A 112467-nucleotide genomic window follows, 5' to 3' on the forward strand; every position below is an offset into this window, starting at 1 on the left:
CGCCGACAAGCCCCGATGCGTGGCGATCAGCCCATGTCTCACGCGGTGAGCTGATCCGGGCGGTGCAGCAGTACCTGCTCCAGCAGCGAAACCAACACCTCTTTGACCGAATCGCGAGACCTGGCATCGCACTCGAGAACCGGAATCCAGTTCTCCAGCTCCAGCGCTTCGCGAACCTCGCCGAGGTCGAAGTGGGCGCTGCCGTCGAAGCGGTTGACCGCGACGACGAAGGGCGTGCCGCGCTCCTCGAAATAGTCCAGCACCGGGTAACAGTCGTCGACGCGGCTGGTGTCCACCACGATCACCGCACCGAGCGCACCGTCGACCAGGTCGTCCCACAGGAAGACGAAGCGGTCCTGGCCCGGCGTGCCGAACAGGTACAGGATCAGCGAACTGTCCAGAGTGATGCGGCCGAAGTCGAGGGCGACCGTGGTATGCGTCTTGTCCGCACGGTGTCCTGGGTCGTCCACTCCGACGGCCATTTCGGTCATCGCCGCCTCGGTCACCAGCGGCTCGATTTCGGAGATGGCTCCGATGAACGTCGTCTTTCCGACGCCGAACCCGCCGCTGATCACGATTTTCACCGAGGACGGCATGGTCGGCGTTCGCATGTCAGAGTGCCCGGACAAGGTCCCTGATCCTCTCGATGGCAGCGGCGGTGAGCTGGTCGGCGGCGCGTACGGTCACGTGTCCGGCGGCGGCCAGGTCACTGACGACGACCTTGGCCACCCCGATCGGAACCCGCAGCGCGGTGCCGATTTCGGCGATGGAGTGCGGCTGCTGGCACAGCCGGACCAGGGTGTGCTGCTCGAAGCGCAGCGGAGCGGACAGCGCGGCGGGCTCGGCCCGCACCAACGTCTCGATGCGCAGCCCCTCCAGCAGTGGCGTGGTGCGTCCGGCGGTGACCACGAAGGGACGCACGAATCGCTCGTCGGCGGTGGATTCCCGTCTCATCGCCGCAGCGTCTCGCGGAGTTCGGCGATGAGCGCTGGATCCAGCAGCGCGCCGGCGCGCTCGGCGAGCACCGCCATCTCGTACCCCACCAGACCGACGTCACAACCGCTGTCGGCGATCACGCCGAGGCAGCTGCCGTCGCCCAGGGCGGAGACGAGCAGGAAGCCGCGCTTCATCTCGATCATGATCAGCTTCAGCCCGTCGAAGGCGTAACTGCGCGAGGCGCTTCGGGCGAGCCCGACCAGCCCGGACACCATGGCGGCGAGCCGGTCGGCGGAGATGCGGTCCAGGCCGTCGGACATGGCGATGAGCAGGCCGTCCGAGGAGACCGCGACCGCCTCGCGTACACCGTCGGTCTCCCGGACGAAGTTGGCCAGCATCCAATTGAATGTGTGCGGGTCGGCGCTCGGTATGTGGGTGGTCACCGGATCTCCTCTGCCATGGTGGCGGCGGGCTGGAATTCGTGCGCCGTATCGGCGGCGCGGATGACGTCGTCGTGCGGGGTGGCGGCGTGCCTTCCGGGCGCGCCACGCTGATAGCCCGATCGGAAGGCGGACAGCATGCCGCGGATCTCCTCGGGTGAGCGCTCGACCGCGGGTGCGGGCTCCGATCGCGGCACCGTGCCGGGCGGTGGACCGGTAGCGGCAGCGCGGGCCTTTTTGTTGCGTTTGACCAAGCCGTTCTTGGTGTGCCGCAGCACGGATTCGGAACCCGCTGCCGGGCTGCTCGAGTCGAGGGCCGCGACGCACGGCGCAGCCACCGGTTCCGTTCGCGGTGCGACGAGCTGGGTCTGCGCCGACGACCCGGCGTTCGTCCTGGATCGAGCCGGTGCGCGAGCCACGGTCGCTTCGGCAACGGACGGACGCGGTCTCGGCGAACTCGAACCGATCGGGAGCGCAGCGACGCGTGGCGCGGGCTCGCTCGGGTCGTCGCGCTGTACCTGTCCGGTTTCGAGCATGGCCGACGGCAGCGTCAGACGCGCGACGATGCCGCTCACCGGCGAGGCGCTCAGGTCGACCTCGATGCCGAGCCGCTCGGCGAGCCTGCCGACGACGTAGTGGCCCAGATGGCGGGTCGGCGCGACCACGAAATCCTGTTCGCTGCGCAGTCGTGCGTTGGCCTGTGCCAAGTGCTCGGCGGGCATGCCGACGCCGTGGTCGACCACCGCGAGCAGATATCCGTTCGGCCCGGCGCGCCCGTAGATCTCGACCTCGAGATCCGGTGGGGAAAAGGCGAGTCCGTTCTCGATCAGCTCCGCGAGCATGTGTGCCAGCTCGCTGGCCGCCGCGCCCGTGACGAGCACCTCGTCCATCCGGCGCAGCACCACTCTGCGGTAGTCGTCCACCTCGGACAGGCCCGCGCGGATGACGTCGCTGAGCGGGATGGGTTCGGCCCAGCGGCGCGGGCTGGCCTCGCCGACCAGCACGAGCAGACTCTCGGCGTTGCGGCGCAGTCGGGTGGCGAGATGGTCGAGTTCGAACAGGTTCGACAGCGCCTTGGGATCGAGCTCCTCCCGCTCGAATTCGCTGATCAGACCGAGCTGGCGGCGCACGAGATTCTGGCTGCGGCGGGCCAGGCCGACCATCGACTCCGTGGTGTTGCGGCGCACCAGCGCCTGCTCCGACGCGAGGTCGAAGGCGGTGGACTGCACCCGATCCAAAGCTCCTGCCACGGCGGCGATCTCGACACTCGCACCCGCCGGTGTCCGCACCGGTGCGGGTGGGTCCGGCGGGCGGGTGTCGTCGCCGGTGCGCCAGGCCGCGATCACGTCGGGCAGCCGCCGGCTCGATACGTCGTCGGCGTCCGCGGCCAGCATGGCCAAAGGCCGGACGATGGCGCGCACCGCGGAGACGACCAGCGCCACTTCCACCGCGATCGCCGCCAGCGCGGCGAGCACGAACGCGCCCAGGATCGAGGCGGCGTTGCGGCGCAACACCTCCGCGCGCGAGCCGATGTCGGCGCCGACCGCCTGCTGCACGGTGCGCTGCTCATCGATGACCCCGGTCATCCCGGCCCACCAGGTGATCGGGTCGACCGGACGCACCAGCGGTCCGGCGCTCGAGGCGATCGCGATGTTCTCCGACTCCGCGGTCCGGACCGCGCTGTCGCTGTCCAGCACGGCGTCCAACCGCGCCTGCTGAGCCGCGGTGGCATAGCGGGCGAACGCGGCCAGAGCGGCCAGCTTGGCCGCCCGGATGTCGAGGAACTGCACGTACTCACCCGGCCCGAAAGCGCCGGCGGCGAAGACGCCGTTCAGGAAGCCGCGTTCCCGCGCCGTCTGCTCCTTGGCTTCACCCAGCGCGTACAACGCTTGCAGACCGTGCCGGACCGCCGGATCGGCGGCCTGGTCCAGACCGAGGGACAAGTGGTTCAGCGCGTCGATGGCGTCGGTGTAGTACTGGAAGGCCGCGTGACGGGCCGTTCGCCGCTCATCGATCCGGGCGCGGGTCGCGTCCAGGTCGGTCAGCGGCCGGGCGGCCGCGCGCACCGGTTCCGCGCCGGGCGGGTTGTCCGTCATCGCACGCCGCAGCTCGCGCAGCGCACGGTCGACCGCGCCGCGCTGGTCGGCGACGGGCTGGAGCAATCGCCCGTCGCCGCCGAGCAGTCCGTTGGTCAGGCCGCGCTCGCGCTGCGTCTCGTGCACCAGTTTCTGCACCGCCAGCGCCAGCGATACCGCAGCCGCCGTGTCCCGGCTCCCGCGGTACGCGTCGACCTCCCGCGCGACCATCGCGCCCAGCAGCGTGAGCACCAGTACCAAAGGGACGACGAGGATTCGAGCCAACTGTCCGCGAATGGTGCGGGGGCGGACGATTCCGCTGCCCGCCCCCTGCCATCGGCCGGGCGTGGATAACCGTGTGCCGCCGGATAATTCCGGTCGTCGACGTGACCGCACCACCCTCTGCTCCTCCGATCGGCCGCCGTGACCGCTGCACGACGAGGACACGGAAATCAGGGGCAAACTTTCACAGGGCCTTCCCGGTGTCAACGCGAAATTCGGGCAAACCGGACACTGTGCGGACTTCTAAACACACTGGCAACGAGGGGTTACCGGGCGCGACGAATCCGGCCTCCACCCGGAGGGGGTAGACGCCGAGTCAGGCTGCGTGTTACCCGCGTTCGCCCGCCCCGAAACCCCTCGGCGCGATTCTGATACAGTCCGGCGCGATACATCGGAGGGCAAGAGGGCTGGATGGCGCACCGAATTACGTTGATTCCCTTGGCAATAGCACTTGCGTTCGGATCTGCCGCCTGCGGCGACGAGTCCGGCGGGTCACCGGCGACGACCACCACGCAGGCCGCTGGCACGGCCACCCAGTTGTTCGATCCCTGCACGGGCATCCCCGACACCGCGCTGACGAGCGCCGGACTCGATCCGGCGAGCAAGCAGGTCGGCGTCGGCGGGGCGAAGCAGCCCGGCTGGGAGATCTGCGGATGGAAGGGCGCGGACTTCACCCTCGGGGTGTTCTCCAACAGCGCGTCCGTGGCCGAGTTCGAGCGGAAACCGGGCAATGTCGACTTCCAGGAAGTCACCATCGCCGGACGACCCGGACGCCAGTTCCGAGTCGACGACGCCGCCAGAGACCAGATGTGCGATGTGCTGTTCCCCGCTCGCCAGGGATTGCTGCAACTGACACTGGTCAACAAGTCCGCGGACCAGAATCCCTGCGATCGCCTGGCGAGCATCGGCGAAGCGATCGTCCCCGCACTGCCGAGGTAGCGCAGCGCGCCGCTGGAGATCAGACAGAGCCCAGGATGCCGAGCACCTCGTCGGAGCTGTAGAAGGGAGCCAGGCGCTCACGGATCAGCCCGGCGAGGACGCCATCCCGCTTCGCGCCCTCGATGACCGCCGGTCCGTAGCGCAGGATCTCTGCGACGATGTCGTCACCGGTGAGCCCGAGTTCGGGCAGCATGGCCGCCAGGGTGTAATCGCCGTACTTGGTGAAGAACACCTCCACGCACTCGTCCAGGAGCAGGCCGAAGTACTCCTTCTCGCGGGTGGTGACGGCGATCTCGTAGCACAGCAGCACGAGTTCGTTGAGGTCCTTCTGGGTCAGGTACCGGCGCAGCCCGCTGACCGGTTCGTCGGCGTGCAGGTCCCAGAACTCCATCGCGGCGTCGTGCACCGGCGCGTCGCGCAGCATCTCGCGGATGGCGTTGTTGGTGCGCTTGAGCGCGAACAGCGCGCCCTTGCCCGCCAGATCGCCGACGAACGTGCTGTCGGCGGCGACCTTCTTGGCGCGATTGGCCGCGGACTGGCCGAGCGACATCAGCGAGGAGACGCCCGGGATCTTCTCGGCACGCTCCCGATTGGCCTGCATGAAATCGTTGATGAGCTTGTCGACGAACTTCGACGCGACCGTGGCCACCAGCGGGCTCTCGGTGAGCCGGTCCAGAATGCGCTCCTGCGCCTGATGCATGCCGAAGATCTTCTCCAGCAGCGCCTCGACCGGCTCGCGGTCGACCACCTCGCCGAGCGTGTAGTCGTGGTTGGCGGCGATATGGTCGTAGATGGAGTCGGCGAACACACCGACCATGTCCGCGATCACCGGACTCCCGCCGATCAGCTCGACGATGGTGCGGACGGTCTGCTTGGCCTGGCCGATCTCGACGACGTCCCGGAAGACGAGTGTGTCGGCGACCGCGAGCACGGCCTCGGTGTCGCGTGCGACCACCTCCGCGAAGCGCTCACCGGTCACTTCCGCGAGCAGGAATTCCACCTGGGCGTCCAGTAGCCGTTCGGCGATCTCACGCGGCTCGCTCATCGAATTCCACCCATCACAGTCGTCGTCCGGCACGGCCGGCCCGGATCACGGCTGCTGTGGGTCGGCGTCGTCGCCGTGCACCGACTTCCGTATCCGGTCCAAGCGCTCGCGCGCGGCCTTCTCGCGTGCCTGCCATTGTTCGTCCACACTGCGGCCCGCGGGAGTCTGCCGGTCGAGTTCACCCATCCCCTGCGCGGTGCCATAGCGCTGCTCGACCTTATCGCGAACTGACTCGAAGGTAGGAACGCCGGTGGCCGAATACCCGCCGCTCGTGGCGGGCGGCGGCGTACCGGGCAGCGGTACCGGTACCGCTGGTACCGCGGAAGGGCCGCCGACCTGGCCGGATACCTCCGGCAGCGACCCAGGAGCCGGGGTGGTTCCGGCTGGGGTGGTAGGAGTCACATCCGAGGCGGCTCCTACCTCACCGGTCTCCACCAACCCGACCAGCGCCGCGTGAACCGCACCGAACCCCGGGCGCCCGGCCGTCGCGACCAGCAGCACACCTGCCAGTTCCCTGTCGGGCAGCCCGGCCAACCGGCTAGCGATATCGCTGTTGTCACTCATACCGCCAGGCTACGCAGCCGGGACCGGACCACGCGCCGTTCACGACCGCACGAGCGCGCCCGCCCAATCGCGCACGAGGTCGTACCACATCGAACCGCCGACGAGGATCAGGTCGTTGTGCCCCGCGCCGGGAAAGACGACCAGCCGCTTCGGCTGCGGCGCCGCGGCGTAGAGCCGTTGCGCGTGCCGCAGCGGCAGCAATTCGTCCTGGTCGCCGTGCATGATCAGGACCGGAGCGCGCAGCGAGCGAATACGGCGTTCGTTCGGATAGGCGTTCGGGACCAGCGGTGCCGGCAGGAAGGGATACACCGAGCGAGCCGCGTCGCGAAGACCGCTGAAGGTGGACATCAGCATCACCCCGGCCGGCGGATGGTGCTGCGCCAGCTCGAGCACGACGCCACCCCCGAGGGACTTGCCCAGATACAGCACGCGGCTCGGATCGACGCCCGGTTGCGCCAGCAGCGCCCGGCGCGCGGCATGTGCGTCCAGGTAGGTGCCGTGCTCGGTCGGTTTCCCGGTGCTGCGTCCGTACCCGCGGTAGTCGAAGGCCAGCACGTCGAACCCGGCCTCGGTGAGCAAGGCGAAGATCGGCACCCGGTCACCGATGTTGCCCGCGTTGCCGTGCGCGAACAGGATGTGTCCGGCCGAATGCCGGGCGGGCATCCACCAGCCGTGCACGGTTTCCCCGTCCGAAGTCGGCATGGACAGCTCGGTGTAGTCCATGCCGAGCAGCGCCGGGGTCTGCAGCACCATCCGCTCCGGCAGGTAGGTCAGCGCGTTCAGGATCGGACGAGCCGGATGTCGCATGTCCACGTTCTTACTCCTGCGGAAGCGGGGCGGCATCAGGCGGGTGGTGGGAGAACAAGCCGGGCGAGAAGACCGTGCGGGTCACACCTGCCGCACGGTCTCGTCGGTCGGGAAAGCAGGCGGTCAGCCGCGCAGCACCGCACCGACGGCCTGGGCCGCCGCCGCGACCGCCGCGTCCCGCGCCGCACTCGCCTCGTCTTCGGTGAGGGTCCGGTCGGGGGCCCGGAAACGCAGGGCGTAGGTGAGCGACTTACGTCCCTCGCCCGCCTGAGCGCCCTCGTACACGTCGAACAGCGCGATGTCCTCCAGCAACTCGCCACCGCCGGTGCGCAGCGCGGCTTGGACGGACGCGGCCGGAATCGACTTCTCGACGCTCACCGAGACGTCCTGGAGCACCGCAGGGAACGGCGACACCGTCGGAACCGGCCGAGTTTCCCGCAGCGGCAACGCGTCGAGGTCGAGCTCGACGGCGCAGGTGCGCGGCGGCAGACCGGAACGTTCCAGCACGGCTGGGTGCAGTTCACCCGCGTGGCCGACGACAGTTCCGTCGACCACCAGCTCGGCGCAGCGTCCGGGGTGCCAGGGCAGATGAGCCGCCGGACGGCGCTCGATCGTCACACCCGCCGCGTCGCCGACGGCGTCGGCCAGGGCGAAGGCGTCGGCGGCCTCCACCGGACGGCCCGGCCCCCACGGCCCGCGCGGCTCGCGGCGACCGGTCAGGACGGCGGCCACGTGCACCGGCTGCTCGGGCAGCGATTCGACCAACTCGGCGATCTCGTCGTCGGTGGGGCGGCGGTCCACCGGCAGCGGTTCGACCGCCTTGGTCTTCGCTCCGGGCAGCACGACTTGCGCGATGCCGTAGATGGCCAGATCACGCGCGCCCCGCGAGATGTTGCGGGCGGCCACCTCGAACAGGCCGGGCAGCAGCGTGGTGGCCAATTCGGAACGCTCCACGTCGAGTGGGTTCAGCACCTTGGTGGTGGCGCGACGCCGGTCGTCGGCATCCAGGCCCCAGATGTCGAACACCCCGGCGGGCAGGAACGCCGGCGGCGGAACCTCCACGGCACCGGCGAACGCCAGCGCACGGCTAACGGCGCGGCGGCGGCGCTGGGCCGGGGTGAGCCCGCGCCCGGCCGGTGCGGCGGGCAGCACGGAGGGGATCTGCTCGAGCCCCTCCAAGCGCAGCACCTCCTCCACCAGGTCGGCGGGCTGGGCCAGATCGGGCCGCCAACTCGGCGGCGTCACGACCAGCTGACCGTGTCCGCTGTCGCTGACGCCGACCTCGACAACGCAGCCGATCTGCGCGAGGCGGCGCGCCGAGGTCCCGGTGGGGTAGATGACGCCAGCGACGCGGTCGGCCAAGTCGATGTCGATGCGGATGGGCTCGCGAGCCGCCACCGGCACCCGGACGTCGGTCAGCACGGGTTCGACGGTGCCACCGGCGATTTCGGCGAGCAGGGTGGCGGCCCGATCGAGCGCGGCGACGTTGATCTCCGGATCGACGACCCGCTCGTAGCGCTTACCGGCCTCGGACACCAGCTTGTGCCTGCGCGCGGTCCGGTAGATCAGCAGCGGATTCCAGGTGGCCGCTTCGAGCAGGATGTCGGTGCTCTCCGCACCGACCTCGGTGCTCGCCCCGCCCATCACACCGGCAAGCGAGATGACGCCGGAATCGTCGGCGATCACCACGTCCTCGGCGTCGAGCGCCCGCTCCACGTCGTCCAAGGTCCGCAACTTCTCGCCCTGGTTCGCGGTGCGGACCACCAACCCGCCGGACAACTTGTCCGCGTCGAAAGCGTGTAGCGGCTGCCCGAGTTCCAGCATGACGTAGTTGGTGACGTCCACCGCGGGCGAGATCGGGCGCACGCCCGACAGCAACAGCCTGCGCTGCAACCACCAGGGGCTGACCGCCTTCGGGTCGACGCCGGTGACCCGGCGCGCCGCGAAACGGGTGCACCGGGAGTCCGGCTCGACCTGGATCGACCAGGCTTGCTGCTCGTGGTCGGGCAGGGTCCGCACCGCCGGGTCGGCGTACTCGAGATCGAAACCGCACGCCAGTTCGCGCGCCAAGCCGCGCACCGAGAAGCAGTAACCGCGGTCGGGGGTGATGTTCAGCTCGATGACGGTGTCGTCCAGACCGAGCAGTGCGTTGGCGTCGGTGCCCGGCTCGGCGGTGCCCGGTTCCAGCACCAATATGCCGGAATGGTCTTTGCCGATGCCGAGTTCGGCGACCGAGCAGATCATCCCGTTGGAGACGTGGCCGTAGGTCTTGCGCGAGGTGATCTGGAATCCGCCGGGCAGTACGCCGCCGGGCAGCACCACGACCACGAGGTCACCGACCTCGAAATTACTCGCGCCGCAGATGATCTCCTGCAGTTCGGGCTTGCCGATGTCCACCTTGCAGAAGCGGATCGGCTTTTTGAACTCGGTCAGCTCGGCGATCTCGGCGACCCGGCCGACCACCAGCGGCGCCTCGCCGCCCTCCGGGCCCGCGACCCGCTGGAGCTTGTCGACCTCTTCGACTTCGAGCCCGACCCGGACGAATCCCGCGTCGAGCTCCTCCGGCGTCACCGACCACTCCGGGGTGGTGCGCTGGATGATGTCGGTCAGCCAGGACTGCGCTACTCGCACTTGACGTTTCGCTCTCTCGATCGAAGGGTGAGGTCAGGACCGGATGCCGAAGGGCAGCGTGAAACGCACGTCGCCTTCGACGATGTCGCGCATGTCCGGGATGCCGTTGCGGAACTGCAGCGTCCGCTCCAGGCCCATGCCGAACGCGAACCCGCTGTACACCTCGGGATCGATCCCGCTGGCGATCAGCACCTTCGGGTTCACCATGCCGCAGCCGCCCCATTCGACCCATCCCGCGCCGCCCTTCTTGTCGGGGAACCACACGTCGACCTCGGCGGAGGGCTCGGTGAACGGAAAGTAGTTGGGGCGCATGCGGGTGCGGGTCTGCGGCCCGAACAATGCCCTCGCGAACGCGTCCAGCGTGCCGCGCAGATGCGCCATGGTCAGGCCCTTGTCCACCGCCAAGCCCTCGACCTGTGAGAACACCGGGGTGTGCGTGGCGTCCAGCTCGTCGGTGCGGAAGGTGCGGCCCGGGCAGACCACATAGATCGGCACGTCCCGCTCCAGCATCGAGCGCACCTGCACCGGAGAGGTGTGCGTGCGCAGCACCTGACGCGAGCCCTCCGGCGCGATGTGGAAGGTGTCCTGCATGGTGCGGGCGGGATGGTCGGGCAGGAAGTTCAGCGCGTCGAAGTTGAAGTGCTCGGTCTCCACCTCGGGGCCTTCGGCGACCTCCCAGCCCATCGCGACGAACACGTCGGCGATCTGCTCGGAGATGACCGTGATCGGGTGCCGGGCGCCGACGGCCGTGCGGCGGGCGGGCAGCGTCACGTCGATGGTCTCGGCGACCAGTACGGCGGCATCGCGCTCGGCCAGCAACGTGACGCGGCGGGCCTCGAACGCCTCCGACACCCTGGCCCTGGCGACGTTGACCCGTTTGCCCGCGTCGGCCTTCTCCGTCTTGGGCAGGCTGCCCAACGCACGCTGCGCCAGGGCCAGCGGCGCCTTGCCGCCGAGGTGCTCGGTTTTCGCGACCGCGAGCGCATCCAGGTCGGCGGCAGCGGCGAACGCCTTCTCGGCGGCCGCCGCGGCCGCGGCCAGTGCCTCCTCGGTCAGCGCTGCGCTCTGCTCGACTGCCTCGATGTCGTCGGCCACGATGCTCCGTCTCTCCCCTCGGGATCGGTCCGCGGGCACGGCTGATCGCCATCCCGCATTGCTGCTGGTCGAATCGTATTCGATACCTCGGTGGCGATTCACGCGGATTACCCGCTAACGCGGACCGAGCGGTCTGTTCAGTCTGTGCCGATCTGCCCATCCGCGGCCTGCGGGCACCAGCGCGCGGGCGGATCGGCGAGGTCGCCGGTTGCGCGTTGCGACCGAGGTCTCGGCACCCGGACCGCAGGTGGGCTGCATGGTCCGGATCGCCGATGCGCCCGCCGGGTGCACAGCGCACCCCTAGCCCAACCCGCGGTCTCGAGCGCAGCGAGACCGACCATTGTCCGCTCGCGGCCCGGCTCGCGTCCGAGTGGCCGCCGCGTACATGACGAAGGAGCAAGCGGCGGCCGCTCGGACACGAGCCACAAGGGAGCCGCCAACACGTCGCGCCGCAGGTGGCAGATCAAACACAGTAGCGGACGCGCGAGTTCGCGTAGAGGCAGATCGCGGCGGCCGTCGCCAGATTCAGGCTCTCGGCGCGGCCGCGGATCGGAATGCGGATGCGGTGGTCGGCGCGCCGGGCGACGGCCGGGTCCAACCCGTGCGCCTCGTTGCCGAACAACCAGGCCACCGGGCCGGTGAACAACTCGTCCGCGTCGTCGAGATCGACCTCGCCGTTCGCCGCGGTCGCCAGGATGGTGATGCCCGCCGCGGCGATCGCATCCAGCGTCTCGCCGACATCGCGGTGCCGTGCGATCGGCACGTGGAAGATGCTGCCCGCGCTGGCGCGCACGCACTTGCCGTTGTGCGGATCGACGGTGTCGCCCGCCAGCACCACGCCGTCGGCGCCCACGGCATCGGCGACCCGCACGAGCGTGCCCGCGTTCCCCGGCTCGGCCATCTCGACCGGAACGGCCAGCATTCGCGGCGCCGAGTCGAGGATTCGGGAAAGGGGCACGTCGAGCAGATCGCAGACCGCCACCAATCCCGGCGCCGTCACCGTTTCACCGAGATGCTGCGCCGCTCGATCGCTGACCAGCGTGGTGCGCACGCCCGTCGCGGCCGCCTCCGCGATCAGCGCGTGGTCGCGTTCGGCGGCGGCTTTCGAATAGAACAGTTCGTGGACGCGCGCGGTCTCCAGCGCTGCCGCGACGGCGTTGGCGCCTTCGGCGAGGAATCGTCCCGCTTTCCGACGCTGTGCGCCGCGCTGCAGCTTGACAGCGGAAACGACCCGTGGATTGCGCTCGCTGAGCGCTTCCACGGGTCGTTCCGAGAGTTGTCCGTGTGCCAACGGATGCGGCTCAGGCAGCCGGCGCGTTGACGTCCTGCGGCAGGGCGGCCTTCGCGACCGCGACGAGCCCGGCGAACGCCTCGGCGTCCGACACCGCGAGCTCGGCGAGGATCTTGCGGTCCACCTCCACACCGGCGGCCTTCAGGCCCTGGATGAAGCGGTTGTAGGTGATGTCGTTGATCCGCGCGGCGGCGTTGATGCGCGCGATCCACAGCTTGCGGAAGTCACCCTTGCGCGCCCGGCGGTCCCGGTAGGCGTAGGTGAGCGAGTGCAGCTGCTGCTCCTTGGCCTTGCGGTACAGCCGCGAGCGCTGGCCGCGGTAGCCCTTGGAGGCCTCGAGGATGGAACGGCGCTTCTTCTGAGCGTTGACGGCCCTTTTGACGCGTGCCACTGGTCAGTCCTGTTCGATCTGGGGGCGCGGGGCAGCGCCCGGAAATGGGTCGGGGTGGCGACGGAGTTGCTCCGGTCGCGGTGTGCTTGTCGGTCCGCGCCGGGCGCGATCAGATACCGAGAAGCTTCTTCACGCGACGGACGTCGGCGGGGGCGACTACTTCCACGCCGTCCAGACGACGAGTCCGGCGGGTGGGCTTGTGCTCGAACAGGTGGCGACGGTTCGCCTGCTGGCGAAGCAGCTTGCCTTTGCCGGACACCTTGAATCGCTTCGAGGCGCCGCTGTGCGTCTTCATCTTCGGCATGGATTCCTCTATCTGTCGTCCCGGCGGCCGGGGCGGGTCGCCGGTGTTCTGATCGGTGTTACTGCGGGCCGGCCGTCTCGGCCTGCTCCGCAGCGGGCTGACCGGCCGGGGCGGCACTGGGCGCCGGGCGCGGACCCGACTCCTGCTGCGCCTTCACCCGGGTCTTCGCACCTTTGTGGGGGGCGAGGACCATGGTCATGTTGCGACCGTCCTGCTTGGCCGAGGTTTCCACGAAACCCAGTTCGGCGACGTCGGATGCCAGCCGCTGCAGCAGCCGGAAGCCGAGTTCGGGCCGGGACTGCTCGCGTCCCCGGAACATGATCGTGACCTTGACCTTGGACCCGGCCTCGAGGAAGCGAACGACATTGCGCTTCTTGGTCTCGTAGTCGTGGTCGTCGATCTTCGGGCGGAGCTTCTGCTCCTTGATCACCGTCTGCTGCTGGTTCTTCCGAGACTCGCGCGCCTTCTGCGCCGTCTCGTACTTGAACTTGCCGTAGTCCATGATCTTGCAGACCGGCGGACGGGCATCGGGTGCCACCTCGACCAGATCGAGGTCGGCTTCGAGGGCGACGCGTAGTGCATCTTCAACACGCACGATCCCAACCTGCTCGCCGCCAGGTCCGATGAGCCGGACCTCGGGAACTCGGATGCGATCGTTGATGCGGGTCTCAGTGCTGATGGGGCCTCCTAGGTCAAGCGGTGTCGTCGGACGACCGCGCGCAATAACTGCAACCCCTGTTCAACACGAAGGCCCCGGTGCGGTATTCCGCACGGGGCCCGATGTCGACCGATCGCCGACCACGAGCGAACTCGCGTCGACCCTCGTGATTCGGGTTCTCCATGAGAACTCCGGCACGAGAAACCCGCCCTCTCGGGCGGATGACCGGACCGCTGGACCGTACGATGACTCGTCGGCAACGGTGGGAGTCGGGCTCCACTTATCAGCCCCGAGGCAAGCCCGGGGCGGTCGTCGGCGGAAAGTCTAACATTCCGTTCGGCTATCGCCGAATCGGGTCGAAAATGCCTTGCCCGGCCCGCACCCGCGTGCCACCCTCCCCCGGTGCTCACATCACGCCGTGACCTGCTTCGATGGCAATTCGACCTGACCTGGTCGCTCGCCGGGATCCATTTCGACGCGCTGCGGCCCGAGGATTTCCTCTGGGAACCCGCCGAACTCACCTGGACGGTACGCCCCGGCGCCGACGGCGTGTGGCGGCCGGACTGGGCCGACAGCGAACCCGACCCCGTGCCCGTTCCGACGATCGGGTGGCTCACCTGGCACATCGGCTGGTGGTGGGGCACGGCCATCGACCACGTCGAGGGTCTCACCCCGCCCGCGCGGGAGGACGTGCACTGGCCCGGCGACGGCGCCGCGGCCATCGCCTGCCTGCGTGATCTGCACACCGAGTGGGTGCGCGTGCTCGGCGGGTTCACCGAGGCCGACCTGGACCGCCCGTCCGCCTACCCCTGGCCCGCCGATGCCGGGCTGAGCATCGCGCACCTGGCGGCCTGGGTGAACGCGGAGTTGATGAAGAACGTCACGGAGATCGGCCACCTCCGGATGCTTCGCGCGGCGTCGCTAGCCTGAAGGCATGACTGACGAGCTCGACGCCTCCGTACGCGAACTGGCCGATATCCCCGCGGTCGAGGTGATCAGCCGCGCCGCCGTGATGCTGATGAGCTCGGCGGCGGAGAAGCTCGGGTTGGCCGACGAGGACCCGGACAACAGCCCGCGCCGTGACCTGGACGAGGCGCGCCGCGTGATCACCGCGCTGGCCGGACTCGTCACCGCGTCGGTGGAGTACCTCGGCCCGCACGCCGGACCGATCCGCGAGGGGTTGCAGTCACTGCAACGCGCCTTCCGCGAGTCCTCCGCGCATCCCGACGAGCCGGGTAAAGGTCCGGGCGAGAAGTACACCGGCCCGGTCTACTGACGAAGACGTCCTCGGGGCACCAGCCCACCGATACTTCCGAGCGCGGCCGGAATTGTGAACGAAACACATATGGCGACAACGATGGTTAGGAAATTTCCCAACGATTAGGGCACAGTGAGCCCATGGCTACTCGGATTCTTCTCGCTCCCGGATTCTGGCTCGGTGCATGGGCGTGGGACGAGGTCGCACCCGATCTGCGCCGGCGTGGCAACGAAGTACAGGCGCTCACATTGCCGGGCCTGGATGCCGCGGACTCCGATCGGTTGTCGGCCACCCTGGAGTCCCAGGCACAGGCCATCATCGACGCGGTGCCCGCGGGCGAGACCGTCGTGCTCGTCGCGCACTCCGGCGGCGCGGCGCCCGCCTATCTCGCCATCGACCGCGCCCCCGAGTTGTTCCGGCGGGCGATCTACGTCGACAGCGCGCCGCTGCCGAACGGCTTCGTCATCAACTCCGCGCTGGACGTCGCCGCGCGCGAATGGGTCCTGCCGGAATGGTCCGAACTGGAGGCCGAGGGCAGCAGCTTGACGGGCCTGGACGAAGCCGCGCTGGCGCGCTTCCGCGAACGCGCCGTGTCGGAGCCGGTATCCGTCGCGGCCGCACCGCTGCGGTTGAGCGATTCGGCCGCGCGGCTCGCGGTCCCGACCACCGTGATCTGCAGCAGCATGACCGCCGAGATGGTCGAGAAGCTGCGAGACAACGGTGAAGCCCCCATTTTCGCCGAACTGGCCCGAATCGACGCCGAGTACGTCGACCTGCCGACGGGCCACTGGCCGATGTGGTCCAAGCCGAAGGAACTCGCCGAACTGATCCACACCATCGCCAACCGCTGACGACGAAAACGGCGCGGCCCCGGACGAATCCGGACCGCGCCGCACGGACGACGGGTCAGCCGACCGCCGCGGTCTTCTTCACCGCCCGCCTGGTGGCCTTCGCCGCCGCCTTCTTCGCCGGAGCCTTCTTCTCGGCGTTCCGCGGCGCTGGCGACGGATTCAGGACCTCTTTCAGGAACTGGCCGGTGTAACTGTCCGCGACGGCCGCGATCTCCTCCGGGGTGCCCTGCGCGACCACGGTGCCGCCGCCGGAGCCGCCTTCGGGCCCCATGTCGATAACCCAGTCGGAAGTCTTGACGACGTCCAGGTTGTGCTCGATGACGATCACGGTGTTGCCCTTGTCCACCAAGCCGTTGATGACGTTGAGCAGCTTGCGGATGTCCTCGAAGTGCAGACCGGTGGTCGGCTCGTCGAGGATGTACACGGTGCGGCCGGTGGACCGCTTCTGCAGCTCGGCGGCGAGCTTCACCCGCTGGGCCTCGCCACCGGAGAGGGTCGGAGCGCTCTGGCCGAGACGCACATAGCCGAGCCCGACGTCCACCAAGGTCTTGAGGTAGCGGTGGATCGAGGTGACCGGCTCGAAGAATTCGGCGGCCTCCTCGATGGACATGTCCAGCACCTCGGCGATGGTCTTGCCCTTGTAGTGCACCTCGAGGGTTTCCCGGTTGTAGCGGGCGCCGTGGCAGACCTCGCACGGAACGTAGACATCCGGCAGGAAGTTCATCTCGATCTTCAGCGTGCCGTCACCGGAGCAGGCTTCGCAGCGACCGCCCTTGACGTTGAACGAGAACCGGCCCGGCTGGTACCCGCGCACCTTGGCCTCGGTGGTGGCCGCGAACAACGTGCGGATCTTGTCGAAGACGCCGGTGTAGGTCGCCGGATTCGATCGCGGGGTACGGCCGATGGGCGACTGGTCCACCTGCACCAGCTTGTCCAGGTGGTCGAGCCCGTTGACCCGGGTGTGCCTGCCGGGCACCTGCCGCGCGCCGTTGAGCCGGTTCGCCAGCACCGTCGCGAGGATGTCGTTCACCAGAGTCGACTTGCCCGACCCGGAGACGCCCGTCACGGCGGTGAGCACCCCGAGCGGGAAGGCCACATCGATGCCCTTGAGGTTGTGCTCGCTGGCCCCGACGACGGTGAGTTGCCGCTTCTTGCTGACCGGACGGCGCACCAGCGGCACTTCGATCCGCTCCCGGCCCGACAGATACGCCCCGGTGAGCGAGTTGGGGTCGGTGAGCAGTTCTTCGTAGGGCCCGCTGTGCACCACGGTGCCGCCGTGCTCGCCGGCGAACGGGCCGATGTCGACCACCCAGTCCGAAGCACGGATGGTGTCCTCGTCGTGCTCGACCACGATCAACGTGTTGCCGAGATTGCGTAGCCGAGTGAGGGTTTCGATGAGCCTGCGATTGTCCCGCTGGTGCAGGCCGATGGACGGCTCGTCGAGCACGTAGAGCACGCCGACCAGGCCGGAGCCGATCTGGGTGGCGAGCCGGATCCGCTGCGCCTCGCCGCCGGAGAGCGTGGCGGCCGCGCGGGACAGTGTCAGGTACTCGAGGCCGACGTCCAACAGGAAGCCCAGCCGCGCCTGCACCTCCTTGAGCACCTGCCCGGCGATGGCGGCCTCGCGCTCGCCCAAGGTCAGCGAATTGAGGAACGCGGAGCACTCGCCGATGGACAGATCGCTGACGTCGGCGATGGACTTCTTGTCGCCGTTCGCGGCGATGGTGACGGCGAGGATCTCCGGGCGCAGCCGAGCGCCGTTGCACACCGGGCACGGTATGTCGCGCATGTACCCGTCGTAGTGCTCTTTCATCTGCTCGGACTCGGTGTTCTCCATGCGCCGCTGCAGGAACGGCATCACGCCCTCGAAGTCCGCGTAGTACGACCGCTTGCGCCCGTAGCGGTTGGTGTAGGACACGTGCACCTGGTCGGCGCTGCCTTCCAGCACCGCCTTGCGCGCCTTCGGCGGCAGATCCTGCCACGGGGTGTCCATGGAGAAACCGATCGCATCGGCGAGACCGGACAGCAGCCTGGTGAAGTACTCGGCGGTCTGGCCACGCGACCACGGCGCGATGGCGCCGTCGTTCAGGCTCAGCGCCGGATCGGGCACCACCAGTTCCGGGTCGACCTCCTTGCGGATGCCCAGGCCGGTGCAGTCCGGGCAGGCGCCGTAGGGCGAGTTGAACGAGAACGAACGCGGCTCGAGGTCCTCGATATCCAGTGGATGGCCGTTCGGGCAGGCGAGACGCTCGGAGAAGCGGCGCTCCCGGTCGTGCGCGTGCTCGTCGCGATCCACGAAGTCGAGCACCACGATGCCGTCGGCCAGCCGCAGCGCGGTCTCGATCGAATCGGTCAGGCGCTGCTTGGAATTCGGCTTCACCGCCAGCCGGTCGACCACGACCTCGACGTCGTGCTTCTCCTGCTTCTTCAGCTTCGGCGGATCGGTGAGCGGATACACCACGCCGTCGACCCGCACGCGGGAGTAACCCTGCGTGTTCAGCTGGTCGAACAGGTCGACGAACTCGCCCTTGCGGGTGCGCACGACCGGGGCAAGCACCTGGAAGCGGATGCCCTCCTCCATGGCCAGCACCTGGTCCACGATCTGCTGCGGCGTCTGCTTGGCGATCAGCTCGCCGCACACGGGGCAGTGCGGCGTGCCCGCCCGCGCGTACAGCAGCCGCAGGTAGTCGTAGACCTCGGTGATGGTGCCCACGGTCGAGCGTGGATTGCGGTTGGTCGACTTCTGGTCGATGGACACCGCGGGCGACAGACCTTCGATGAAGTCGACGTCGGGCTTGTCCATCTGGCCGAGGAACTGCCGCGCGTACGCCGAGAGCGACTCGACATAGCGCCGCTGCCCCTCCGCGAAGATCGTGTCGAAGGCCAGACTCGACTTACCGGAGCCGGACAGACCGGTGAACACGATGAGGCTGTCGCGGGGCAGGTCGAGATCGACACCTTTGAGGTTGTGCTCCCGAGCTCCGCGCACAGTGAGGCGTTCCGCCACAGGTCGTCCCTTCTCCTTCGTGTTCGACGTCCGGACATACCCCCGGCCGCCATGCTAGGCATGAGCACCGACAAGTTTCGCGGACCGCCCGTCACCTCGACGAATGGCGGGAACCCGGCGGCCGGACGTTACGTGATCGAGCCGGGAAACAGGCCAGGACGCCTCCGTAGCATCGCCCTCCCGGCATCCCTGGTCAACAGTGCGACTGCGCTCGCCATTCCCCCGGCCGCCCGCCGTCACGGTGCCGCGCCCGCACGTCCGGGGAATTCGCAGACCCGAGGGGCGGTGCGGGGCTACCGAGTCCGGCAGGGCTCGCCAGGGGTCGCCGCAGCGCACCTGGCGCTCATCACCCTGGTGGTGTGATGAAGAACATCGGCACGGGCCCCGGTACCGTCCGTCGAGTACGGGTTCCCGGCGTGCGCGCCAGTCCGCCGACTAGACTGACCTCGCTGTGCGCACCCCATCGGCCTCCTCGGCTCCTTCATGACGGACCTCACCCCGCACCTTCCGTCAACGGTGCTCGACACCCTGCGCGCCCTCGTGCGCACGGCCACCCGCCTGGTCGATGCCCGCTACGGCGCGCTCGGCGTCCGCGGACACGATCGCCAGCTGGCCGAATTCATCTTCCAGGGCATCGACGACACGACACCGATCCACATCGGCCGCTCCCCCGAGGGACAGGGCGTCCTGGGACTGCTGTTCCTACATCCGGAACCGATCCGGCTGGACGATCTGTCGAAGCATCCCGCCTCCGTGGGTTTTCCGACCCACCATCCTCCGATGGGCAGCTTTCTCGGCGTCCCGGTGCGGATCGGCGAGGAGATATTCGGCAATCTCTACCTCACCGAGAAGACGGGCGGGCAACCGTTCACCGACGACGACGAGGCCATCGTGCTGGCACTGGCCGCCGCGGCCGGTATCGCCATCGAGAACGCCAGGCTGTACGAGTCCGCGCGGACCAGGCAGGCCTGGATCGAGGCGACCCGCGACATCGCGACCGAGTTCCTCGCCGGCACTGCACCGGACCTGGTGCTCGCGCAGGTGGTCGCCCGCGCCCGCGCGCTGACCGGCTCGGAGCAGGCGCTGCTGGCCGTGGTCGCGCCGGCGACGCCGCCCGACGAGGCGACCGAACTCGTTGTCGCGCAATGGTTCGGCCCCGGAGCGGGCCCGCAGCGGGTACGTATCGCGGGCACCGCCACCGGCACGGCGTTCACCGAGCGCGCGCCGGTGCAGGTCGCCGATGCCGGGTCGGTCGATCTCGGCGCTCCGGTCGGCTCGGCGGGGCCCGCACTGGTGCTGCCGTTGCAGACCGCCGATCTCATGCTCGGCGTGCTGATCATCGTGCGTCCGCCCGGGTGTCCCCCGTACCCCGGCGAACTGGTCGAGCTGACCGCCGCGTTCACCGACCAGGCGGCGCTGGCCATGCAATTGGCCGAGACGCAGCGCAGGATGCGCGAACTGGACGTGCTCGCCGACCGCGACCGCATCGCCCGTGATCTGCACGACCACGTCGTCCAGCGGCTGTTCGCCGTCGGGCTCGGGCTGCGGGCCACCGCCGCGCGCACCGACGATCCGGAAGTGCGGCAACGACTTTCGACCGAGATGGACGGTTTGCAGGAGGTCGTGCAGGAGATCCGCACGTCGATCTTCGACCTGCACGGCGGCGACCCGCTGCGGCGGCGGCTCGAGGACGCGATCCGCCAGCAGACCGCCGACGGCGCGTTCCGCACGAGCGTGCGCTTCTCCGGACCGCTGTCGGTCGTGGGCGACGCCCTCGCCGATCACGCCGAAGCCGTGGTGCGCGAATCGGTCAGCAACGCGGTGCGCCATTCCGGTGGGAACAGACTGGCCGTCGAGATCACCGTCGACGACGAGCTGACCGTCCTCGTCGAGGACAACGGCACGGGCATGCCCGCGGACGTGACGCCGAGCGGACTGGCCAACCTCACGCAGCGCGCGAGCATGTCCGACGGCCGATGCACGGTGGGTCCGGCCGAGGGCGGCGGCACCAGAGTGCACTGGTCCGCGCCGCTGGCCTAGCGATCAGGCGGGTACCACGAGCGCCAGATCGCCGTCGTGCCGCCGGTACAGCAGCCCGCCGCGGCCGCTGCCCGGGTCGGTGCAGAACAGGAACGGTAATCCCTTGCGGCACAGATCCTTCGCCGCGTCAGCCGGATCGAGGCACGCGGCGGGATCCGCGTCGACGACGATCGGCGGGGCGCTCATGGCCACCTCCGGTGACCGGAGCGGCGGATGGGTCGCCCCTTGGCGGACGAGCCGCACGCCGGGCTCCGCCCAGTGCACCACCGCGTCCTCACCGGTCTCGGCGTCGGTGAACAGGTGGGCGCCGTAATCCATGGCGTCCAGGACCTCGACCGCTTCGGCGGGCGTGCAGGTGGACAAGGCACACCGCTTACGGCGGACGATCGGGCGCGGCTCGCCGGCCCGGGCAAGTGGAGGTCGGCCCGGATCGGGCCAGGTCCGCGCTTCTCCCCTGGCCAGCCGGGCCAACTGGCGGTCGAGGCGCTCGGCGGCGAAGGTCACCGCGAACCCGCGCGGCCCGGTGACCTGGACCCGGGTGACGACCTCCCGGTTGCGGACATCGACCTGCACCACCATCGGCTCGGCCGCGTCGGGCGGGGCGCTCATACGTACCCGGGCGGGCGCGTCGAGATGATGTCTGCGCAGGACGCGAACGATCGCTCGCACCGCCCGCGTGACGTCCATGGCGGGCACGTCACCGCGCGTGGTCACCGCCACTTCCGGTTCCGCGGCCGTCGTCCAGTGGTCCGATGCGTATCGCAGCCCCGGTGAAACCATCCGCAATGCCCCGCTTCCCAGATTCGATCCGTCCCCCTATGCCAGCACCGCATGGGTGTCGCGAACAGGGCCGAAAGTCCCATCGGCGAAAAGCGTTGACTCCGGCGCATTCCGGGCTCGTCGAAACCGACCGGGCCGAACGTCTCCGTCGCGCATCGCGGTCGCCCGAGCGACGCTCAGGCGGCGCCGAGCACCACGACGGAGTTGTTGCCGCCCATGCCGAGGGAGAGCTTCGCGGTGAGGCCGCCTTCGAACGGCGCCGGGCCGTCCAGCAGCCGCGGATGCGCGGGCGCGACGATCGGGGCCGCGGGCACGATGCCCCGGTCGTAGCCGAGCGCGGCCACCGCCACCTCGACGGCGGCCGCGGCCCCTTGGCAATGACCGGCCAGGGGCTTCACCGCGTAGATGTGCGGGCGGTCGGCGAACAAATGCTCGAGCAGATGGTGTTCGGCGACATCGCACTGGCGGGTTCCGGTGCCGTGCGCGTTGAAATAGCGCACGTCCCCGGCGGTGACGCCCGCGTCGGCGAGCGCGCGGCGGGTGCAGTCGAGGATGTGCTCGTGCGTCGGGTCGACCGAGACGACGTGGTAGCCGTCGTTGGACATGGCTCCGCCGAGTACCGCGGCATACGGCCGATCGGCCGAACGGGTCAGGACGAACGCGACCGAGGCCTCCCCCATGCTGAACCCGCGGCTGCCCTGCTGGAAGGGCCGGCACGCGTCCAGCGGTTCGGCGTCGGTGATCGCGGCGCCGAGCCGGACGAAACTCTCCACCATGTCCGGGGTGGCCGACAGGTCGGTCGCCACGAAGAGCACGTCGTCGGCCATGCCCGCGTCCAGCCAGAGTTTCGCGGTGATCAGCGCGACGTTGGCGGAGCTGCACGCGGCGAAGACGTTCATGGCCGGACCGTGGAAACCGAACTCCTGCGTCAGCATCGAGACCGGCGTGGACGGCAGCAGCCGCAGGTAGTCCCTGGACCGGCGATCGCCCCCGTCGACGAGGTAGAAATCGCGCCAGTTCACCACGTCGCCGAGCACGATGGCGTGCAGCAGCCCGACGATGCGGCCGGGCCGCCAGCCGCGGTCGCGCGCGTCCGCGACGGCCTCCCGCGCGGCCTCGTGCACGGCGCGTCCGTAGCGGCTGGGGCTCACCTCGGGGTCCCCGCCGTCGGGGACCAGCGCGACCCACGCGTCCTCGTCGCGCCCGGGGCCGTAGCCGCGTTGCAGCGATGCCGCCGACTTGCCGCTGAGCAAGCCTTCCCACAATCGCTCACGTCCCCACCCGTACCCGGTGATCGCGCCGATCCCGGCGATGGTCATATGATCTCGGTGCCCCGGATCGAATCGGAACCGCGTGGCGGTGTTCGGGTCGGTGCCCGGCATGTATCGCTCCTTCACCGGCTCCCCGGGCCGACCGAGCGGTCTGCCCCACCTCGACGCAGGAACCGGGTTCAGTAATGATCGCCGGATCTGACCCGAGAACGTGCCAGTACTGTGATCGAAGCAATACCGTCGACGATGTGATCTTGTACACGTCGATACAAGAATAATCCCGTGTTCCAATGGCCATAATGGGGTCGATGATCGGGGGTTCGAGTGGGTGACGACAAGCTTGCCGCCGCGGTCGACGCCGCCGAACAGCTGGCCGCGCGTTACCGCTCCCTGGTCGAACACACCCCGGACGGGATCTGCGTGCACGAGCGCGGCGTGGTGGTCTACGTCAACCCCGCGACCGTCCGCCTGCTCGCCGCCGAGAACGCCGAGGAGGTCGTCGGCCGTCCGCTGACCGACTTCGTCCACCCCGCTTCCGTCCCCTCGATGCTCGATCGGATCAGCACCCTCACCACCGCGGGCGCGGCCTCGGCGCCCACCGAGATGACGCTGATGCGGGTGGACGGCGGCACGGTCCCCGTTGAGACGGTGTCGGTGCTGACCGCCTGGCACGACCGCCTCGCCTACCAGGTGGTCATCCACGACCTCACCGCCCAGCGCCACGCCGAAGCCGCGCAGCGCAAGGCCGAGCACTACTTCACCACGGTCGTCTCCCAGTTGGAGGAGGGCGTGGTGGTGATCGATCCGGAAGGCCGGATCGAGTCGATGAATCCGGCAGCCAAGCGCATCTTCGGCACCGAAGGGCCCGACGGGCACGTGATCGGCCGCACCATCCAGTCGCTGCCGCTGGTGCTGCTGGACGCGAACGCCCAGCCGCTGCCGCCGAGCCGCCATCCGGTGGCGCGCACCCTGGCCACGGGCGAGACCATCACCGGCTACGTCTTCGGGGTCGACCGGGTGGACGGTCAGCGCCGCTGGTTGTCGGGCAGCAGCCGCCTGCTCAATCCCGGCGACCCGCGCTCGTCGGCGGTGTCCTCCTTCGCCGACATCACCGAATTCCGCGCCAGCAGAAGGCAGCTGGAGTACCAGGCCACGCACGACTCGCTCACCGGGCTGGCCAACCGTTCGCTGATCCTGTCCCAGCTGGCCGCCGCGCTGGCCAGTACCGATGAACTGTTGCCGGTGTCCACCGTGCTGTTCATCGACCTGGACGGGTTCAAGGCGATCAACGACACGCTCGGGCACGCCATCGGCGACACCGTGCTGCAGATCGTGGCCCAGCGTTTGCAGCGCGCGCTGCGCGGTGACGACATCGTCGGCAGGCTGGGCGGCGACGAGTTCCTGGTGCTGTTGTCCGGCCGCACCCGGCGCGTCGACATCGAAGCGCTGGTGAACAGACTGCGCTGCACCATGGCCGAGCCGATCATCGCGCGCGGGCACCGGATCGAGGTCAACGCCTCGATCGGCGTCACCGAACTGCGTGCGGGCGACCGGCGCAGCCCGGAGGCCGTGCTGCACGACGCGGACCTGGCGATGTACCGGGCGAAGCCGCCCGGTCACCGAGAAGGGGCCGTCACCAAGGGCCGCAGGCCCAACAGCACCCACGCGTCCTGACCGCCCCATGATCGTCGAACACGCCCTGCTGCCGGTTCGCCCCGAGCGCGCCGCCGAGTTCGAGGCCGCCTTCGCCGCGGCGCGGCCGATCATCGCGAGCATGCCCGGCTTCCGGTCGCTGTCGCTGGCGCGCGGCGTCGAGTCGCCGGGCAGTTATCTGCTCCGGGTGGAATGGGACCATCTCGACGATCACGTCACCGGATTCCGCGGCTCTCCGGAATATCAGCGCTGGAAGGACTTGTTGCACCACTTCTACGACCCGTTCCCGGTGGTCGAGCACTTCACGCCGGTGCCCCTGACCGCGGCCGAAGACGCCTGCGTCGCGTCGCCCTCGACCAGACCTGCGGTTACGGCGCGGCCTGGGCAACCCCAGTAGAATCGACAACTCTGCTTTCCGAGCGTTCACCTACCCCGCCGGGTAGTGTGCTCGCGGCTCTTCGCGGTGACAAGGAGTTCAGTTTGCCCGACCTCACTCAGGACCGTGCCGCCCACGACGGCGCACCCGAGCGGACCCGCGAGACCGATCAGGAGCAGGCGTACCTGTCGGTTCTGTACGAGCGGCTGGACGAGATGCGCGCCTACGCGCGCAACCGGTTGCGCACCGTGCTGCTGGAGACCGGCGGCACCCCGCAGGCTCGCAGCGAACGGGAGTCCTTCAGCCAGCTGTACTCCGAGGACCTGGCGAAATACGACGCCGCGGAGCACGGCCTGTGTTTCGGCCGCATCGATCTCGACGGCGCGCAGGAGGCGTACCGCTACATCGGCAGGATCGGCATCCTGGACGAGAAGGACGACTACGAGAGCCTGCTGCTGGACTGGCGCGCCCCGCTGGCGCGGCCGTTCTACCTGGCCACCACCGCAGCGCCGGACGGCGTGACCCGGCGCAGGCACATCCGCTCGCGCAACCGCAAGGTCACGGCGATCAACGACGAGTACCTCGATCTCGAGGCCGCCCGCCGGGCCGGCGCCACCGACACCGACGGCGGTGTGGGCAGCGAGAGCGCGCTGCTGTCGGCGCTCAACGCCGCCCGCACCGGCCACATGAACGACATCGTCGAGACCATCCAGCACGAGCAGGACGCGATCATCCGGTCCGAGCACAAGAGCGTGCTCGTCGTGCAGGGCGGGCCGGGCACCGGCAAGACCGCCGTCGCACTGCACCGCGCCGCCTACCTGCTCTACACCTACCGCCAGCAGCTGGCCAAGAGCGGCGTGCTGATCATCGGCCCGAACGCCACCTTCCTGGACTACATCGGGCAGGTGCTGCCGTCGCTCGGCGAGACGGGCGTACTGCTGTCGACCATCGGCGATCTGTACCCGGGCGTGCGGGCGGCCCGTGAGGACTCGCTGCGCGCGGGCGAGATCAAGGGGTCGCTGGCGATACTCGAGGTGCTCAAGCAGGCGGTGCGCGACCGCCAAGAGGTGCCCGCCGAACCGATCCGGCTGAGCTTCGACGGATATCCGGTCACGCTGGACCGCAAGATCGCCACCAAGGCGCGCGGCCGCGCCCGCTCTTCCCGCAGGCCGCACAATCTGGCCCGGCCGATCTTCGCGAGCTCGGTGGTCGACGCGCTGACCGACCAGCTCGCCCGGACGATGGGCGCTGACCTCTCCGGCGGGCCCAGTCTGCTCAGCTCCGCCGACCTCACCGAGATCCGCGACGAGATGCGCGCCGACCCGCAGATCCAGGCCGCGATCGCCGAGCTGTGGCCGATCCTGTCTCCGCAGGAGGTCCTGGCCGACCTGCTCGCCGACCCGAAGCGGCTGGACCGGGTCGCGAGTTCGCTGGACCCGGCCGACCGCGCCGAACTGCTGCGGCCGGACAACGGCCAGTTCAGCGCCGCCGACGCGCCGCTGCTGGACGAACTGGCCGAACTGCTCGGCGTAGACGACACCGAGGAACGCGAACGCGCCCGCCGGCGGTGGCGCGCCCGGATCGCCGAAGCGCAGGACGCGTTGGACATCCTCACCGGCTCCGCGCCCCAGGACCTCGAGGACGACCTCGACCCGGAGATCCTGATGGCCTACGACCTGATCGACGCGAGCCAGCTTGCCGAGCGCCAGGACGTGCGCGCCCGCCAGACCACCGCGGAGCGCGCCGCGGGCGATCGCACGTGGACCTACGGCCACGTCATCGTGGACGAGGCGCAGGAACTGTCGGAGATGGCGTGGCGCATGGTGATGCGGCGCATTCCCAACCGATGGGTCACCGTGGTCGGCGACGTCGCCCAGACCGGCGACCCGGCGGGTACGTCGTCGTGGCAGCGAATGCTCGAACCGTATGTCGCGTCTCGGTGGAAGCTGACCGAACTCACCGTCAACTACCGCACCCCGGCGGAGATCATGGATGTCGCGGCCGATGTCCTCGCGGCCATCGATCCGACGGCGTCCGCACCGCGCTCGGTCCGCGAAACCGGCGTCGTACCGCAGGCATACCGGGTCACGCCCGGTGACGTGCACGCGGAGGTCGCCCGGCTCGTCGCCACCGAGACCGGGCCGGGCACCACGGCGGTCATCGCCCCGCACGCGCTGGTGGCGCGGCTGGCCGACCTCGCCGAGGATTCGGTGCGGGTGCTGACCGTGCACGAGGTGAAGGGTTTGGAGTTCGACGCGGTCTACTTGGTGGAGCCACAAGGCATCCTCGACGAGTCGCCGCGCGGGCTCAACGACCTGTACGTCGCGGTGACCCGCGCCACCCAGCGGCTCGGCGTCGTGCACAGCACGGATCTGCCCGGCGTGCTCGACCGGCTGCGCTGACGCCCTCGGCGCCCGAGAACGACGAAAGGCTCCGTGCCGCATCGCGATTCGCGAGGGCGACGGAGCCTTTCGGCTGTCGAGAGACTCAGCGCACGGTGTGCACGATCAGCACGTCCGAGCGGGATTTGCGCGCCACGTCGGAGGGCACCGAACCGAGCAGCCGTCCGGCCAGGGTGTTCAGCCCCCGGTTGCCGACGACCAGCAAGTCGGCGTCGACTTCCTTCATCAGCGCCAGCAGCGACTCCACCGGCTCGCCGACGATGGCGCGCTCGACGATGTCGGCCGCCCCCGCGGCGATCGCCTTGTCCCGGGCGATACGCAGGATCTCGTTGGTCGGGGCGGAGCCACGCACCTGGTACGCCTCCTCCTTGAGCACGTCGGCGGCGGCGGCCACGTCGCGGTCATCGGTGGGGTAGTACGCGCAGGCCACGACCAGAGTCGCGCCGGACACGCCGGCCAGGGCGCCGGCCTTCTCGACGGCGACATACGACGAGTCCGAGCCATCGGTACCGACGACAATGGTCCGGTAGGCGGTCATTCTCTCCTCCAACTATGCGGTGGGTCGGGTGCTGCGCGCGGGTTCGTCCCGGCTTCCCGGAGCGTCGGCGCGGCGACTGGGCTCGACCATAGCGGCAAATGGTACGGAAATTTCAGAAATCGCAAGACATCACACTCGAGGTGTTCCACCATTCCCGCCGGGTATTCGCCAGGGAATGCCGGAAAGACCAGACCAACCAGCGCAGACCCAATTCCCGAGACCTTCCCCTGTGAGGTGCCACAACCGTATCGAACCATGATGCGACCGTGGGATATTCATCACAGAGCCAGCTCCGTCACACGGAGATCGGCCCGCCCCGCCGCGTGAATCACGCTCCCGGGACGGGCCGATCGAGTTGGTCCACCGCGCGGCTACGGCCACTGCCGATAGTTCGCCCAGAATATGCCGAGAATCGCTCCGATGATGTCCATGTCTTCCTCTTCCTCTTGTAAAAAGGACGCGCAATATTAGCGCGCGGAGCGGACTGCGCGGGCGAGACTAGAGATCGAAAAGCGGCCCGGTGACGGTCAATCCGAGTTCGTCGACGTGCGCGAAGAACGCGAACAGCATCAGTGCGGCGCCCGCGAGAGCGAGGTCCTTGGCGAACTGGGTCGTCTCGGCCTGCTTGATCTGCGGGTCGGTCTCCTGCCAGAACCGGTGCATCACGACAGCGGTCGGCAGCAACGCGATCACGAGCAGCAGCGAGCCGAGATCGGCCCAGATACCCAGCAGCACGCTGAGACCGCCGAGGCCGAAGAGGACGCCCGAGCCGAGCACCGCGGCCTTCGCCATCGGAACGCCTTTGCTTCGCGCGTACCCCGCCATCGCCTCGGTCTGGGTGAAATGCCCGACAGTGGAAGTCAGGAACAACACCGCGAACAGCACTCGTCCGATCAACACCACGACATCCATGTCCAGCTCCTAGTCGACTCTCCGGCAACTAAGCTCGCATCGGCATGACCTTGGCCGTGACCTCGTTGCGCAAACGCAGCGAATTCTTGGCGTACTCCAGAGGGGCCATACCCACTTCCGCGGTGAACTCACGTGAGAAGTGGGCCTGGTCGAAATAACCCAGGTCCGCGGCCAACGCGGCGAGGTCTTCGGTGCGGCCCTTGGCAAGCAGATCGGCGCCGTCCTGCAACCGATAGCGCCGCAGGACCCATTTCGGTCCCGCACCTACGTACCGGCGGAACATGCGCTGCAATGTCCGGACGGGCACATCGAATCTCTCGGTGACCTGATCGACCCTGGTCAGCTCTTGATCACCGGCCATCGCGTCGACGATGCGCAGCACCAATCGGTACGTCGGGTCCTCGACGGCGGGATGGTCGGCAAGGTACTCCTCGACAACGCACCGGCGCCGCTCGACGGTCGGCGCGTCGAGCACCCGCTCGGTCAAGCCCGCGGTATCGGGCAGCACGTCGGCGATGGGCACGGCGCGATCGCGCAACGAGCCGACATCGAGTCCGGTGAACGCGCCGAACCCGCCCGCGCGGAAGCGGATACCGAAGGTTTCCCCTACCCCGCTGAGTTCACGGATGAACTTCGTGGTAGTCACGCCGGTGACAAATCCACCGGTGCGCGTCTCGGACCGTTCGAAGGTGACGTTCACACTCGGATAGGACAGCACCTCCGCCCGGTACGGAGGCCGGCCACGCAGATCCCAGCGCACCGCCCAATACCACTCGACGTAGCGACCCACCGGTGGGCTCGGCGGCAAGCGGACCAGCGAGCGATGCTTCGCCTGCTCGTGCGGATGCAGAATCCCCTTGGTGTCGGTGGGCGCCAGCGGATGGCGGGCAACCGGCGGCTCGGCGGCGGGCGGTTCGGCGCTACGCGGCATGGTGTCGCGTTCTTACAAGACCCGACGACCAGCACCGGCGAGAGTTGTGGTCATGACGAACACAGTGAATCCCATCGCCGACGGCTACCACTCGATCACTTGTTTTCTCGCGGTCGGTGACGGCAACAAAGCCATCGAGTTCTATCGCGCCGTCTTCGGAGCCGAGGTGCTCAGTCGCAACGACCTGCCCGACGGGCAGCCCGCGCACGCCGAACTGAGGATCGGCGACTCGACCCTGCAGATGGGGATGCCGATCCCGGACAACGGCGTGCTCGCCCCGAACGGCGAATGGGTGCACACCTCGATCGTGCACTACTGCCCGGATGTCGACGCGGTGGTGCGGCGGGCCGTCGAACACGGCGCCCGCAGCGTCGAGGAGCCGCAAACCTTCGTGACCGGCGACCGGTTCGGCGTGGTCATCGACCCCTTCGGCCACCGCTGGGCGGTGCTCACCAAGGTCGAGGACGTCTCGCGCGAAGAGGCCGAACGCCGGGTGAACGAATGGATGGCCACGCAGGCCTGACGGCACGGCTGCCTCCGCGGCTGTTCGGCGAACGGCTCGCGGAGGCAGCGCCGCTGCGGCGCGGCTCAACTCAATCCGGCGGCGTCCATGCCGCGCAATTCCTTCTTCAGATCCGCGATCTCGTCGCGTAACCGCCCGGCGAGCTCGAACTGCAACTCCCGGGCCGCGTTCATCATCTGTGCGGTGAGTTCCTTCACGAGATCGGCCAGTTCGGCGCGCGGCATCGACTTGACGTCGCGGCCTTCGTACACCCCCGCGCTCACCGCGCGGCCCGGCTCGCCTTGCGCACGCCTGCCACGGCTGGCATTGCGTCCGGAGCCGCCGACCTCCACCTCGTCGGCCTCCCGATACACCTGGTCGAGGATGTCGGCGATCTTCTTGCGCAGAGGCTTGGGATCGATGCCCATTTCCTCGTTGTAGGCGACCTGCTTCGCGCGACGGCGCTCGGTCTCGTCGATGGCGTACTGCATCGAATCGGTGATCTTGTCCGCGTACATGTGCACTTCACCGGAGACGTTGCGCGCCGCGCGGCCGATCGTCTGGATCAGTGCGGTGGTGCTGCGCAGGAATCCCTCCTTGTCCGCGTCGAGGATCGCCACCAGCGACACCTCGGGCAGGTCGAGACCCTCGCGCAGCAGGTTGATGCCCACCAGTACGTCGTATTCGCCGAGCCGCAGCTGCCGCAACAACTCGACGCGGCGCAGCGTGTCGATCTCGGAGTGCAGGTAGCGCACCCTGACCCCCAGCCCGAGCAAGTAGTCGGTGAGGTCCTCGGCCATCTTCTTCGTGAGCGTGGTGACCAGAACGCGCTCGTCGCGCTCGGTGCGCTGCCTGATCTCGTGGATCAGATCGTCGATCTGCCCCTTCGTCGGCTTCACCACGACCTTGGGATCGACCAAGCCGGTCGGCCGGATGACCTGCTCGACCACTTCACCGCCGGTCTGCCCCAGCTCGTACGGACCCGGAGTGGCCGACAGGTAGACCGTCTGCCCGATGCGATCGGCGAACTCCTCCCAGGTCAGCGGCCGGTTGTCCACCGCGGACGGCAACCGGAAGCCGTATTCCACCAGGTTGCGCTTGCGGGACATGTCGCCCTCGTACATACCGCCGATCTGGGGAACGGTGTTGTGCGACTCGTCGATGACGAGCAGGAAGTCCTCCGGGAAGTAGTCCAGCAGCGTCGCAGGCGCCGAACCGGCCGGACGGCCGTCGATGTGGCGCGAGTAGTTCTCGATGCCGGAGCAGAACCCGACCTGGCGGATCATCTCCAAGTCGTACTGGGTGCGCATGCGCAGCCGCTGCGCCTCGAGCAATTTCCCCTGGCGTTCCAGCTCGGCGAGCCGCTGCTCCAGCTCGGCCTCGATATCGCGCACCGCGCGCTCCATCCGCTCCGGCCCCGCCACGTAGTGGGTGGCGGGGAAGATCCGCAGCATGTCCACCTGGCGGACCACGTCGCCGGTGAGCGGGTGCAGGTAGTACAGCGCCTCGATCTCGTCGCCGAAGAACTCGATACGGACGGCGAGTTCCTCATAGGACGGAATGATCTCCACGGTGTCGCCGCGCACCCGGAACGAGCCGCGGGTGAACGCCATGTCGTTGCGGGTGTACTGCACGTCCACCAGCAGCCGCAGCAGCGCGTCCCGATCGAGCTCGGTGCCGACCTGCAACTGCACCGACCGGTCGAGATACGACTGCGGCGTGCCGAGACCGTAGATGCACGACACGGAGGCGACCACCACCACGTCGCGCCGGGACAGCAGGCTGGAGGTCGCCGAATGGCGCAGCCGCTCGACATCGTCGTTGATCGAGCTGTCCTTCTCGATGTAGGTGTCGGTCTGCGCGATGTACGCCTCGGGTTGGTAGTAGTCGTAGTAGGAGACGAAGTACTCCACGGCGTTGTTCGGCAGCATCTCGCGCAGCTCGTTGGCCAGCTGGGCGGCGAGCGTCTTGTTCGGCGCCATCACCAGCGTCGGCCGCTGCAACCGCTCGATCAGCCAGGCCGTGGTGGCCGACTTTCCCGTACCGGTGGCGCCGAGCAGTACCACGTCGCGCTCTCCCGCTCTGATCCTGCGCTCGAGCTCGGCGATCGCGGCGGGCTGGTCGCCCGCGGGCTGGTGATCACTGACCACCTCGAACCGGCCGCCGACACGCTGGATCTCGCCGACCGGGCGGAACTCCGAGTGCGCCAGCGGTTGCTCGGCGGCCCTGTCCTCGTAGCCCTCCGCCGGGATCTCGGTTGCGAATGCCATGCCCACCAGCGTAGGCCCACTCACCGACAGATTCCCGGGGCGGCGGGCGGCCACGAATCGACGAACTGCTCGCCGGACCGGTCGGCGCGGCAACAAACGCATCGGGCCTCCGAGCCGGCCACGGCGACGCCGAAGCGGCAGGCCGCGCACGAGCACCGCGTCGAGGACCGGCTGGCCGGCCACGGCGTCACGCTCACCTGATGTAGCTCGCGGATTACTGCGTCCGACTCGACGGGCCGGGGGCGACGGTAGATTCTTGAGGCATGACGCAGGCACCTATCGTGGACGTGCACCGGCCCAAAGTCGAGTACTTCAACATCGCGGACCTGACGAACACGGATCCGAAGGGATTCGTACGCCCGGTCGAGAAGTACCGCGTCGAGCCGTGGGGCCTGTACATGGCGCGTACCTCGGACCATTCGCAGTTCCATTACATCGAGTCCTGGCTGCTGCCGAAGCTGCACCTGCGCGCGACCATCTTCCACTATCTCCCCGCCCACCGGCGCGACCAGGACTACTACCTCGACGTCGGTGACTTCAGGGTGGTCGCCCCGAAGAAGTGGATGGCCGTCGACCACTACCTCGACATCATCGTGCGCTCGTCCCGCGACACCCAGTTGCTGGACGTCGACGAACTGCTGGCCGCACACACCGCGGGACTGATCTCCCTCGCCGACGCCGAGGCGGCCGTGCAACACGCGACCGCCGCCATCGACGGCATCGCCGCCAACGGCCACACCTTCGAAGGCTGGTTGGAGACGATGGACATCACCCTCACCTGGCTGTAGCGCCAGTCGCCCGGATGCCGTAGCCCACACACGCGGAGGCGGTCCAGTCATGGGCGATCGCGTTCCAGCACCGTCCGGGTCCTCGAAGTACCGTGCGAACTGATTCTCCACGCGCGGAACCGGCCCCGGGCAACACCCCGAACGAGCGGGCCGAGAGCTGTCTCGGTACAGCGCGAGCGGATCGCGGTCGAGCCGCACGGACTCCGACGAAGGCCGAGAACGGCCGGGGGTGAACTCGACCGTCGCCGGAGTGCTAGCCCGCCGACGTCTCCCGCCAGGCCAGAGCCCGGGGATAGGCGGCGTCGAACCACGGTTCCTTGACGTCGAGGTAGGCCGCGGTCGCCTCCGCACCGGTCAGCCCCGCCGCCTTGGCCTCGCCCTCGCGCTTCAGGGCGAGATACTCCGCGCGCGCACCGGCGTCGGCGCGCAGCCAGTCCCGCAGCAGCAGCGCGTACTGCTGACCGGGCAAGCCTTCGACCCGCACGTGCACGTTGGCCAACCGGCCGGGATCGGCATTCTGATGAAAACGCTTGGTCCACAGGCCGGTATCGATGCCGGCCGGGTCCCCCGGTGTCGGCTTGGGGTTGTCCTGGGTGACCTCCGGCCGAACCGGGAAGCCGGCGGCGCCGAGCGCGTCACGCAGGCCGTCGGCGGCGGCCAGGTCGGTGACCGTGATCTGCAGATCGATCACGTCCTTGGCGGGCAGTCCCGGCACCGAGGTGGAGCCGATGTGGTCGATGCGGGAGGCCGCGCTGCCGCAGGCGACCCACAATCGCGCGATCAGCCGCTGCGCCTGGGCCGGCCACTCCGGATCGGCGGGCACGAGCCGGATGTCGCCGCGGCGCGCGGACACACCGGCACGCAGGTTGCGCTCGAACGGCACCAAACGCTCGGCCCACAGGCGGCGAAGCTCGACCTCGACCGCCCCGGGTGCGCCACTGTTATCCAGCAACACATCGGCAACGGCTCGGCGCTGTTCGTCGGTGGCCTGCGCCGAAATGCGCGCGCGGGCATCGGCTTCGCTGACGCCGCGGAATTCCACCAAACGGCGGATACGTGTTTCGGCATCCACGTCGACGATCAGCACGAGATGCATCAACGGCGCGAGTCCGTTTTCCACAAGCAGCGGAATATCCTGCACGACAATGGCATCCGGAGCCGCGGCCGCGATCAATTCTGCGGTGCGCTTTCCGACGAGCGGGTGGGTGATCGCATTCAATTTCGCGCGCGCCGCGTCGTCCCCGAAGGCCCGCGCCGCCAGGGCCGGCCGGTCGAGGCTGCCGTCCGCGGCGAGGATGCCTGCGCCGAACGCTTCCACCAGGGCGGCCAATCCCTCGGTGCCCGGCTCGACGACCTCCCTGGCGATGAGATCGGAATCGATGACCACGGCGCCGAGGTCGGCGAGCACCCGGGCGACCGTCGACTTCCCCGCTCCCATGCCTCCGGTGAGGCCGATTCGTAACATTCGACCAGTCTCCCATCCGGACGCGGCGCGAGCGTTCGCCGCCCCGATCACGGTCGGCGACACTCGGCCGATCGGCGGTCGACCGCGCTCGACATGCGATCTCCCGCCGAATCACGAGCAATCCGCTCGATTACCCGAAGCACGCGCGCGTGCCACCACCTGCGGCACCATTTGCCCGATCCGTGACTGCGCCGAGACCGATTCGCAACAATTCCGGATGTTTACGGCTCGGCGGTGACACCTTTCCGACACGCCGAGGCAATTACTCGGGCAAAATACGCTGCCGAGCAGTTTCGTTCCGCTAATCTTCGCCGTGGCGATCCAGGCCGACACCAGCGATGCAAAGGAATACCATTGGGCACCAGAATCAACCAGACGGGTCGCCACCGTTTGGGCATGGCGGGGCGAGTGCACTGCATTCAGATTCCCGCTGTCGCGGCGGCGCTCGCCGAGCACCGTCGCTCTTGGTTCACCGCGTTCATCAGTCCCGCGCGGCACAGTTTCGCTGCCATGCGGAACCGTCCGGCCGCACCCGCGGTCCGGTGGGTACCTGCTACCGCAAGCTGAACCCGAGTTCGAAGTGGCCCAGCCTCTCGCCAAGGCTGGGCCACTCTTTTGTGCGCCGAACGCGGCGCGGTGCGCGGCGGCGCAATCCGTGCGACTCACGGTCCGACCCTCGGCCGACCTGGTGTTCGCAGGAGTGAATGTAAGTACAGATGCAAGAACATTCACCCGGGACAGTCGGAATCCGCGGCCGGTATACCGCGTCTGGACCGAATTCATCGGCGGCATCTCATAAAACAGCATGTGCACTCGCCTTACGGAACTCGCGAAGGGTCCGGTGTTCAGGCCGCCCAGCGGATATTTCTCAGGATTCTCCTGCATTTTTCGGCTTCCTGCGGCGCAAGCCAAGTGAAAGAGCCATCGGCCTATCGGGCGCATTGATCCCGGAGGAATGTCGAGGAAGGCAGCCGGAAGCTCATCGTCCGACCCGAGCCGAAACGAGTGACGGCGAAGCCGACGGTGCGACGGGACGCCGAGATTCCGAATTCATAGGCGGCCGAGACATTACAAGTTTTCGAATTCGATGTTCTGCCAGCAATCTTTCGTCTTCGAGACCTTCGTCGCGGAACCCGGTGCCACGCTCTCCCGCGCGGTGCCCGCCACTCGCTGAGCCGACCCGCCTACAGGCCGAGAGACCGGACCAGGTCACGCATCTCGGCGCGGAAGAGTTTCGCCGGGTCTCGGGATTGCGGGCGCAGGTGGCCGTACACCTCGAGCGCGATCAATCCGTGCATCCTGCCCCACATGCGCAGAGCCAGAGCCAGCGCGTCCGGAGGCAGCTCCGGGAAGTCGGAACGGACGTGCTCCGCCAAGGCCGCGTCGAAATCCGACCACGCGCAGTCCCCGGCAGTCTGCGTGGCCGCGGCCCGTGGCCATGCGGCACTCGCCAGACCGACCAGCCCGGTGCAGGCACGCAATTCGGCCGCTGCGGCGGGACCACCCGGCGGCGGCCTGTAACCGGGCACCGGGTCACCATAGATGAGCCGGAATTCGGCGGGCCGCTCAACGGCCCAAGCGCGCACGCCCTCGGCCCAGGCCATGATGCGCCCGGCCGGATCTTCGACCGGTACGGCGTCGCGTGCGGCTTCGAGGCGGTCGACCAAGGCGGTGTAGACGTCGGAGATGAGCGTGGAGATCAGGTCGTCGCGGGTGGCGTAGTAGCCGTATATCGCACCCGCCGTCATCCCCATCTCGCGGGCGATGGCACGCAACGAGATCGCGTCCGGACCTCCCTCCATGAGCAGCCGCATCGCGATCGCGGTGATCTCCTCCAGCGTCTGCGCGCGCAGGCGCTCCCGGCGACTTCTGACGACCTCGGCCACGGTTGACACTCTACAGCGTTTGGCTACTATCAGCTGTGCCGCTACTGAACGGCGTGTAGTAAATGAACGTTGTTAAGGAGTAATGGTGGATATCGGAGTTTTCGGGGCTACCGGCGTCATCGGTTCGCGGGTCGTCGCCGAAGCCCTACAGCGCGGGCACCGGGTCACCGCCTTCACCCGCAACGCGGCCCGGTTCCCCGCTCGGCACGGGGACGAGACGTGGGCGGTGGCCGACTGGCTGAACGCCGAGAGCGTGGCGGCGGCGATCGCAGGCCTCGACGTGGTCGTGAGCGCGGTGAACGCGGGGCACGGCATCGCCGACACCATCGCCAACGCGCACGATTTCGTGGTTGGCGCGCGAGCGATGGTCGCCGCGCTGGATCGGCAGCCGCGCGTCCGGCTGATCGCGGTGGGCGGAGCGGGCAGCCTGGAGGTGGCGCCCGGCGTACAACTGCTCGACATCGGGGACGAGTTCATTCGCAATCTCACCGAAGTGCTCGACGTCCCGGCGGAGTATGTCGAGGTGGTGCGTGCGCTGCGCGACGCGTTGAACATCTACCGGCTGTCCAACCGCAATTGGACCTATTTGAGCCCCTCCTCGGGGCGGATCAATCCCGGCGAGCGCACCGGCCGCTTCCGGATCGGCGGCGATCAGCTGCTCGTCGGCGGCGCGGATCTCTCCGCCGAAGACGTAGCGGTCGCGCTCCTCGACGAAGCCGAGCAACCCCGCTTCATCCAACGCCGGTTCACCGTCGGCTACTGAGCGCGTACGAATCCACGGACCCCGTTTGTGTCGGACCCCTCCGGCACAATGAACATCGTCGGACGTCGAACGAGTTGCCGCCCAATGTAATCCGCAACCCGACCGAGGAGAGTCCATGCCTCAAGTCCACGCTTCGACGCCCGACCCACGTGACCCGGCGACCATCGACATCGATCGCGCGATCGAGTTGGCGGTCGAGATCGAGCGGCACCGGTATCTGCTGCACCGCGCGGTGGAGGACTACCGGTTGCGGGTCAGGCGGCGGTTCGAGCATTTGGACCCGCCGGAGCTGGAACTGCGCCTGCGTCAAGCGGAGCAGTTCATCGAGGCGCTGATGATCGACCCGATCAGGCACGGTGCGCTGGACTTGGTCGCCTACCGGGCAATTCGGGACGGTGCACCGGTCGTGTTCGATGCCGAGCGCCGGACGTATGTCCTGCGTCGGCACGGGCAGGCTCCATTGCCTATCCGCCCTGGCTTGCCGGAGCATCGGCTGGGTGTGATCGCCCGGCTGGCGGGGATCGGCCTGCGTCTGGAGGAGATCCAGGTGGTGGCGCTCACGACGGCGCAGACAGTCGCTCCGCACGAAGCGGCCGAGCGACCCGAGGAGGTGCCCGAGGTGCAGCGCGGAACGACGAAGCCTTCACGGGGGATTCGCAGGCCGCATCGCCGAAAGCGCCCTGCGGGGCGTTGATCAGAACCACAAACGACTGCACCCCAACCGGAAACCGGTTGGGGTGCAGTCGCGAATCAGCTCAGCAGATGCCGATCAGGCGTTGCCGGACAGCTTCTCACGCAGAGCCGCCAGTTGAGCGTCGCTGGCCAGCGAACCGCCGGCGGGCTCGGCCTGGCTGGCGGAGGACTGCGAACCGCTCTCGGAGGAGTAGTTCGACGCGCCGCCGCCGTTCGCGGCCTCGGCCGCGGCGTCGGCCGCCATCTTCTCCATCTGCGCGGTGTGCATCTTGTGGCGACGCTCCGCCTCGGCGTAGCGGCCTTCCCACTCCTCGCGCTGCTTGTCGAAGCCCTCGAGCCACTCGTTGGTGTCGGGGTCGAAGCCCTCGGGGAAGATGTAGTTGCCCTGCTCGTCGTAGCTGTCGGCCATGCCGTACTTCGACGGGTCGAACTCGGCGTGGTAGTCCTCGTTGGCCTGCTTGAGGCTCAGCGAGATCCGGCGACGCTCCAGGTCGATGTCGATGACCTTGACCATCGCGTCGTCGCCGACGGCCACGACCTGGTCGGGAACCTCCACGTGGCGCTCGGCCAGCTCGGAGATGTGCACCAGGCCCTCGATGCCCTCCTCGACGCGGACGAACGCGCCGAACGGAACGAGCTTGGTGACCTTGCCCGGCACGATCTGGCCGATCGCGTGGGTGCGGGCGAACTGACGCCACGGGTCTTCCTGGGTCGCCTTGAGCGACAGCGAGACGCGCTCGCGATCCAGATCGACGTCGAGCACCTCGACGGTGACCTCGTTGCCGACCTCGACGACCTCGGACGGGTGGTCGATGTGCTTCCAGGACAGCTCGGAGACGTGCACCAGACCGTCCACGCCGCCCAGGTCGACGAAGGCGCCGAAGTTGACGATCGAGGAGACCACACCCTTGCGGACCTGGCCCTTCTGCAGCTGGTGCAGGAACTCGCTGCGCACCTCGGACTGGGTCTGCTCCAGCCACGCGCGGCGGGAGAGCACGACGTTGTTGCGGTTCTTGTCCAACTCGATGATCTTGGCTTCGATCTCCTTGCCGACGTACGGCTGGAGGTCGCGGACCCGCCGCATCTCGACGAGCGACGCGGGCAGGAAGCCGCGCAGGCCGATGTCGAGGATCAGGCCGCCCTTGACGACCTCGATGACGGTGCCCTTGACGGCCTCGTCCTTCTCCTTGAGCTCCTCGATGGTGCCCCACGCACGCTCGTACTGCGCCCGCTTCTTCGACAGGATCAGGCGGCCTTCCTTGTCCTCCTTGGTGAGAACAAGGGCCTCGACCTCATCGCCCACGGAAACGACCTCGTTGGGGTCGACGTCGTGCTTGATGGAGAGTTCACGAGAGGGGATGACGCCTTCGGTTTTATAACCGATGTCGAGCAGGACCTCGTCGCGATCGACCTTGACGATGGTTCCTTCGACGATGTCGCCGTCGTTGAAGTACTTGATCGTGGCGTCGATGGCGGCGAGGAAATCCTCGGCGGAGCCGATGTCGTTGACGGCTACCTGCGGCGAGGTGACGGTGGTGGGCATATGTCGGTTTGCTCCGGACGGATTGTGGTCGGTTGCGGACATTGGAACTTTCGGTACGCTGCGATCTCACCGCGAGGTGTGAAGACGGACACTTAGGAACGTACCGCACGCGACGCGCGTGAAACTCAGCACGGGTTGAACTCCGGTACGGCTGTACGGAAGACACTCGCGCGTTCAGCGTACGCGACCTCGGTCCGGGCGGGCAAACCGGTCGGGTCGCCACGCCGATAGTCTGATCGGCGTGTCGGAAGATCGCCATGCGCAAGCAAACGCACTGCTCGGAACGGCGGGAATAGCGCGAACCCGGATCGGATCGGCGGCCAGCAGGCTGGCCAGCCGACGATGGTGGGACGCCGATGCCGCCCAGTACCACGAGACGCACGCGGAGTTCCTCGGCGTGGAGTCGCCCGGCGGCGAGTTCGTCTGGTGCCCGGAGGGCATGCACGAGGGCGACATGCGCTTCCTCGGCGACGTCACCGGCAAGCGGGTGCTGGAGATCGGTTGCGGCTCGGCTCCGTGCGCGCGCTGGCTGGCCGGGCAGGGCGCGCGGCCGGTCGGGCTCGACCTGTCGCGCGGCATGCTCGAACGGGGGCTGGCGGTCATGGCGCGCGGCGGGCCGCGGGTGCCGCTGGTGCAGGCGGACGCGGAGGCTCTTCCGTTCGCCGACGCCTCCTTCGATCTGGCCTGCTCGGCGTTCGGCGCCGTGCCGTTCGTCGCCGATTCCGCGCTGGTGATGCGCGAGGTGGCGCGGGTGCTGCGGCCGGGCGGGCGCTGGGTCTTCTCGGTGAACCACCCGTTGCGCTGGATCTTCCCGGACGATCCCGGTCCGGCGGGGCTGACCGCCACCATCCCGTACTTCGACCGCACCCCTTATGTCGAGGTGGACGGCGACGACGTGCCCACCTACGTCGAGCACCACCGGACCATCGGCGACCGCGTGCGCGAGATCGTCGCGGCGGGATTGGTCCTGGAGGACATCGTCGAACCGGAATGGCCGGAATGGCTCGATCGCGAATGGGGACAGTGGAGCCCGATGCGCGGCGAACTCTTCCCCGGCACGGCGATCTTCGTCACGAGGAAGCCGTGAGCTTCGGATGATGCTCGTCGACCAGCTCGAGGATCGAGACCTCGTGCGTGACCAGCATCTCCTGCGACCGCGGCTGACCGGCGATCTCGCGCAGTCGCTCCCGGAACGCCTCGGCCGCGGCCATGCTGTCGAAGTCCACGTCGACGAGCACCCGATTGGGATAGTGCGTGAATCGCTGCACCCGGCAGTTGCGAGCCCCCGCCTCGGCGAGGAAATTGTCGAAGGCGTCGAACATCGGTTTCCACGTCTCGTAGTCGCGCACGACGTGGTCGATGTGCACTGTCGCGGCCATCTGTGTCCCCTTTCCGTGGGTACGGCCGAAGTTGCCGACACTTAGCAGTCTTCGCGCCGATCGGGCGGGGCACCATCTCTGATCGGTCTCGGAGTCGCGTCACTGCGACTTCGGTTTGCGCCCGGCCTGATCCAGCGCCAGGCGCAGCGCGTACTCGATCTGGGCGTTGATACTGCGCAGGTCGTCGGCCGCCCACTTCGCGATGGCGTCGTGGACGGCCGGGTCCAGGCGTAGCAGCAGTCTCTTGCGCTCAGCCACGGGCCGCCCGCCTCAGGAGTAGAGCGAACCGGCGTTGACGACAGGCTGAGTCGGACGGTCACCGCACAGCACGACGAGCAGGTTCGACACCATCGCCGCTTTGCGCTCCTCGTCCAGCTCCACCATGCCTTCCTGCGCAAGCCGCTCCAGAGCCAGGCCGACCATGCCGACCGCGCCCTCCACGATCCGGGTTCGCGCGGCGACCACCTGGGCCGCCTGCTGCCGAACCAGCATGGCCTGGGCGATCTCGGGCGCGTAGGCGAGGTGGGTGATCCGCGCCTCCAGCACCTCGATGCCCGCCATCTCGGTGCGGTCACGCAATTCCACGGTCAGCTCCTCGGCGACCTCGGCGCCGTCACGCAGGCTGGTGCGGCCCGCCTCGTGCGCGTCGTAGGGATGCGTCGTGGCCAAGTGCCGCACGGCCGCCTCGGACTGGGTCTCGACGTACTCCTCGTAGTCGTCGACGGCGAAGGCGGCCTTGAAGCTGTCCACCACCCGGTAGACGACCACCGCGGCGATCTCGACCGGGTTGCCGTCGGCGTCGTTGACCTTGAGTTTCTGGGTTTCGAAATTCCGCACGCGCAGCGAGATGCTCTTGCGGTCGGTCAGCGGGAGCACCGAGAAGAAGCCCGGTTCGCTCACCGAGCCGACGTAGCGGCCGAAGAACTGCACCACCTTGGCTTCGTTGGGGTTCACCACGGTCAGGCCGGTCGCGAGCAACAGCAAGACGACCACCATCACCGTCGCGGCCACCGCGCCGGCCACGGCGAGGCCGTTGCCGTGGCGGGCTCCCGCGACGAAACCGAACGCCGCGGCGGCGCCGAACAGGAGCGTGAGCACGAACCATCCCAGCAGCACCAGAAAGCCGTTCAGGCGGAACGCGGATCGAAACTGCATGACATCCTCCCAATATCAGAGTGATATCACGAAGATAGCATGCTGCCGCCGCGCCCCACCAGGCAGCGGCGGCGGCGAACTCACCGGGCGTCCGGCCGGATGTTGCGGTTGAAGCGGAACAGGTTGCGCGGATCGTGCTGCGCTTTGAGCGCCGCCAGCCGGGCGTAGGTGTCGGGCCGAAAGCCTGCGCGGGTCTGCGCCTCGTCCGCCTCGGCGCCCGCCCCGTAGAGGAAGTTGAGGCTGTGCCCGAGAGTCCACGGCGCCAGCGCGGCACGGATATCGGCTCGGGTCGCGGCAGCCTCGGGGCCGGTGATGATCCGGACGACATAGGAGGCCTCACGATGGTCCACCGCGATTCCGGCGTCGCCCGGGCGGGCCGACGCGCCACCGAGATGACGGATGTCGACCACCGCCCCCGCGCCGGATTCCGGCCCAGCGGCAGCCAGCAAGGCCGCGGCGGCGTCCTCGGTGAACTCACTCAGCAGCGCGTTGGTGGCGGCGTAAGCGTGCGGGTGATCGGGGTCGCTGTGAATGGTGTGCGACTCGGTGTACGGCATCGTGCGCAGGTCGTCGGTCAGCCGTTCGCCGACCGCACGCAGCGGTGCGATCAGCCGTTCGGCTTGCTCGGCAGGCCCGTTGTACGCGATCCGGATCGAGGCGACGTACCGTCCGCGCAGTTGCGCGGGCACCGGCGGGATATCCGGGAATGCGAGCATGGCGACCGTCGAGGTGAGTTCCTCCGGCACGGTCGCGGTCCATTGCCGCCACGCGTCCAACGCCCGCTCCACCAGCGGCGTGTCGAACACCAACTGCCCGCCGTACACCGTGGTGACCGGGACCAGACCGACCTCGAGGCCGGTCACGACACCGAAGTTGCCTCCGCTGCCGAGCACGGCGCCGAACAGTTCGTCGCCCGGCGACAGCGTGCGCACCCTGCCGTCGGCGGTGACCAGCTCGATCGCCCGCACGTGCTCGGCGGCGTACCCGAACTGACGCGCGAGCAGTCCGACGCCGCCACCGAGCAGATAGCCCACCATCCCCACCGACTGCGACGAGCCGTTCAGCGGCGCCAATCCGTGCTCGGCCGCCGCGTCGACCAGCGCGCCCGCGCGGACCCCGGCGCCGATGTGGGCGGTCCCGCGTACGGGATCGATGCGGATGCCCGCCAACCGGCGCGTGCTGATCAGCACTCCCCCGTCGGCCGCGACCGACAGCCCGTGACCGGTCGCCTGTACCGCGATCGGCAACTCGTGCCGCGCCGCGTACTCCACGGCAGCGCGCACGTCCTCGGCGTGCGCAGCGCCGACGATCAGGGCGGGGCGATGCGTGTAGGCGGTCTGGAAACCGGCGATCTCCGCGTCGTAGCCCGCGTCGCCGGGACGGAAGATCGGGCCGGTGAAAGCGTCGAGGTCGATGGTCTCTGCTATGTGTCCCATGGCTTCGACGATTCCCCGACGAGTTCAATAAGTAAAACAGCCAGCTTTTCTACTTCCTATAATTGCTAGTTATGGAATTGCGGCAGCTTCGCTACTTCGTCACGGTGGCCGAGGAGGCGAACTTCACCCGCGCGGCGGCGCGGCTGCATCTGACCCAGCCCGGGCTCAGCGCCCAGATCCGTCAGTTGGAGCGCGAGCTCGGCCTGCCACTGCTCGACCGTGGCGGGCGTACGGTCACACCGACCGAGGTGGGCGCGGCCGTGCTGCCGCACGCGCGGGCGGCGCTGGCCGCCGCCGAGCGGATCACCCACACGGCGGACGAGTTCACCGGGTTGCTCCGCGGACAAGTCCGGCTCGGGCTCATCTCGGGGGCGGCGGTCGAGGAATTCGACGTCGCCGCGGTGCTCGCCGATTTCCACCGAGACCACCCGCAAGTCGGCATCAGCCTGACCGAGGACACTTCGGAGCGGATGCTCGCCGCCCTCGACCGGGGCGAACTCGATATGGCTCTGATCGGAATGACCGGCGCGGACGTCGGTCCCGGCATCGGTATCGAGGTGCTGCTGGAGACCGCGGTGGTGGCGGCGGTCGCGGCGAGGGACCTCGGCGACGGCGCCGAGATCCCGGTCAGGGCGCTGCGCGATCGTCCGCTGATCTGTCTGACGCCGGGCACCGGCATCCGCGCCGTCTTCGAGCGAGCCTGCGCGGCGGCGGGTTTCGAACCCGCCGTCGCTTACGAGGCGGCGGCGCCCGCACTCCTGCTGCGGTTGGCGGCACGCGGTCTCGGCGTGGCCGTGGTGCCCGATCTCACCGCCGAGGAGGCCGAGGCTTTCGGAGTGCGGACCATGCGCATCGTGGAACCGGAAGTGCGCGGGCGTCTCGCGCTGGCCTGGCGCACCGACCGTCCCGCGAACCCAGCCGCCGAAGTGCTGCTCGGTCAGCTGCGAATCGCCCTGCGCGTCGACGAATGAACCGACCGGCCCGCCGGAGTGGCAAGCGCCCGCCGCGACCAGGGCCGTCTCCGGCCGCCGTGCGGGACGAAACAGCGCGGACAACGTGGTCGACCCGATCGCGAGTGTGCGGCGGTGGTGGGGCGTCGTCGGTGGAGTGAGCGGTGGATCTCCGCGGCGTCGAGTTCTCAGACGCTGGCGATGGTCTCTATGAGGCTTGCGAAGCTGTCTCTGCCGTGGCCGGCTTCGATGCCTCTGTGTGTAAGCGATCTGATGAGTTGGGGCAATTCGGTGTTGATGCCGCGCTGTCGGGCGGCGTGGATGAGGTGGTCCATGAGGGGCGCGTCGAGCTCGAGCCATTCCTCGTCGCCGGGGTACCGGCCGTTGTCTATCTGCTGGGCGTGCGATGATTTTTCTCATCGCGGCCCGTCTGAAGTCGTATGCGCTTGATTGGTAAGAACGCGGTGGTGTACGGAGCGGCAGGCAGTATGGGCGGGGCAGTGGCGCGGGCGTACGCCGGCGCAGGGGCACAGGTCTATCTGGTCGGGCGCACTCGGGCGACGCTGGAAATCGTGGCCGAGGAGATCAGGGCATCCGGCGGTCGCGCGAAGGTCGCAGAGGTCGACGTGTTCGATCGAACGGCTGTAGAGGCTCACGCAGACGAGATGATCGAAGAAGCCGGCTCGCTCGATATCTCCTTCAACGCGGTAGGCATGAAGGCAATCCAGGACGTGCCGCTGGTCGATATGGACCTCCAGGACTTCATGATCCCGATCATCGAGGCCGCGCGTTCACACTTCATCACCACGACCGCGGCGGCACGCCGGATGACTGCGCGGGGTAGCGGGGTCATCGTCCTGCTATCCGCTACCGCAGCCGCTGAATATCGGTACCGCATGGGTGGATTCAACATCGCTTGCGCCGGCATCGAGGCCCTCAACCGCAGCCTCGCTGGCGAAGTCGGCCGGTACGGGGTGCGCGTCGTATGCATTCGCTCCAACTTCGCCCCGGAGACCGTCCCCGGCCTGTCCGAGAACGACCCCTCCCTGCAGACCTTGATAGGCGATACCCGACTCGGGCGACTTCCCCGCCTCGCCGAGGTGGCCGACGCGGCGGTATTCGCCGCGTCCGACATGGCAGGCGCCATGACCGGCGCGGTCCTCAACCTTTCGTGTGGCGCCCTCGTCGACTGACTTCGAGACCGGGAGGCCTTCCGGGACCTGGTGCCGGATACCGCCCTCGTCGGTGACGGAAATCAAAGCAGTCGTGAAAGGAAGGCCTTCGTGCGCTGCTGGCGTGGATCGGCCAGCAGCTGCCGAGGCGGTCCCGCCTCCACGACCACGCCGCCGTCCATGAACGCCAGTTGATCGGCCACCTCGCGGGCGAATCCCATCTCATGGGTCACGACGACCATCGTCATGCCCGAGCGAGCGAGTTCGCGCATGACCGTGAGGACTTCGCCGACCAGTTCGGGATCCAGCGCGGAGGTCGGCTCGTCGAACAGCATGAGTTTGGGGTCCATGGCCAGCGCGCGGGCGATCGCCACGCGCTGCTGCTGACCGCCCGACAGTTGTGCCGGGTAGGCGTTCGCTTTGTCCGCCAGGCCGACCCGGTCGAGCAATTCCCGCGCCCTGGTCACCGCGTCGGCCTTGCGGACCTTCTTGACCTGGGTCGGCGCCTCGATGATGTTCTCCAGCGCGGTCCGATGCGGGAACAGGTTGAAGTGCTGGAACACCATGCCGATCTCGCGGCGCTGCTTGGCCGCGTCGCGCGGGTGCATCTCGTGCAGCTTGCCGTTCTTCTCCCGGTAGCCGACGATCTCGCCGTCGACGTAGAGCCGGCCCGCGTTCACCTGTTCCAAGTGGTTGATGCAGCGCAGGAAGGTGGACTTTCCCGAGCCGGACGGCCCGATGAGACACAGCACCTCACCGCGGCCCACCTCGAGCGAAACGCCCTTGAGCACCTGCAGCGCCCCGAAGTTCTTGCAGACCCGGTCCGCCACGATCATCGGAGGGGAGGTGGTCTTCTCGACGTCCACGCTCATTTCGCCTTCTCCACCTGCTGGGCGTCGGCGAGTTCCTGCAGCTGCTTGGCGGTCAGCCTGCGGGAGACGCCGCGCGAGTAATAGCGCTCCAAGTAGTACTGCCCGACCATGAGCACGCTCGTGATCGCCAAGTACCAGGTGGCGGCGACCAACAGCAGCGGAATCGGCTGGAAGTTCACGCCGTAGATATCGCGTGCCCGGCCGAAGAGGTCGGTGCTCAGCGGGATGCCGGTGACCAGCGAGGTGGTCTTCAGCATGCCGATGAGCTCATTGCCGGTCGGCGGGATGATCACGCGCATAGCTTGCGGCAGCACCGTGCGGCGCATGGTCTGATTCCAGGACATGCCGAGCGCGAACGACGCCTCCCGCTGCCCCTCGCCGACGGAGTTGATCCCGGCCCGGACGATCTCGGCCATGTAGGCGGCTTCGTTGAGGCCGAGGCCGAGCACCGCGAACGTGAACGCGGCCTGCAGTTGCTGCACGTCGAGTTGGAAGAACTGCGGCCCGAACGGAACGCCCAACTGGATCTGGCTGTAGAGCGAGGGGACCAACCCCCAGAACACCAGCTGCACGAACACCGGGGTGCCGCGGAAGATCCAGAGGTACACCCACGCCGTGGCGCGCAATACCGGGTTCGGCGACAGCCGCATCACGGCCAGCATCGTCCCGAGCGCGACCGCGATCGCCATCGCGCACACCGTCAGTTCCAGCGTCACGATGGCGCCCGCGGTGATCCGGCTGTCGAACAGATACTTCCAGTAGGTGTCCCAGCGATAGGCCGGGTTCGTCGCGGCGCCGTAGACGAACAGCGCCACCAGGACGAGGATGACCGCCGCCGCTATCCAGCGCCCCGGCCTGCGCAGCGGAACCGCTTTGATCGGCTCCGGCTCCCGCGTCGAATCCACTCCGCCGGGCCCGGGATCACCGGGCGCAGGCCGAGTGTCGTTGTCCGCCATCGATCAGCTCACGGCGCCGTTGATGACGGACGTGGTGATGGCGCCTTCCTGGACACCCCAGTTCTTCGTGATCTCGAGGTACTTGCCGTTGTCGATCAGGTGCTGGACGGCCTTTTGCAGCACGGCGGCCAGCGGCGCGCCCTTGGGCACCGCCCAGCCGTAGGGTGCGGAGTCGAACACCGGCCCCGCGGTCTCGATCTTGCCGCCGCTCTGCTTGATCGCGTACGCGGTCACCGGGGAGTCGGCCGACATGGCGTCGACCTGACCGAGAACCAGCGCGTTGGTCGCGGCGCTCTGCTCGTCGAACGGCTTGATATCGATCGCGGGCTTGCCCTCCGCGACGCACTTGGCGCTCTTGGCGGGCACCTCCTCGGTGTGCTCCACGGTCGTGGCCTGGACGGCGACCTTCTTGCCGCAGGCGTTCTCCGGGTCGACCGGCTTGCCCTTCTGCTGGGCCCACTGGACACCCGCGTTGAAGTAGGTGGTGAAGTCGACCTGCTGCTCGCGTTCCTTGGAGTCGGTGATCGATGACATGCCCACGTCGTAGGTACCGGCCTGGATGGCGGGGATGATCTTCTCGAAGGCCGACTCGACGTATTCGGCCTTCACGCCGAGCACGGAGGCGACCGCGTCCATCAGGTCCACGTCGAAGCCGACGATCCGGCCGCTGGCGTCCCTGTACTCGTTCGGCTGATAGGGGACGTTCACGCCGACCACGAGTTTGCCGGACTGCTTGATCTTGTCGGGCAGCTGCGCGGCGATCTCTTCGACCTTGTCCACCTGCACCTTGGCCACCGAGGGTCCGGTTTCCTCGGTGTTGGTGGTACATCCGGTCAACACGAGCGCGCCCGCGGCGAGCGCGCCCGTGGCGGCTCGCAGGACGCGCCTGCCGAGAAACGATCGATCAGACACAGCAGTCCTCCACATTTTTGCTCCACGCAACCCGGGCGTCACCACCCGTTTGGCAATCTAAGCGACCGGGACGCTCCGCGCTGGACAGTAATGCAACAGCAACACGAAACCGCCGCCGGTCCCGTGCCGCCGCACCGGCCCGACACCCTACCCCGTTGCCAGCTGACCTGCGGGTTCGGGTTGCGGCGGCCTGGTCGGGCGCGACACCGGCGTGGATCCGCGTTCCGTCCCGGCACACCCGCTCGGGCTACCAGCGATGCACCCTGGCGCACACCTGTTCGGTGAACTCGCTGGTCGATGCGAGTCCCCCCAGGTCGGCGGTGGCGATGCCCGCCTCGAAGGTCGCGGCGACCGCCCGCTCGATCCGCTCACCCGCCCGCGCCAGGGTCACCTCCGCGTCCCGGGTCGCCAACCAGCGCAACAGCATCGCCGACGACAGCTGCAACGCTGCCGGGTTCGCGCGGTTGTGCCCGGCCAGCGACGGCGCGGCCCCGTGCACCGCCTGGGCCATCGCCGTGGTGGCCGAGCAGTTGAGCGACGCGGCCAGGCCGAGCGACCCGCTCAGTTCCCCGGCCAGGTCGGACAGGATGTCACCGAACAGATTCTCGGTGACCAGGACGTCGTAGTCGGCGGCGGCGCGGACGAGATGCGCCGCCGCCGCGTCGACATGTTCGTCGTCCACCTCGACGCCCGGGTACGCGAGTCCGACCTCCCGGCAGACGTCGCGGAACAGTCCCATCGTCAACGGCAGGACATTGGCCTTGTGCACGATCGTCACCCGCTTGCGTCGTGTCGTGGCCAGCCGGAACGCCTGATGCGCGATCCGCTCACAGGCGGCACGGGTCACCAGCCCGACCGACATCGCGATATCGGGCGTGGGCCCGAACTCGCCCACTCCGGCGAACATGTTCCGGTCGGCGTAGAAACCTTCGCTGTTCTCCCGGACGATCACCAGGTCGATGCCCGGCGCCGCCGCGTGCACACCGGCGAACGCCCGCGCGGGACGGATGTTGGCGTAGAGGTCGAAACGCTTGCGGATCACGCCGCCCGGCGCGATGCGGTGTTCGGCGGGATACGACGCGTTGTCGTGCGGGCCGAGAATCCACGCGTCCACCCCGGCCAGCTGCTCGAGTGTCTGCTCCGGCAGCGGGGCGCCGAATTCGGCGATGGCAGCGTGGCCCATGGCCAGCGGCACCCAGTCGACCGGCGCGGCGCCCACCGCCGACAACGCCTCGTCGACCACCTGCCTGGCGGCTCGCACCACCTCGGGGCCGATGCCGTCGCCGTCGATCAGGCCGAGCCGCAGTGCCCGCCCCTCCCGGGGTTGATTCACGTCGTTCACCGGGACATCCTCCCGCCGACATGCCCGGGTGCCGGAACCGGCCCGCGGCAACGCCGGATGCGGTTACCTTCGGGGACCATGGTGCAGTCGGTCGAACTACTCCTCGACGAGGCCGCCGACACCGAGATCCGCCGCCAGTGGCAGATGCTCGCGGAGGCCGGTGTGGCGAGCCTGGCCGCGCGCACCGACGAGTCCAACCGTCCGCACATCACCGCCGCGGTGGCCAGGCAGATCTGGCCGCGCATCGAGCAGGCCCTGGACGAGCTGGCCTTCGCGCCGATCCCCGTGCGGCTCGGCGGACTGGTGGTCTTCGGTGCGCGCCGTCCGATCCTGGTGCGACTGGTGGTGCCGTCCGAGGCGCTGCTCGCGTTGCACCGGCGGATCTTCCACACGATTTCCCCATGTCCCGGCGTTCCGGCCAATGTGCACCCGGACGCGTGGACGCCGCACATCACCCTGGCCAGGCGGGTGCCCCCGCACCTGCTCGGCGAGGCGATCCACGCCGTGGCCGGTGACCGGGATTTTCCGGCGACGGTGCTGGGTATCCGTCGGTGGGACGGGGATCAGCGGCGCGAATGGCCGGTCGGCCGGATCCGCCGTGGAAGATAACCGAGGAAGCCCGCGTTGTAGCAGGCATACCGAGACGAGAGGATGTCATGGCCACCCAGACGCTGACCCAGCACAATTTCGATGAGGTAGTCACCGGAAACGACGTGGTACTCGTCGATTTCTGGGCCGATTGGTGCGGTCCGTGCAAGAGTTTCGCACCGACTTTCGAGGCCTCCTCCGACAAGCACCCCGACGTGGTGCACGGAAAGGTCGACACCGAATCCGAGCAGGGCCTGGCGGCGGCTGCCAACATCCGCTCGATCCCGACCATCATGGCCTTCCGGGAGGGCGTGCTGGTGTTCGCGCAGCCCGGCGCATTGCCGCCCGCCGCGCTCGAGGATCTGGTGACCCAGGTCAAGGCGCTGGATATGGACGAGGTGCGCAAGCAGCTCGCCGAGCAGCAGGCGGCTGCCGAGAACCAAGCCGGACAGTGATCCGCGCGGCGCGGTGAAACACTGCGCCGCAACGATTTTCACTCGGGCCCGGGGACGGACGCGCGGGAGCGAAGTCCGCGTCCGGGCCCGCTCCCCACGGTGACGGGGGCGGCAGGCTGCCTCCCCGCGGTCCGTGCGTGATCTCAGGACACGCCGAGCAAGTTGACGCCCGCGATCATGGCGCGAACCGTCGATTCCGCGCCGTCATCGGCGATCGCCGCGCCCCAGCCGCGCCTGCCGTTGCATTCGCACCGCACGAAGGTGGCGGTGCCGTCCGCGGTGCGCCGCTGGTGGAATTGCAGAATCTCCACGGGGTAGCCCTCCTCGTAGAGAGCCGAGGTCATCGCGGCGACCGGGCTGCCGGTGGCCACGACGGTCCGCAGATGGTCGGCGAACTCCAGCGTGGCGGTGAACTCCGCGGTGCGCGCGCCCGCAGGAGACCACTCACCGAGGCGGATCGGACCGCCGTCCGCGCAGTAGCGGCTGTGGAACTCTGCCGAGGTCAGCCCGGCGGCTTCGGCGCGTAAGCCCTTGGGAGCGGCGGCGTGGAACATGTCTGTATCAAGAGTAAGGATGGTCATTGAAAGTAGGTCTTCCCGGAGAATGTCGTGGTTCAGTTGACAGAGGGGACCAGCACTAACAAGTGGAAAAGCCCGCAGCGAGGGGGCCGGCCCGAATCAGACCCCGCTACGGCGGGGTACTACGAGGACTCGGGGACGCGGCGCCACCATCGCGGTGAGCGGAAGTAGCTCGGCGCGAACCTCGGGCTCGAAGGCGGTAGCCTGCGTCACCACGGAGGGCCCGATGAGCGACGCCGAAAGCAGAGCGCTGTCGCGGTCTGCGACGGTGAGCGCTGCGCTGCGGCGGTCGGCGGGATTCGGCACGGCATCGAGAATAGGGACATCGCGACGCAATAGCAACCACATTCGATGCCCGATTTGTCTACTGACGAGTACCGTTCGTGCAGTTCAGGCCGCTGCGGGCGGAACGAGGGTAGCGTCGGTGACATGGGTCTCCTCGTCGCGATGACCATTCCGGGTCTGGCCGTCCTGCTCATCCTGTTCGCCTTCGCCGAAGTCGCCTGGAACAAGCTCACCGGTAGCCGCGCGCTGCCCTGGACCCGCAAGCGGTCCGGCCGCCCGGTGGCGGCCGCAGGCTTCGAAGAAGTCACGGCGGTTTTCCAAGGCGGCAAACACCACGAGTTCGAGCAGCGGCTGACGACACTGATGCACCGCGAGGACAAGTCCGACGGCGCGCCGCCCCGCGACGAGGTAGATCTCGCCCACGGTTCGGCCCGCCTGGTCGGGCAGCGGCCTTCGGGAAGCCGGACTTCGTGAACATGGTCGGCCGTAGGGAGATCCGGGCGCCGTCTTCCGGATCGCACTGTGCGGGCGGATTCGCCCCCTAGCGGGGAAGAACCTCGTTCAGCTTGCCGGTGGCGACATCGAAGACGAACCCGCGGATCGAATCCTTGTGCGGCACGAACGGGCTGGCGACGATGCGCGCGATCGATTGACGCACATCGGTTTCCAGGTCCGAGAACGCCTCCGCCGCCCACTCGGGCTTGATCCCGGTCTCCTCCTGGATGCTCGCCTTGAAGTCGTCGTCGGCGAAGGTGAGCATGCCGCAATCGGTGTGGTGGATCAGGATGATCTCCCTCGTGCCGAGCAGCCGCTGGCTGATGGCCAGCGAGCGGATCTCGTCGGGAGTGACGACGCCGCCCGCATTGCGGATGACGTGCGCCTCGCCTTCGGCGAGGCCGAGCGCGCCGTAGACGTTGAGCCGCGCGTCCATGCACGCGACCACGGCCACGCCCTTGGCGGGCGGCAGCGGCAGCGGGCCTCGGAAGGTGCTCGAATAGGCGGCGTTGTTCTCCAGGTACTCGTCGGTGACAGTCATGGGCCATCCCCTGCGCTCGGTATGCGTGAATCCCTCTGTGTGATCAGCCCAACGGTAGGTGGCCGCGCAGTATGGGACAGGGGTCCCGTTCACCGTGATTCATTCACTTGCACGCGGCGGCCCGATGATAGCTCGCCGATTGCCCCATGCCGGGCCCGTGCGGTCGGGCCCGGCATGTCCGGTGCGGTGCGCGGAGCCGGTCAGTGCGCGGCGGAGTCCCAGCTGTGGCCGACGCCGACCGAGACCTCCAGCGGCACCGAGAGGGCGATGGCGGAGGACATCTGTTCGCGTGCCAGCGCCTCGAGCACCTCCCGCTCGCCGTCGGCTACCTCGAACAACAGTTCGTCGTGGATCTGCAACAGCATCCGCGAGCGCAAACCGGCCTCGTTCATGGCCCGGTGCACGTTGATCATCGCCACCTTGATGATGTCGGCCGCGGTGCCCTGGATCGGGGCGTTGAGCGCCATCCGTTCTGCCGATTCCCGGCGCTGCCGGTTGCTGGAGTCCAGGTCGGGCAGGTAGCGGCGGCGGCCGAACAGCGTCTCGGTGTAGCCGACCTTGCGCGCCTGCTCCACCACCTCGTACAGGTAGTCGCGGATGCGGCCGAAGCGGGCGAAGTAGACCTCCATCTGCTCCTTCGCCTCGGTGGTGCTGATCTTCAACTGCGCGGACAGACCGTAGGAGCTCAATCCGTAGGCCAAGCCGTAGGACATCGCCTTGATCCGGCGGCGCAGTTCCGGACCGACCTCGGAGATCGGGATGTCGAACGCTTTCGACGCCACGAAAGTGTGCAGGTCCTCACCGGAGTTGAACGCCTCGATCAGCCCCTCGTCCCCGGACAGGTGCGCCATGATCCGCATCTCGATCTGGCTGTAGTCCGCGGTCATCAGCGACTGGTAGCCGGAGCCGACCACGAATGTGTCGCGGATCTGCCTGCCGGTGTCGGTGCGGATGGGAATGTTCTGCAGGTTCGGTTCGGTCGAGGACAGCCGACCGGTGGCCGCGATCGTCTGGTTGAACGTGGTGTGGATGCGACCGTCCTCGGCGACGCACTTGAGCAGGCCGTCGACGGTGACCTTCAGGCGGGTGGCGTCGCGATGCGCGAGCAGATGCTCCAGGAACGGGTGCTGGGTCTTCTCGTAGAGCGACTCCAGCGCGTCCGCGTCGGTGGTGTAGCCGGTCTTGGTGCGCTTGGTCTTCGGCATGTCCAGCTCGTCGAACAGCACCACCTGCAACTGCTTGGGCGAGCCCAGGTTGATCTGCTTGCCGATCACCTCGTAGGCCGCCTCGGCCGCCTCTGCCACCCGGTCGGCGAACTGCCGCTGCAGCGTCGCGAGCTGGTCGGTGTCCACCGCGATGCCCGCCTCCTCCAAAGCGGACAGCACACCCAGCAGCGGCAGCTCCATGTCCGCCAGCAGCGGGATGGATTCGATCTTCGCCAGTTCCTCGTCGAGCGCGTCGGCCAGGTCGGCGACGGCACGCGCGCGCAACATCTGCGCCCGCGCCAACTCGGCGTCGACGGCGTCCTCCTCGTCGAGCAGTGACAGCTGCGCGGTCTCGCCGGCCTCGGCGCGCAGCTCTCGGTGCAGGTAGCGCAACGACAGGTCATCGAGGTTGAAGGTGCGCTGACCGGGGCGGACAAGATACGCCGCCAGCGCGGTGTCGCTGGTCAGCCCGCCGAGAGTCCAGCCGCGACCGCGCAGCGCGTGCAGGGCGGCCTTGGCCTCGTGCAGTGCCTTCGGCACGGCCGGGTCGGCGAGCCAAGCGCCCAGCGCGGCTTCGTCTTCCGGGGTGAGCACCGTGACGTCGATGTAGCCGCTTTCGCCGTCACCCGCCGCGATGGCCAGCGCTCGGACGTCACCACCGGCCGGAGAGCCCGTGCCGACGATCGATACACCATGGCGCGCACCGGCTTTCGCATGCTCGGCCAGCCAGCCCGCGACCGCGCCGATCTCCAGCGCGCCGCCGCTGATCTCGAATCCCGACTCCGCCTCCGGCTCCGGCGGCGCCAGCGTCTCGAACAGCCGGTCGCGCAGCACGCGGAACTCGAGATCGTCGAACAACTGATGGATCTTCTCGCGATCCCACGGCCCCTGCGCCAGCTGATCGGGGGTGTAGGGCAGCGGCACGTCCCGCATCAGCTCGGTGAGCTGCCGGTTGAGCACCACGCTGCTCAGATTCGCCCGCAGCGCGTCGCCGACCTTGCCTTTCACCTGGTCGACCTTCTCCACCAGGACGTTGAGGTCACCGTACTCACGAATCCACTTGGCGGCGGTCTTCTCCCCCACGCCGGGAATGCCGGGCAGGTTGTCGCTGGGGTCGCCGCGCAGCGCCGCGTAGTCGGGGTACTGGTTCGGCGTGAGGCCGTATTTGGCCATCACCTCTTCCGGAGTGAACCGGGTCAGGTCCGATACGCCTTTGCGCGGGTACAAGACGGTGACGTTCTCGTCCACCAGCTGGATGGCGTCCCGGTCACCGGTGACGATGAACACGCGGAAACCCGCGGCCGTCGCCTGCGTGGTGAGCGTGGCGATGATGTCGTCGGCCTCGAAGCCCTCGATGGCCATCACCGGGATGCCCAACGCCCCGAGCACGTCCTTGGTGAGCTCGACCTGGCCGCGGAACTCGTCCGGCGTGGTGGTGCGATTGGCCTTGTACTCCGGGTACGCCTCGGCACGGAAGGTCTGGCGCGAGACGTCGAACGCCGCGGCAACGTGTGTCGGCTTCTCGTCGCGCAGCAGGTTGATCAGCATCGCGGTGAAGCCGTAGACCGCGTTCGTGGTCTGCCCGGTGACCGTCTTGAAGTTTTCCGCCGGTAGCGCGAAGAACGCGCGATAGGCGATCGAATGCCCATCCAGCAACAGCAGCGTCGGCCGGTCCCCCGAACCGGGATCGATGGAGCCGGACGCGGGGGCAGGACGCGGAGCGGTCGTGGGTGAACTCACGCCCCAGAGTCTAGGGACCGGCACCGACAAGGCCATACGCCGACACCCGGCTGACCGACGGTCGGCGGCGCGCCGATCCCACCTGCGGCCCGGTCGGTACGCGGACCGCTCATTCACCCCTCGCCGTGCGGGTTGAAATGCGATGATAGAGACAGACTTCCATAAGGAGCCGCCATGAAATCGCCCGCCGAGATTCCCCCGGTTTCCGCTCCGGCATCCGCGCTCGACCTGGCCCTGGAGCGATTGCACGCTCCGCGAGCCGCGGACTGCGCGGCCTACGCCCACAGTTCGAACGGGCGCGCGGTCACCGCCGTCCGCGCCCCACGACAAGACCGGTAATCCGGATACAGAGATGTCGGCGGATCTGCCGTGGCCGGGCTTCTCCTCGGCTCCGGCGCGGCCGACCGGCGGATTCCGTCCGTTACGCGAGTTCGTTCTCAAGGTTCAGTCCCGGTGCAATCTGGACTGCGACTACTGCTACGTCTATCACTTGGCGGATCAGTCGTGGCGCAACCAACCGCGCGGTATGGCGCCGGAAATCGTCGCCGCTGTCGGCGACCGCATCGCCGAGCACGCCCGTACACACGATCTGGACAGTGTGACCGTCCGGCTGCACGGTGGAGAACCTCTGCTCGCAGGCCCTGACTACCTTGTGCGGATCGTCGACGAGCTGCGCCACCGACTGGCGCCCACCCGTGTCGTCGCTTCGGTTCAGACCAACGGCGTGCGGCTGGACGCGGTGGCCGCCGACCGCCTGATCGCAGCCGATATCGGCATCGGGATCAGCCTGGACGGAGACCGGAAGGCCAACGACCTCCACCGGCGTTTCCGTAACGGCAGGTCCAGCTACGACACCGTCGTGGCGGCGATCGAGCTCATGCGTGAGCCGGAGCGGAGCGCGTATTTCAGCGGCGTCCTCTGCACCATCCAACTCGAGGCCGATCCGCTCGACGTCTGGCGGGCTTTGCGGGATAGGAATCTGCCCGCGGTCGATTTCCTGCTCCCGCACGGCACGTGGGAGAACCCGCCGCCCGGTCTGGTTCCCGGCGACGGTCGTACTCCGTACGCCGACTGGCTGATACCCATCTTCGATGAGTGGTTCGATGCGGCCGAATGTCCCTGCGGGGTACGTATATTCGAGGATTTGGTGCATCTGGTGCTCGGTGGTACCGAAAGCTATGAATCGTTCGGGCTGGATCCGGTGGCGCTCGTGGTCATCGAGACCGATGGTTCATACGAACAGGTGGACAGCATGAAAGCCGTGCACGACGGCGCAGCGGCCACCGGCCTGCATGTCCTGCGGCACGCACTCGACGACGTGCTGCGACTACCGTCCTTCGTAGCCAGGCAGCAGGGAATCGACGCGCTGTCGCCCATCTGTCGCTCCTGCGCACACCACCGGATCTGCGGTGGCGGCCTCTACCCCCATCGGTATCGGCCGGAGAACGGGTTCGGCAATCCGTCCGTCTATTGCGCCGACCTGTTCGCCTTGATCACTCATATAGAGCAGCGGGTTGCCGACGGCTTGGCGCGGCGCGGGACCTCACTCGCCGCAATCCGCGCCACCCGCAGCAGGTAGCAGCCCTAGCTCCCGTGCCCATCCTCCGAATCGACCCCCAGTTCGCGCAGGCGCGCACGCACCTCGTCGGCACGGGGTGAACCCGATTCCACGTAAACGGCCAATGCTTGGAGCAGCGCGCTCTGCGCGCCCACCTGGTCGCCGAGCAACCGCCGGGTCTCCCCGAGGGCGTAAAGGGTTTCCGCCTCCCCGAAACGGTCGCCGCTCATCCTCCGCACCGCCAGCGCCTCTTCGTAAGTATCCGCGGCCTCCCCGTACCGGAGCATGGCCTGCAGGGTGGTACCCAGGTCGTGCAGTACGTTGCCCTCGGTGTGCGAGTCGATGCCATGACAAGCCGCGAGAGCATCCCGGTAGAGCCGTTCCGCCGCCGGGTAGTCACCGTGATCGAAGCGCGCACCGGCGAGGACATCTCGCAGCACAATGGCTTCGTTGCGCCGATCGCCGATCGCGCGCCAGATCGCGAGGGCCTGTTCGCCCAGCTCGCTGGCATAGTCGGGGCGGTCGAGCTCGCGCGCGGCCTCCCCGAGGTTTCCCAGCGCCATGCCCTCGCCGATCCGGTCGCCGATCTGCCGGTTGATCCGCAGCGACTGCTCGTACGCCGACCGCGCCTCTTCGAAACGGCCGACCTCGACCAACGCGCCACCCAGACTGGTCAGGCACCACTGCTCGGCGAAGGCGTCTCCCGCCTCCCGCGCCGCGGTCACGGCGAGTTCACTGGTCGTCAGCCAATCGTCGTGGTGACGGCGGATCTTGTAGAAAGTCACCGCGGCCAGCGCCAGCCGCCATGCGACGTCCGGCATACCGTCCGTACCGGCGGCCCGTATCGCCGCGACCAGGTTGGCTCTCTCGCTGTCACACCACTTCAGAGCATTGTCGTAGTCGCCGAACTCGGTGGTCGGAGTGCCGGGGCCGGGCGGCTCGAGCGGCACATGCCGACGCAGCGGCGCCAGCAATCGGTCGGCGGCGTCCACGGTATGCGCGTACCAGTCGAGTTCCCGAGCCAGCGCAGCGTGACGCGCTCCGTCGGGCTCGTCTTCCGCGGCTCGCTCTGCCGCGTACTCCCGCAACAGGTCCAGCAATCGGTAACGATTGCGGGACAGGCGCTCCAGCACACTGAATGCCACGAGGGAGTCCAGGATTCGGCGGGCTCGATCCGCCGGAACACCCAGCAGCGCCGCCGCGGCCGTGGTGCTGAATTCATCGCCCGGATGCAAACCGAGAAGCCGGAATGCACGGCGGAGATCATGGGGCAGATTCCGGTAAGACCAGGAGAACACCATCCGTACCTCCGATGTCGGGTCACCGTCCACACCGGCCAGTGCGTCCAGCCGGTTCCGTTCGTTCGACAGCTCGGCCGCGAGCTCCCCCAAGGTCATGCCGGACACGGCGGCGTGCTCCGCAGCGAGCTTCAGCGTCAGCGGCAGATGCCCGCACATCCGTGCGACCTTCGCCGCCGCGGCGCTGTCCTGCGAGCCGGTCGCGGTCCTCAGCAACGTCTCGGCGTGGGCCGGCATCAGTGGCCGTAACACCAGCCTGCTCGCATCGTCCCGTACCACCAGCCCGGACAACGGGCTTCGTGACGTGATCACGGTCGCGCAGCAAGGCGGCGGCAGCAGCGGCCGCACTTGTTCCGGAGTCAAGGCATTGTCGATGACCACCAGCACGCGCCGCCCATCGAGCAGCGCGCGGTAGCGCTGCGCCAGCCGCTCCACGTCCAGCTCCGGGTCCCCGTGCGCGGTGTCGTCGAGGGTCCGCACGAAACGATCCAGGGCCTCGTAGGCCGTCGATGCCGGCATCGCGCTGTACCCGTGCAGATCCAGATACAGTTGCCCGTCCGGGAACTCCGCGCGCAGCGCGTGCGCCACCCGGACCGCCAGCGTCGACTTTCCGACACCGGGCGGACCGCTGATGATGCCGATCGAGCGCGCGCACGTTCCGTCACCGCGCAGTAGTGCGGTCAGCCAGGCGCTGTCCTCGGCGCGATCGGTGAAACCCGATGCAGCGGCCGGTAATTGACGTGGGCGAGGTCTCGAAGCCGGCGCCACGACAGGGCCGCGCATCGCGTCGTCGAGCATCAGCTGGGCGATGGCTTGCGTCAGCGCGGCGTCCAGCTCACCCGGGTCGGCGACGCGGGCGATCGTCAGCCCGGAATCGAGCAGCCGAGCGTGGAACGCGAGCTGGCGGGCGTCGGCCGGCCTGGGTAAATCGTCCGCGACCAAGAACACCAGTCTGCGTTTGCCCGCCGCTGTGGCGGTGTCGAACTCGAGTTCGGTGTAAGAGCGTGACGGGTCATCGGGCACCGGCGAGCCGTAGTTGCTCCCGATGATCCCGACGTACAGATCGGCGAGACCGACCAGCTCCGCGCACACCTGGGCAGGTGGCCGGCCATCGGCGGCGAAGTACTTCATGTCCACCGGCGCATGCCGGAACCTTTTCACCGCTTCCTCGGCCGAGGTGATCCAGGAACGTCCACTCGGCTTGGACCGGAGATCACGAGTGTGACTCAAGAACACCCGCCACGGCCGTCCGACCGCTGTCACCTGTCAACGGTAACCCGCGGGACGCGGTCATCGCCCGGAAAAAGCTTCAGCGGACCGAAGCGGCCTGTGCTCCCGGGCATCGGGAGCACAGGCCGCGCTGGTGAAGACGCCTATCCCACGCCCAGATACGCCGACTTCACCGCGGGGTCGGTGAGCAATTCCGCGCCGCGGCCGGACTTGGTGACCTCACCGGTCTCCATGATGTAAGCGCGGTCGCTGCGGGCCAGCGCCTGCTGGGCGTTCTGCTCCACCAGCAGCACCGTGGTGCCCTGCTGGTTGATCTCGCCGATGATCCGGAAGATCTGCTGGATCACCATGGGCGCCAAACCCATCGACGGCTCGTCGAGCAACAGCAGCCGCGGACGCGCCATCAGTGCGCGGGCGATGGCCAGCATCTGCTGCTCACCGCCGGAGAGCGTGCCGCCGACCTGTTTGCGCCGCTCGAGCAATCGCGGGAAGAGCTCGAACACCCATTCCAGCGTCCGGTCGTACTCGCCCTTCCGCTTGAAACCTCGTCCGTAGCAGCCCATGTCGAGGTTCTCCTGCACCGTCATGCCGGGGAAGACACCCCGGCCCTCCGGAGCCTGGATCAACCCGTGCGTCACCCGCTCGTGCGCCTTCATCCGAGTGATGTCGCGGCCCTCGAACAGGATTCGGCCGCGGGTCAGCGGCAGCAGCCCGGACATCGCGCGCATGGTGGTCGTCTTGCCCGCGCCGTTGGCGCCGAGCAGGGTGACCAGCTCGCCCTCGGCGACGGTCAGCGAGATCCCGTGCAGCGCTCGGATCCTGCCGTAGTTGACGACCATGCCCTCCACTTCGAGCAGCGGAGCACCCGCGGCAGGAGGCTTGTCCGGCGCCTCGGTCACCGGTGGAGTGACCGCCGTCTCGGCGCCCGGCGCCGCCGCCGGTTCCGGACCAGACGGCGCGCTTTCGCCGCTCTCGCTGCCCTCCGGCACGGCGGGGTCGAATTCGCTCACCTCGGTATCCGGCACGCCGAGGTAGGCCGCGATCACCGCCGGGTTGTCGCGGATGTCCGCGGGCAATCCGTCGGCGATCTTGCGGCCGAACTCCAGCACCACGATTCGGTCGGTCACGCCCATGACCAGCCGCATGTCGTGCTCGATCAGCAGCACCGTGAACCCGTCGTCGCGGATCTTGCGAATCAGGTCCATGAGCGCGGACTTCTCGCTCGGATTGAATCCCGCCGCCGGCTCGTCCAGGCACAGCAGCTTCGGCTCCGTGGCCAGCGCGCGGGCGATCTCCAGGCGACGCTGGTCGCCGTAGGACAGGTTGCGTGCCTTCTCCACCGCGCGCGGAGCGATGCCGACGAACTCCAGCAGCGCCATGCCGCGCTCGATGGCGTCGCGTTCCTCGCGTCGATGCCGCGGCGTGCGGAACACCGCGCCGGGCACCGAGGTCTTGTGCCGTGCGTCGGTGCCCACCACGACGTTCTCCAGCGCCGTCATCTCGCCGAAGAGCCGCACGTTCTGGAACGTGCGCGCGATGCCGAGCCGGGTGATCGCGTTGCGTTTGGTCTTGGTCAGCGGCTTGCCGTCGAAGTACACCAGTCCGGAGGCGGGCTGGTAGATACCGGTGATCGCGTTGAAGCAGGTGGTCTTGCCCGCGCCGTTGGGGCCGATGAGACCGAGGATCTCGCCGCGGCGGATCTCGAAGCTCACCTGGTCCAGCGCGGTGAGACCGCCGAACTTCACCGTCAGGCCGTCGGTGCGCAGCAGCGGCTCACCCACCGCGGTCTCGATATCGCGGCGCGGCGCGACGACTTCCGCGACCGTCTCGGCGTCGGCGAGGTCCGGTATCACCTGGGTGACGTCGACCGTCCCCGCGGACTCGGCCTGCGGCTCGGCCGCGTAACCCGCGGCCATGTCCTCGTTGTCGAACAGCGCGTCACCCGCGCCCGGCCCGGTCATCGGCCCGCTCCGATCGGCTCGACCGCGGCCGGTCTGCGCACGGCCAGAACCACTTGCCTGCCGTAGGTGAGCAGTTTCTGCCGCACCGGGAACAGACCCTGCGGACGCAGAATCATCATCACCACCAACGCGATACCGAAGTACAGATATTTGAGGTCACCCAGCGACTGCGCGCCGCCCTTGCGGAACAGCAGCACGCTGCCGAGCAGCAGCAGCGCCAGCACGCCGGTCGTGACCATGCCGGTGATCACGCCGCGCCGCTGCCAGGTGCCCAACCGACCGGCCCACAGCCGCCAGAAGACGATCAGCGCGACGAACACCGCCACGTCGATCGCCAGCAGCACGTACCCGGTCGTCTCGTTGCTCACCAGGTTCACCGACTGCAACCGCGCGGGCAGATAGGCGATGACGAACGCGCCGAAGATCACTCCGAGCTTGTTGCCCTGACCGCCGATGACCACCGCGCACAGGAACAGCATCGAGTTGATGATGTTGAAGCCGGTGGGGTTGATGAACTGCACCTGCCCGGCGTAGATCGCGCCGGACATGCCGCCCACCGCGGCCCCGATCATGAACGCCCACAGCTTGAACTTGAACGTCGGCACGCCCATGATCTCGGCCGCGTCCTCATCCTCGCGGATGGCCACCCAGGCGCGGCCGACCCGGCTGCGCTCCAGGTTGCCGACCATCAGCAGCACGATGACCACCAGCACCATGCCGAACCAGTACCAGTAGGTGCCGTAGCTGGCGCGGTCGAGCAGGTTCGCGCTGTCGGGGTCGCCGCTGTTGCCGCCGGAGAAGACGCCCTCCGGCTTGCTCTCGGATTCGCCCACGTGCGGGTAGGCCACACCCGACAGGCCGAGGCTGCCGTTGGTGATCTCGGTGAGGTTCTCCGCGAGGAGCCGGACGATCTCACCGAATCCGAGTGTCACGATCGCCAGGTAGTCGCCGCGCAGACGCAGTGTGGGTGAACCGAGGATCAGGCCGGAGACCGCGGTCACCGCGACGGCGATCGGCAGACAGGCCAGCCACGCCCACTCCGGATCCAACCAGCCGCCGTCGGTCTGGTTCCACGGACTGTTCGGGCTGGTGAGCAGTCCGACGGTGTAGGCGCCGACCGCGTAGAAACCGACGTAGCCGAGGTCGAGCAGACCCGCCTGCCCGACCACCACGTTGAGGCCGATGGCCAGCAGCGCGTACATCGCCACCTGCGCCATCACCAGGCCGAAGTTGTAGGAGGGCGTGTTCAGCAGTGGCGGAGGAAACAGCGGCAGCAACGCCAGCAGGATGAGGATCGGGACGCCGACGCCCCACTGCGCGGGCCTGCTCAGACCGTCCCACCAGGTGCGGATCGCATCGCCGAGGCCGCGGCGCGCGGTGTCCGGCGACGCCGTCTTGGTCGTGTCGGTCATGCGCGCGCCCTTCCGAGACTCTCGCCGAGGATGCCGGTCGGGCGAACCATCAGCACAAGAACCAGCACCACGAACGCGACCACATCACGCCACTCGGTGCCGAACAGGATCTGGCCGTACTGCTCCACCACGCCGAGCAGCAGGCCGCCGAGCAGCGCGCCCCGCAGATTGCCGATGCCGCCGAGTACCGCAGCGCTGAACGCCTTGATACCGAGGACGAATCCGCCGGAGTAGATGATCCCGTTGGGAATCTTCAGCGTGAACAGCATCGCCGCCGCGCCCGCGAGCACACCGCCGATGAGGAAGGTCAGCATGATGACCCGCTCGCGTGACACGCCCATCAGCGTCGCGGTGTCGGGGTCCTGGGCCACCGCGCGGATGCCACGGCCGAATTTGGTCCGGTTGATCAGCACCTCGGTGGCGATCGCCAGCACCACCGCCGCCGACACGATCAGCAGCATGATGTTGGTGACGTCCGCGCCGCCGAAGCTGAACTGCACGGTGGGCTCGACCAGGCGGATCGGCTGCTGCGCGTTGGTGCCACCGAGATCGGGGCGGATCTTCGGCAGCACGAAGTGCACCAATTCCTGCAGCACGAACGACATGCCGATCGCCGTGATCAGGAAGGCCAGCGGTTTCGCGCCCCGTTTGCGCAGGGGTCGGTAGGCCACCCGCTCCAATCCGACAGCCGCGCCACCGGATACCGCCATGCCCACGACCATCGCCAAACCCAGATAGACGACGGTGAGCACCACGCCCTGGGTGTACACATCCGCGCTGGCGACGAATCCGAAGATCATCAACCCGATCAATTGCCCGAACAACCCGAGCATGAAGATTTCCGAATGGGCGAAATTGATCAGCCGCAATACGCCGTAGACCAAGGTGTAGCCCACCGCCACCAAAGCATAGATGGCGCCGTAGGTCACGCCGTCGACGGTCAGTCGCCAGAAACTATCGACCAACCCCTCGTAGTTGAAGTCGATCGAACCGGCCGTGAGTTGTATCCCACCGGCCAATAACGTTTGTTTCATTTATTTCTGCCCTCATCCTTTCGCCCACCGAACAACGGCACGTATGGGGATCCGGCCGAATCCCCATACGTGCCGTGCGCCCGGAATCCGGAGCTACTTGACCTCGTACACCCAGATCAGCGCGTTCGACAGCTCGCCGTTGGGATCCCACTTGTACTGACGCGCGAGGCCGGCACCGTCGTACGTCCGTACATGGTCGAGCAGATCCGGGCGGGTCACCTTGCCGCCGTCGATGCCCTTGGCCAGGATCGTGGTGAGGTCGTACGCCTCGACCGAGTAGACACCGGGCGCCTGACCGTTGAGCGCCTCGTAGTCCTTGGCGAACTGCTCCGGGGCGGGACCGCACGGGCACGACAGCTTCGCGCCCTTGGCGGCGCTGCCCGCCTGGGTGACGAACTGCGGGTCGTTGGTGCCGTCGGCGGAGACGAAGACCGCGTTCACGCCACCGGACTTCAACTGCTGGGCCAGCGGCGCGCCCTCGGAGTAGTAGCCGGAGTAGAAGATGGCGTCCGGATTCGCGGCCGCCACCTTGGTGACCGTCGCGGAGAAGTCCTTGTCGCCCTTCTTGATGCTGGCCGCGCACGCCGGGTCCGCGGCGGCGCCGAGACCGTCGGTGATCGACTTCGCCAGACCCGTGCCGTAGTCGGTGTTGTCCTGGATGACGCAGACCTTCTTGTAGCCCGCGGTGTTGACCAGGTACTTCGCAACCGACGGGCCCTGCACGTCGTCGTTGGCCAGACCGCGGAAGAAGGTGGTCCAGCCGTTCTGGGTCAGCGTCGCGTTGGTCGCCGAAGAGGTGACCGAGACCAGCCCGGCGTCGCTGAGGATCTTGCCGGTCGCCTTCGTCTCCCCGGAGAACGCGGGACCGACCAGGCCGATGATCGACCGATCGTTGACGATCTGCGGGATCACCTGGGTGGCCTTCTGGGGGTCACCCTCGGTGTCGAACTGCTTGAGCTCGATCTTGCAACCGGGGTTGGCCTTGTTGTGCTTGTCGAGCGCGAGCTTGACGCCGTTGACGATGTTGATGCCCAGCGCGGCGTCCGGACCGGTCAGCGCGCCCGCCATCGCGATGGCCGTGCCCGGCGCGCAGGTCGCCTTGCCGTCGCCCGCGGGATCGGCCGCCGCGGACGCGTCCGCCTTCGGCACCTCCTTGCCCTGCTGGTCGACCTGCAAGACCGGCTGGATGGACAAGCCGCCCGCGCCGTTGGTGCCCGAGGAATCCGAACCGCTGCTGGTGGATTTGTCGCTACAACCGGTCAGCACCAGCGCGGCGGCGGCGCCGACGGCCAGGACACCGAGCGTCGAGCGACTGCGCCATGTCGAACTAAGCACGTTTCACCTCATCTAAGTTCTGTGCTCCCCCGGGTTCACCGAGGAGGCCGACCATGTCAGCCCGGTCAGAACATAGCGTCGGTACGTTAGTTCCGCATCACATTCGGATCATGCGCGCGACATCGTTTCGAATTCTTGTTCACGATCACGTTTCGTCTGCGTAAATTTTCGCGCGGGCCCCGTCACTTCGGCGTCAGGTTCTCCAACACGACCTCCGCGACCGCCTTCATCGTCGTGCGACGATCCATTGCGGTGCGTTGAATCCACTTGAACGCCTGCGGCTCCGAAAGGCCCTGCGTCTGCATCAGAACACCCTTGGCGCGCTCGACCAGCTTGCGCGTCTCCAGCCGGTCGGCCAGATTCGCGACCTCGCTCTCCAGCGCGGTGATCTCGTGGAAACGGCTGGCCGCCAATTCGATGGCGGGCACCAGATCCGATTTCGTGAACGGCTTCACCAGGTAGGCCATCGCCCCCGCGTCACGCGCCCGCTCCACCAGATCGCGCTGGCTGAACGCGGTCAGGATAACCACGGGTGCAACACGTTTCGAGGCGATCTCGGCCGCCGCGTCGATCCCGTCGCGGCGCGGCATCTTCACGTCCATGATCACCAGATCCGGCCGGTGCTCGACCGCGAGATCCACTGCCTGCTGGCCGTCACCCGCCTCACCCACCACCTGATAGCCCTCTTCGGTCAGCATCTCGACCAGATCCATGCGAATGAGCGCTTCGTCTTCGGCGACGACGACCCGCTTCGCCCCGGCGTCCCGCTTGGTGCCGGCGCCCCCAGCTGCTGTGCTCATAGGTAGACCCCTCTGGTTCCGATGCCCTGTCCCGACCGAACCGAAAGAAAGCCGGGATCGCACGGGGCGACCTTCGGCCTCATCGGGGCTGTCGAGTGATGTAAAGAGTACCTTTCACTTCGGCATAGAACGCATATACCCTGCGCAAACCGTGTGGTCGCGCCGCAGAGACCAACCCATTCGCGTTCCAGCCACCCGACCCGCTATAGTTGCCACCCGGTGCGCCGGGTTGGCGGAACTGGCAGACGCGACGGTCTCAAAAACCGTTGTCCGAAAGGACGTGTGGGTTCGAGTCCCACACTCGGCACTCGCTTCTGGGCGTCCCCTGCTCGCGGAGAGCGCTTGCGGGGGGCGCTCGTCATTTCTTCCGGGGGTGCAACCCCCAGGCCCCGCTCGGCGGGGCTTCGCCCCCCGAACCCCCGAGGTGTGGTTGCGTTGCGGGGAGAGCGCTTACGTGGGGCGCTCATCGCTTCTTCTGTGGGCAACCGTGAGGGCCCTCGGAGGGGCTTCGCACCCGACCCCCGAGGTATGTGGTTGCGTTGCGCGGAGAGCGCTTGCGCGGGGCGCTCATCGCTTCTTCTGAGGTGCAACCCCCAGGCCCCGCTCGGGCGGGGCTTCGCCCCCCGAAACCCCTGAGGTGGGTAGTTGCGTTGGAAGGGGAACGTGGCGTTTGACAGTTGAGGCGCTGCCTCTGCCTCTCTGGTGTAGTCCCCCCGGCTTCGGAGCGGAAGCCCACCTTCAGTGCCGACGAATGGGGGGCGCCGGTTGGGAATGGTGGCGTTCGGGATGAGCACTCGCGAAGTGTCCCGTCTTCCCCTTCTGTGCTGGCGGATGGTGCTCGTGGCCGGTCGAGAGGTGATGTCGGGGTATGAGGGGTGGGTTACCCGTGACGGCATCGCTGACATGGTCTCGGCGGTCGGCGCGTACGGTTCGCGTCCGGCGTCGCCTCGCGCGGTCACCGGCTCTGCACCGCGATCGCATCCAGGGCAGAGCCGGCGAGGGGTCCAGCCCCGCGTTCGCGAATCCCCTTACCGAAGCGGCGAATACGAGGCGGGTGCGCATCGCCGTCATATTACGAAGCAATCACAAGGCAGCGTTTGAATGCGTGCGGTCAGGGGTAAAGGCATGAGGGGAGTCGAACCGTTGCACCTCCCGCAGTGACGTACGTCGCAGGCAGGCGAAAGCGGTGTGCTTCGTGTACAGCGCGCTACGAGCAGATGAATATGTTGTTCCCATATGTGGGACTAACGACTCGAGCCCTTCTGGTAGCCTCCGCGCCGTTTATCGTGGTCTGTATGCACGTCTTGTTCGTCTGCAACGGCAACGTTTGTCGTTCGGTGATCGCCGAGCGGCTCACGCGCGCCCTCGCGGTCGAATACGATCTTCCCTACCTCACCGCCGAGAGCGCGGGAACGCGTGCGCTCGTGGGATTTCCGGTCGAGCCGCTGGCCGCGCAAACCATCGCCGGGCTCGGCGCCGATCCCGGCAGCTTCCGGGCACGGCGCCTGAAGCCCGAGATGATCGACAAGGCCGACCTGGTGCTCACGATGACCGAGCAGATCCGCGACCAAGTCGTCGACATGGCGTTCGGCGCCGGGTCACGCACCTTCACCCTGCTGGAAGCCCACCGGATCGCCCGCGTCACCGGCGCGCGCACGGTCGCAGAATTGCACCGGGCACGCAACGACCTGTCGCTGGTCGGCCGAGAGAACATCGCCGACCCGGTCGGGCTGTCCGCTCAGGCGTTCTGCGAGGTCGGCGACCGTATCGCCGAGGCGCTCGTGCCGCTGCTGCTGGCGCTCGCCCCGCACGAACAGCCGCGCTGGCCGCACGACGAACGCCGTGGACTGGTGATCCGCCCCGGCGGCGCGCCCGCACCGCTGGCGACCTTCCTCGCCGCCCAACGCACCCAGTGATCACCGGAGCCGACCGCGCGCGGTAGGGCGCCGGGATTCACCGCGTATCAACCTGTTATCACCCGGCTGTGTCCTTTTCCGCACCGGACGCATTAAACTCCCGCCGGACAACACTCTCCGCCGTTGCTGGTTCGACACAGGACAGGAAGAAGACATGCCGAAACGCATTTCGGATGTTTCGCTCCATGTTTATGTGACACCGGAAACCCTCGAACGCGTCGTCGACACCGTGCGTGCGGTGGTCGACGACCACCTCACCGACCGTGACGTGTTCGCCTGGCGTTTCACCTTGCCGGTCGACATCGATGACCCCGCCCACACGGCGCTCGCAGGCCGCTGCCCCGCGGCTGTGCCCGGCGCACTCGCGGACGACCGCGGCACCTACGAGATCGCGCTCAGCTTGGTCGGCGCACCCGACCAGCTGACCGGCGACCACATGGCCGCGCTGGAACGGCAATTGCTGCATGCGATCTCGGGGCTCGCGCGAACCGAGCCGGGAGACGAGATCCCGGTCTCGATCCGCGCATCGCAGCGCACCGACGTCGATCTCGACATCGATCGCGACCTCGAACTGCTATAACCCTAACGCCGCGAGGGGAAGTGGCGGATGAGTCCCTCTTGCACCGTGGTGGCGAGCAGATCGCCGCTGCGGGAGTAGAAGCGCCCGGTCGCCAGCCCACGGGATCCCGCGGCCACCGGTGACTCGGTGCAGTACAGCGCCCACTCGTCGAAACGGAACGGGCGGTGGAACCAGATCGAGTGGTTGACCGTGGCCGCGATGATGCGGTCCAGACCCCACGACAGCCCGTGGGTGGTGATGATCGAGTCCAGCACCGTGGTGTCGGACGAATAACCCAGCGTCGCCACGTGGATCAGCGGATCGTCGGGCAGCTTGCCGTCCGCGCGCATCCACACGCGGTTGTGGTTGAGCCGCTCCCCGGTGCCCTTCAGGATCCACGCCGGGTCGTTGGTGTAGCGCATGTCGATCGGATGCGGCGCCTTGACGAACATCTCCAGCTTGTCCTCCAAGCCTTCGAAGCTCTCCTCCACCCGCGGCAGCGTCTCCGGGTCCGGTACCTCCGGCTGGGCGTGCGCGTGCTCGAGTCCCGTGCCCCAATCCTGGAACGCGGCGAGCATGACGAACAGCTCCTGGCCGTCCTGGCTGGCGGTGACCGTGCGATTGGCGAAGGCGCGGCCGTCGCGATGGCGGTCCACCCGGTACTCGATCGGCTTCTTCACGTCGCCGCCGCGCACGAAATGCGCGTTGACGGCGTGCACCGGGCGGTCACCGACCGTGCGGCCCGCCGCGATGATCGCCTGCGAGACGAGCTGACCGCCGAAGGTCCGGCTCCACACCTTCTCCGGATGCTGGCCGACGAACACGTCCTCGTCCATCTGTTCGAGATCGAGCAGACCCAGCAGCACATCCAGGTCGGAGCGCGGCGCGTGCGGGTCCGCGATGTCGACGGGGCTGCTCAGGGAAGCACTCACTAATGGTCCTCCTCACCGATTCGGTGAACGTGGATCAGGTTGGTGGACCCGACGGTACCGGGCGGCGACCCGGCCACGATGACAACCAGGTCCCCCTTCTGGTATCGCTCCATCGACAGAAGTGCTACATCCACCTGGTGGATCATCGCGTCGGTACTGTCGACGGTCGGCACGATGAAGGTCTCGGTGCCCCAGGTCAGCGCCAGCTGGCTGCGCACCTCCGGCAGCGGCGTGAACGCCAGCAGGGGCAGCGGAGTGTGCAGCCGCGCCAGGCGGCGCACCGTGTCGCCCGACTGGGTGAACGCGACCAGCGCCTTGGCGTTGAGCCGCTCGCCGATATCGCGGGCCGCGTAAGAGATCACACCCCGCTTGGTGCGCGGCACGTGGGTCAGCGGCGGCACCCGGGTCGACTCGGTCTCCACCGCGTGCACGATGCGCGCCATCGTGCGCACCGTTTCGATCGGGTACTTGCCCACCGAGGTCTCGCCCGACAGCATCACCGCGTCGGCGCCGTCGAGCACCGCGTTCGCCACGTCCGATGCCTCGGCGCGGGTGGGGCGGGAGTTTTCGATCATCGATTCCAGCATCTGCGTGGCGACGATGACCGGCTTGGCGTTTTCGCGCGCCATCTGGATGGCGCGCTTCTGCACGATCGGCACCTGCTCGAGCGGCAGCTCGACACCGAGGTCGCCGCGCGCGACCATCACCGCGTCGAAGGCCAGGACCACGGCCTCCAGGTTGTCGATCGCCTCCGGCTTCTCCAGCTTGCCGATCACCGGCACCCGGCGGCCCACCCGGTCCATCACATCGTGCACCAGCTCGACATCGGACGGGGACCGCACGAACGACAGCGCGATGAAGTCCACGCCTAGCTTCAGCGCGAATTCCAGGTCCTCGATGTCCTTCTCCGACAGCGCGGGCACCGACACGTCCATGCCCGGCAGCGAGACGCCCTTGTTGTTGGAGACCGGACCGCCCTCGGTGACCCGGCAGACCACGTCGTTGCCCTCGACGCGAGTGACGATGAGGCCGACCTTGCCGTCGTCGACCAGCAGGCGATCGCCTGCCTTGGCGTCCTGCGCCAGTTCCTTGTAGGTGGTGGACACGCGATCGTGGGTCCCGTCGATGTCGTCGACGGTGATGCGGACCTCTTCACCCGTCGCCCAGACGGTTCTGCCTTCCAGGAAGCGGCCGAGGCGGATCTTGGGACCCTGCAGGTCGGCCAGAATGCCGACCGCCCGGCCGAGGTGGTCGGAGGCCTGACGCACCTTCTTGTAGTTCTCGGCATGGTCGGAGTGCTCACCGTGGCTGAAGTTCAGCCGAGCTACGTCCATACCGCTCTCGACGAGTTCGCGGATACGGTCCTCGGTGGCAGTGGCCGGTCCGAGCGTGCACACAATCTTCGTCCGTCGCATCACGGGTAGAGCCTAGTCCCGCTCGGTGCACAGGTCCCGCCCTGGCCACGGTGAAACCTTGGTGAAAAATATGAACTACGCCTCGTAGCCGGCACAAACGGATACTCATCGTGCGACATGGCGCGCCAGCCGGGTCTCCAGCCGAGTCTGCCCGAACCCGAGGATCAGGCAGATCACCCAGTAGTACAACGCCGCGACCCCGTAGAGCGCGAAGAAATCGAAGGTGGGCGCGGCCGCGAGCTGGGCGACGCGCAGCAACTCGGTCACCAGGATGGTCGAGGCCAGCGAGGTGTCCTTCACCAGGGAGATCAGCGTATTGGACAACGGCGGCACGGCGATCCGCGCGGCCTGCGGCAGGATGATCAGCCGCAGCATCATCGGATACGACATGCCGAGCGCCTGCGCCGCCTCCCACTGACCCGCCGCGACGCTGAGAATGGCAGCGCGCACCACTTCGGCCGCGTAGCCGCCGACGTTGAGGCTGAACGCGATCACGGCGGCGGGAAACGGGTCGATCACGATCTCGAACTGCGGCAGCGCATAGAACACGATGAACAACTGCACCAGCAGCGGGGTGCCGCGAATGATCGAGATGTAGCAGCGGGCCGCCGCCGACAGCGGCCACACCGGCGACATCCTGGCCAGCGCGACGAACAGCGCGATCACCAGGCCGATGGCGAAACTGATCGCCGTGAGCGGCAGCGTCTTGGTGACGGTGGCCTGCAGCATCGGCCACAGGTTGTGCCAGATGAGATCCCGGGTGGCGGCGTCCATGAAGGTGGTCGGCTACTGGCTGACGTCGGTCCCGAAGTACTTCTCGGAGATCTTCGCCAGGGTGCCGTCGGCGCGCAGCTGGTTCAGCGCGTTGTCCACGTCGGTGATCAGCGCGTCGCCTTTACGCGCGGCGAAGGCCTGCTTGCTCACCGACCCGGTCCGGCCCGCGACCTTCACGCTCGTGTCACCGGTCTTCTTGGTGTATTCCGCGACGGCGAGGTTGTCGTTGACGGTCGCGTCCACGCGGCCGTTCTTCAACAGCTGGACGGCCTGCACGAAGCCCTCCACGGCCTCGACCTTCGCGCCCGCCTCGGTGGCGACCTTGCTCCAATTGCTGGTGGCCGACTGCGCGCAGGTCTTGCCGTCGAGATCGGCTAGTGCGGTGATGGTGTTGTCACCGGCTCGGGTGACGATCACGCCCGCCGATGTGGTGTACGGCGCCGACAACGCGTACTTGCCCGTGCGCTCGTCGTTCACGGTCACCTGATTGGCCACCAAGTCGAAACGCTTGGACTCCAGGCCCGCGAAGATGGCGTCCCACGGCGTCTGCACGAACTCGACCTTCTTGCCGAGCTTGTCGCCGACCGCCTGGATAACCTCCACGTCGTAGCCGGTGAGCTTGCCGTCGGAACCCTGGAAGCTGAACGGCGAGTAGGTGCCCTCCGTTCCGACCTTCAGCACATTAGGGTCACTGCCGCCGCACGCGGTCAGTCCGGTGGCGGCGACGACGGCGAGCATGGCGGCGGCGAACAGCTTACGGCGCACGGGATCCCTCTCTTCGGTGCGTGGAGCTCCACACACGGCACGCGAATCCGAGCCATGCTACGCCCGGAGCTACCCGAGCGACAGTATCGCGATCGTCGTGCGCGAAAGAGTTGCGCTCCGTGGTCCCGGCCCGGTGCCCGCCGGCAGAAGAACGCGTCGCGCCCTCCTGTCGGCCGGCATCGATACCGTCGCCGTCAGTCGCGCAGCGGGCGGCCTTGCGAATCCGGCACCTTGCCGACCAAGATCATGATGCCGTCGATGAGGCCCCAGATACTGCCGAGGCCGCAGGTCACGATGGTGACCGCCAGCTGGGCGACGCCCAGGCCGGTGTAGCCGAGGTAGAAGCGGCCGACGCCGAAACCGCCGAGGAAGATCTGCAGCAGACCCGCGATCAGCTTCTGCTTGTCCGACAGCGGTACGCCGAACGGGTCGCGGCCCCAGGGCGCTTCCGGGTCGTTCGGGTTGTAGCCCTGCGGACCACCCGGGTACGGGGCCGGTGGGTAGCCACCCGGCTGCTGACCATAGGGGTCAACGGGCTGGCCGTACTGGGGCTGACCGTACGGGTCCGACGGCGGGTTGTACTGCGGCTGACTCTGCGCCTCGAGCGGCTTGGTCAGATCCGGGCCGGTGCCGGGCGGGCCGTACTGCGGGCCCCCGGAACCCGGATTCTGCTGGTAAGGGTCGGTCACTCATGTCCTCCTCATTAGTGCGGGCACCCTCTTGTCGGCCCCCGGCCTTGCTGGATCGCCGAACTGCCGCTCGCGACGATCACGAGTCATTGTCACCGGGATCGACCGGGTTGTCGCCCCGGGATGGTTCGGTCCCGCGAGTAGTTATCGCGGCGGGTCGCCTGATCGTTGCCGCGAACGAGAATTCGCTGTCGGCGGCGACGGATCCGACCCAGGCACGCACCGAACGATCAGCTGTTGTCCGAGGCCGACTTCTCCGAGGCCGACTTCTCCGAATCCACCTTCTTCGGCGCGGTTTCGGTGGACTCGGTTCCGGCCCCGGCAGCCTCTGCCTCGGATTGCCCGCCCGATTCGGTCGCGCCGGACTCGGCATCGGACACCGCGCTCTCGGACGCGGCGGCATCGGTCTCGGACGCGGCAGCATCGGTCTCGAACGCGGCAGCGTCCGGGGACTTCTCGGCCGACGCCGCTCCAGCGGCACGCAGCGCACGGATCTGCCACGGCCACGGACGCGGGCTCGCGCCGGGCTGCAACTGCTCGGGCGTCTCTCGGCCCTTCGTCGCGAAGACGAAGTAGGCGATCGCGCCCAGGAACACGACGGCGGAGGTGAACGAGTTGATCCGGATACCCGCGATCTTCGTCGCCTCGTCGGCGCGCATCAGCTCGATGAAGAACCGGCCGAAGCAGTAGCCCGCGACATACAGCGCGAACAGCCGCCCGTGGCCGATCCGCAAACGCTTGTCCACCAACACCAGCAGCACGACGACGAGCACGTTCCACAGCAGCTCGTACAGGAAGGTGGGGTGCACGATCTTCTCGACCACGCCGGTGGAGACGCCGTTCATCATGTCGAGCCGGCCGTCGTCGCCCACCCGCCGGTAGATCTCCAGGCCCCACGGCAGGTCGGTCTCGCGTCCGTAGAGTTCTTGGTTGAAGTAGTTGCCGAGCCTGCCGATGGCCTGCGCCAGCAGGATCGGCGGGGCGAGCGCGTCGCCCAAGGCGGGCAACGGGATCCGGTACACCCGGCAGCCGATCCAGGCGCCGACGCCACCCAGCAGCACCGCGCCCCAGATACCGAGCCCGCCTTGGTAGATCTTCAGCGCGTCGACCGGATTCCCGTCCGCGCCGAAGTACTTCTGCCAGTCGGTGGCCACGTGGTAGAGCCTGCCGCCGACCAGACCGAACGGCACCGCGAACATCGCGACGTCCAGGATCGCACCGGGCTGCCCGCCGCGAGCGCGCCAACGCCGTTCGCCCCACCAGATCGCGACGACGATGCCGAGGATGATGCACAGGGCGTAGGCCCGCAGCGGGAACGGCCCGATCTGCCACACGCCCTGCGCGGGGCTGGGGAGGTAGGCCAGCACGGCGCCGCTGACGCCGCCGTCGGCCAGGACACTGTCTGCGAGGACTCGTAACGTCACGGGGCAACCGTAGCGGAGAGTCTCAGCCGACTCGCCACCAACGCACCGCCCCTGCCGTGGCCGGGCACGCCCATGCCGCGCGCGACGCTCCCACCGCCGTGAGAGCTATCGCCTTCTCGGGTCATCGGGGGGCCAAGGGCGCGCGGTGCAGCACACGACGAGGCCACTCACGCATAGCGGCAGACGGTCCGGGAGCGGTACGCGAGTTCGTTCGTCCGCCGTCGCGGAGGACGCGGTTTCGCCACCGGCGGGTGGCTACGACGCGACGGTCGCCGACCGCACCCCTCGAGCCAGTTCCGCGGTGAGTGCCCGCACCGCGTCCAGTCCGCGGCCCGCCGCACTCACCAACGCCGAACCGACGATGACACCGTCGGCGTAGGAGGCGATCTCGGCGGCCTGCTCGCCCGAGCGAACACCGAGGCCGACGCCGATCGGGATGTCGGAGTGGGACCGGATGCGGGCGCACAGCGCGGGCGCTGCCGAGGACACCGCGTCGCGCGCGCCGGTGACGCCCATGGTCGAGGCCGCGTACACGAAACCGCGGCTGGCCTCGAGCGTCTTCACCAGGCGCTCCTCGGTGGACGACGGCGCGACCAGGAAGATGCGGTCCAGATTGTGCGTGGACGAGGCGACGAACCAGTCGTCGGCCTCCTCCGGGATCAGGTTCGGGGTGATGATGCCCGCGCCGCCCGCGGCGGCCAGATCCCGCGCGAAGCTGTCGACGCCGTACTTGAGTACGGGATTCCAGTAGCTCATCACGACGGCCTTGCCGCCCGCGCCGGTGATCGCCTCGACCACGGTGAACACGTCGCGCACCCGCACGCCGCCGCGCAACGCCTGCTCGGCCGCGGCCTGGATGGTCGGGCCGTCCATCACCGGATCGGAGTAGGCGACGCCGACCTCGATGATGTCGCATCCGGCCTCGACCATCGTGCGCACGACCTCGATGGAGCCGGCCAGGTCCGGGTAGCCCGCGGGCAGGTAACCGATCAGCGCCGCCCTGCCCTCGGCGCGGCAGGCGGCGAAGGTGTTGGCCAGGCGGGATTGCTGGCTCACTGGTCGGCCTCCTGCGGCTCGTTCTCGGCGCCGAACAGCCCGAACCACCGCGCTGCCGTATCCATGTCCTTGTCGCCCCGGCCCGAGAGGTTCACCAGGATGACCGCGCCCGGGCCGAGTTCCTTGCCCAGTTGCAGCGCGCCCGCCACCGCGTGCGCCGACTCGATCGCGGGGATGATGCCCTCGCTGCGGCTGAGCAGCAGCAGCGCGTCCATCGCCTCGCTGTCGGTGACCGGCCGGTACTCGGCACGGCCGATGTCCTTGAGATAGGCGTGCTCGGGGCCGACGCCCGGGTAGTCCAGGCCCGCCGAGATCGAATGCGACTCGATGGTCTGGCCGTCCTCGTCCTGCAGCAGGTAGGAGTAGGCGCCCTGGAACGCGCCCGGTGTCCCGCCGGTGAACGTGGCCGCGTGCCGCCCGGTGTCGACACCGTCACCGGCCGCCTCGTAGCCGATCAGCCGCACGTCGGCGTCGTCGAGAAACGCGTGAAAGATGCCGATGGCGTTGGAACCGCCGCCGACACAGGCGACGACCGCGTCGGGCAACCCGCCGGTCGAGGCCTGGACCTGGGCGCGGGCCTCCATGCCGACGATGCGCTGGAAATCGCGCACCAGCATCGGGAACGGATGCGGACCCGCCGCGGTGCCGAAGCAGTAGTAGGTGTCGTCGGCGTTGGTCACCCAGTCGCGCAGCGCCTCGTTGATGGCGTCCTTGAGAGTCTGCGAACCCGACGTCACCGAGATCACCTCCGCGCCGAGCAGGCGCATGCGCGCCACGTTCAACGCCTGGCGCGCCGTGTCGACCGCGCCCATGTAGACGACGCAGTCCAGCCCGAGCAGGGCGCAGGCGGTCGCTGTCGCGACGCCGTGCTGGCCCGCGCCGGTCTCGGCGATCACCCTGGTCTTGCCCATCCGCTTGGCGAGCAATGCCTGACCGAGCACGTTGTTGATCTTGTGCGATCCGGTGTGGTTCAAGTCTTCGCGCTTGAGCAGGATGCGGGCGCCGCCCGCGTGCTCCGACAGCCGCGTGCACTCGAACACCGGCGACGGACGGCCGGTGTAGTCGCGCTGGAGCCGGTCGAGCTCGTTGAGGAAGGACTCGTCGAGCCGTGACTTCTCGTACTCGGCGGTGACCTCCTCGATCACGGCCATCAGCGCCTCGGGGACGTGCCTGCCGCCGTAGACGCCGAAGTGCCCGCCCGCGTCCGGCTCGTGGCCGCTGCGCTGGGCGATGCCGTCACTGGCCCGGGGTAGTGCCGTCACGCCCGTCACCGGCCCCGCCGCGCGGGCTTCGGGCAGGACGGGTGGGTACCCGCGGTCACCAGCTCCGAGACCGCCGCACGGGGGTCGCCACTGGTCACAAGTCCCTCGCCGACGAGGACGGCGTCCGCGCCCGCACCCGCGTAGGCCAGCAGGTCGGCGGTGCCGCGGATGCCCGACTCGGCGATCCGGATGACCTCGGTGGGCAGTCCGGGCGCGATCCGAGCGAAGACGTCGCGGTCGACCTCGAGCGTCTTGAGGTTGCGGGCGTTCACGCCGATCACCGACGCGCCCGCCTCCAGCGCGCGGTCGGCCTCCTCCTCGGTGTGCACCTCGACCAGCGCGGTCATTCCCAGCGACTCGGTGCGATCGATGAGGGAGGACAGGACGTCCTGTTCCAGCGCCGCGACGATCAGCAGGATGACATCCGCGCCGTGCGCGCGCGCCTCGTGGATCTGGTACGGGCCGACGACGAAGTCCTTGCGCAGGATCGGGATGTTCACCGTGGCGCGGACCGCGTCCAGGTCGTCCAGCGACCCGTTGAAGCGGCGGCCCTCGGTGAGCACGCTGATGATCCGGGCTCCGCCGTCCTCGTAGGCCTTGGCCAGGCTCGCGGGGTCCGGGATGTCCGCCAGCTCGCCCTTGGACGGACTTGCCCGCTTGACCTCGGCGATCACGCCGATGCCGTCCTCGAGCAGCGCGGCGCGGGCGTCCAGCGGCGCGGGCGCCGCCGCGGCGGCCGCCTTGACCGCCTGGAAGTCGAGAAGGGCTTCCCGAGCGGCCACATCCGCGCGGACCCCGTCGAGAATCGAGTCGAGTACCGTCATCTGGCTCGAATCCTTTCTGGGGAGACGGACTTGCTACCTGAGAATCCCCCCAGGCGCTGTCTCACCGATGCTGACAAAGAATAAATGGACCTACCGGGCGCGTACGCGCCGGGGCTCGGGTTGAACCACGCGGAAGGGCTCGGCGCAAGGTGGCAGCCGCCACACCCGGCGCGCGGGGACAGCTCAGCGGCCACGTCGGCCCACCTCTCCGTGGTCCGGATTCTCCGGAGGCGGCTGCCCGCCGGAAGGTTCCTCGGTCGGGTCGGTGCCCGCGTCCAGCGCGTCCCACAGCACGCGCTCGGACAGCTGCGCTGAGGGTCGCTCGTCCGGGGACTGCGTGCGCCGCTGCGTGACCTCCGCCGTCGCGGCGGCGCGCCGGAAGACCGGGTTGTCGTACTTGCCGGACAGCCGTGCCGCCTCGGCGGGCATACGCGCCAACAGCGCGCCCGCGCCGAACGCGGCGATCGCGCCGAGCAGCGCCAGCACGGCCGGAAACGCCGACGTGGTCGCCTCCTCCACCTGTGCCCGTGCCGGGAGCTCGGCGAGTTTCGCGGCCCGCTCGGCGAGCTTGCCGGAGTCGGTCAGCAGCGCGAACGCGGGCACCGCGGCCACCGCCGCGACCAACGCGATCAACACGCCGACCACCCGGCGTAGCCAGCCCCTGGTGGCCAGCACGGCCGCGATCGATGCGAGCAGTACCAGCGCCAGCGGCGTGAGCGCGCCGAACCACACCCCGCCGTCGAGCTGATCGGTGCGGGGTTGGGTGAGACCGTCGGAAGAGGTGACCGTCACCCAGGTCATCCGGGACGACGCCCACAGTGCCGCGGCGGCGGCAGCGAGCAAGACGATCGGGCCCACCGGGTATTTCCGGCGCGAATCGTCGCCGGCGCCGGGCGATCCGGTGGGCGGGGCGGATTCTTCGGCCGAAGGCAGGGATTCCCGTGTCGTGGCGCTCGTATCCGGGGCGGGCTCCCGCGCCCGGCCCGGTTCGTCTTCGGGACGGGCAGCCGTCATCGCGGTCCGCCGTCCGCCGTATCCGGCTGCGTGCCGTACGCCCGCACCGTCCGGGCCGCCGCGACCGCCTTCAGCACCGCCATCGCCTTGTTGCGCGCTTCCACGTCCTCGTACTCCGGATCCGAGTCCGCGACGACTCCCGCGCCCGCCTGCACGTAGGCCGTGCCGTCCTTCAGCAGCGCGGTGCGGATGGCGATGGCGGTGTCGGCGTCACCGGCGAAGTCCAGATATCCGACGACGCCGCCGTAGACGCCGCGCCGGGTCGGTTCGAGTTCCTCGATCAACTCCATCGCGCGCACCTTGGGCGCACCGGACAAGGTGCCCGCCGGGAAGCACGCCCGCACCGCGTCCAGCGCGATCCGCCCGGGCGCCAACCGGCCCGAGACCGTCGAGACCAGGTGCATGACATGGCTGTAGCGCTCGATGTGCCGGTACTCGGTGACCCGCACGGTGCCCGGCTCGCACACCCGGCCCAGGTCGTTGCGGCCGAGGTCGACGAGCATGAGGTGCTCGGCGTTCTCCTTCTCGTCGGCGAGCAGGCCCTTCTCCAGCAGGAGGTCCTCCTCCTCGGTGGCCCCCCGCCAGCGGGTGCCCGCGATCGGATGGGTCGTCGCCACGCCGTCTTTCACGGTCACCAGCGATTCCGGACTGGAGCCGACGATGGAGAACGCGGTGCCGCCCTCGCCATCCGGGATGTGCAGCAGGTACATGTAGGGGCTGGGATTGGAAGCGCGCAGCATCCGGTACAGGTCGATCGGCGCCCCGTCGTAGTCCATCTCGAAACGCTGCGACAGCACCACCTGGAACGCCTCGCCCGCCTCGATCTCCTTGACCAGGCGACGCACACCCGCACCGAACTCCTCGGTGGTGCGCCTGCGCCGGTATTCGGGCTCGGGCCGGTCGAACACCGACACGGTGGAATCGGCGGGCTCGCCGAGCGCGGCGGTCATCCGGTCCAGCCGGGCCACCGCGTCGTCGTAGGCCTCGTCGACGCGTTCGGCGGTGCCGTTCCAGTTGACCGCGTTGGCGATCAGCGTGATCGCGCCCTCGTGGTGGTCGAACGCGGCCAGATCGGTGGCCAGCAACAAGACCATCTCGGGCAACCGCAAGTCGTCCATGGCCAGCTCGGGTAGTCGCTCTATGCGGCGCACCGCGTCGTAGCCGAGATACCCGACCATGCCGCCGGTCAGCGGCGGCAAGCCGGGCAAACGCTCGGTGCGCAGCAACTCCAGCGTCTCGCGCAACGCGACCAGCGGATCGCCGCCGGAGGGGGCATCCACCGGGATATGGCCGAGCCAGGCCGCCTCGCCGTCGACGACGGTCAGTGCCGAAGGGCTTCCCGCGCCGATGAACGACCAGCGCGACCACGACCGGCCGTTCTCCGCGGACTCGAACAGGAACGTGCCCGCCCGGTCACCGGCGAGCTTGCGGTAGGCCGAGAGTGGAGTCTCCGAGTCCGCCAGCACCTTTCGGGTCACGGGGACGACCCGATGCTCCGCGGCCAGCTGATGGAACTGCTCGCGGGTCGTGGTGGTGGGAGTGGACGCGCCTGGCATGTACTCATCATCCCAGGCCGGGCCGACCGACCGGTGAGCGGTGCCGGTGACACGGCGAAGGACGCGACAAACCCGACAAATCAGGTCGACCGTCCGGTTCCCACGCGGCCGCGGCAGGTGTGGCCGGGCTCACTACACTCGCGGCGTTCCACGTCGCATGCGGTATCCATCTCGAGAGGAAACAACTGATGTACCCCTCGCAATCGGTAGCGCCCGAGGGCCCTCGGCACGTCGCGGGCCGCCACGTCCCGCGCCTCGACACCTCGCGGTCGGCGGGCACCGGTCAACCGGCCCACCCCCCCGGCGTTCCGAGCAACGCGCTCGCGTCCTTCGTCACCTACGTCAAAGCACTGGAGTCCCTGGACAAGAACCGATTTCCCGACGAGTACGCCGTCCACAGCCATCGCATCAAGGAGCTGAAGCCGTTCCTGCGAGCCCACGGCATCCTCGACGTGATGGCGATCAAGAACCCTGAGGTGGCAGCGCTCATCGGCGCGTAACCGCACCGCGCACCCCCCGGCTCGTGCCCGGCCACCGACGCGGCGATCCGATCGCGGGCGGCGTATCGACGGGCACGAGCAACAGGTCCGCCGCCCGCGCGCCTACCCGATTCAACCAAGCGCCCGGTAGTGTGCCCGGGTATGCAGCAAGGACAGCTCGCCCCTGATTTCGAGCTTCCCGATCAGTCCGGCACCCCTCGCTCGCTCGACGCGTTGCTGGCGAACGGCCCCTTGGTCCTGTTCTTCTATCCCGCGGCGAATACGCCCGTGTGCACGGCCGAGGCCTGTCATTTTCGCGACCTCGCCGCCGAATTCGCCGCTGTCGGCGCAAGCTGCGTCGGCATCAGCACCGACGGCGTGGCCACCCAGGCGGGATTCGCCGAGAAGCAGCGTCTGGGCTATCCGTTGCTCTCCGACGCCGACGGCGCCGTGGCCGCGCGGTTCGGCGTGAAGCGCGGCCTCCTGGGCAAACTCGCGCCCGTGAAGCGGCAAACGTTCGTCATCGACACCGACCGCACCATCCGCAAGATCATCACCGGCGAGTTGCGCGCCGCGGTGCACGCCGACGAAGCACTGAACTACCTGCGCACCAGGTAGAAGGCACGGCGCGCCGGGTCCGCGCAGCCGCTGCCGAGCAGTGGTGCGGCCTAGGCTGGATCCATGACTTCGACCGACGTTCAGCCGGGCGGACGCAAACCCGTGGCAGCCGTCTGGCGCACCCGGATCATCGGTGGCGCCGCGGTCGTCGCCGTCCTCGTCATCCTCTACTTCATCCTGTCCGCGTTCATCCCACGCTGGTGGGCGCAGCGGGTCGGGTCGACGGTGCAGGGAAGCTTCGCCAAGGGCATCGGCTGGGGTCTGTTCTACGGCGGGTTCTGTACCGTCGTCACGCTTTTCCTGCTGCTGTTCGCCGTGCTGATGTGGCGGCGCAAGGCGGGTAAATTCCTCGCGGGCGCGGCCGCGGTCGTCGCGATCCTGTTCGCGATTCCCAACCTGATGACGCTGACCATCGTGCTGGGCAACAGCAGCGCCGCCCACGCGGGTGAGCGTGTTCTGGATGTCGACGCTCCCGCCTTCCGCGGCGCCGCGCTCACCGGGGCCCTCATCGCGACGCTGCTGTTTCTCCTCGCGGTCGCGCTGTTGCTGCTGCGCAGGTGGCGCCGCACGCACCCGCGGACGCCGAAAGCCGAGGACATGCCCCCACCCGCCGTGTGAGTGAACTCACGTCATGCAGCATCTTTATGACGGTCGAGCGAAGTCGTGGCAAACTCGATGTCGCGGGTGACTGTGCACAATTTTCTCGACAATCACTAGGACTACGGACAAAACCACGTCACTTGGCTTGAAAGAAGGCACACAGTGACGAAGTGGCTCGACCCGGTCGAACAACGAGCTTGGCGCGCAATCGTTGCGCTGATGACGCGGCTGCCAGGAGCCTTGGACACCCAGCTCCAGCGCGAGTCCGGCGTGACGCATTTCGAGTACTGGGTACTGACCCTGCTGTCGGAGGAACCGGGGCACCGACTGCAGATGAGTGAGCTTGCCCACAAGGCAAATGCATCGCTATCGCGGCTGTCGCATGTGGTGTCCAAGCTGGAGCGCATGGGCTGGGCGCAGCGCTCGGCGACCGCCGGGCGGCGCGGCGTGCAAGCCGTCCTCACCGACGAGGGGTATCTCAAGGTCGTCGAAGCCGCGCCCGGATATCTGGACGCCGTGCGGCACTTGGTCTTCGACGGCCTGGACACCGCGCAGAAGGCCCAGGTCGCCGAGCTGGGCCAGCTGCTGGCCGAGCGGCTCGCCGACGTGCTCGACCAGCCCGGCGGACTCGCCGCGCCGAGCCGGGACGACCACCGCCCGAACGGCGCCTAGCCGGGCGCGTTCACCGATCGCGCGGGCAAGAGCACGTCCGAGTCGAAACAGGTATGCGTGCCGGTGTGACAGGCCGCGCCCGCTTGATCGACGACCAGCAGGATCGTGTCACCGTCGCAGTCGAGCCGCACTTCGTGCACGTACTGGGTGTGGCCGGAGGTCTCCCCTTTGACCCAGTACTGCTGCCGGGAGCGCGAATAGTACGTCGCCTTGCGGGTTTCCAGCGTGCGCGCCAACGCTTCGTCGTCCATCCACGCGACCATCAGCACGTCACCGGTGGCGCGTTCCTGCGCTACGGCCGACACCAACCCGGCGTCGTTGCGCTTGAGACGGGCGGCGATAGCGGGATCGAGACTCATAGCACCGTTATAACAGGGGCCTGCGGGGGCCGGATCGCCCGGAGTGCGCGGTCAGCGCGCACGGGAGCGCTGGAGTTCGCCGAGCGCCTCCCAGGTCCGCCGCTGGTCCTGCGGGGTGGTCAGATCGGTTTGCGAGAAGACGACCTCCGTCGCCCCCGCCGCGAAGTACTCCTCGACGCGCGCCGCGATGGCTTCCTCGTCTCCGACCACCACGAGCTCCGCCGCACGCGACGCGCCGGACAGCTCGATCATCCGGGCATAGGAGGGGATGTCGTCGTAGAACGCCGTCTGGGCCGCGGCCGCCGCACGGGCGGCGTCGATGTCCGCGGTGACCACGCCGGGGACGAGGGCGGTGATCCGCGGCCGCGGCCTGCCCGCGCGCTCGGCCGCCGCGGTGAGCGGCGCGACGATGTGTTCGGCCAGCGCCTTGGGGCCGACGAGGAAGGGCAGGGTGCCGTCGGCCAGTTCACCGGTGACGCGCAACGCCTGCGGTCCCATGGCGGCCACCAAGATGGGCACTGGTGGGCGCGCCCCGGCCACCGCGGCGGGCATCGGGGCGGCCGCGGTGAGCGTCTCCCCGTGGAAATCGACCGCACCGGTGTGCACCACGGTGCGCAGCGCGGTGAGGAACTCGCGCAACCGGGTGATGGGCCGGTCGAAGGAGCCGCCGAACACCGGTTCGGCGAACGATCTCGCGCCGAGGCCCAGACCGAGACTGAACCGGCCGCCGGTGGCCGCCTGCGCGGTCTGCGCCTGAGCGGAGGTCAGCAGCGGATGACGCGCGGTGATCGGCACCGCGGACGTGCCGACCGCGAGTTCGGGCACCGCCCGGCCGACGATCCCGGCCAGCGCGATGGCATCGCTGCTGAAGGTCTGTCCGAACCACAGCGAGGCCAAACCGGCGGCGGCCGCCGACACACCCAGCGACACCGCCGCGTCCACGGCGTTGTCGGTGGCGTCGAGGGAGAAGGGAGACAACGCGATACCGATGCTCATGCCCGAAGCAACCGTGATACCGCGACCCGCCTTCCTGCTCGGCCGATTCCCGCCAATCGCTACCGGATAACGATCTTCTCCGCCCGCATCGACTCCTTGACCTGGCCGATGGTGAGGTCGCCGAAGTGGAACACGCTGGCCGCCAGCACCGCGTCGGCGCCCGCGTGCACGGCCGGGGCGAAGTGCTCGACCGCGCCCGCGCCCCCGCTGGCGATCACCGGCACCGTGACGGCCGCCCGCACGGCACGAATCATCGGCAGGTCGAAACCGGCCTTGGTGCCGTCGGCGTCCATCGAATTGAGCAGGATCTCGCCGACACCGAGTTCGGCGCCGCGCACGGCCCATTCGACGGCGTCGATGCCGGTGCCCCGTTTGCCGCCGTGCGTCGTCACCTCCCACCCGGAGGGGGTTTCCGGCTGCCCCTCCGGCACGGTGCGCGCGTCCACCGACAGCACGATGCATTGGGAGCCGAATCGCTCGGACATCTCGCGCAGCACCTCCGGCCGCGCGATCGCGGCGGTGTTCACCGAGACCTTGTCCGCGCCCGCGCGCAGCAGACGGTCCACGTCCTCGACGGTGCGCACCCCGCCGCCGACGGTGAGCGGGATGAAGATCTGCTCGGCGGTGCGGGTCACCACGTCGATCATGGTGCCGCGGTCGCCGGTGGAGGCGGTGACGTCGAGAAAGGTCAGCTCGTCGGCGCCCTGCGCGTCGTAGAGCGCGGCCAGTTCGACCGGATCACCCGCGTCACGCAGGTTCTCGAAGTTGACGCCCTTGACCACCCGTCCCGCGTCGACGTCCAGACACGGGATCACCCGTACGGCCAACGTCATTGCCTCACCCTTCCTCCGCGGCCGCCGGGTCGGCGACCGTGCAGATCATGTCGAGCAGTTCCTCGTGCACTCCGGGCGCGGCCGCGAGCACGGAACCGGAGGTGATGGTCCACGGACGGCCCACCAGGTCGGTGACCACACCGCCCGCCGCACGCACCAGGGCGACGCCCGCCGCGTTGTCCCAGGGATGGTGGCCGAACACGATCGCGCCGCCGAGCACGCCGGAGGCGGTGAACGCCAGATCGATGCCGGTCGAGCCGTGCATGCGCACCCGGGAGGACAGCCTGCTCAGCGGGCCGAGCAGGTCGAAGCGGAACTGTCCGGGGATGCGGCCGTCGGAGTCGACGTTGAACGCGCCGAAACCGATCATGGCCTCGGCCAGCTTGCCGCGCGGCAGCGGGGGCAACGGCCGCCCGTCCAGCAGCACCGGACCTCCCGCCATGGCCGCGTAGCGGCGGCCGAGCAGCGGCAGCCAGGTCAGTCCCAGCACCGGCTCCCCGTCGCGGACCAGTGCGAGCAACATGCCCGAGAGCGGGTGCCCGGAAGAGTAGTTGAAGGTGCCGTCGATCGGGTCGAGCACCCACGCCGTGCCGGAGGTCAGCTGCGGGCCGCCGAACTCCTCGCCGTGCACCTCGATCCCGGTGCGCCGCAGCAGCTCGGCGGAGACGGTGCGCTCCAACTCCAGGTCGAGTTCGGTGGCGAAGTCGTTGCGGCCCTTGTCGACCGCGCTCGGCGCGCCGATACCCTCGACGAACCGCGAGCGCACCGAGTCGAGAACCTCGCTCGCCTCCGCGAGCAGTGCCGACAGCTCCTGGGTCATCTCACCGCGGCCAGCGCCTCGGGCAGGGTGAAACGTCCCGCGTACAGCGCCTTGCCGACGATCGAGCCCTCGACGCCGTCGGGCACCAGTTCGGCGATCGCGACCAGGTCCGCGATGGTGGAGACGCCGCCGGAGGCGATGACCGGGGCGTCGGTGGCCGCGCAGACCTCACGCAGCAGATCCAGGTTCGGGCCGGTGAGCGTGCCGTCCTTGGTCACGTCGGTCACCACGTACCGCGAGCAGCCGTCCCGTTCCAGGCGCTCGAGCACCTCCCACAGGTCGCCGCCGTCGCTGACCCAGCCGCGGCCGCGCAGCCGATGCTCGCCGTCGACGATGCGCACGTCCAGGCCGACGGCGATGCGCTCACCGTGCCGGGCGATGGCCTTCGCGCACCACACCGGGTCCTCCAGCGCGGCGGTGCCGAGGTTGACCCGGGCACAGCCGGTGGCCAAGGCGGCCTCGAGACTCTCGTCGTCGCGGATGCCGCCGGACAGTTCCACTTTCACGTCGAGTTCCCCGACCACGCCCGCGAGCAGCTCACGATTCGAGCCGCGCCCGAAGGCTGCGTCCAGGTCGACCAGATGCACCCATTCCGCGCCGGCTTCCTGCCACGCCAGCGCCGCCTCGCGAGGCGAGCCGTAGCTGGTTTCGCTTCCGGCCTCTCCTTGCACGAGGCGCACGGCCTCTCCGTTGGCGACATCGACGGCGGGTAGCAGCACAAGACTCACGAGAGCAGCCTAGTGGCTACCCGGCCGCGGACGAGCGCAGGGCCTGGGCGGATGGGACCTCGATCACCCGGTGCGGGTCAGCCGCTATGGGCGTCGAGGATGCGGGTGAGCAGCGTGACCAGGGTGCGCCGATCCCTCTCGGTGAAGCCGGCGAGCAACTCGTCCTGGGCGAGGGCCAGCCGCTCGTGGAGCTCCTCGAGGTGGCGGGCGCCCGCGGCGGTGAGGGTGACGATGTTGCGGCGGCGGTCGGCGGGATCGGGGCTGCGCTCGACGAAGCCGCGCGCGGCGAGATCGTTCACCGCGGCGACCACGTCGCTGCGGTCGATGCGGGTGCGCCTGCCCAGTTCGGCCTGGCTGTCGGGGCCGAACTCGCCGAGCGTGGCCAGCAGCGCGTAGTGGTGACGGCGGGAGCCGGTCGGTTCCAGGGCGCGCTCCGTCGCCCGATTCGCCACCAGGGCCACCTGATTGACCAGCCTGGTGGGCAGGACCCGGAGCCGTCTCGCGGCGCCCTCGTGCGCGATGTGCATGCGGCCACTGTACCAACACTTGTTGGCGTCACCCACAATCTGATACGTTGGCACACCCAACGTTGGAACAACCAACGTTATTTCCGAAAGGTCACTGCGATGCGCAAGATCCGCCTGGCTCTCCCCTTGCTCGCCGTTCCCCTCGCTGCCCTGACGGCCGCCTGCACTTCCGCCGCCGACCCCACGCCGGAGGTACGCGAAATGCTCGACCGTCAGCAGATCACCGCTCTGGTCGACCGGCTCGGCCGCGCCTTGGACGAGGGCCGCTTCGACGATCTGCGGGCGATCTACACCCCCGACGCGACCGCGAAGACGCCCGGCGGCACGGCCGAGGGCCGCGAAGCGCTGATCGCCCAGGCCAGTCGCAATCACACCGGCGACAAACGCATCCAGCACGTCATCGGCAATGTGCTGATCGACTTGCGCGGCGACGCGGCTGACGTCCGGGCGAACTTGATCGCCACCTTCGCGCCCGCCTCCCCGGGCGGGACGATCCCGCAGCCGCAGTACACCCTCGGTGAGATCTACCGTTTCGACGCGGTGCGCACCGGGGAAGGCTGGCGCCTGTCCCGGGTGCAGACCACTCCGATCTGGTCCACCGGCACCCGGCCGTGATCAGCCGGTGGCGAGCACACGTGCGCGATAGCAAGCCAGAGCGGCGAGCACCGCGCACAGTGCCGTCACCGCGGCGGCCGCGATCCGCAGGCCGTGGCCGACCTGGAACTCCGTCGCCGCGCGTTCGATCTCGGCGAGCGTGTGGGAGTGCCGGTCGTCGAACAGGATCGACGCCCGCGGCCACAGGTAGAGGATCGACAGCAGGAACTGCCCGCTGAGCAGAGCTGCCAGCGAGAGACCTAGCCATCGGCGTCCGATCCGGTAGATCAGCGACACTGCGCCCGCGACCGACGCGCACAGCGTCAGCGCCGCGCCGAGCGGGCGCATGATGTCACCGACGGCGACGACACTCATGAATTGCTCGGTGAGCTCCAGCGATTCGGGAACGTCGCGAAAGATGTTGGGATACAGCAGCAGTGTTTCCGCGGCGGTCGTCGCGAACGCGAAGCTCGCGATCACCGCGTAACCGGTGAGCACCGTCAGCGGGACGATGACGCTCTTCATAGCGGCCTCCTCGCATCGAAGGTAGATCCGAAGCGGCCGTCCGCGGATCCGGAGCGAGCCCCCATGGACGGGTCGACCGGATCAGGGTCTACCCCGAGTCACGTGCTCCCTGATCGGCCGTCGGCTCGAGGCGAGCACCGGCTCCCGGACGCACGCCGTGATCGGTGGACGTCTGGCCAGGCGCGCGAGGGCGCGCGCCGGGAGGCACGAGAAACATCCGGCGGCGGGCGCCGAAGGCCGATGTCGCCGCGAGATCGACGCGGCCCGTGCGGCGCGGCCGGTATCGTCTCCGCTCGGCGACCACCCCCGGCCGCCGCTTCCACCTCGCACAGAGGAAGTGCATGTCACGATCGAAACTCCCCGCCGCCCTGTCGCTTTCGGCAGCCGTCTGCTGCGCGGCGCTCGCCACCGCGCCCGCCGCCATGGCCGCCCCGCCCGAGGAGGCGCGCCTCGCCGGATGCGAGTTCGGCTCCGCCGCGGCAACCTACGACTACGCGCGGTTCGGCGACCACGCCCGCCGGATGCTCGACCTCAGCACCGGAGAGTTCCGGGCGGAGTTCGAGAACTTTCGCGCCAACATCCAGTCCAGCGCTGAGGCCGCGCACACCCGGGCCGAGGCCGAGTCGGCCGACTGCCGCATCGTCTCCGGCGACGACAACCGGGCCGAGGTGGACGTCGACGTGGTGCGGACAGTGACCAGCGACGAAACCGACGGCCTTCCCCAGACCGGCCGCATCTCGATGACCGTGACGGTGGACAACGTCGACGGGCGCTGGCTGGTCAGCAAAGTCCGGTCGCACTGACCCGGCGGGGCGGGTCCCGCGCTGTCGGTGCGCGGGATTCGCCCTACAGCGAGTTCACCCAGTTACGCAGCAGGTGCGCGCCCGCGTCACCGGACTTCTCCGGGTGGAACTGGGTGGCCGAGAGCGCACCGTTCTCCACCGCCGCCAGGAACGGCACCCCGTGCTCGGCCCAAGTCAGCTTGGGGGCGGCGAAGTGCTCGCTGGGCGGCAGATCCCAGGTCTGCGCGGCGTAGGAGTGCACGAAGTAGAAGCGGGTGTCGACGTCGAGACCCGCGAACAGGACGCTGTCGGACGGGGCGGAGACGGTGTTCCATCCCATGTGCGGCAGCACCGGCGCGGACAGCCGGTCGACCGTGCCGGGCCATTCGGCGCACCCGTCGGTCTCCTCGCCGAACTCGACGCCACGCTCGAACAGGATCTGCATGCCCACGCAGATGCCGAGCACCGGACGCCCGCCTGCCAGCCGCTGACCGATCAGGCGCTCGCCGCGCACCCCGCGCAGCCCCGCCATGCACGCGGCGAAAGCCCCGACGCCGGGCACGACCAGACCGTCGGCGGCCAGCACGACTTGCGGGTCCGCGGTCACCTCGACGTGCGCGCCCGCCCTGGCCAGCGCCCGTTCGGCCGAGTGCAGGTTGCCCGAGCCGTAGTCGAGCAGGGCCACGGATTTCGCGCTCACAGCGCTCCCTTCGTCGACGGGACCCCGCTCACCCGCGGGTCGGGTTCCACCGCGGCGCGCAGCGCGCGCGCCACCGCCTTGAACTCGGCCTCGGTGACATGGTGCTGGTCGCGGCCGTAGAGCACCCGGACGTGCAGGGCGATGCGCGCGTTCGACGCGATCGACTCGAACACGTGGCGATTGAGCACGGTGGAGTACGGCGCGCCGGGACCGGACCCGGGAATCACCGCGTGCAGCAGATGATCCGGCTCACCGGTGTGCACGCAGTAGGGGCGGCCGGACACGTCGACCGCGGCGTGTGCCAGCGTCTCGTCCATCGGGATGTAGGCGTCACCGAACCGGCGGATACCCGCTTTGTCACCCAGCGCCTTGCCGAGCGCCTGACCGAATACGATCGCGGTGTCCTCGACCGTGTGGTGCGCCTCGATCTCGATGTCGCCCTCGGCGCGCACGGTCAGATCGAAACTCGCGTGCGCGCCGAGCGCGGTGAGCATGTGGTCGTAGAACGGGACGCCGGTGGCGATCTCGGTCTTGCCGGTGCCGTCCAGATCCAGTTCCACGACGATGCTGGATTCCTTGGTGACCCGCTCCACCCGGGCGGTCCTACTCATGCTCATGTCCAATCGGGTTGTCGCCGAGGGCTTCCCGGCGCTGGTTCATCGCGGTGCGAGGTCGGTGCCGGCCAGCAGCCCGCTGACCCGCAGCAGTTCGTCGTTCTCGGCGGCGAGGCCGATGGTGGTGCGCAGATAGCCGGGAATGCCGACGTCGCGGATCAGCACGCCGTGATCGAGGTAGCGCTGCCAGGTGCGCGCGGCGTCGGTGAAACGGCCGAACAGCAGGAAGTTGGCGTCGCTGGGGATCACGTCGTAGCCGAGTTCCCGCAGCGCCGCCGCCACCCGGTCGCGCTGCGCGGCCAGTTCGGCGACGCTGCCGAGGGTCTCGTCGGCATGCCGCAGGGCCGCGCGCGCGGCGACCTGGGTGACCACCGACAGGTGATAGGGCAGCCGTACCAGCAGCATCGCGTCGATCACGGCGGGCGCGGCGACCAGATAGCCGAGCCGGCCACCGGCGAACGCGAAAGCCTTGCTCATCGTCCTGGTCACCACGAGCTTCGCGGGGAACCGGTCGATCAGCCCGATGGCGCTGGGCTGTGCGGAGAACTCGCCGTAGGCCTCGTCGACCACCACGATGCCCGGGGCGGCCGCGAGGATGCGCGCCAGGTCCTGCTGCGGGATGCTGTGGCCGGTGGGGTTGTTCGGGCTGGTCACGAACACCACGTCGGGTGCGCGCTCGGCGATGGCGGCCAATGCGTGGTCGACGTCGAGGGAGAAGTCGGCGTTGCGCTTGGCCTCGATCCACTCGGTATCGATGCCTTCGGAGATGATCGGATGCATCGAGTACGAGGGCACGAAACCGAGTGCGCTGCGGCCCGGCCCGCCGAAAGCCTGCAACAGCTGCTGCAGGATCTCGTTGGAGCCGTTGGCCGCCCAGACGTTGCCGGTGTCCACCGCGACGCCGGTCTGCGCGGTCAGATACCGCGCCAGGTCGGTGCGCAGCGCGACGGCGTCGCGGTCCGGGTAGCGGTGCAGGTCCGCGGCGGCGGCGCGGATCGACTCGGCGACGTCGTCGATCAGCGCCCGGCTCGGGGGATGCGGGTTCTCGTTCGTGTTCAGCTGCACGGGCACGGTCAATTGCGGTGCGCCGTAGGGTTTCTTGCCCCGCAGGTTGTCCCGCAGCGGCAGTTCGTCCAGGGTCAGGTCCGCGCCGGGCGCGCTCACCGCGCGCGTCACGACAGCGCCTCGAAACGCGCCCGCACGGCCTGGCCGTGGGCGGGCAGGTCCTCGGCGTTCGCCAGCGCCACGACGTGGCCCGCGACATCCTTCAGCGCGGCTTCGGTGTACTCGACGACGTGGATTCCGCGCAGGAAGGTCTGCACGCTCAGACCGGACGAGTGCCGCGCGCAGCCCGCGGTCGGCAGCACGTGGTTGGAGCCCGCACAGTAGTCGCCCAGGCTGACCGGCGCGTACGCGCCCACGAACACCGCTCCGGCACTGCGCACCCTGGCCGCGACCGCGGGGGCGTCGGCGGTCTGGATCTCCAGGTGTTCGGCGGCGTAGGCGTTCACCACGCGCAGCCCTTGCTCGATGTCGTCGACCAGCACCGTGCCGGACTGCTTGCCGCGCAGCGCCTCGCCCACCCGGTGGGCGTGCTTGACCACGGTCAGCTGCGCGGTCAGCGCCGCGTCCACCGCGTCGGCCAGGTGCTCGCTGTCGGTGACCAGCACGCTGGCGGCCAGCACGTCGTGCTCGGCCTGGCTGATCAGATCGGCGGCGACGTGCACCGGGTCGGCGGTCGCGTCGGCGAGGACGGCGATCTCGGTGGGGCCCGCCTCGGCGTCGATGCCGACCAGGCCGCGGCACAGCCGCTTCGCCGCGGTGACGTAGATATTGCCCGGACCGGTGATCAGGTCGACCGGTTCCAGCTGCGCGCCGTCGGTGTCGAGACCGCCGTAGGACAGCAGGGCGATGCCCTGGGCGCCGCCGACCGCCCACACCTCGTCGACGCCGAGCAGCTGCGCGGCGGCGAGGATGGTCGGGTGCGGCAGTCCGCCGAACTGCGCCTGCGGCGGCGAGGCCACCACGAGTGAGCCGACGCCCGCGGTCTGCGCGGGCACCACGTTCATCACGACGCTGGACGGGTAGACGGCGTTGCCGCCCGGCACGTACAGGCCGACCCGTTCGACGGGCACCCAGCGCTCGGTCACCTTGCCGCCCGGCACCACCTCGGTGGTCTTGTCGGTGCGCCGCTGATCGGCGTGCACCTTGCGGGCCCGGTCGATGGACTCCTCCAGCGCCGCGCGCACCGCCGGTTCCAGCCGCTCCAACGCGGCTTCCAGCTCGGCCGCGGGCACCCGCACCGTCGCCGGGATCACGCCGTCGAAGCGCTCGCTGAATTCCAGCGCCGCCGACACACCGTGGTCGCGGATCGCCTCGACCACCGGCCGCACCTGATGCAGCACCGAGTCCACGTCGACTCCCCCGCGCGGCAGCGCGGCGCGCAGCTCGGCGACGGAGGGAGTACGACCGCGCAGATCGACGCGGGCGAGCTCGATGCGGGTTGTCATGAGGTGTCGGTCCTTGTCTCCAGCTGATTGCGCAACAGGAAAGTTGCAGCTACCAGCCTAGTGGGCCGACGCCAGCCGTTATCCGCGTGGTCCGGGCGGTCGGCGCGCGCCGGACCCGTGTGCGCAGGTCCGCCCCTCGGGAGCGTTCGTGGAGTGCGGCGAAGTGTGTCGCCGCTCTCGTCCGAGGCCGACCCGCGCTGGTCTCCCGGGCGATGTGCCGGATGCCCCGGCACGACGACCAGTAGCAGGTCGTCTACTTGGTGTCGCTGTCGATGAGCAGACGCCCGCCCGAGCTGATCACCCGCAGCGTCAGGCTCTTGGTCTGGCCCTCGACCGTGATGCTGGCCAGCCGCATGTCGACCGACCCGTCGTCGTTGTTCGTCCGCCTCGCGGCCTCGATGGTGTTGAAGTCGTCGATGGTCCGCGCGTCCCAGTACTGCCGGAAGGCCTGCTCGCTGCCATAGGTCTTCTGCGCCGCCGGTGTCAGCAGTGCCCACGACCCGGACGGATTGGTATAGAAGTCCTCCACCAGGCGACCCGCCGACCCGATGTCGACGCGCTCGCCGGAGCTGGGGGTGCGTCCCAGCTCGGCCGCGACGGTCGAGGTGGTCCCGGGCCTGGTCGTCGAACTCACCGACGGCGGGCTCGCCTGCGGACCCGGCGAATCGGAGTCGGACTGAGTGAACGCGCTGATCAACAGCGCGGAGACGGCGGCCACCGCGCCGACGAGTGCGCCGATCAGCACCGCGCGCCGTTTGCCCGCCGGCCGCTGCTGCGGTTGCGGGCGCGGCTGCGCCATGGTGCGTGGATGGGCCGCGGTGTCCGGGTGCGCGGGCCGCGCGGGCGCGGGGCGGGGACGCGGCTGACGCTCGGTGGGCGTGTAGGGCGCCGACGCCATCGCCGACGGCCGCAGCGCGCGGGTCGCCGATTCGGGCTCACCCGCCCTCGGGCGGGTGAACGCTTCGCTGGCAGGCACGAACCCGGCGGCCACCGGCGCGGGACCGGCGTCGGCGAACGCGGCGAGGTGATCGCGCGCCGCCCGCATGCTCGGACGCTCGGAGGGCTCGGGGCTGAGCAGGTCGAGCAGGAAATCCGTTGCGGGACCGGCGTTGCGCGGTTCGCTCAGCTGGCCGTTCGCGGCGGCGTAGAGCACCGCCAGCGGATTGGAGCCCGCACCGTAGGGCGGTTCGCCCTCCAGCGCGTGAAACAGCGTGGCACCCAAGGCGAAGACGTCGGATGCCGGACTGGGATCGGAGCCGCGGGCGACCTCCGGCGCGAGATAGGCGGCGGTGCCGCAGATCAGCCCGGTCTCGGTGAGGGTGACGTCGCCGGTCGCGCGGGAGATGCCGAAGTCGGTGATCTTCACCGTGCCGTGATCGTCGAGCAGGATGTTGCCCGGCTTCACATCACGGTGCACGATGCCCGCCTGGTGCGCGGCGATCAGGGCCGAGGCCACCTGCTCACCGATCCGGGCGACCTGGGTCAGCTCCAGAGTGCCCTGCGCGCCGATGACCGCCGCGAGGCTCTTGGACTTGAGATACTCCATCACCAGGCACGGCTCGCCCTCGTGCTCGGTGATGTCGAACACGACGATCGCGTTCGGATGCTGGAAGCGAGCGGCGTTGCGGGCCTCCCGGATCGCACGCTGGCGCACCACGACGCGCTCGGCCTCGGGCAGGCTCGGCTGGATGCGGATCTGTTTGACGGCCACGGAGCGCTGGAGGCGTTCGTCGACGGCACGCCAGACCACGCCCGTGCCGCCGCTACCAATCCGCTCGACCAGGCGGTAATGCTCCGCGATCAACTGACCGGTATCGATGGCGCCTACTCCGAACCTTCTCGAAATCGTGACATCCCGCATATTGATTACTCACGCGGTCCGGGGATGAGTGTAGCTGGCTTCGGAATGCTCGCACGCGGCAGCCAGACCTTCGGGTGCGCCCGAATCGACCGAAACGGACTATCGGCGCGCCCGCAGCATCCGGCCCGCCGCGTCCACCGCGGGCGCGGAACTGCTCGCGTCGCTGATGAACACGGCAAATGCCAGGTCGCCGTCGATGCCGACGAACCAGCCGTGCGCATGCGCGTCATCGATGTACTCCGCGGTGCCGGTTTTGCCGAGCAGGCCGGGAATGTCGCGCAATTGGGTCGCGGTGCCGCCGGTGATCGTCTCACGCATCATGGCTTTCAGCTGGTCGGCGACCTGCGGCGGCAGCGCGTCCGGGGTCCGGTCCGGAGTGCCCGGCCTGCTCGCGACGAGGGTGGGCGCGGGCGCCGCGCCGCGGGCGATGGAGGCGGCGACCAGCGCCATTCCGAACGGCGACGCTGTCACCTGCCCTTGACCGATCGCCGACTCCACCCGCAGCGCGGAGGTGCCGGCCGGTGGCACTTTTCCGGTGACGGTGGTCAGGCCCGGTGTGACGTAATCGATCCCGAGTCCCAGTTGTGCCGCCGCTTTCGTCAGCGCGTCGGCGGGCAATCGCACGGCCAGGGCGCCCATCGTGGTGTTGCAGGAGCGGGCGAACGCGGTGTGCAACGGGACCGATCCCAGATCGAAGTTGTTGTCGTTGGGGATGCGACGGCCCTCGATGTCCGCGGTGCCCGGGCAGGGCAGCACGGTGTCGGGTGTCACGGTTCCCGCCTGCAACGCGGCGGAGACGGTGACCGTCTTGAACGTCGAACCCGGCGGGTAGAGCCCGGTCAGCGCGATCGGGCCCTGCGCGTCGGCGGCGGCGTTCTGCGCCATCGCGACGACGTCGCCGGTCGAGGGCCGCAGGGCGACGATCGCGGCGGGCTGGGCAACCGGGGCCAAGGCCGCCTCGGCCGCGCGCTGCAAGCCGGGATCCAGCGTGGTGGCGATGTCGGCGGTGGGCCTGGGGTCGGTTCCGGCGACGCGCTGGGTGCCCTGGGGCGTCTGGGCGCGCACCGCCCATCCGGCGTTCGCGTCGGCGGACTCCTGCCACAACTCGGCCAGTCCGGACAGGGTCGGTCCGGACAGGGCCTTGTCGGTCGTCAGCAACCGGGTCTGCGGCGCGAGGGTGACGCCCGGCAGCGCGGTCAGGCGATCCCGGATCGCGGCGAGGTCTGTCTCGCGCAGGGTGATCGCGGTGATCGGTTTTCCTTGCGCCGCGGCCAGTTCCGCTTGCAGCGACTGCGGGGTGACGCCGGGTGCGAGCGGGCCGAGCAGGTCCGCGACCGCGGAGAGGTCGGCGCCGGAGCCGACGTTCACCAGCGTGACGATCTGCTCGGTCATCAATTCGCCGCCGGCGGCGTCGAGTACGCGGGCAGGTCTCGGATAGACCCTGCTGTAGCTCAACGGGCCCGCGTCCAGTCCGGGGGCGACCGTGGCCGGATTCCACTTCACCCGCCATCCCGCCCCGTCGTCGCGCGCGGCGCCGTTGGTGGTGTAGGTCCACTCGGACTTGCCGTCCGCGCCCAGCTTCCAGGTGGCGGCCAGCGCGAAGTCGTTCTCGTCGGCCGAGCGGACCTCGAAGCGCACGTCCTGGCCGAGCCCGTCGTAGAGCGCGTCGAGGGTCTCGGCGGCCTGGGCCGGGTTGTCGGTGAGCGCGGCGGCCGCGGGGATGTCGTCGCGGTTGAGCGCGTCGGCGAACTGCCCGGCGACGGTGTCGGGCTGGTCCGGGCCGGACGAGCAGGCGGCGAGCACGAGCATCGGTGCGGCGAACAGGACGAGAGATTTCCGGTTGGTACGCACGCGCTCGACCTTATCCGGCCGTGGCGGATCGCGATCTCAGTCGCGCGACCAGGGCGCCTGCGCGAGGGCGGCGGCGTCGGCGTCGGCGAGGTCGATGTCGAACACTTCGGCGAGGATCTTGGGCAACTCGGTGGGCGCCAGCTCTCTCGTGTCGCTCGTGCCGTCGGGGTACTCGGTGACGAACGTGGTGCCGTCCAGCACGTGATGCACCTCCGGGTGGAAACGCTGCACATAGGGCCGGGTGGTGAAGGGGGAACGCGGCGAGGTCGACACGAAGTGATTGCCGACGGCGTAGTCGATGCGGTACTGCGGATTCACGGTGAAGCTGTGCCGGTCGACCCAGCCTTCGCGGCCGTACTGGTGCAGCACCCACAGCTCGGAATCCAGCTCCCCGCGCGTGCGCTCCAGCCGGAACTTCCATTCTCCCGCCGCGAATTCTCCGGTCTCGCCGGACAATTCGAAGGGCACGAGCGGTCCGGCGCCGAAGCCGACGTCGCACAGCCACACCCGGTCGTCGTCGGCGGTCGTCACGCGCAGCAAGGCGTGGGTGGCGGGCCGCAATCCCGCGCCCGCGCCCATGCTCACCCGGCCGCTGAGTCCGGTGACGCCGAAGCCGAGCCGTTCCAGCGCGGCCGCGAACAGTCCGACGTTCTCGTAGCAGTAGCCGCCGCGACGGCGGCGCACCATCTTGTCCTGCAGGGTAGCCAGGTCGAGCGGGATCGTCCTGCCCAGGATGATCTCGAGGTTCTCGAACGGGATCGCGGTGGTGTGCGCCCGCACCAGTTCGTGCAGCGTCCGGACGGTGGGAGCGCACTCGCCGTCGAAACCGATCCGGGCCAGATAGGCGTCCAGGTCGAGTTCGGCTCCGTTCCAGTGGTAGGCCGGGTCGGCCGGTTTGCTCATCGCGTCCTCGCTTCGTCGGTCGGTTTTTTCGGTCAACCGCACCGGGACGCGATCATGTTCCCGGCCGCCGCCTCATGCCGCGCACTTCGCACCCGGCGGGGCGGGCGGGGTGGTGACGACGCCGTGCGCGACGTCCACGAGGTAGTCGCGATCCGGGCCGTCGACCGGTTCCGCACCGAGCAGCAGGCGCTCGACGACGCAGCCGCCTTCGAAGAAGGCCGGGCCGACGCTGTGGTCGCCCGGGACCACGCGCCCGTTCAGGTCGCGCCCGGTGACGACGGTGTACATCGAAGTGGGCTTGCCCGCGGCGACGAGCCCGGCGCGCATCTCGACGCTCGTGGCGTAGGGCACCACGTCGTCGGCGGTGCCGTGGACGAGGAACGCGCGCCGCACGTCCATCCGGGCGGCCAGCAGTGCGGGCGAGCGTTCGACGTAGGCGAGCGGACAGGTCGCGGGCGGGCAACCACCCGCGTCGCGCTCGATCTGCGCGGGCAGCGCCGGATCGACGGCCACCGCGCCCAGCCACATCGTGAAATCGTCGGCGGGACCGTAGTTGTCGACCCAGTAGTCGAACATCCCGCGCGGACCGTGCGCCACCGCGAGACCACTGGTGATGCCGCCCTGGCTCCAGCCCCACAGCACCGTGCGCGTGATCGAGCGGTGGCTCTGCCGGTACCACTCGGTCGCGGCGACGATGTCGCGCCAGCCCGCCCACAGATTCCACTCGCCGGTGCGCCATACGCTGTCCGCGGAACGCAGATCCATCGACAGGATCGGAGTAGCGGTGCGGCGCGCGATCGAGTCGAGATAGCCGGCGAAATCCGCCGACGACCCGTCGTGCCCGTGCACCGCGACCACCAGAGCCTGCGCCGCCACATCGCCCTCGGCGCACCGGTAGGGCTCGTACACCCACCCGGTCGCCTCCTCCCCGTCCACGGTCACCGCCACCGGGTGGACAGCCACACCCCCGGCGCACACCTGATCCGCCGAAACCCGCGGCGCCGCAGAGGTTGTCATCACGAGCGCACCGACCAGCGCGCAGCACAGCACGAGTATCGGAGAGGCCTGGCGCATCCTCGGATGATGCCACGCCGTCGACGTGTCCCCGCGCAGACGCATCACGACGAGCAGCCCGCCCGCGGCCGCCGCGACACCCACCACACGGCAGTCATCCCCGCGCTCAGCCCGTAGGCGGCGCCGAGAAACCAGTAGGCAGCGGCCGAACCGGCGGACTGATCCCGATTTTTTGGGGGCAGGACCCGGCGTCCGCGCGCTGTTACGGTCCGGGTACTCATTTCGAGTCCGGACGGCACGGGTCCGCGCGTTCGGACGTCTTCTCATGGAGTCAGCCATGACCATCGCACCTCGCCGCATTCCCGACGCGACCCTGATCAGCACGCTGGCGGAGACCGCCGCGACGTGGCGAGGCCAGCTGCTCGTGAAACGGAACGAGTTGCGGGGCGGAACTTTTCGAGACGCGGCGGTTGCCCTGTGCGCGTGGATCGCGGTGACCGACGGCCCTGCCGCGGGCGGCGACCGCGCCACCGTCGCCGAGTTCCTCACGGCCGACCCGGTTCTGCGGAATTTCCCGGTCGACGACCTGCGTGCGCTGTTCGAGGACAACTGCAATCGGCTGGCGAACAATCCGGTCCTCGGCTGCGCGCACGTGCTACGGCAGATCGCCAAAGCGGCGGACAAGCCCGCCGAAGCGGACGCGGTGGTCCGGATCGGCATCCTGATCGGCAGCGGGGCCGGCGCCTGTGGCCCGGAGGCGATCGATGCCCTCCACGACGCTTGCCGGACCTTGCGGCTGGCTCCGGAGCACTTCGGCCTCTGAATCCGCCGAACGCTACGATTCGCCTATGCGTTCGATTGATGCCGCCGAGCGGCGCGCTCGGCTGGCGGTGCGGCACCGGCTCGCGACGCCCGAACGGTCCGGGCTGGTCGACGAGATCGCCCGTTCGCTGGTCGCCCTGCACGCGACCGATCCGGCGACCGTCTTCCTCTCGGTCGCGGCGCGTGGCAAGGGCCTCACGCCCGCGGATGTCGAACGGGCGCTCTATGAGGATCGTTCGCTGCTGCGGATGCTGGCCATGCGCCGCACCATGTTCGTGGCGCCGGTGGACCTGGTGCCGATTCTCCAGGCCTCGTGCGCGGACGCCTTGGCGCACAAGCAGCGGCGCACCTACGGCAAGTACCTGGCGCAGGCCGGTATCGGGGACGGTGACACGGCGGGCTGGTGGACCGAGGTCGAAGCCGAGACGCACAAAGCGTTGCTCGCCCGCGGCGCGGCCACCGGCGCGCAGCTGAGCAAGGACGTCCCCCGGTTGCGCACCCAGGTGAACACCGCGCCGGACAAGGCGTATTCGAAGCCGACGAACATCACCACCTGGGTGCTGGTGGCTCTGGGCTGCGAGGGCCGCATCGTGCGCGGGCGGCCGAACGGCAGCTGGGCCAGCAGTCGATACACCTGGGCGCCGATCGAGTCGTGGTTGCCCGGCGGCGTCCCGTCCGTCCCCGCCACCGAGGCTCGCGTAGAGCTGGTCCGCCGCTGGTTGCGCGCCTTCGGTCCCGCACCCGTGTCGGACGTCAAGTGGTGGACCGGATGGACTCTGGGCGAGGTTCGCGCGGCGCTCGGCGCGCTCGAGCTGGTCGAGGTCGACCTGGACGGCGTGACCGGTGTACTCCTGGCCGACGACGTGGAACCGGTCGCCGCGCCGGAACCCTGGGCGGCGCTGCTGCCGGCCCTGGATCCGACGCCGATGGGCTGGCAGGCGCGGGAGTGGTATCTCGGCCCCCACGCACCGAGCCTGTTCGATCGCAACGGGAACGTCGGCCCCACCGTGTGGTGGGACGGACGGATCGTCGGCGGCTGGGCACAGCGCAAGGACGGCGAGATCGTCTACCGCCTCCTCGAAGACGTGGGAGCCGACGCCGACGCGCTGATCGCCGCGCAAGCGCAGCGCGTCGCCGAATGGTTCGGCGAGCTGCGCACCATTCCCCGGTTCCGGACACCACTGGAACGCGAGCTCACCGCCTGACCGACCGGAGACCCGACCCGCACCGGGTAGTTTGAGCCGCATGGAGATTCGCGGATTCGCCGAGAGCGACCGGGCCGCCCTGCGCGCTTTGTTCGTGCGCGCGGGTGCGGGTTCGCCGACCGAGTCGCTGTGGGGGCATCCGGAATCCGAGGCGGCCGTCTATCTGGAGCCGTACATGGATCTGGAACCGGCGTCGCTGTTCGTCGCGGAGCACGAGGGCGAGCTGGTCGGGTATCTGACCGGCTGCGTGGGCAGCGCGGGGTTTCCCAGCGAGAGCGAGCGCATCGATCAGGCCATCCGCCGCTATCGCCTGGTGTTCCGCCGTGAGCCCGCCGGGTTCTTCGCACGCAGCATCGCCGATGTCGCGGGTGCGGCGATCCGCCGGGCTCCGACGGCGGGAGATTTCCGCGACGAGCGCTGGCCCAGCCATCTGCACATCAATGTCGCGCCGGAGGCCAGGGGCACCGGCGCGGCCGACCGGCTGATGGTCCGCTGGCTCGAGCGCCTCACCGAAACCGGTTCGCCCGGCTGCCATTTGCAGACGCTGGTGGAAAACGTCCGTGCCGTCCGGTTCTTCGAGCGCATGGGATTCACCGCCCACGGCACCGAGCCCCTGGTCCCCGGCCTGCGCTATCGCGGAGCACGAGTGCACCAGCGCACGATGGTGCGCGACAGCTGACGGGCACGCGACGGCGATCCCGGAGTCGACCGCGTGCCACTACTCCCAGCGGCGGAAGTACACCGACTTGTGCGGTCGACCGGGCTGTCGAGCCCGCCGCAGCCACTTCACCGTCACGGGTTCCGGGAAAGCAAACGCGCCCGCAAGCGACTCCCCGGTGCGGTCATTGCTCGAGGGGCCGAGGTCAGCTCGCACCTCGACCGCGTGTTTCGAGCTCCGGGCTCGAGACCGGCCGAACTCGAAGTCACGGTCCCTGCTGCCGGTGACGGTCCCGCGACCGCACGGCCGAGCCGGTGTGCTGAGGATTCCGCTACATGTCCAGCCCGAGGTCGAGCACACGGACCGAGTGGGTGAGGGCGCCCACGGCGAGGTAGTCGACGCCGGTGCGGGCGTAGTCGGCGGCGACCTCGAGGCTCAGGCCGCCGGAGGACTCCAGTTTCGTTCGCGGAGACGCGGCGTTGCGGCGCTGCACGGCCGCCTGGGTCTGCCAGAGCGGGAAGTTGTCCAGCAGGACGAGTTCCACGTCCTCGGCGAGCACGACGTCGAGCTGTTCGAGACTGTCGACTTCGACCTCGCAGGGGATGTCGGGGGCGGCGGCGCGCACCGCGCGCAGCGCCTCGACCACCGATCCCGCGGCGACCACGTGGTTGTCCTTGATCAGGGCGGCGTCACCGAGACCCATGCGGTGGTTGACACCGCCGCCGACGCGCACGGCGTACTTCTGCAGCGCGCGCAGGCCGGGCAGCGTCTTGCGGCTGTCCCGGATGCGGCAGGAGGTGCCCGCGACGGCGTCCACCCATGCGGCCGTCGCCGTCGCGATGCCGGACAGATGGCATACCAGGTTGAGCATGGTGCGCTCGGCGGTGAGCAGCCCGCGAGTCGGCGCGATCAGGGTCAGCACGGACTGTCCCGGCGAGACCCGGGTACCGTCGGCGACGCGATCGGTGATCTCGTAGTCGCCCGCGCCGATCACCTCGTCGAGCACGAGCAACCCGGCGTCGAGCCCGGCCACGGTCCCCGGCTCCCGCGACACCACCGACGCCTTGATGACCGCGTCCGCGGGCACGGTCGCTGTCGTCGTGACGTCCGGGCCGTAGCGCAGGTCCTCGGACAGCGCGGCGCGGATGATCCGCAGCACCTCGTCGCGATCCAGGGCGGCATCCAGGGCCATCGAAGTTCCTCTCTCGCCGAGCGGGGCCGGTGGACGGCTCGGCGGCTGTCGTCAGGGGATGGGCGCGTACTCGGGTACGCCGTCGTTGTTCAGCCGGATCGGGAGGCCGTGACGGAGTTCGGGAACGGCGTCCGGGTGGTCGGACCGGGTGTGACAGCCGCGGCTCTCGGTGCGGGCGAGCGCGGCCAGCAGCAGCGTGCGGGCGGCGAGGGTGAGCGCGGCGTCCTCGATCCCGGCGATCGGGTGGGTGAGGGTGGTGTTCGTGTCGCGCCGGGTGACCACGTCATCGAGCCGCTTGAGCGCTTCGGCCAGACCGGCGCGGTCGCGGACCACCGAGGCGTGCGTGGTCATCAGACCCTGCACCACCTCACGGGCGGCGTAATCGGCGGTGCGAGCGGGTAGCTCGCGCACCCCGGCCCGCTCGCCGAGCCGTTCGGCGGCGGCGGCCCCGGCGCGCTCACCGACCACCAGTCCCTCGAGCAAGCTGTTGGAGGCCAACCGGTTCGCCCCGTGCAGACCTGTGCGCGCGACCTCACCGGCCGCGTACAGACCGGGCACTCCGGTGCGGCCGTGGGTGTCGGTGACGACTCCCCCGCACTGATAGTGCGCGGCGGGCGCGACCGGGATCAGGTCCGTGCGCGGATCGATGCCCGCGGCCAGGCACGAGGCGGTGATCGTCGGAAACCGTCGACCGAAGCCGTCGATCGACCGCGCATCGAGGTAGACGTGCTCGGCGCCGATCGCCCGCATGCGGGCGGCGATGGCACGGGAGACCACGTCGCGGGGGGCGAGGTCGCCGCGCGGATGCACCCCCGCGGTCACCGGATCGCCTTCGGTGTCGACGAGCGTCCCGCCTTCGCCGCGCACCGCTTCGCTGATCAGCGGCCTGCGCCCCATCCCTCCCGGGGTGTAGAGCACGGTCGGATGGAACTGCACGAACTCGAGATCGGCGACGGTCGCGCCGGCCCGCAGCCCGAGCGCGACGCCGTCGGCGGTGGCGCCGGGCGGATTGGTGCTCAGCGCGTACAACTGTCCGAGCCCGCCGGTGGCCAGCAGCACAGCGGGGGCGTGCACGACACCGAAGCCCTTGTCCGACACCGCGACCACGCCCCGCACACCGTTCGGGCCGGTGACGATCTCGGCGACCGCGGCGCCGAACAGCACCGGCAGACCGGCCTCGTTCAGCGCCCGCTGCACCTCCGCGCCCGTGGCGTCGCCACCGGCGTGGATGATCCGGCGGGTGCTGTGCCCGCCCTCGCGGGTCCGCGAGATCTGGCCGTCGCGGCCGAGGTCGAACACCGCGCCCAAATCGGTCAGCGCGGCCACCGCGGCCTGCCCGCCCGCGACGATGGAGCGCACGGCGTCCACGTCGCACAGGCCCGCGCCCGCCTCCACCGTGTCGTGCACGTGCGACTCGACCGAATCCCCGTGCGGCGCCACCACGGCGATGCCGCCCTGGGCGTACTGGGTGGAGGTGTCGGTCGGCCCGCCTTTGCTGAGCGTGAGCACCCGCAGGCCACGCAGTGACGCGGTGCGCGCCGCGGTCAGTCCCGCGACGCCGCCGCCGATCACCACCAGATCGGCCTCGGCCTCCCAGTCACCCACCGCCGCACGGGTAGCGGTCGGGCTCATTCACCGCCGCCGGGATTGCCGATAGCGATCATCCGCTGCACCGAATTGCGGCCCAGCGCGGCGGTTTCCGGATCGACATGGACTTCGTCGCGACCTTCCACCAGGCAGCGCAGCAGCGCCGCCGGGGTGATCATCTTCATGTACTTGCACGAGGCCCGGTCGTTCACCGCCTGGAAGTCGATGCCGGGAGCGGCCTTGCGCAGCTGGTGCAGCATGCCGACCTCGGTGGCCACCAGCACCTGATTCGACTTCGCCGCCTTGGCCGCGTCGATCATGCCGCCGGTGGACAGGATGTGCACCCGCTCGGCCGGGAACGCGCCCTCCCCCGCCAGGTACAGCGCCGAGGTGGCGCAGCCGCATTCGGGGTGCACGAACAGCTCCGCGTCGGGATGGGTGCGGGCCTGCTCGGTCAGCTCCTCGCCGTTGATGCCCGCGTGCACGTGGCATTCACCCGCCCAGATGTGCATGTTCGCGCGGCCGGTGACCCGCTTGACGTGCGCGCCGAGGAACTGGTCCGGCAAGAACAGCACCTCACGGTCCGGGTCGATCGAGGCGACTACGTCGACCGCGTTGGACGAGGTGCAGCAGATGTCGGTGAGCGCCTTCACCTCGGCCGTGGTGTTCACGTAGGAGACGACCACCGCGTTCGGGTGCTCGGCTTTCCACGCGCGCAGTTCGTCGGCCGTGATGGAGTCGGCGAGCGAACATCCGGCGCGCTGATCCGGGATGAGCACGGTCTTCGCCGGGCTGAGAATCTTGGCGGTCTCGGCCATGAAGTGCACGCCGCAGAACACGATGGTGTCCTCGGGCGCCTCGGCCGCGATCCGCGACAGCGCCAGCGAATCGCCGACGTGGTCGGCCACGTCCTGGATCGCGGGCAACTGGTAGTTGTGCGCCAGGATCGTCGCGTTGCGCTCCCGCGCCAGCCGCTTGACTTCCCGCGCCCACTCCGGCGATGCCTCGACACCCGCGAACCCGGACGGCCCGTCGAACACCTGCCCCATCAGCGGGGGCGCCAGTTTCGCACCCGTCGTCGCCATGGATGGCTCCCTTCCTCGTGCGGTCGGCTACCCGCCGATTCGCACCAAACCAGGTTTTCGACTTACAATCGAAAACGTGGCCCATAGTAGCACCATCCACGAATCGCTCACCGCGGTGTTCCAGGTTCGCCGCTTCCCGAAGAACGTCACCGCAGGTCACAGCGCAGCGGAGCGCGCGGAAGAGTTGACGCGGCGGTGCCCGCCCGATCAGCGGACCGAACTGGCGGTGTTGCTGTGGGAACGCGCTCTCGACCCGCAGAAGGGCACCTGGTCACTGCCGGGCGGCAGGCTCGGTGACGACGAGGACCTCGACACCTCCGCGCGCCGCCAGCTCGCCGAGAAGGTCGACGTGCGCGAGCTGAGCCACCTGGAACAGCTCTCGGTGTTCAGCGCCCCCGACCGGGTGCCGAGCCCGCGGCGCATCGCCTCGGCCTACCTCGGACTGGTGCCGCTGACCGCCGATCCCCAGCTGCCCCCGGACACCGCGTGGCACCCGGTCGCGGCACTGCCGGACATGTCCTTCGATCACCGCACGGTGGTCGACCACGCCCGCACCCGGCTGGCGGCGAAACTGTCCTACACGAATATCGCCTTCGCCCTCGCACCGGACCGGTTCACCATGTCCACCTTGCGCGAAATCTACTGCGCCGCATTGGGATACGACGTGGACACCACGAACCTCCAGCGAGTTCTCTCCCGCCGCAGAGTGATCACGCCCACCGGCGCCACCGCCGCGCCCGGCCGCGCGGGCGGCCGCCCCGCCGCGGTCTACCGCTTCACCGGCTCCGGCCTGCGCGTGACGGACGAATTCGCCGCCCTCCGTCCGCCCGGCCCCTCCTGAGCTGCTGCCTTCGCCAGCGCAGCTCGACCCCTGTAGACAAGACCCGTCCGCGCCTGCTCTCGAAGCACAAGTGCGCACGCGGCTTTCGGCAAGCGTCGAAGTAGGCGCCGAGGACATCGGCTTCACCGCCGATGGGCGTCGGCGACCAGGAACTGAGCAGCGTGATGAGGCCGCGATTACTGGTCGGTGGTTTTGCGGTGCTTGTCCCTGCGGCGGTACTGCCGCTTGCTGGGTATCGGACGCGCGGCGTTGCTGCGCCGCAAGGCGTCTCGGCGGCGCCATGCCGCCAGATCGGCGCGCTCGCTCGCCGCGGGAGGCGCGTCGGCCATCGCATGAGGTGCGGGATTCACGGCCGGTCCCCCTTTCGCGTATCCGGCTACTCCGGTTCACACCGTATCGCCGCGCGGGTTCGGCCTCCACCGATTTTCACCGTGGGCGGGCCGGCGAGCGTGTCGGCGAAGAGCTCACCGCATCCTTCGGCCACGCCCAGCGCCGTCGCGATAGGGCCCTCAGCCCTACCGTTGGCTCGGGAGATCCAGTTCGGCCACCTTGACCAGGCCCGTCTCTTGCCGAGCGGTCTCCAGCGTGAACCGGGCGCGGCGGCCCCGGACGTCGAGGGAGGCGATCGAATTACCGAAGTGCGGGCCGCTGATCTTGCGCCAGCGGACCGGATCGGGTGAGAGCCCACGCCGATCCGCGAGCCACCGCAGCGCCGACGCGATCGGCGCCGCCCACGACAGCGCGAACGCGGGCTGGAACATCTTCGGTGGCTCGTTGTGCACCGGCGAACACACCAATTGCAGCACTTGTGATTTCGTCGGCTCCGCGTAACCGGCGACGGCGACGTAGCTGTGGTGCACGTCCCCGGAAAGCACGCAGATCGTGCTCGGCGACTCCGGGGCGGTACCCAGCCGGTGGATCAGCCGCGCCAGCCGTTCGAACGACGCGCGGAACGCGGGCCAATGCTCCAGATCCGCTGCCTGCCTGACCTTTTCGCCCAGTCTTCCGCGCCATCCCGGCAGGTCCGCCGCCCGCTCGTTGAGCGATTGGAAGTGGCTCAGCGCGTGCGGCATCAGCCACGGCAGGGACGATCCGATCAGCAGGTGGTCGACGTCGCCCGCGGCGTTCTCCTCGATCCAGTCGAATTCCTCGGACCCGACGATGAGGCGCTGACCGTCGAGGATCCGGCCACCGCGGGTGTCGATCACCAGCAGCCGGACGCGGCCGAAGTCACGGCGGTAACTCCACCGGGTGGGCTTACGACCGTCGACCTCCTTGTCGGCCTGCTCGGCGAAATTCTCCAGCAGACCTTGCACGTCGTCGCCCGCCTCGGTGACCTCGCGGTAGAGGGTGTTGCGCGCCAGTTCGTCCGGGCCGAGGTTGCCGATGTGCTGATACACCCAGTAGGACGCGAGTCCGGCGCGGATGCGCTGGTTCCACCACGGCTTGCGCGCCATCTGTTCGCGCCAGGTACGCGAGGTGTTCCAGTCGTCGCGTACGTCGTGGTCGTCGAAGATCATCGACGTCGGCACGGTCGACATCAGCCAGCGGATCTCCGGGTCCGCCCACGACTCGTGGTAGAGCTCGGCGTACTCGCGGAAGGACACCACCTCGCCCTGCGGCTCCTGCCCGCCGCGCCGCCGTGCCAGCCACTCCTTCATCCGCGGGGTCGGCTCGTCGGCGTAGACCTGGTCACCGAGCAACAGCAGGGCATCCGGCCATTCCTCCTCCGGCAGTCCCGTCATCCGCGCGGCGTACGCGTCCAGCGCGTCCGCTCCGAGCTTGTCCGCCTCGAGCACCCCCGGCGTGGCCTTGGCCGCCCGGCACGACCCGAACAAGATCTTCTCGACGGGCCGCGTACGGATGCGGCACGGCGGAAACTCCGATTCCGGCTCCGGCCAGACCGGCACACCGTCGAGCCGCACCTGGTAGGGCACCGACTGGCCTGGTTCCAGCCCGTCGATCACGACCAGCGCGAAGTGCTGCTCCCCCACATGGAACGTGCGGGCGCGCCGTCCCAGAACGTCCACTTCGCACGCAGCATCGGTTTCCACCCAGACGGTCGCCGAAGTCGCGTCGACATGCCGCAACACCGGCCCCAATACCAATTCCGCCATAACAACCGACGTTACGTCCACATGCGCGCTCCGGCATGATTACCGACTCGGCGCGATGAACACGGGCTTCCGGCGTGCGGTGATGCCGGCGGCAGCCTGGTGACGCTGCTGGGACCGCGGGTTCGCCCATGGTGTCGGTTAGCTCACAAACCGCCGCTGGGGTATCGGGAAATGCCGATCCATGGCAGGGTGGATCCGTGAGATCAGGCTTATCGATGTGATTCGCTTGGCTCATCTACAGAAAAGATTGAAGTAAAGCAATGGCTCAAGGCAGTGTGAAGTGGTTTAACAGCGAAAAGGGCTTCGGCTTCATCGCGCAAGACGGCGGCGGCGCCGACGTGTTCGTTCATTACTCCGCCGTGTCCGGCTCGGGATTCAAGTCCCTGGAAGAAGGACAGCGCGTGGAGTTCGAGATCGGCCAAGGTCAGAAGGGCCCCCAGGCCCAGGACGTTCGCGCGATCTGATCGACGTAGCCAGGTGAAAGCCCCGCACCCACAGGGTGCGGGGCTTTTGCGTATACGCCAGTCGATGATCGACGGCACATGGTCGCGGCAACGCGCGAGAAGGGTCCTCCACCATGTGCGTCGATCATGAGGGGTCATGGAGGAAAGCGATGATCGCGGTGAGGTCGGGGCGGTAGCCGGAGGTCGTGTCGACCTCGAGTGACGGCGCGTCGAGGGCGATGCGTTGGAACGCGACAGGCGTCGGTGGCGGGTGGTCGGGATCGAAATGGGCGCGGCGGAGTGGATCGGCTCGGCGGCGCTGGTGGATTCGCGCGGTCGTCAGAGCCGGATCGGTCACGCAGTGGACGACGCGCAGCCGTGCGTGGGCTTGCAACGGTGTGAGGCCCGGACGCCACAGCCGGTCCTGGAAGGCGGCTTCGGCAACCACGGTGACGCCGGCCCGCACGAGGAGCTCCAGCGTCTGGAAGAACACCGGCAGAGTGCGCAGGTTCAGTTCATCCGAGCGGTCCGGGGCGTAGTTCCCCGTCGCATGCACCATTCCCTCTTTGATCTCGTCCCGGCAGATGGCAGGGCAGCCGATCGACCGGGCAAGGGCGTGTGCGAGCGTCGTCTTGCCGGACCCGGGTGGGCCGCTGACGACGACGAGGGTGGGGAGCGTATCCGGTTCGTCGACCATTCCCGCACCGTAGTACCACTCGAATTGCCAGGCTCCCGCGCTCTCGGCACGAGTGCGACATCGCGCCGTCGCATACGAAGTCTGCGACGACCCCTCGTTCAGGCGGACTTCATCTCCGGGCCGGGCGGCGGCGCTTCGGTCCGCTGCGCCACGCGCGCTCCTGCCCAGAAGACCAGCTCCACCAGCCAGAACAGCAGGAGGAACACGGTTACCACGGTTACGGGGACGGCGAGGAAGAGCACCGATGGGACGGCGACGACGACGAAGCGGGCGAAGTCGGCCGTGGTCGCGCCGCTCAACCGGTGGACCGCGCGCACGGCCGCCCACATCATCCAGCGGCGCGGCAGCGAGACGCCGAGCTCGTGCAGGCTGCGGCGGAAGACGCCGTCGGCGTCGGCCACGCTCACCGCGGTCGAGTTGAGCAGATAGTCGTGCAGGATCGCGGCGCGGGTGTAGACGCCGTAGCGCGGTATCAGCCAGACGAGAGCGCGCGGCACCGAGGCGAAGTCGGTGCGGAAACCTGCGGGGATCACGAATTCCTCGGTCGCGCCGCGATAGACGAGCAGTTCGGTCACCCGCCAGAATCCGGCATCGAGTTCTTCGACGATCGGCCCGCCACCGACAAAGGTCACGTCCTGTTCCTTCCGCGCACTACCCCACCCCACGGTGGTTCGGCAAAGCCTCCCGGCGGCGGTGACGTGCCGGACGACGCGTCAGTACCGCGGGTGGGATTCGGGCACCGAATACCCTTCCCTGGCAGGCTCGTAGCCACGATAAGGGAGCTCTACCCCGCTCGCAGCTTCACCGTAGGGAGTCAGAGTGCCTCGGGTGTCGAAGGTGTCCACCCGGTCCCGGGCGGTGCGGCGGCCGCTGCCGAGATCCTCCGAAACACTGAGGGCGGCAAGAAACAGCATGGCGAACGACGCGATCAGCGGCTGCACGATCAGCGCGAGCGCACTGCCCAATTCGATCGGCAAGGCGACGATCTGTCCGACCGGCGGGTCGTTGGGCCGCGGATGCAGCCAGGCGGCGACCTGCTCGCCTACGCCCGCCATCACCACCGCGCCCACAGCGGAGCCGATCAGCAGGCCGAGTTGCAGCAATGGTCCGCGCGCCGAGCGCCACCGCCACGCGGCCAGCGCCGAGAGCAGTCCCAGCACCGCCCCCGCGAGCAGGAACATCGCCAGCGCGTCGAACTGATGCGCGCTCTCACCGGTCAACGCGACCCCGCGCCCCGGCTCGACCACCAGCAGCCGCTCGGTCGGCGCCGACACGCCCCATCCGGCGCCGGCGATCGCGCTGACGATCACCACGGAGACGGCGACCAGCGCCGCCGAGCGCACCTCGCTCCCGGCCGACGCCACTAGCGGCGTTCCAGTTCGGCCGAGTCGATGACGCCGTGCCGCGAGCACCTGGCCCACCAGCCGTCCGGGCTGACCTGCACGATCATGCGGCGCCCGCACTGCTCGCAGAACCGCGGCGGCTCCAAGCCCAGCGCGGCGGCGGCCGGGATCGCGTCGTCGAGACCCGGCACGATTCGCTTGCCGGTGAACGGGTTGTAGCGCTCGTCCATGTCCATGACAGTACTCATGCTCGCCTGCCTGTTCGTCGCAGCCGAGCCGGTCAGAGCGTTTCGTTGAGCGCTTTGATCGGCATCTTCAGCTCGCCGAGCAGATCCAGGTCCTGTTCGGCCGGACGGCCCAGGGTGGTCAGGTAGTTGCCGACGATGACGGCGTTGATGCCGCCCAGGATGCCCTGCTTGGCGCCGAGATCGCCCAAGGTGATCTCGCGGCCACCCGCGAAACGCAACATGGTGCGCGGCAGCGCGAGCCGGAACGCGGCGACGGCGCGCAACGCGTCGGACGCGGGCAGCACCTCGAGGTCGCCGAAGGGTGTGCCCGGCCGGGGATTGAGGAAGTTCAACGGCACCTCGTCGGGCTCGAGCTCGGCCAGGTTCGCGGCGAATTCGGCGCGCTGCTCCAAGGTTTCGCCCATGCCGAGGATGCCGCCGCAGCAGACCTCCATGCCCGCTTCGCGGACCATGCGCAGGGTGTCCCAGCGCTCCTCCCAGGTGTGCGTGGTGACCACGTTCGGGAAGTAGGAGCGGGAGGTCTCCAGGTTGTGGTTGTAGCGGTGCACGCCCATGGCGGCCAGTTGGTCGACCTGCTCCTGGGTGAGCATGCCCAGCGAGCAGGCCACCTGGATGTCGACCTCGTTGCGGATCGCCTCGACGCCCGCGGCGACCTGGGCCATCAGGCGCTCGTCCGGACCGCGCACGGCGGCCACGATGCAGAATTCGGTGGCCCCGGTCTTCGCGGTCTGCTTGGCGGCCTCGACCAGGCTCGGGATGTCCAGCCATGCGGCGCGCACCGGGGACTGGAACAAGCCCGACTGCGAGCAGAAGTGACAGTCCTCGGGACAGCCGCCGGTCTTGAGGCTGATGATGCCCTCCACCTCCACCTCGGGGCCGCACCACTTCATGCGCACCTCGTGGGCCAAGGCGAGCAACTCCTCGAGCCGGTCGTCACCCAGGCGTAGCACCTCCAGCGTCTGCTCCTGATCGAGCCCCTCGCCGCGCTCGAGCACCTGCTCGCGGGCGATCGACAGGATCTCGGTGTCTACGGGTGCCTGGGTCACAGCACGAATCCCTTCGTCCGGCCGAGGTGGCCGTGCAACTTGAACGGTGTTCAGGCTAGGGTAGCGGTAGGAGTGAGTCAAAGCACGACGAGAGGGCATCGAGTGCAACTGCACCGGGCGGACGTGGTCGACGGCGCCATCGCGATCCTGGACCGATACGGCCTGGCCGACCTCACCATGCGCCGGTTGGCCGGTTCCCTCCAGGTCCAGCCGGGCGCGTTGTATTGGCATTTCCCCAACAAGCAGGCGCTGCTCGGCGCGGTCGCGGACAAGATCCTCGCGCCCATGGAGGACCCGATCGAGGCCGGGGAATGGTCCGGGCAGATCACCGAATTGGCTCACCGGCTGCGGAACTGCCTGCTGGCCTATCGCGACGGGGCCGAATTGGTTTCGGCGACATACGCTTCCCGGCTCACCACGAGCAAGGGGCGGGAACGTCTGGCGAGCGCGGCGATTCGCGCGGGCATGCCGCGCGAGGAGGCCGAACTCGCGGCGTTCACACTGCTCTACTACGTTCTCGGCGAGACCGTCGACGAGCAGTCGCGGATGCAGATGGACTCGGTGGGCGCCCTGCCCGACGACGCGTCGCCACTGGAGGAGACCCCGGACGCCACAGCCCGTTTCGACTTCGGTCTGCAATTGTTCGTCGCGGGTGTGCGCCACCTGCTCGGCACCCGGGTCCGCTGACCTGCTAGCCACCTGCCGGACACCGGGCTCCCAGCGACGAGGGATTCGGTCGGGGTTCCGCGCTCGGTGACGTGCGGAACCGTTGGCTGTGCATCGGTCTCGCCGTTCGGTCCCCGGCCGATGAGCGAGCGGTCCGGCACGATCGGTGCGACGCTGGATGGCCGCTCGACCGACGGGCATCTCCCGGCTTCGGGCCGCGACTCGGGCTCACCTCGTCCCTTCATGCGACCGCGGTGACGGCCGGACCG

The 112467-nt window shown here is 68.9% G+C and carries 112 protein-coding genes, 1 tRNA gene and 2 pseudogenes (1 of these 115 cut by a window edge); 35 read left to right on the forward strand and 80 right to left on the reverse strand.

All coding sequences use genetic code 11. The annotated features are described in order from the left end of the window. Positions 1–38: 38 nt before the first annotated feature. From M8859_RS24200 to M8859_RS24215, 4 genes are read right to left on the reverse strand one after another with little or no spacing between them, the layout of a single operon-like run. Positions 39–611 carry a GTP-binding protein gene (locus M8859_RS24200; RefSeq protein ID WP_321209885.1) on the reverse strand — a complete coding sequence of 191 codons (573 nt, stop codon included), beginning with the start codon at positions 609–611 and terminating at the stop codon, positions 39–41. Position 612: 1 nt separating this feature from the next. Beyond that, positions 613–954 (reverse strand): DUF742 domain-containing protein, encoded by a 342-nt coding sequence (locus M8859_RS24205; RefSeq protein ID WP_159923911.1) that lies wholly within the window; start codon positions 952–954, stop codon positions 613–615. After that, positions 951–1379: a roadblock/LC7 domain-containing protein gene (locus M8859_RS24210; RefSeq protein ID WP_223517047.1), complete on the reverse strand. Its 429-nt coding sequence runs from the start codon at positions 1377–1379 to the stop codon at positions 951–953. The genes M8859_RS24205 and M8859_RS24210 overlap by 4 nt, the downstream gene beginning before the upstream one ends. Beyond that, positions 1376–3736 (reverse strand): sensor histidine kinase, encoded by a 2361-nt coding sequence (locus tag M8859_RS24215; protein ID WP_249644867.1) that lies wholly within the window; start codon positions 3734–3736, stop codon positions 1376–1378. Before M8859_RS24215 ends, M8859_RS24210 begins: the two co-directional genes overlap by 4 nt. Positions 3737–4171: 435 nt before the next feature. Between M8859_RS24215 and M8859_RS24220 the strand changes: the two genes are divergently transcribed. Next, on the forward strand, positions 4172–4672 hold the full coding sequence (locus M8859_RS24220; protein WP_159923909.1) for a DUF3558 domain-containing protein: 501 nt from the start codon (positions 4172–4174) through the stop codon (positions 4670–4672). Positions 4673–4691: 19 nt separating this feature from the next. On the opposite strand, the gene M8859_RS24225 is transcribed toward M8859_RS24220, so the two are convergent. From M8859_RS24225 to infC, 9 genes are all read right to left on the reverse strand, one after another. Further along, the gene (locus M8859_RS24225; protein WP_159923907.1) at positions 4692–5717 is read right to left on the reverse strand and encodes a hypothetical protein; all 1026 of its coding nucleotides are present in this window, start codon (positions 5715–5717) and stop codon (positions 4692–4694) included. A gap of 45 nt (positions 5718–5762) precedes the next feature. After that, positions 5763–6281 carry a PspA/IM30 family protein gene (locus M8859_RS24230; protein WP_249644868.1) on the reverse strand — a complete coding sequence of 173 codons (519 nt, stop codon included), beginning with the start codon at positions 6279–6281 and terminating at the stop codon, positions 5763–5765. A gap of 39 nt (positions 6282–6320) precedes the next feature. Beyond that, positions 6321–7088, reverse strand: a complete 768-nt coding sequence (locus M8859_RS24235) for an alpha/beta hydrolase (protein WP_159924046.1) — start codon at positions 7086–7088, stop codon at positions 6321–6323. 123 nt (positions 7089–7211) lie between these two features. Continuing rightward, a complete protein-coding gene (pheT, locus tag M8859_RS24240; protein WP_249644869.1) occupies positions 7212–9719 on the reverse strand; it encodes a phenylalanine--tRNA ligase subunit beta in 2508 nt (835 codons plus the stop codon). A gap of 33 nt (positions 9720–9752) precedes the next feature. Further along, positions 9753–10814, reverse strand: a complete 1062-nt coding sequence (gene pheS / locus M8859_RS24245; RefSeq protein ID WP_195071656.1) for a phenylalanine--tRNA ligase subunit alpha — start codon at positions 10812–10814, stop codon at positions 9753–9755. Positions 10815–11277: 463 nt separating this feature from the next. Further along, complete coding sequence (locus M8859_RS24250; RefSeq protein ID WP_159923901.1) at positions 11278–12075, reverse strand: TrmH family RNA methyltransferase; 798 nt, start codon at positions 12073–12075, stop codon at positions 11278–11280. A gap of 40 nt (positions 12076–12115) precedes the next feature. Next, positions 12116–12496: a 50S ribosomal protein L20 gene (gene rplT, locus M8859_RS24255; protein WP_039797323.1), complete on the reverse strand. Its 381-nt coding sequence runs from the start codon at positions 12494–12496 to the stop codon at positions 12116–12118. A 109-nt stretch (positions 12497–12605) separates the two neighbouring features. Beyond that, on the reverse strand, positions 12606–12800 hold the full coding sequence (gene rpmI / locus M8859_RS24260; RefSeq protein WP_043689645.1) for a 50S ribosomal protein L35: 195 nt from the start codon (positions 12798–12800) through the stop codon (positions 12606–12608). Positions 12801–12858: 58 nt separating this feature from the next. Continuing rightward, positions 12859–13524, reverse strand: a complete 666-nt coding sequence (gene infC / locus M8859_RS24265; protein ID WP_159924044.1) for a translation initiation factor IF-3 — start codon at positions 13522–13524, stop codon at positions 12859–12861. A gap of 336 nt (positions 13525–13860) precedes the next feature. Here infC and M8859_RS24270 point away from each other — a divergent pair, with 336 nt between their 5' ends. From M8859_RS24270 to M8859_RS24280, 3 genes are all read left to right on the forward strand, one after another. Continuing rightward, the gene (locus M8859_RS24270; RefSeq protein ID WP_159923899.1) at positions 13861–14388 is read left to right on the forward strand and encodes a DinB family protein; all 528 of its coding nucleotides are present in this window, start codon (positions 13861–13863) and stop codon (positions 14386–14388) included. Between the two features lie 4 nt (positions 14389–14392). Next, positions 14393–14734, forward strand: a complete 342-nt coding sequence (locus M8859_RS24275; RefSeq protein ID WP_159923897.1) for a DUF1844 domain-containing protein — start codon at positions 14393–14395, stop codon at positions 14732–14734. Positions 14735–14856: 122 nt separating this feature from the next. Continuing rightward, entirely contained in the window at positions 14857–15567 is a 711-nt protein-coding gene (locus M8859_RS24280; RefSeq protein ID WP_159923895.1) for an alpha/beta fold hydrolase, read from the forward strand. 55 nt (positions 15568–15622) lie between these two features. On the opposite strand, the gene uvrA is transcribed toward M8859_RS24280, so the two are convergent. After that, positions 15623–18574, reverse strand: a complete 2952-nt coding sequence (gene uvrA, locus M8859_RS24285) for an excinuclease ABC subunit UvrA (RefSeq protein ID WP_195071658.1) — start codon at positions 18572–18574, stop codon at positions 15623–15625. A gap of 483 nt (positions 18575–19057) precedes the next feature. On the opposite strand from uvrA, the gene M8859_RS24290 reads away from it, so the two are divergent. Further along, complete coding sequence (locus M8859_RS24290) at positions 19058–20614, forward strand: sensor histidine kinase (RefSeq protein ID WP_249644870.1); 1557 nt, start codon at positions 19058–19060, stop codon at positions 20612–20614. Positions 20615–20617: 3 nt separating this feature from the next. Here M8859_RS24290 and M8859_RS24295 read toward each other — a convergent pair whose 3' ends face one another. Both M8859_RS24295 and M8859_RS24300 read right to left on the reverse strand, forming a co-directional pair. Then, positions 20618–21328, reverse strand: a complete 711-nt coding sequence (locus tag M8859_RS24295; RefSeq protein ID WP_249644871.1) for a sigma 54 modulation/S30EA ribosomal C-terminal domain-containing protein — start codon at positions 21326–21328, stop codon at positions 20618–20620. Between the two features lie 242 nt (positions 21329–21570). Continuing rightward, the gene (locus M8859_RS24300) at positions 21571–22776 is read right to left on the reverse strand and encodes a beta-ketoacyl synthase N-terminal-like domain-containing protein (protein ID WP_372492937.1); all 1206 of its coding nucleotides are present in this window, start codon (positions 22774–22776) and stop codon (positions 21571–21573) included. A 213-nt stretch (positions 22777–22989) separates the two neighbouring features. Between M8859_RS24300 and M8859_RS24305 the strand changes: the two genes are divergently transcribed. The 3 genes and pseudogenes from M8859_RS24305 to M8859_RS24315 all read left to right on the forward strand — a co-directional run bounded on the left by M8859_RS24305 (position 22990) and on the right by M8859_RS24315 (position 27096). After that, on the forward strand, positions 22990–24339 hold the full coding sequence (locus M8859_RS24305; RefSeq protein ID WP_195071661.1) for a diguanylate cyclase domain-containing protein: 1350 nt from the start codon (positions 22990–22992) through the stop codon (positions 24337–24339). A 7-nt stretch (positions 24340–24346) separates the two neighbouring features. Then, positions 24347–24631, forward strand: a pseudogene (locus M8859_RS24310) (antibiotic biosynthesis monooxygenase family protein); the annotation flags it as partial. A 167-nt stretch (positions 24632–24798) separates the two neighbouring features. After that, positions 24799–27096: a HelD family protein gene (locus M8859_RS24315; RefSeq protein ID WP_321209888.1), complete on the forward strand. Its 2298-nt coding sequence runs from the start codon at positions 24799–24801 to the stop codon at positions 27094–27096. A gap of 85 nt (positions 27097–27181) precedes the next feature. Here M8859_RS24315 and M8859_RS24320 read toward each other — a convergent pair whose 3' ends face one another. The 3 genes from M8859_RS24320 to M8859_RS24330 form a co-directional block, all read right to left on the reverse strand. Then, positions 27182–27634: a universal stress protein gene (locus tag M8859_RS24320; protein ID WP_043723394.1), complete on the reverse strand. Its 453-nt coding sequence runs from the start codon at positions 27632–27634 to the stop codon at positions 27182–27184. Between the two features lie 498 nt (positions 27635–28132). Then, a complete protein-coding gene (locus tag M8859_RS24325) occupies positions 28133–28546 on the reverse strand; it encodes a DoxX family protein (RefSeq protein ID WP_195071664.1) in 414 nt (137 codons plus the stop codon). A gap of 28 nt (positions 28547–28574) precedes the next feature. Then, positions 28575–29477 (reverse strand): AraC family transcriptional regulator, encoded by a 903-nt coding sequence (locus M8859_RS24330; RefSeq protein ID WP_195071665.1) that lies wholly within the window; start codon positions 29475–29477, stop codon positions 28575–28577. A 52-nt stretch (positions 29478–29529) separates the two neighbouring features. Here M8859_RS24330 and M8859_RS24335 point away from each other — a divergent pair, with 52 nt between their 5' ends. After that, positions 29530–30000 (forward strand): VOC family protein, encoded by a 471-nt coding sequence (locus M8859_RS24335; protein WP_159923869.1) that lies wholly within the window; start codon positions 29530–29532, stop codon positions 29998–30000. A gap of 65 nt (positions 30001–30065) precedes the next feature. Here M8859_RS24335 and uvrB read toward each other — a convergent pair whose 3' ends face one another. Further along, positions 30066–32249, reverse strand: a complete 2184-nt coding sequence (uvrB, locus tag M8859_RS24340) for an excinuclease ABC subunit UvrB (RefSeq protein WP_159923866.1) — start codon at positions 32247–32249, stop codon at positions 30066–30068. Positions 32250–32512: 263 nt separating this feature from the next. On the opposite strand from uvrB, the gene M8859_RS24345 reads away from it, so the two are divergent. After that, positions 32513–33037: a ribonuclease FAU-1 family protein gene (locus M8859_RS24345; protein ID WP_159923864.1), complete on the forward strand. Its 525-nt coding sequence runs from the start codon at positions 32513–32515 to the stop codon at positions 33035–33037. Between the two features lie 253 nt (positions 33038–33290). On the opposite strand, the gene coaE is transcribed toward M8859_RS24345, so the two are convergent. Together coaE and M8859_RS24355 are read right to left on the reverse strand one after the other, a co-directional pair. After that, positions 33291–34502 (reverse strand): dephospho-CoA kinase, encoded by a 1212-nt coding sequence (gene coaE / locus M8859_RS24350; RefSeq protein WP_249644872.1) that lies wholly within the window; start codon positions 34500–34502, stop codon positions 33291–33293. A gap of 1184 nt (positions 34503–35686) precedes the next feature. Further along, positions 35687–36388, reverse strand: a complete 702-nt coding sequence (locus tag M8859_RS24355; RefSeq protein ID WP_249644873.1) for a TetR/AcrR family transcriptional regulator — start codon at positions 36386–36388, stop codon at positions 35687–35689. 82 nt (positions 36389–36470) lie between these two features. Between M8859_RS24355 and M8859_RS24360 the strand changes: the two genes are divergently transcribed. Then, positions 36471–37151, forward strand: a complete 681-nt coding sequence (locus tag M8859_RS24360) for an NAD(P)-dependent oxidoreductase (RefSeq protein WP_249644874.1) — start codon at positions 36471–36473, stop codon at positions 37149–37151. Positions 37152–37266: 115 nt separating this feature from the next. After that, the gene (locus M8859_RS24365) at positions 37267–37845 is read left to right on the forward strand and encodes a hypothetical protein (RefSeq protein WP_195071667.1); all 579 of its coding nucleotides are present in this window, start codon (positions 37267–37269) and stop codon (positions 37843–37845) included. 75 nt (positions 37846–37920) lie between these two features. Here the strand turns inward: M8859_RS24365 and rpsA are convergent, their stop codons facing one another. Further along, positions 37921–39387, reverse strand: a complete 1467-nt coding sequence (gene rpsA, locus M8859_RS24370; protein WP_063022430.1) for a 30S ribosomal protein S1 — start codon at positions 39385–39387, stop codon at positions 37921–37923. Positions 39388–39628: 241 nt separating this feature from the next. Between rpsA and M8859_RS24375 the strand changes: the two genes are divergently transcribed. Beyond that, positions 39629–40474 (forward strand): class I SAM-dependent methyltransferase, encoded by an 846-nt coding sequence (locus tag M8859_RS24375; RefSeq protein ID WP_223517088.1) that lies wholly within the window; start codon positions 39629–39631, stop codon positions 40472–40474. Here the strand turns inward: M8859_RS24375 and M8859_RS24380 are convergent. From M8859_RS24380 to M8859_RS24395, 4 genes are all read right to left on the reverse strand, one after another. Continuing rightward, positions 40458–40766 carry a hypothetical protein gene (locus M8859_RS24380; protein WP_159923854.1) on the reverse strand — a complete coding sequence of 103 codons (309 nt, stop codon included), beginning with the start codon at positions 40764–40766 and terminating at the stop codon, positions 40458–40460. The two genes, M8859_RS24375 and M8859_RS24380, sit on opposite strands and share 17 nt — an antisense overlap. Positions 40767–40865: 99 nt before the next feature. Next, positions 40866–41024, reverse strand: coding sequence for a type II toxin-antitoxin system antitoxin (locus M8859_RS24385; RefSeq protein WP_195071670.1), 159 nt, complete (start codon positions 41022–41024; stop codon positions 40866–40868). A 12-nt stretch (positions 41025–41036) separates the two neighbouring features. Then, on the reverse strand, positions 41037–41921 hold the full coding sequence (locus M8859_RS24390; protein WP_159923852.1) for an SPFH domain-containing protein: 885 nt from the start codon (positions 41919–41921) through the stop codon (positions 41037–41039). Between the two features lie 80 nt (positions 41922–42001). Next, positions 42002–43357 carry an FAD-binding oxidoreductase gene (locus M8859_RS24395; RefSeq protein WP_159923850.1) on the reverse strand — a complete coding sequence of 452 codons (1356 nt, stop codon included), beginning with the start codon at positions 43355–43357 and terminating at the stop codon, positions 42002–42004. 71 nt (positions 43358–43428) lie between these two features. On the opposite strand from M8859_RS24395, the gene M8859_RS24400 reads away from it, so the two are divergent. Further along, the gene (locus tag M8859_RS24400) at positions 43429–44328 is read left to right on the forward strand and encodes a LysR family transcriptional regulator (protein WP_249644875.1); all 900 of its coding nucleotides are present in this window, start codon (positions 43429–43431) and stop codon (positions 44326–44328) included. Between the two features lie 167 nt (positions 44329–44495). On the opposite strand, the gene M8859_RS37715 is transcribed toward M8859_RS24400, so the two are convergent. Continuing rightward, entirely contained in the window at positions 44496–44699 is a 204-nt protein-coding gene (locus tag M8859_RS37715; protein ID WP_372492939.1) for an imine reductase family protein, read from the reverse strand. Between the two features lie 48 nt (positions 44700–44747). Here M8859_RS37715 and M8859_RS24410 point away from each other — a divergent pair, with 48 nt between their 5' ends. After that, a complete protein-coding gene (locus M8859_RS24410) occupies positions 44748–45500 on the forward strand; it encodes an SDR family NAD(P)-dependent oxidoreductase (protein ID WP_283779999.1) in 753 nt (250 codons plus the stop codon). A 62-nt stretch (positions 45501–45562) separates the two neighbouring features. Here the strand turns inward: M8859_RS24410 and M8859_RS24415 are convergent, their stop codons facing one another. From M8859_RS24415 to M8859_RS24430, 4 genes are all read right to left on the reverse strand, one after another. Then, a complete protein-coding gene (locus M8859_RS24415; protein WP_159924036.1) occupies positions 45563–46315 on the reverse strand; it encodes an amino acid ABC transporter ATP-binding protein in 753 nt (250 codons plus the stop codon). 32 nt (positions 46316–46347) lie between these two features. Continuing rightward, positions 46348–47307: an amino acid ABC transporter permease gene (locus M8859_RS24420; protein ID WP_195071674.1), complete on the reverse strand. Its 960-nt coding sequence runs from the start codon at positions 47305–47307 to the stop codon at positions 46348–46350. Between the two features lie 3 nt (positions 47308–47310). Further along, a complete protein-coding gene (locus M8859_RS24425; protein WP_195071675.1) occupies positions 47311–48234 on the reverse strand; it encodes an ABC transporter substrate-binding protein in 924 nt (307 codons plus the stop codon). A gap of 232 nt (positions 48235–48466) precedes the next feature. Beyond that, a complete protein-coding gene (locus M8859_RS24430; protein WP_159923840.1) occupies positions 48467–49561 on the reverse strand; it encodes an isocitrate/isopropylmalate dehydrogenase family protein in 1095 nt (364 codons plus the stop codon). 78 nt (positions 49562–49639) lie between these two features. On the opposite strand from M8859_RS24430, the gene M8859_RS24435 reads away from it, so the two are divergent. Both M8859_RS24435 and trxA read left to right on the forward strand, forming a co-directional pair. Further along, positions 49640–50170, forward strand: a complete 531-nt coding sequence (locus M8859_RS24435; protein WP_159923838.1) for a 2'-5' RNA ligase family protein — start codon at positions 49640–49642, stop codon at positions 50168–50170. A gap of 47 nt (positions 50171–50217) precedes the next feature. Further along, complete coding sequence (trxA, locus tag M8859_RS24440; protein WP_159923836.1) at positions 50218–50604, forward strand: thioredoxin; 387 nt, start codon at positions 50218–50220, stop codon at positions 50602–50604. Positions 50605–50747: 143 nt separating this feature from the next. Here the strand turns inward: trxA and M8859_RS24445 are convergent, their stop codons facing one another. Then, on the reverse strand, positions 50748–51158 hold the full coding sequence (locus tag M8859_RS24445) for a 2-isopropylmalate synthase (RefSeq protein ID WP_223517100.1): 411 nt from the start codon (positions 51156–51158) through the stop codon (positions 50748–50750). A 123-nt stretch (positions 51159–51281) separates the two neighbouring features. Continuing rightward, positions 51282–51488, reverse strand: coding sequence for a hypothetical protein (locus M8859_RS24450; protein WP_159923832.1), 207 nt, complete (start codon positions 51486–51488; stop codon positions 51282–51284). Positions 51489–51611: 123 nt separating this feature from the next. On the opposite strand from M8859_RS24450, the gene M8859_RS24455 reads away from it, so the two are divergent. Continuing rightward, positions 51612–51941 (forward strand): DUF6191 domain-containing protein, encoded by a 330-nt coding sequence (locus M8859_RS24455; RefSeq protein WP_159923830.1) that lies wholly within the window; start codon positions 51612–51614, stop codon positions 51939–51941. Between the two features lie 67 nt (positions 51942–52008). Here the strand turns inward: M8859_RS24455 and M8859_RS24460 are convergent, their stop codons facing one another. Both M8859_RS24460 and polA read right to left on the reverse strand, forming a co-directional pair. After that, a complete protein-coding gene (locus M8859_RS24460; protein ID WP_159923829.1) occupies positions 52009–52503 on the reverse strand; it encodes a beta-class carbonic anhydrase in 495 nt (164 codons plus the stop codon). Positions 52504–52703: 200 nt separating this feature from the next. After that, positions 52704–55448 (reverse strand): DNA polymerase I, encoded by a 2745-nt coding sequence (gene polA, locus M8859_RS24465; RefSeq protein ID WP_223517106.1) that lies wholly within the window; start codon positions 55446–55448, stop codon positions 52704–52706. Positions 55449–55622: 174 nt separating this feature from the next. Between polA and M8859_RS24470 the strand changes: the two genes are divergently transcribed. After that, positions 55623–55787: a hypothetical protein gene (locus M8859_RS24470; protein ID WP_159923825.1), complete on the forward strand. Its 165-nt coding sequence runs from the start codon at positions 55623–55625 to the stop codon at positions 55785–55787. Between the two features lie 13 nt (positions 55788–55800). Next, positions 55801–57027, forward strand: coding sequence for an FxsB family cyclophane-forming radical SAM/SPASM peptide maturase (locus M8859_RS24475; protein WP_195071678.1), 1227 nt, complete (start codon positions 55801–55803; stop codon positions 57025–57027). A gap of 5 nt (positions 57028–57032) precedes the next feature. Here M8859_RS24475 and M8859_RS24480 read toward each other — a convergent pair whose 3' ends face one another. The 7 genes and pseudogenes from M8859_RS24480 to M8859_RS24510 all read right to left on the reverse strand — a co-directional run bounded on the left by M8859_RS24480 (position 57033) and on the right by M8859_RS24510 (position 66076). Continuing rightward, positions 57033–59567: a tetratricopeptide repeat protein gene (locus tag M8859_RS24480; RefSeq protein WP_249644877.1), complete on the reverse strand. Its 2535-nt coding sequence runs from the start codon at positions 59565–59567 to the stop codon at positions 57033–57035. 110 nt (positions 59568–59677) lie between these two features. Then, on the reverse strand, positions 59678–60373 hold the full coding sequence (locus M8859_RS24485; protein WP_236565436.1) for an ABC transporter ATP-binding protein: 696 nt from the start codon (positions 60371–60373) through the stop codon (positions 59678–59680). Between the two features lie 165 nt (positions 60374–60538). Further along, positions 60539–61495: pseudogene (locus M8859_RS24490) on the reverse strand (ABC transporter ATP-binding protein); the annotation flags it as partial. Beyond that, on the reverse strand, positions 61492–62907 hold the full coding sequence (locus M8859_RS24495) for a branched-chain amino acid ABC transporter permease (protein WP_159923817.1): 1416 nt from the start codon (positions 62905–62907) through the stop codon (positions 61492–61494). The pseudogene M8859_RS24490 and the gene M8859_RS24495, both read right to left, overlap by 4 nt. Further along, positions 62904–63941, reverse strand: coding sequence for a branched-chain amino acid ABC transporter permease (locus M8859_RS24500; protein WP_195071680.1), 1038 nt, complete (start codon positions 63939–63941; stop codon positions 62904–62906). Before M8859_RS24500 ends, M8859_RS24495 begins: the two co-directional genes overlap by 4 nt. A 93-nt stretch (positions 63942–64034) precedes the next feature. Then, positions 64035–65276, reverse strand: a complete 1242-nt coding sequence (locus M8859_RS24505) for a branched-chain amino acid ABC transporter substrate-binding protein (RefSeq protein WP_321212649.1) — start codon at positions 65274–65276, stop codon at positions 64035–64037. 182 nt (positions 65277–65458) lie between these two features. After that, entirely contained in the window at positions 65459–66076 is a 618-nt protein-coding gene (locus M8859_RS24510) for an ANTAR domain-containing response regulator (protein WP_040777220.1), read from the reverse strand. 223 nt (positions 66077–66299) lie between these two features. Between M8859_RS24510 and M8859_RS24515 the strand changes: the two genes are divergently transcribed. The 3 genes from M8859_RS24515 to M8859_RS24525 all read left to right on the forward strand — a co-directional run bounded on the left by M8859_RS24515 (position 66300) and on the right by M8859_RS24525 (position 68572). After that, positions 66300–66383, forward strand: a tRNA-Leu gene (locus M8859_RS24515). A gap of 988 nt (positions 66384–67371) precedes the next feature. After that, positions 67372–67992, forward strand: a complete 621-nt coding sequence (locus M8859_RS24520; RefSeq protein WP_159924032.1) for an arsenate reductase/protein-tyrosine-phosphatase family protein — start codon at positions 67372–67374, stop codon at positions 67990–67992. Positions 67993–68146: 154 nt separating this feature from the next. Continuing rightward, a complete protein-coding gene (locus M8859_RS24525) occupies positions 68147–68572 on the forward strand; it encodes a hypothetical protein (RefSeq protein WP_159923813.1) in 426 nt (141 codons plus the stop codon). A gap of 2 nt (positions 68573–68574) precedes the next feature. Here M8859_RS24525 and M8859_RS24530 read toward each other — a convergent pair whose 3' ends face one another. The 11 genes from M8859_RS24530 to M8859_RS24580 all read right to left on the reverse strand — a co-directional run bounded on the left by M8859_RS24530 (position 68575) and on the right by M8859_RS24580 (position 80262). Beyond that, on the reverse strand, positions 68575–69387 hold the full coding sequence (locus M8859_RS24530) for an acyl-CoA thioesterase (protein ID WP_223522117.1): 813 nt from the start codon (positions 69385–69387) through the stop codon (positions 68575–68577). A gap of 95 nt (positions 69388–69482) precedes the next feature. Beyond that, the gene (pyk, locus tag M8859_RS24535) at positions 69483–70901 is read right to left on the reverse strand and encodes a pyruvate kinase (protein ID WP_195071681.1); all 1419 of its coding nucleotides are present in this window, start codon (positions 70899–70901) and stop codon (positions 69483–69485) included. A gap of 102 nt (positions 70902–71003) precedes the next feature. Next, positions 71004–71672 (reverse strand): amino acid ABC transporter permease, encoded by a 669-nt coding sequence (locus M8859_RS24540; protein WP_159923809.1) that lies wholly within the window; start codon positions 71670–71672, stop codon positions 71004–71006. Between the two features lie 12 nt (positions 71673–71684). Beyond that, on the reverse strand, positions 71685–72410 hold the full coding sequence (locus M8859_RS24545) for a transporter substrate-binding domain-containing protein (RefSeq protein WP_283780020.1): 726 nt from the start codon (positions 72408–72410) through the stop codon (positions 71685–71687). Between the two features lie 221 nt (positions 72411–72631). After that, the gene (locus M8859_RS24550) at positions 72632–73126 is read right to left on the reverse strand and encodes a TM2 domain-containing protein (protein WP_159923807.1); all 495 of its coding nucleotides are present in this window, start codon (positions 73124–73126) and stop codon (positions 72632–72634) included. Positions 73127–73356: 230 nt separating this feature from the next. Then, on the reverse strand, positions 73357–74550 hold the full coding sequence (gene lgt, locus M8859_RS24555; protein ID WP_249644878.1) for a prolipoprotein diacylglyceryl transferase: 1194 nt from the start codon (positions 74548–74550) through the stop codon (positions 73357–73359). 255 nt (positions 74551–74805) lie between these two features. Beyond that, positions 74806–75606, reverse strand: a complete 801-nt coding sequence (gene trpA / locus M8859_RS24560) for a tryptophan synthase subunit alpha (protein WP_159923805.1) — start codon at positions 75604–75606, stop codon at positions 74806–74808. Then, positions 75603–76877 carry a tryptophan synthase subunit beta gene (trpB, locus tag M8859_RS24565; RefSeq protein ID WP_159923803.1) on the reverse strand — a complete coding sequence of 425 codons (1275 nt, stop codon included), beginning with the start codon at positions 76875–76877 and terminating at the stop codon, positions 75603–75605. The genes trpA and trpB overlap by 4 nt, the downstream gene beginning before the upstream one ends. Next, complete coding sequence (trpC, locus tag M8859_RS24570; protein ID WP_040777193.1) at positions 76874–77692, reverse strand: indole-3-glycerol phosphate synthase TrpC; 819 nt, start codon at positions 77690–77692, stop codon at positions 76874–76876. Before trpC ends, trpB begins: the two co-directional genes overlap by 4 nt. Before the next feature lie 183 nt (positions 77693–77875). After that, positions 77876–78625 carry a TIGR02234 family membrane protein gene (locus M8859_RS24575; protein WP_370523787.1) on the reverse strand — a complete coding sequence of 250 codons (750 nt, stop codon included), beginning with the start codon at positions 78623–78625 and terminating at the stop codon, positions 77876–77878. Positions 78626–78702: 77 nt separating this feature from the next. Next, positions 78703–80262 (reverse strand): anthranilate synthase component I, encoded by a 1560-nt coding sequence (locus M8859_RS24580; RefSeq protein ID WP_195071682.1) that lies wholly within the window; start codon positions 80260–80262, stop codon positions 78703–78705. A 188-nt stretch (positions 80263–80450) separates the two neighbouring features. Between M8859_RS24580 and M8859_RS24585 the strand changes: the two genes are divergently transcribed. From M8859_RS24585 to M8859_RS24600, 4 genes are all read left to right on the forward strand, one after another. Next, the gene (locus M8859_RS24585; RefSeq protein ID WP_159923797.1) at positions 80451–80762 is read left to right on the forward strand and encodes a hypothetical protein; all 312 of its coding nucleotides are present in this window, start codon (positions 80451–80453) and stop codon (positions 80760–80762) included. A 141-nt stretch (positions 80763–80903) separates the two neighbouring features. After that, positions 80904–81359 carry a peroxiredoxin gene (locus tag M8859_RS24590; protein WP_159923795.1) on the forward strand — a complete coding sequence of 152 codons (456 nt, stop codon included), beginning with the start codon at positions 80904–80906 and terminating at the stop codon, positions 81357–81359. Between the two features lie 63 nt (positions 81360–81422). After that, on the forward strand, positions 81423–81977 hold the full coding sequence (locus M8859_RS24595; protein ID WP_195071683.1) for a permease: 555 nt from the start codon (positions 81423–81425) through the stop codon (positions 81975–81977). Positions 81978–82178: 201 nt separating this feature from the next. Further along, positions 82179–82631 carry a MarR family winged helix-turn-helix transcriptional regulator gene (locus tag M8859_RS24600; protein ID WP_159924024.1) on the forward strand — a complete coding sequence of 151 codons (453 nt, stop codon included), beginning with the start codon at positions 82179–82181 and terminating at the stop codon, positions 82629–82631. Here the strand turns inward: M8859_RS24600 and hisI are convergent. From hisI to M8859_RS24630, 6 genes are all read right to left on the reverse strand, one after another. Next, positions 82628–82990, reverse strand: a complete 363-nt coding sequence (hisI, locus tag M8859_RS24605; protein WP_159923791.1) for a phosphoribosyl-AMP cyclohydrolase — start codon at positions 82988–82990, stop codon at positions 82628–82630. The genes M8859_RS24600 and hisI overlap by 4 nt on opposite strands. 51 nt (positions 82991–83041) lie before the next feature. Next, the gene (locus M8859_RS24610; RefSeq protein WP_159923789.1) at positions 83042–83986 is read right to left on the reverse strand and encodes a TIGR03564 family F420-dependent LLM class oxidoreductase; all 945 of its coding nucleotides are present in this window, start codon (positions 83984–83986) and stop codon (positions 83042–83044) included. A gap of 59 nt (positions 83987–84045) precedes the next feature. Beyond that, the gene (hisF, locus tag M8859_RS24615) at positions 84046–84819 is read right to left on the reverse strand and encodes an imidazole glycerol phosphate synthase subunit HisF (protein ID WP_159923787.1); all 774 of its coding nucleotides are present in this window, start codon (positions 84817–84819) and stop codon (positions 84046–84048) included. A 4-nt stretch (positions 84820–84823) separates the two neighbouring features. Next, complete coding sequence (locus M8859_RS24620) at positions 84824–85639, reverse strand: inositol monophosphatase family protein (protein ID WP_159923785.1); 816 nt, start codon at positions 85637–85639, stop codon at positions 84824–84826. Beyond that, a complete protein-coding gene (priA, locus tag M8859_RS24625; RefSeq protein ID WP_063022395.1) occupies positions 85636–86367 on the reverse strand; it encodes a bifunctional 1-(5-phosphoribosyl)-5-((5-phosphoribosylamino)methylideneamino)imidazole-4-carboxamide isomerase/phosphoribosylanthranilate isomerase PriA in 732 nt (243 codons plus the stop codon). Before priA ends, M8859_RS24620 begins: the two co-directional genes overlap by 4 nt. A 77-nt stretch (positions 86368–86444) precedes the next feature. Then, a complete protein-coding gene (locus M8859_RS24630) occupies positions 86445–86894 on the reverse strand; it encodes a MarR family winged helix-turn-helix transcriptional regulator (protein WP_159923783.1) in 450 nt (149 codons plus the stop codon). A 99-nt stretch (positions 86895–86993) separates the two neighbouring features. On the opposite strand from M8859_RS24630, the gene M8859_RS24635 reads away from it, so the two are divergent. After that, positions 86994–87509 carry a nuclear transport factor 2 family protein gene (locus tag M8859_RS24635; RefSeq protein WP_159923781.1) on the forward strand — a complete coding sequence of 172 codons (516 nt, stop codon included), beginning with the start codon at positions 86994–86996 and terminating at the stop codon, positions 87507–87509. On the opposite strand, the gene M8859_RS24640 is transcribed toward M8859_RS24635, so the two are convergent. Next, positions 87510–88013: a hypothetical protein gene (locus M8859_RS24640; RefSeq protein ID WP_159923779.1), complete on the reverse strand. Its 504-nt coding sequence runs from the start codon at positions 88011–88013 to the stop codon at positions 87510–87512. Positions 88014–88354: 341 nt separating this feature from the next. Here M8859_RS24640 and M8859_RS24645 point away from each other — a divergent pair, with 341 nt between their 5' ends. Further along, on the forward strand, positions 88355–88816 hold the full coding sequence (locus tag M8859_RS24645; RefSeq protein WP_159923777.1) for an Rv1363c family protein: 462 nt from the start codon (positions 88355–88357) through the stop codon (positions 88814–88816). A gap of 43 nt (positions 88817–88859) precedes the next feature. Here the strand turns inward: M8859_RS24645 and hisH are convergent, their stop codons facing one another. The 8 genes from hisH to M8859_RS24685 all read right to left on the reverse strand — a co-directional run bounded on the left by hisH (position 88860) and on the right by M8859_RS24685 (position 98395). After that, complete coding sequence (gene hisH / locus M8859_RS24650) at positions 88860–89495, reverse strand: imidazole glycerol phosphate synthase subunit HisH (RefSeq protein WP_159923775.1); 636 nt, start codon at positions 89493–89495, stop codon at positions 88860–88862. Then, a complete protein-coding gene (gene hisB, locus M8859_RS24655) occupies positions 89492–90112 on the reverse strand; it encodes an imidazoleglycerol-phosphate dehydratase HisB (protein WP_195071684.1) in 621 nt (206 codons plus the stop codon). The genes hisH and hisB overlap by 4 nt, the downstream gene beginning before the upstream one ends. Before the next feature lie 39 nt (positions 90113–90151). Further along, positions 90152–91285, reverse strand: coding sequence for a histidinol-phosphate transaminase (locus M8859_RS24660; protein ID WP_159923771.1), 1134 nt, complete (start codon positions 91283–91285; stop codon positions 90152–90154). Next, positions 91282–92619, reverse strand: coding sequence for a histidinol dehydrogenase (hisD, locus tag M8859_RS24665; RefSeq protein WP_159923769.1), 1338 nt, complete (start codon positions 92617–92619; stop codon positions 91282–91284). The genes M8859_RS24660 and hisD overlap by 4 nt, the downstream gene beginning before the upstream one ends. 253 nt (positions 92620–92872) lie before the next feature. Then, on the reverse strand, positions 92873–94480 hold the full coding sequence (locus M8859_RS24670; protein WP_159923767.1) for a serine/threonine-protein kinase: 1608 nt from the start codon (positions 94478–94480) through the stop codon (positions 92873–92875). A gap of 99 nt (positions 94481–94579) precedes the next feature. After that, positions 94580–96289, reverse strand: coding sequence for a penicillin-binding transpeptidase domain-containing protein (locus tag M8859_RS24675; RefSeq protein ID WP_159924022.1), 1710 nt, complete (start codon positions 96287–96289; stop codon positions 94580–94582). A 78-nt stretch (positions 96290–96367) separates the two neighbouring features. Further along, positions 96368–97234: an arylamine N-acetyltransferase family protein gene (locus tag M8859_RS24680; RefSeq protein ID WP_159923765.1), complete on the reverse strand. Its 867-nt coding sequence runs from the start codon at positions 97232–97234 to the stop codon at positions 96368–96370. 72 nt (positions 97235–97306) lie between these two features. Then, positions 97307–98395, reverse strand: a complete 1089-nt coding sequence (locus M8859_RS24685; protein ID WP_249644879.1) for an alpha/beta hydrolase family protein — start codon at positions 98393–98395, stop codon at positions 97307–97309. A gap of 190 nt (positions 98396–98585) precedes the next feature. Between M8859_RS24685 and M8859_RS24690 the strand changes: the two genes are divergently transcribed. From M8859_RS24690 to M8859_RS24700, 3 genes are read left to right on the forward strand one after another with little or no spacing between them, the layout of a single operon-like run. Then, entirely contained in the window at positions 98586–99071 is a 486-nt protein-coding gene (locus tag M8859_RS24690) for a tellurite resistance TerB family protein (protein ID WP_195071686.1), read from the forward strand. A gap of 25 nt (positions 99072–99096) precedes the next feature. Beyond that, on the forward strand, positions 99097–100275 hold the full coding sequence (locus tag M8859_RS24695) for a winged helix DNA-binding domain-containing protein (RefSeq protein WP_195071687.1): 1179 nt from the start codon (positions 99097–99099) through the stop codon (positions 100273–100275). Between the two features lie 40 nt (positions 100276–100315). Continuing rightward, positions 100316–100954, forward strand: coding sequence for a GNAT family N-acetyltransferase (locus M8859_RS24700; protein WP_195139884.1), 639 nt, complete (start codon positions 100316–100318; stop codon positions 100952–100954). 310 nt (positions 100955–101264) lie between these two features. On the opposite strand, the gene nadC is transcribed toward M8859_RS24700, so the two are convergent. Genes nadC through nadA form a run of 3 tightly spaced genes read right to left on the reverse strand, consistent with a single transcriptional unit; the run spans position 101265 to position 104797 of the window. Next, positions 101265–102125: a carboxylating nicotinate-nucleotide diphosphorylase gene (gene nadC, locus M8859_RS24705; protein WP_249644880.1), complete on the reverse strand. Its 861-nt coding sequence runs from the start codon at positions 102123–102125 to the stop codon at positions 101265–101267. A gap of 51 nt (positions 102126–102176) precedes the next feature. After that, entirely contained in the window at positions 102177–103757 is a 1581-nt protein-coding gene (locus tag M8859_RS24710) for an L-aspartate oxidase (RefSeq protein ID WP_159923757.1), read from the reverse strand. Next, positions 103754–104797 (reverse strand): quinolinate synthase NadA, encoded by a 1044-nt coding sequence (gene nadA, locus M8859_RS24715; RefSeq protein WP_159923755.1) that lies wholly within the window; start codon positions 104795–104797, stop codon positions 103754–103756. The genes M8859_RS24710 and nadA overlap by 4 nt, the downstream gene beginning before the upstream one ends. A 76-nt stretch (positions 104798–104873) precedes the next feature. On the opposite strand from nadA, the gene M8859_RS24720 reads away from it, so the two are divergent. Continuing rightward, complete coding sequence (locus M8859_RS24720) at positions 104874–105638, forward strand: NUDIX hydrolase (protein ID WP_159923753.1); 765 nt, start codon at positions 104874–104876, stop codon at positions 105636–105638. Between the two features lie 176 nt (positions 105639–105814). On the opposite strand, the gene M8859_RS24725 is transcribed toward M8859_RS24720, so the two are convergent. Both M8859_RS24725 and M8859_RS24730 read right to left on the reverse strand, forming a co-directional pair. Continuing rightward, positions 105815–105988: a hypothetical protein gene (locus tag M8859_RS24725; protein WP_195071717.1), complete on the reverse strand. Its 174-nt coding sequence runs from the start codon at positions 105986–105988 to the stop codon at positions 105815–105817. 165 nt (positions 105989–106153) lie between these two features. Further along, on the reverse strand, positions 106154–107755 hold the full coding sequence (locus M8859_RS24730; protein ID WP_195071690.1) for an alkaline phosphatase D family protein: 1602 nt from the start codon (positions 107753–107755) through the stop codon (positions 106154–106156). Positions 107756–108015: 260 nt separating this feature from the next. Here M8859_RS24730 and M8859_RS24735 point away from each other — a divergent pair, with 260 nt between their 5' ends. Next, positions 108016–108219, forward strand: coding sequence for a cold-shock protein (locus tag M8859_RS24735; RefSeq protein WP_040741190.1), 204 nt, complete (start codon positions 108016–108018; stop codon positions 108217–108219). Between the two features lie 124 nt (positions 108220–108343). Here M8859_RS24735 and M8859_RS24740 read toward each other — a convergent pair whose 3' ends face one another. The 5 genes from M8859_RS24740 to bioB all read right to left on the reverse strand — a co-directional run bounded on the left by M8859_RS24740 (position 108344) and on the right by bioB (position 111532). Beyond that, the gene (locus M8859_RS24740; RefSeq protein WP_249644881.1) at positions 108344–108895 is read right to left on the reverse strand and encodes a P-loop nucleotide/nucleoside kinase family protein; all 552 of its coding nucleotides are present in this window, start codon (positions 108893–108895) and stop codon (positions 108344–108346) included. Between the two features lie 98 nt (positions 108896–108993). Continuing rightward, on the reverse strand, positions 108994–109527 hold the full coding sequence (locus M8859_RS24745) for a DUF1353 domain-containing protein (protein WP_249644882.1): 534 nt from the start codon (positions 109525–109527) through the stop codon (positions 108994–108996). A gap of 81 nt (positions 109528–109608) precedes the next feature. Next, positions 109609–110259 (reverse strand): DUF2567 domain-containing protein, encoded by a 651-nt coding sequence (locus M8859_RS24750; RefSeq protein WP_195071691.1) that lies wholly within the window; start codon positions 110257–110259, stop codon positions 109609–109611. Continuing rightward, entirely contained in the window at positions 110259–110486 is a 228-nt protein-coding gene (bsaP, locus tag M8859_RS24755; protein WP_159923741.1) for a biotin synthase auxiliary protein BsaP, read from the reverse strand. Before bsaP ends, M8859_RS24750 begins: the two co-directional genes overlap by 1 nt. A gap of 32 nt (positions 110487–110518) precedes the next feature. Further along, positions 110519–111532 (reverse strand): biotin synthase BioB, encoded by a 1014-nt coding sequence (bioB, locus tag M8859_RS24760; RefSeq protein ID WP_159923739.1) that lies wholly within the window; start codon positions 111530–111532, stop codon positions 110519–110521. A gap of 102 nt (positions 111533–111634) precedes the next feature. Here bioB and M8859_RS24765 point away from each other — a divergent pair, with 102 nt between their 5' ends. Beyond that, on the forward strand, positions 111635–112219 hold the full coding sequence (locus tag M8859_RS24765) for a TetR/AcrR family transcriptional regulator C-terminal domain-containing protein (RefSeq protein ID WP_159923737.1): 585 nt from the start codon (positions 111635–111637) through the stop codon (positions 112217–112219). A 207-nt stretch (positions 112220–112426) separates the two neighbouring features. Here the strand turns inward: M8859_RS24765 and M8859_RS24770 are convergent, their stop codons facing one another. Next, a protein-coding gene (locus M8859_RS24770; protein WP_249644883.1) for an MFS transporter crosses the window boundary here: on the reverse strand, positions 112427–112467 show its 3' portion. Its footprint extends 1342 nt past the window's final position; only the last 41 of its 1383 coding nucleotides appear in the window; its start codon lies beyond the right edge, outside the window — the gene reads right to left on this strand; its stop codon occupies positions 112427–112429.

The sequence above is a fragment of the Nocardia sputi genome (genome assembly GCF_023501985.1).

What these genes read in the sequence shown, in the direction of transcription:
- M8859_RS24200 (WP_321209885.1), bottom strand. Translation starts at nt 611, where the DNA reads ATGCGAACGCCGACCATGCCGTCCTCGGTGAAAATCGTGATCAGCGGC.
- M8859_RS24205 (WP_159923911.1), bottom strand. Translation starts at nt 954, where the DNA reads ATGAGACGGGAATCCACCGCCGACGAGCGATTCGTGCGTCCCTTCGTG.
- M8859_RS24225 (WP_159923907.1), bottom strand. Translation starts at nt 5,717, where the DNA reads ATGAGCGAGCCGCGTGAGATCGCCGAACGGCTACTGGACGCCCAGGTG.
- M8859_RS24230 (WP_249644868.1), bottom strand. Translation starts at nt 6,281, where the DNA reads ATGAGTGACAACAGCGATATCGCTAGCCGGTTGGCCGGGCTGCCCGAC.
- M8859_RS24235 (WP_159924046.1), bottom strand. Translation starts at nt 7,088, where the DNA reads ATGCGACATCCGGCTCGTCCGATCCTGAACGCGCTGACCTACCTGCCG.
- rpmI (WP_043689645.1), bottom strand. Translation starts at nt 12,800, where the DNA reads ATGCCGAAGATGAAGACGCACAGCGGCGCCTCGAAGCGATTCAAGGTG.
- M8859_RS24275 (WP_159923897.1), top strand. Translation starts at nt 14,393, where the DNA reads ATGACTGACGAGCTCGACGCCTCCGTACGCGAACTGGCCGATATCCCC.
- M8859_RS24280 (WP_159923895.1), top strand. Translation starts at nt 14,857, where the DNA reads ATGGCTACTCGGATTCTTCTCGCTCCCGGATTCTGGCTCGGTGCATGG.
- M8859_RS24290 (WP_249644870.1), top strand. Translation starts at nt 19,058, where the DNA reads ATGACGGACCTCACCCCGCACCTTCCGTCAACGGTGCTCGACACCCTG.
- M8859_RS24300 (WP_372492937.1), bottom strand. Translation starts at nt 22,776, where the DNA reads ATGCCGGGCACCGACCCGAACACCGCCACGCGGTTCCGATTCGATCCG.
- M8859_RS24320 (WP_043723394.1), bottom strand. Translation starts at nt 27,634, where the DNA reads ATGACCGCCTACCGGACCATTGTCGTCGGTACCGATGGCTCGGACTCG.
- M8859_RS24325 (WP_195071664.1), bottom strand. Translation starts at nt 28,546, where the DNA reads ATGGATGTCGTGGTGTTGATCGGACGAGTGCTGTTCGCGGTGTTGTTC.
- M8859_RS24330 (WP_195071665.1), bottom strand. Translation starts at nt 29,477, where the DNA reads ATGCCGCGTAGCGCCGAACCGCCCGCCGCCGAGCCGCCGGTTGCCCGC.
- M8859_RS24335 (WP_159923869.1), top strand. Translation starts at nt 29,530, where the DNA reads ATGACGAACACAGTGAATCCCATCGCCGACGGCTACCACTCGATCACT.
- uvrB (WP_159923866.1), bottom strand. Translation starts at nt 32,249, where the DNA reads ATGGCATTCGCAACCGAGATCCCGGCGGAGGGCTACGAGGACAGGGCC.
- M8859_RS24345 (WP_159923864.1), top strand. Translation starts at nt 32,513, where the DNA reads ATGACGCAGGCACCTATCGTGGACGTGCACCGGCCCAAAGTCGAGTAC.
- coaE (WP_249644872.1), bottom strand. Translation starts at nt 34,502, where the DNA reads ATGTTACGAATCGGCCTCACCGGAGGCATGGGAGCGGGGAAGTCGACG.
- M8859_RS24360 (WP_249644874.1), top strand. Translation starts at nt 36,471, where the DNA reads ATGGTGGATATCGGAGTTTTCGGGGCTACCGGCGTCATCGGTTCGCGG.
- M8859_RS24365 (WP_195071667.1), top strand. Translation starts at nt 37,267, where the DNA reads ATGCCTCAAGTCCACGCTTCGACGCCCGACCCACGTGACCCGGCGACC.
- rpsA (WP_063022430.1), bottom strand. Translation starts at nt 39,387, where the DNA reads ATGCCCACCACCGTCACCTCGCCGCAGGTAGCCGTCAACGACATCGGC.
- M8859_RS24380 (WP_159923854.1), bottom strand. Translation starts at nt 40,766, where the DNA reads ATGGCCGCGACAGTGCACATCGACCACGTCGTGCGCGACTACGAGACG.
- M8859_RS24390 (WP_159923852.1), bottom strand. Translation starts at nt 41,921, where the DNA reads ATGCAGTTTCGATCCGCGTTCCGCCTGAACGGCTTTCTGGTGCTGCTG.
- M8859_RS24395 (WP_159923850.1), bottom strand. Translation starts at nt 43,357, where the DNA reads ATGGGACACATAGCAGAGACCATCGACCTCGACGCTTTCACCGGCCCG.
- M8859_RS24400 (WP_249644875.1), top strand. Translation starts at nt 43,429, where the DNA reads ATGGAATTGCGGCAGCTTCGCTACTTCGTCACGGTGGCCGAGGAGGCG.
- M8859_RS24410 (WP_283779999.1), top strand. Translation starts at nt 44,748, where the DNA reads ATGCGCTTGATTGGTAAGAACGCGGTGGTGTACGGAGCGGCAGGCAGT.
- M8859_RS24415 (WP_159924036.1), bottom strand. Translation starts at nt 46,315, where the DNA reads ATGATCGTGGCGGACCGGGTCTGCAAGAACTTCGGGGCGCTGCAGGTG.
- M8859_RS24420 (WP_195071674.1), bottom strand. Translation starts at nt 47,307, where the DNA reads ATGGCGGACAACGACACTCGGCCTGCGCCCGGTGATCCCGGGCCCGGC.
- M8859_RS24425 (WP_195071675.1), bottom strand. Translation starts at nt 48,234, where the DNA reads ATGTGGAGGACTGCTGTGTCTGATCGATCGTTTCTCGGCAGGCGCGTC.
- M8859_RS24435 (WP_159923838.1), top strand. Translation starts at nt 49,640, where the DNA reads ATGGTGCAGTCGGTCGAACTACTCCTCGACGAGGCCGCCGACACCGAG.
- trxA (WP_159923836.1), top strand. Translation starts at nt 50,218, where the DNA reads ATGGCCACCCAGACGCTGACCCAGCACAATTTCGATGAGGTAGTCACC.
- M8859_RS24445 (WP_223517100.1), bottom strand. Translation starts at nt 51,158, where the DNA reads ATGTTCCACGCCGCCGCTCCCAAGGGCTTACGCGCCGAAGCCGCCGGG.
- M8859_RS24455 (WP_159923830.1), top strand. Translation starts at nt 51,612, where the DNA reads ATGGGTCTCCTCGTCGCGATGACCATTCCGGGTCTGGCCGTCCTGCTC.
- M8859_RS24460 (WP_159923829.1), bottom strand. Translation starts at nt 52,503, where the DNA reads ATGACTGTCACCGACGAGTACCTGGAGAACAACGCCGCCTATTCGAGC.
- M8859_RS24470 (WP_159923825.1), top strand. Translation starts at nt 55,623, where the DNA reads ATGAAATCGCCCGCCGAGATTCCCCCGGTTTCCGCTCCGGCATCCGCG.
- M8859_RS24475 (WP_195071678.1), top strand. Translation starts at nt 55,801, where the DNA reads ATGTCGGCGGATCTGCCGTGGCCGGGCTTCTCCTCGGCTCCGGCGCGG.
- M8859_RS24485 (WP_236565436.1), bottom strand. Translation starts at nt 60,373, where the DNA reads ATGGTCGTCAACTACGGCAGGATCCGAGCGCTGCACGGGATCTCGCTG.
- M8859_RS24495 (WP_159923817.1), bottom strand. Translation starts at nt 62,907, where the DNA reads ATGACCGACACGACCAAGACGGCGTCGCCGGACACCGCGCGCCGCGGC.
- M8859_RS24500 (WP_195071680.1), bottom strand. Translation starts at nt 63,941, where the DNA reads ATGAAACAAACGTTATTGGCCGGTGGGATACAACTCACGGCCGGTTCG.
- M8859_RS24510 (WP_040777220.1), bottom strand. Translation starts at nt 66,076, where the DNA reads ATGAGCACAGCAGCTGGGGGCGCCGGCACCAAGCGGGACGCCGGGGCG.
- M8859_RS24520 (WP_159924032.1), top strand. Translation starts at nt 67,372, where the DNA reads ATGCACGTCTTGTTCGTCTGCAACGGCAACGTTTGTCGTTCGGTGATC.
- M8859_RS24525 (WP_159923813.1), top strand. Translation starts at nt 68,147, where the DNA reads ATGCCGAAACGCATTTCGGATGTTTCGCTCCATGTTTATGTGACACCG.
- M8859_RS24530 (WP_223522117.1), bottom strand. Translation starts at nt 69,387, where the DNA reads ATGGACGAGGACGTGTTCGTCGGCCAGCATCCGGAGAAGGTGTGGAGC.
- M8859_RS24540 (WP_159923809.1), bottom strand. Translation starts at nt 71,672, where the DNA reads ATGGACGCCGCCACCCGGGATCTCATCTGGCACAACCTGTGGCCGATG.
- M8859_RS24545 (WP_283780020.1), bottom strand. Translation starts at nt 72,410, where the DNA reads ATGCTCGCCGTCGTCGCCGCCACCGGACTGACCGCGTGCGGCGGCAGT.
- trpC (WP_040777193.1), bottom strand. Translation starts at nt 77,692, where the DNA reads ATGACGGTACTCGACTCGATTCTCGACGGGGTCCGCGCGGATGTGGCC.
- M8859_RS24580 (WP_195071682.1), bottom strand. Translation starts at nt 80,262, where the DNA reads ATGCCAGGCGCGTCCACTCCCACCACCACGACCCGCGAGCAGTTCCAT.
- M8859_RS24585 (WP_159923797.1), top strand. Translation starts at nt 80,451, where the DNA reads ATGTACCCCTCGCAATCGGTAGCGCCCGAGGGCCCTCGGCACGTCGCG.
- M8859_RS24590 (WP_159923795.1), top strand. Translation starts at nt 80,904, where the DNA reads ATGCAGCAAGGACAGCTCGCCCCTGATTTCGAGCTTCCCGATCAGTCC.
- M8859_RS24595 (WP_195071683.1), top strand. Translation starts at nt 81,423, where the DNA reads ATGACTTCGACCGACGTTCAGCCGGGCGGACGCAAACCCGTGGCAGCC.
- M8859_RS24600 (WP_159924024.1), top strand. Translation starts at nt 82,179, where the DNA reads ATGACGCGGCTGCCAGGAGCCTTGGACACCCAGCTCCAGCGCGAGTCC.
- hisI (WP_159923791.1), bottom strand. Translation starts at nt 82,990, where the DNA reads ATGAGTCTCGATCCCGCTATCGCCGCCCGTCTCAAGCGCAACGACGCC.
- M8859_RS24610 (WP_159923789.1), bottom strand. Translation starts at nt 83,986, where the DNA reads ATGAGCATCGGTATCGCGTTGTCTCCCTTCTCCCTCGACGCCACCGAC.
- hisF (WP_159923787.1), bottom strand. Translation starts at nt 84,819, where the DNA reads ATGACGTTGGCCGTACGGGTGATCCCGTGTCTGGACGTCGACGCGGGA.
- M8859_RS24620 (WP_159923785.1), bottom strand. Translation starts at nt 85,639, where the DNA reads ATGACCCAGGAGCTGTCGGCACTGCTCGCGGAGGCGAGCGAGGTTCTC.
- M8859_RS24630 (WP_159923783.1), bottom strand. Translation starts at nt 86,894, where the DNA reads ATGCACATCGCGCACGAGGGCGCCGCGAGACGGCTCCGGGTCCTGCCC.
- M8859_RS24635 (WP_159923781.1), top strand. Translation starts at nt 86,994, where the DNA reads ATGCGCAAGATCCGCCTGGCTCTCCCCTTGCTCGCCGTTCCCCTCGCT.
- M8859_RS24640 (WP_159923779.1), bottom strand. Translation starts at nt 88,013, where the DNA reads ATGAAGAGCGTCATCGTCCCGCTGACGGTGCTCACCGGTTACGCGGTG.
- M8859_RS24645 (WP_159923777.1), top strand. Translation starts at nt 88,355, where the DNA reads ATGTCACGATCGAAACTCCCCGCCGCCCTGTCGCTTTCGGCAGCCGTC.
- hisB (WP_195071684.1), bottom strand. Translation starts at nt 90,112, where the DNA reads ATGAGCATGAGTAGGACCGCCCGGGTGGAGCGGGTCACCAAGGAATCC.
- hisD (WP_159923769.1), bottom strand. Translation starts at nt 92,619, where the DNA reads ATGACAACCCGCATCGAGCTCGCCCGCGTCGATCTGCGCGGTCGTACT.
- M8859_RS24670 (WP_159923767.1), bottom strand. Translation starts at nt 94,480, where the DNA reads ATGCGGGATGTCACGATTTCGAGAAGGTTCGGAGTAGGCGCCATCGAT.
- M8859_RS24675 (WP_159924022.1), bottom strand. Translation starts at nt 96,289, where the DNA reads ATGCTCGTGCTCGCCGCCTGCTCGTCCGGCCCGGACCAGCCCGACACC.
- M8859_RS24680 (WP_159923765.1), bottom strand. Translation starts at nt 97,234, where the DNA reads ATGAGCAAACCGGCCGACCCGGCCTACCACTGGAACGGAGCCGAACTC.
- M8859_RS24690 (WP_195071686.1), top strand. Translation starts at nt 98,586, where the DNA reads ATGACCATCGCACCTCGCCGCATTCCCGACGCGACCCTGATCAGCACG.
- M8859_RS24695 (WP_195071687.1), top strand. Translation starts at nt 99,097, where the DNA reads ATGCGTTCGATTGATGCCGCCGAGCGGCGCGCTCGGCTGGCGGTGCGG.
- M8859_RS24700 (WP_195139884.1), top strand. Translation starts at nt 100,316, where the DNA reads ATGGAGATTCGCGGATTCGCCGAGAGCGACCGGGCCGCCCTGCGCGCT.
- nadC (WP_249644880.1), bottom strand. Translation starts at nt 102,125, where the DNA reads ATGGCCCTGGATGCCGCCCTGGATCGCGACGAGGTGCTGCGGATCATC.
- M8859_RS24710 (WP_159923757.1), bottom strand. Translation starts at nt 103,757, where the DNA reads ATGAGCCCGACCGCTACCCGTGCGGCGGTGGGTGACTGGGAGGCCGAG.
- nadA (WP_159923755.1), bottom strand. Translation starts at nt 104,797, where the DNA reads ATGGCGACGACGGGTGCGAAACTGGCGCCCCCGCTGATGGGGCAGGTG.
- M8859_RS24730 (WP_195071690.1), bottom strand. Translation starts at nt 107,755, where the DNA reads ATGGCGGAATTGGTATTGGGGCCGGTGTTGCGGCATGTCGACGCGACT.
- M8859_RS24735 (WP_040741190.1), top strand. Translation starts at nt 108,016, where the DNA reads ATGGCTCAAGGCAGTGTGAAGTGGTTTAACAGCGAAAAGGGCTTCGGC.
- M8859_RS24740 (WP_249644881.1), bottom strand. Translation starts at nt 108,895, where the DNA reads ATGGTCGACGAACCGGATACGCTCCCCACCCTCGTCGTCGTCAGCGGC.
- bsaP (WP_159923741.1), bottom strand. Translation starts at nt 110,486, where the DNA reads ATGAGTACTGTCATGGACATGGACGAGCGCTACAACCCGTTCACCGGC.